This is a genomic window from Pseudomonas sp. Leaf59, assembly GCF_920984685.1.
Classification (GTDB): domain Bacteria; phylum Pseudomonadota; class Gammaproteobacteria; order Pseudomonadales; family Pseudomonadaceae; genus Aquipseudomonas.
Genome location: NZ_CAKLBR010000003.1, coordinates 1 through 108953 on the forward strand (window position 1 = coordinate 1; position 108953 = coordinate 108953).

The 108953-nt window shown below is 59.4% G+C and carries 125 protein-coding genes and 1 rRNA gene (1 of these 126 running past the window's edge); 74 read left to right on the forward strand and 52 right to left on the reverse strand.

Annotated elements, in window-relative coordinates; genetic code table 11:
• The 3 genes from rrf to LUB09_RS03490 all read left to right on the forward strand — a co-directional run.
• A 5S ribosomal RNA gene (gene rrf / locus LUB09_RS03480) occupies positions 1-111 on the forward strand; the annotation flags it as partial.
• Positions 112-345: 234 nt separating this feature from the next.
• A complete protein-coding gene (gene mrdA / locus LUB09_RS03485) occupies positions 346-2238 on the forward strand; it encodes a penicillin-binding protein 2 (RefSeq protein ID WP_209980828.1) in 1893 nt (630 codons plus the stop codon).
• 150 nt (positions 2239-2388) lie between these two features.
• Positions 2389-2856, forward strand: a complete 468-nt coding sequence (locus LUB09_RS03490; protein WP_209980830.1) for an SRPBCC family protein — start codon at positions 2389-2391, stop codon at positions 2854-2856.
• Between the two features lie 41 nt (positions 2857-2897).
• Here the strand turns inward: LUB09_RS03490 and LUB09_RS03495 are convergent, their stop codons facing one another.
• Entirely contained in the window at positions 2898-5123 is a 2226-nt protein-coding gene (locus LUB09_RS03495) for a TonB-dependent receptor (protein WP_231421636.1), read from the reverse strand.
• A gap of 217 nt (positions 5124-5340) precedes the next feature.
• Here LUB09_RS03495 and LUB09_RS03500 point away from each other — a divergent pair, with 217 nt between their 5' ends.
• The 3 genes from LUB09_RS03500 (at position 5341) to LUB09_RS03510 (ending at position 9078) form a co-directional block, all read left to right on the forward strand.
• Positions 5341-7698, forward strand: coding sequence for a DNA polymerase II (locus LUB09_RS03500; RefSeq protein WP_209980833.1), 2358 nt, complete (start codon positions 5341-5343; stop codon positions 7696-7698).
• Between the two features lie 13 nt (positions 7699-7711).
• Positions 7712-8344 (forward strand): glutathione S-transferase N-terminal domain-containing protein, encoded by a 633-nt coding sequence (locus LUB09_RS03505; protein WP_231421637.1) that lies wholly within the window; start codon positions 7712-7714, stop codon positions 8342-8344.
• Between the two features lie 164 nt (positions 8345-8508).
• On the forward strand, positions 8509-9078 hold the full coding sequence (locus tag LUB09_RS03510; RefSeq protein ID WP_209980837.1) for a DUF4174 domain-containing protein: 570 nt from the start codon (positions 8509-8511) through the stop codon (positions 9076-9078).
• Positions 9079-9123: 45 nt separating this feature from the next.
• On the opposite strand, the gene LUB09_RS03515 is transcribed toward LUB09_RS03510, so the two are convergent.
• The 13 genes from LUB09_RS03515 to inhA form a co-directional block, all read right to left on the reverse strand.
• Positions 9124-10161, reverse strand: coding sequence for an acyltransferase family protein (locus LUB09_RS03515; protein ID WP_209980839.1), 1038 nt, complete (start codon positions 10159-10161; stop codon positions 9124-9126).
• 22 nt (positions 10162-10183) lie between these two features.
• On the reverse strand, positions 10184-11593 hold the full coding sequence (locus LUB09_RS03520) for a lipid II flippase MurJ (protein ID WP_231421638.1): 1410 nt from the start codon (positions 11591-11593) through the stop codon (positions 10184-10186).
• Positions 11593-13029: an O-antigen ligase family protein gene (locus LUB09_RS03525; protein ID WP_231421639.1), complete on the reverse strand. Its 1437-nt coding sequence runs from the start codon at positions 13027-13029 to the stop codon at positions 11593-11595. Before LUB09_RS03525 ends, LUB09_RS03520 begins: the two co-directional genes overlap by 1 nt.
• A complete protein-coding gene (locus LUB09_RS03530) occupies positions 13026-14129 on the reverse strand; it encodes a glycosyltransferase family 4 protein (RefSeq protein WP_231421640.1) in 1104 nt (367 codons plus the stop codon). Before LUB09_RS03530 ends, LUB09_RS03525 begins: the two co-directional genes overlap by 4 nt.
• Positions 14120-15337, reverse strand: a complete 1218-nt coding sequence (locus LUB09_RS03535) for a glycosyltransferase family 4 protein (RefSeq protein ID WP_209980848.1) — start codon at positions 15335-15337, stop codon at positions 14120-14122. Before LUB09_RS03535 ends, LUB09_RS03530 begins: the two co-directional genes overlap by 10 nt.
• A gap of 8 nt (positions 15338-15345) precedes the next feature.
• Positions 15346-16674: a GH39 family glycosyl hydrolase gene (locus LUB09_RS03540; protein ID WP_231421641.1), complete on the reverse strand. Its 1329-nt coding sequence runs from the start codon at positions 16672-16674 to the stop codon at positions 15346-15348.
• Complete coding sequence (locus LUB09_RS03545) at positions 16664-17854, reverse strand: glycosyltransferase (protein ID WP_231421642.1); 1191 nt, start codon at positions 17852-17854, stop codon at positions 16664-16666. The genes LUB09_RS03540 and LUB09_RS03545 overlap by 11 nt, the downstream gene beginning before the upstream one ends.
• Positions 17854-19845, reverse strand: a complete 1992-nt coding sequence (locus LUB09_RS03550) for a GumC family protein (RefSeq protein ID WP_209980855.1) — start codon at positions 19843-19845, stop codon at positions 17854-17856. Before LUB09_RS03550 ends, LUB09_RS03545 begins: the two co-directional genes overlap by 1 nt.
• Before the next feature lie 14 nt (positions 19846-19859).
• Positions 19860-20636, reverse strand: a complete 777-nt coding sequence (locus LUB09_RS03555) for a polysaccharide biosynthesis/export family protein (RefSeq protein ID WP_057009108.1) — start codon at positions 20634-20636, stop codon at positions 19860-19862.
• A 29-nt stretch (positions 20637-20665) separates the two neighbouring features.
• Positions 20666-21577, reverse strand: a complete 912-nt coding sequence (locus LUB09_RS03560) for a glycosyltransferase family 2 protein (protein WP_209980856.1) — start codon at positions 21575-21577, stop codon at positions 20666-20668.
• Between the two features lies 1 nt (position 21578).
• A complete protein-coding gene (locus tag LUB09_RS03565) occupies positions 21579-23039 on the reverse strand; it encodes a mannose-1-phosphate guanylyltransferase/mannose-6-phosphate isomerase (RefSeq protein WP_209980858.1) in 1461 nt (486 codons plus the stop codon).
• Positions 23039-24478: an undecaprenyl-phosphate glucose phosphotransferase gene (locus LUB09_RS03570; protein WP_231421643.1), complete on the reverse strand. Its 1440-nt coding sequence runs from the start codon at positions 24476-24478 to the stop codon at positions 23039-23041. The genes LUB09_RS03565 and LUB09_RS03570 overlap by 1 nt, the downstream gene beginning before the upstream one ends.
• A 631-nt stretch (positions 24479-25109) precedes the next feature.
• The gene (gene inhA / locus LUB09_RS03575) at positions 25110-25790 is read right to left on the reverse strand and encodes an isonitrile hydratase (protein ID WP_209980861.1); all 681 of its coding nucleotides are present in this window, start codon (positions 25788-25790) and stop codon (positions 25110-25112) included.
• 92 nt (positions 25791-25882) lie between these two features.
• Between inhA and LUB09_RS03580 the strand changes: the two genes are divergently transcribed.
• A complete protein-coding gene (locus tag LUB09_RS03580; RefSeq protein WP_209980863.1) occupies positions 25883-26848 on the forward strand; it encodes a GlxA family transcriptional regulator in 966 nt (321 codons plus the stop codon).
• A 166-nt stretch (positions 26849-27014) separates the two neighbouring features.
• On the opposite strand, the gene LUB09_RS03585 is transcribed toward LUB09_RS03580, so the two are convergent.
• From LUB09_RS03585 to LUB09_RS03605, 5 genes are all read right to left on the reverse strand, one after another.
• Positions 27015-27917, reverse strand: coding sequence for an alpha/beta fold hydrolase (locus LUB09_RS03585; RefSeq protein WP_209980865.1), 903 nt, complete (start codon positions 27915-27917; stop codon positions 27015-27017).
• A 49-nt stretch (positions 27918-27966) separates the two neighbouring features.
• On the reverse strand, positions 27967-28599 hold the full coding sequence (locus tag LUB09_RS03590) for a BRCT domain-containing protein (RefSeq protein WP_231421644.1): 633 nt from the start codon (positions 28597-28599) through the stop codon (positions 27967-27969).
• 12 nt (positions 28600-28611) lie between these two features.
• On the reverse strand, positions 28612-29001 hold the full coding sequence (locus tag LUB09_RS03595) for a hypothetical protein (RefSeq protein ID WP_231421645.1): 390 nt from the start codon (positions 28999-29001) through the stop codon (positions 28612-28614).
• Positions 29002-29173: 172 nt separating this feature from the next.
• Positions 29174-31000 (reverse strand): glycoside hydrolase family 15 protein, encoded by a 1827-nt coding sequence (locus tag LUB09_RS03600; protein ID WP_209980867.1) that lies wholly within the window; start codon positions 30998-31000, stop codon positions 29174-29176.
• Positions 30993-31793, reverse strand: a complete 801-nt coding sequence (locus LUB09_RS03605) for a glucose 1-dehydrogenase (protein ID WP_209980869.1) — start codon at positions 31791-31793, stop codon at positions 30993-30995. The genes LUB09_RS03600 and LUB09_RS03605 overlap by 8 nt, the downstream gene beginning before the upstream one ends.
• Before the next feature lie 126 nt (positions 31794-31919).
• On the opposite strand from LUB09_RS03605, the gene LUB09_RS03610 reads away from it, so the two are divergent.
• Positions 31920-32858: a type III secretion effector protein gene (locus LUB09_RS03610; protein ID WP_231421646.1), complete on the forward strand. Its 939-nt coding sequence runs from the start codon at positions 31920-31922 to the stop codon at positions 32856-32858.
• Between the two features lie 231 nt (positions 32859-33089).
• Positions 33090-34007 (forward strand): type III secretion protein, encoded by a 918-nt coding sequence (locus LUB09_RS03615; RefSeq protein WP_231421647.1) that lies wholly within the window; start codon positions 33090-33092, stop codon positions 34005-34007.
• Between the two features lie 390 nt (positions 34008-34397).
• On the opposite strand, the gene LUB09_RS03620 is transcribed toward LUB09_RS03615, so the two are convergent.
• Positions 34398-35549: an MFS transporter gene (locus LUB09_RS03620; protein WP_209980874.1), complete on the reverse strand. Its 1152-nt coding sequence runs from the start codon at positions 35547-35549 to the stop codon at positions 34398-34400.
• Between the two features lie 574 nt (positions 35550-36123).
• Here LUB09_RS03620 and LUB09_RS03625 point away from each other — a divergent pair.
• The 4 genes from LUB09_RS03625 to LUB09_RS03640 are packed head-to-tail and all read left to right on the forward strand — an operon-like array spanning position 36124 to position 41915.
• A complete protein-coding gene (locus LUB09_RS03625; protein WP_209980876.1) occupies positions 36124-38142 on the forward strand; it encodes a type VI secretion system Vgr family protein in 2019 nt (672 codons plus the stop codon).
• Positions 38142-38978: a DUF4123 domain-containing protein gene (locus LUB09_RS03630; protein ID WP_231421848.1), complete on the forward strand. Its 837-nt coding sequence runs from the start codon at positions 38142-38144 to the stop codon at positions 38976-38978. Before LUB09_RS03625 ends, LUB09_RS03630 begins: the two co-directional genes overlap by 1 nt.
• Complete coding sequence (locus tag LUB09_RS03635; RefSeq protein WP_231421648.1) at positions 38971-39747, forward strand: hypothetical protein; 777 nt, start codon at positions 38971-38973, stop codon at positions 39745-39747. Before LUB09_RS03630 ends, LUB09_RS03635 begins: the two co-directional genes overlap by 8 nt.
• Before the next feature lie 11 nt (positions 39748-39758).
• Entirely contained in the window at positions 39759-41915 is a 2157-nt protein-coding gene (locus LUB09_RS03640) for a lipase family protein (protein WP_231421649.1), read from the forward strand.
• Here LUB09_RS03640 and codA read toward each other — a convergent pair.
• The 10 genes from codA to LUB09_RS03690 form a co-directional block, all read right to left on the reverse strand.
• Positions 41912-43159, reverse strand: coding sequence for a cytosine deaminase (gene codA, locus LUB09_RS03645; protein WP_231421650.1), 1248 nt, complete (start codon positions 43157-43159; stop codon positions 41912-41914). The genes LUB09_RS03640 and codA overlap by 4 nt on opposite strands.
• A 65-nt stretch (positions 43160-43224) precedes the next feature.
• The gene (gene codB / locus LUB09_RS03650) at positions 43225-44493 is read right to left on the reverse strand and encodes a cytosine permease (protein ID WP_231421651.1); all 1269 of its coding nucleotides are present in this window, start codon (positions 44491-44493) and stop codon (positions 43225-43227) included.
• Between the two features lie 162 nt (positions 44494-44655).
• A complete protein-coding gene (locus LUB09_RS03655) occupies positions 44656-45096 on the reverse strand; it encodes a GNAT family N-acetyltransferase (protein WP_231421652.1) in 441 nt (146 codons plus the stop codon).
• A gap of 84 nt (positions 45097-45180) precedes the next feature.
• Entirely contained in the window at positions 45181-45537 is a 357-nt protein-coding gene (gene queD / locus LUB09_RS03660) for a 6-carboxytetrahydropterin synthase QueD (RefSeq protein ID WP_003237990.1), read from the reverse strand.
• Between the two features lie 63 nt (positions 45538-45600).
• Positions 45601-45813 (reverse strand): helix-turn-helix transcriptional regulator, encoded by a 213-nt coding sequence (locus LUB09_RS03665; protein WP_044483140.1) that lies wholly within the window; start codon positions 45811-45813, stop codon positions 45601-45603.
• On the reverse strand, positions 45810-46037 hold the full coding sequence (locus LUB09_RS03670) for a hypothetical protein (protein ID WP_231421653.1): 228 nt from the start codon (positions 46035-46037) through the stop codon (positions 45810-45812). Before LUB09_RS03670 ends, LUB09_RS03665 begins: the two co-directional genes overlap by 4 nt.
• A 36-nt stretch (positions 46038-46073) precedes the next feature.
• Positions 46074-46544 (reverse strand): hypothetical protein, encoded by a 471-nt coding sequence (locus LUB09_RS03675; RefSeq protein WP_231421654.1) that lies wholly within the window; start codon positions 46542-46544, stop codon positions 46074-46076.
• Between the two features lie 73 nt (positions 46545-46617).
• Positions 46618-47703, reverse strand: a complete 1086-nt coding sequence (locus LUB09_RS03680) for a DNA-methyltransferase (protein WP_231421655.1) — start codon at positions 47701-47703, stop codon at positions 46618-46620.
• Between the two features lie 49 nt (positions 47704-47752).
• Positions 47753-48127, reverse strand: coding sequence for a hypothetical protein (locus tag LUB09_RS03685; protein ID WP_220381696.1), 375 nt, complete (start codon positions 48125-48127; stop codon positions 47753-47755).
• Positions 48127-48558: a hypothetical protein gene (locus LUB09_RS03690; protein WP_057008963.1), complete on the reverse strand. Its 432-nt coding sequence runs from the start codon at positions 48556-48558 to the stop codon at positions 48127-48129. Before LUB09_RS03690 ends, LUB09_RS03685 begins: the two co-directional genes overlap by 1 nt.
• A 99-nt stretch (positions 48559-48657) precedes the next feature.
• Between LUB09_RS03690 and LUB09_RS03695 the strand changes: the two genes are divergently transcribed.
• Positions 48658-49290 (forward strand): hypothetical protein, encoded by a 633-nt coding sequence (locus tag LUB09_RS03695; protein ID WP_231421656.1) that lies wholly within the window; start codon positions 48658-48660, stop codon positions 49288-49290.
• On the opposite strand, the gene LUB09_RS03700 is transcribed toward LUB09_RS03695, so the two are convergent.
• Together LUB09_RS03700 and LUB09_RS03705 are read right to left on the reverse strand one after the other, a co-directional pair.
• Positions 49287-49790, reverse strand: coding sequence for a DUF4406 domain-containing protein (locus LUB09_RS03700; RefSeq protein ID WP_231421657.1), 504 nt, complete (start codon positions 49788-49790; stop codon positions 49287-49289). The genes LUB09_RS03695 and LUB09_RS03700 overlap by 4 nt on opposite strands.
• Positions 49791-49835: 45 nt before the next feature.
• Positions 49836-50615 carry a DUF2786 domain-containing protein gene (locus tag LUB09_RS03705; RefSeq protein WP_231421658.1) on the reverse strand — a complete coding sequence of 260 codons (780 nt, stop codon included), beginning with the start codon at positions 50613-50615 and terminating at the stop codon, positions 49836-49838.
• 78 nt (positions 50616-50693) lie between these two features.
• On the opposite strand from LUB09_RS03705, the gene LUB09_RS03710 reads away from it, so the two are divergent.
• The 4 genes from LUB09_RS03710 to LUB09_RS03730 all read left to right on the forward strand — a co-directional run bounded on the left by LUB09_RS03710 (position 50694) and on the right by LUB09_RS03730 (position 52656).
• Positions 50694-50879 carry a hypothetical protein gene (locus tag LUB09_RS03710; protein ID WP_078825168.1) on the forward strand — a complete coding sequence of 62 codons (186 nt, stop codon included), beginning with the start codon at positions 50694-50696 and terminating at the stop codon, positions 50877-50879.
• A gap of 410 nt (positions 50880-51289) precedes the next feature.
• Entirely contained in the window at positions 51290-51643 is a 354-nt protein-coding gene (locus LUB09_RS03715) for a hypothetical protein (RefSeq protein WP_231421659.1), read from the forward strand.
• A gap of 311 nt (positions 51644-51954) precedes the next feature.
• Entirely contained in the window at positions 51955-52320 is a 366-nt protein-coding gene (locus LUB09_RS03725) for a response regulator (RefSeq protein ID WP_231421660.1), read from the forward strand.
• Between the two features lie 132 nt (positions 52321-52452).
• A complete protein-coding gene (locus LUB09_RS03730) occupies positions 52453-52656 on the forward strand; it encodes a hypothetical protein (RefSeq protein ID WP_231421661.1) in 204 nt (67 codons plus the stop codon).
• An 11-nt stretch (positions 52657-52667) separates the two neighbouring features.
• Here LUB09_RS03730 and LUB09_RS03735 read toward each other — a convergent pair whose 3' ends face one another.
• Positions 52668-53270 carry a hypothetical protein gene (locus LUB09_RS03735; RefSeq protein WP_231421662.1) on the reverse strand — a complete coding sequence of 201 codons (603 nt, stop codon included), beginning with the start codon at positions 53268-53270 and terminating at the stop codon, positions 52668-52670.
• A gap of 97 nt (positions 53271-53367) precedes the next feature.
• Here LUB09_RS03735 and LUB09_RS03740 point away from each other — a divergent pair, with 97 nt between their 5' ends.
• Complete coding sequence (locus LUB09_RS03740) at positions 53368-53739, forward strand: hypothetical protein (protein ID WP_231421663.1); 372 nt, start codon at positions 53368-53370, stop codon at positions 53737-53739.
• A gap of 130 nt (positions 53740-53869) precedes the next feature.
• Here the strand turns inward: LUB09_RS03740 and LUB09_RS03745 are convergent, their stop codons facing one another.
• The 14 genes from LUB09_RS03745 to LUB09_RS03810 all read right to left on the reverse strand — a co-directional run bounded on the left by LUB09_RS03745 (position 53870) and on the right by LUB09_RS03810 (position 64329).
• Complete coding sequence (locus tag LUB09_RS03745; RefSeq protein WP_231421664.1) at positions 53870-54355, reverse strand: hypothetical protein; 486 nt, start codon at positions 54353-54355, stop codon at positions 53870-53872.
• A 69-nt stretch (positions 54356-54424) separates the two neighbouring features.
• Entirely contained in the window at positions 54425-55021 is a 597-nt protein-coding gene (locus tag LUB09_RS03750) for a hypothetical protein (RefSeq protein ID WP_231421665.1), read from the reverse strand.
• Positions 55018-55635 (reverse strand): lambda exonuclease family protein, encoded by a 618-nt coding sequence (locus LUB09_RS03755; protein WP_231421666.1) that lies wholly within the window; start codon positions 55633-55635, stop codon positions 55018-55020. Before LUB09_RS03755 ends, LUB09_RS03750 begins: the two co-directional genes overlap by 4 nt.
• A gap of 3 nt (positions 55636-55638) precedes the next feature.
• Positions 55639-56382 (reverse strand): ERF family protein, encoded by a 744-nt coding sequence (locus tag LUB09_RS03760; protein WP_231421667.1) that lies wholly within the window; start codon positions 56380-56382, stop codon positions 55639-55641.
• Between the two features lie 10 nt (positions 56383-56392).
• Positions 56393-57556 (reverse strand): hypothetical protein, encoded by a 1164-nt coding sequence (locus tag LUB09_RS03765; protein ID WP_231421668.1) that lies wholly within the window; start codon positions 57554-57556, stop codon positions 56393-56395.
• A gap of 156 nt (positions 57557-57712) precedes the next feature.
• On the reverse strand, positions 57713-57883 hold the full coding sequence (locus LUB09_RS03770; RefSeq protein WP_231421669.1) for a hypothetical protein: 171 nt from the start codon (positions 57881-57883) through the stop codon (positions 57713-57715).
• Complete coding sequence (locus LUB09_RS03775; protein ID WP_231421670.1) at positions 57880-58095, reverse strand: hypothetical protein; 216 nt, start codon at positions 58093-58095, stop codon at positions 57880-57882. Before LUB09_RS03775 ends, LUB09_RS03770 begins: the two co-directional genes overlap by 4 nt.
• Positions 58092-58520 (reverse strand): hypothetical protein, encoded by a 429-nt coding sequence (locus LUB09_RS03780; RefSeq protein WP_231421671.1) that lies wholly within the window; start codon positions 58518-58520, stop codon positions 58092-58094. The genes LUB09_RS03775 and LUB09_RS03780 overlap by 4 nt, the downstream gene beginning before the upstream one ends.
• Positions 58521-58538: 18 nt before the next feature.
• Positions 58539-58826, reverse strand: coding sequence for a hypothetical protein (locus tag LUB09_RS03785; protein WP_231421672.1), 288 nt, complete (start codon positions 58824-58826; stop codon positions 58539-58541).
• A 21-nt stretch (positions 58827-58847) separates the two neighbouring features.
• A complete protein-coding gene (locus LUB09_RS03790) occupies positions 58848-59192 on the reverse strand; it encodes a hypothetical protein (RefSeq protein WP_231421673.1) in 345 nt (114 codons plus the stop codon).
• Between the two features lie 376 nt (positions 59193-59568).
• A complete protein-coding gene (locus LUB09_RS03795; protein ID WP_231421674.1) occupies positions 59569-59763 on the reverse strand; it encodes a hypothetical protein in 195 nt (64 codons plus the stop codon).
• Positions 59764-60178: 415 nt separating this feature from the next.
• Complete coding sequence (locus tag LUB09_RS03800; RefSeq protein WP_231421675.1) at positions 60179-60430, reverse strand: DUF1654 domain-containing protein; 252 nt, start codon at positions 60428-60430, stop codon at positions 60179-60181.
• A 422-nt stretch (positions 60431-60852) separates the two neighbouring features.
• Positions 60853-63507, reverse strand: coding sequence for a type I restriction endonuclease (locus LUB09_RS03805; RefSeq protein WP_231421676.1), 2655 nt, complete (start codon positions 63505-63507; stop codon positions 60853-60855).
• 156 nt (positions 63508-63663) lie between these two features.
• Positions 63664-64329: a LexA family protein gene (locus LUB09_RS03810; protein WP_231421677.1), complete on the reverse strand. Its 666-nt coding sequence runs from the start codon at positions 64327-64329 to the stop codon at positions 63664-63666.
• 87 nt (positions 64330-64416) lie between these two features.
• Here LUB09_RS03810 and LUB09_RS03815 point away from each other — a divergent pair, with 87 nt between their 5' ends.
• The 3 genes from LUB09_RS03815 (at position 64417) to LUB09_RS03825 (ending at position 65353) form a co-directional block, all read left to right on the forward strand.
• Positions 64417-64632 carry a YdaS family helix-turn-helix protein gene (locus tag LUB09_RS03815; protein WP_231421678.1) on the forward strand — a complete coding sequence of 72 codons (216 nt, stop codon included), beginning with the start codon at positions 64417-64419 and terminating at the stop codon, positions 64630-64632.
• Positions 64633-64716: 84 nt separating this feature from the next.
• Complete coding sequence (locus tag LUB09_RS03820) at positions 64717-65142, forward strand: phage regulatory CII family protein (protein WP_231421679.1); 426 nt, start codon at positions 64717-64719, stop codon at positions 65140-65142.
• Between the two features lie 22 nt (positions 65143-65164).
• Complete coding sequence (locus tag LUB09_RS03825; RefSeq protein ID WP_231421680.1) at positions 65165-65353, forward strand: hypothetical protein; 189 nt, start codon at positions 65165-65167, stop codon at positions 65351-65353.
• Here LUB09_RS03825 and LUB09_RS03830 read toward each other — a convergent pair.
• Positions 65328-65516, reverse strand: a complete 189-nt coding sequence (locus LUB09_RS03830; RefSeq protein ID WP_231421681.1) for a hypothetical protein — start codon at positions 65514-65516, stop codon at positions 65328-65330. The genes LUB09_RS03825 and LUB09_RS03830 overlap by 26 nt on opposite strands.
• A gap of 162 nt (positions 65517-65678) precedes the next feature.
• Between LUB09_RS03830 and LUB09_RS03835 the strand changes: the two genes are divergently transcribed.
• The 47 genes from LUB09_RS03835 to LUB09_RS04065 all read left to right on the forward strand — a co-directional run bounded on the left by LUB09_RS03835 (position 65679) and on the right by LUB09_RS04065 (position 99631).
• Complete coding sequence (locus tag LUB09_RS03835) at positions 65679-66527, forward strand: BRO-N domain-containing protein (RefSeq protein WP_442964090.1); 849 nt, start codon at positions 65679-65681, stop codon at positions 66525-66527.
• Positions 66527-67276 (forward strand): DnaT-like ssDNA-binding domain-containing protein, encoded by a 750-nt coding sequence (locus tag LUB09_RS03840; protein WP_231421683.1) that lies wholly within the window; start codon positions 66527-66529, stop codon positions 67274-67276. Before LUB09_RS03835 ends, LUB09_RS03840 begins: the two co-directional genes overlap by 1 nt.
• Entirely contained in the window at positions 67273-67986 is a 714-nt protein-coding gene (locus tag LUB09_RS03845) for a replication protein P (protein WP_231421684.1), read from the forward strand. Before LUB09_RS03840 ends, LUB09_RS03845 begins: the two co-directional genes overlap by 4 nt.
• The gene (locus LUB09_RS03850) at positions 67983-68171 is read left to right on the forward strand and encodes a DUF1382 family protein (RefSeq protein ID WP_231421685.1); all 189 of its coding nucleotides are present in this window, start codon (positions 67983-67985) and stop codon (positions 68169-68171) included. Before LUB09_RS03845 ends, LUB09_RS03850 begins: the two co-directional genes overlap by 4 nt.
• Positions 68168-68581: a hypothetical protein gene (locus LUB09_RS03855; RefSeq protein WP_231421686.1), complete on the forward strand. Its 414-nt coding sequence runs from the start codon at positions 68168-68170 to the stop codon at positions 68579-68581. The genes LUB09_RS03850 and LUB09_RS03855 overlap by 4 nt, the downstream gene beginning before the upstream one ends.
• Positions 68578-68907 (forward strand): hypothetical protein, encoded by a 330-nt coding sequence (locus tag LUB09_RS03860; protein ID WP_231421687.1) that lies wholly within the window; start codon positions 68578-68580, stop codon positions 68905-68907. The genes LUB09_RS03855 and LUB09_RS03860 overlap by 4 nt, the downstream gene beginning before the upstream one ends.
• Complete coding sequence (locus LUB09_RS03865) at positions 68904-69380, forward strand: hypothetical protein (RefSeq protein ID WP_231421688.1); 477 nt, start codon at positions 68904-68906, stop codon at positions 69378-69380. Before LUB09_RS03860 ends, LUB09_RS03865 begins: the two co-directional genes overlap by 4 nt.
• Entirely contained in the window at positions 69377-69793 is a 417-nt protein-coding gene (locus tag LUB09_RS03870; protein ID WP_231421689.1) for a recombination protein NinB, read from the forward strand. The genes LUB09_RS03865 and LUB09_RS03870 overlap by 4 nt, the downstream gene beginning before the upstream one ends.
• A gap of 151 nt (positions 69794-69944) precedes the next feature.
• Positions 69945-70529: a recombination protein NinG gene (locus tag LUB09_RS03875; protein ID WP_231421690.1), complete on the forward strand. Its 585-nt coding sequence runs from the start codon at positions 69945-69947 to the stop codon at positions 70527-70529.
• The gene (locus LUB09_RS03880) at positions 70526-71107 is read left to right on the forward strand and encodes a hypothetical protein (RefSeq protein ID WP_231421691.1); all 582 of its coding nucleotides are present in this window, start codon (positions 70526-70528) and stop codon (positions 71105-71107) included. The genes LUB09_RS03875 and LUB09_RS03880 overlap by 4 nt, the downstream gene beginning before the upstream one ends.
• 298 nt (positions 71108-71405) lie before the next feature.
• Positions 71406-71594 carry a Com family DNA-binding transcriptional regulator gene (locus LUB09_RS03885; protein WP_422394084.1) on the forward strand — a complete coding sequence of 63 codons (189 nt, stop codon included), beginning with the start codon at positions 71406-71408 and terminating at the stop codon, positions 71592-71594.
• A 5-nt stretch (positions 71595-71599) separates the two neighbouring features.
• Positions 71600-72103: a hypothetical protein gene (locus LUB09_RS03890; RefSeq protein ID WP_231421693.1), complete on the forward strand. Its 504-nt coding sequence runs from the start codon at positions 71600-71602 to the stop codon at positions 72101-72103.
• 172 nt (positions 72104-72275) lie between these two features.
• The gene (locus LUB09_RS03895) at positions 72276-72608 is read left to right on the forward strand and encodes an MFS transporter (RefSeq protein WP_231421694.1); all 333 of its coding nucleotides are present in this window, start codon (positions 72276-72278) and stop codon (positions 72606-72608) included.
• A gap of 2 nt (positions 72609-72610) precedes the next feature.
• Entirely contained in the window at positions 72611-72955 is a 345-nt protein-coding gene (locus tag LUB09_RS03900; RefSeq protein ID WP_231421695.1) for a hypothetical protein, read from the forward strand.
• A gap of 48 nt (positions 72956-73003) precedes the next feature.
• Complete coding sequence (locus LUB09_RS03905) at positions 73004-73213, forward strand: hypothetical protein (RefSeq protein ID WP_005785637.1); 210 nt, start codon at positions 73004-73006, stop codon at positions 73211-73213.
• Positions 73210-73476: a hypothetical protein gene (locus tag LUB09_RS03910; RefSeq protein ID WP_231421696.1), complete on the forward strand. Its 267-nt coding sequence runs from the start codon at positions 73210-73212 to the stop codon at positions 73474-73476. Before LUB09_RS03905 ends, LUB09_RS03910 begins: the two co-directional genes overlap by 4 nt.
• Positions 73473-73664, forward strand: coding sequence for a hypothetical protein (locus LUB09_RS03915; RefSeq protein WP_231421697.1), 192 nt, complete (start codon positions 73473-73475; stop codon positions 73662-73664). Before LUB09_RS03910 ends, LUB09_RS03915 begins: the two co-directional genes overlap by 4 nt.
• The gene (locus tag LUB09_RS03920; protein ID WP_231421698.1) at positions 73661-73909 is read left to right on the forward strand and encodes a hypothetical protein; all 249 of its coding nucleotides are present in this window, start codon (positions 73661-73663) and stop codon (positions 73907-73909) included. The genes LUB09_RS03915 and LUB09_RS03920 overlap by 4 nt, the downstream gene beginning before the upstream one ends.
• 66 nt (positions 73910-73975) lie before the next feature.
• Positions 73976-74182 carry a YodC family protein gene (locus tag LUB09_RS03925; protein WP_231421699.1) on the forward strand — a complete coding sequence of 69 codons (207 nt, stop codon included), beginning with the start codon at positions 73976-73978 and terminating at the stop codon, positions 74180-74182.
• Between the two features lie 52 nt (positions 74183-74234).
• Positions 74235-74759: a hypothetical protein gene (locus tag LUB09_RS03930; RefSeq protein ID WP_231421700.1), complete on the forward strand. Its 525-nt coding sequence runs from the start codon at positions 74235-74237 to the stop codon at positions 74757-74759.
• A 1-nt stretch (position 74760) separates the two neighbouring features.
• The gene (locus tag LUB09_RS03935; protein ID WP_231421701.1) at positions 74761-76251 is read left to right on the forward strand and encodes a terminase; all 1491 of its coding nucleotides are present in this window, start codon (positions 74761-74763) and stop codon (positions 76249-76251) included.
• Positions 76251-77711, forward strand: coding sequence for a DUF4055 domain-containing protein (locus tag LUB09_RS03940; RefSeq protein WP_231421702.1), 1461 nt, complete (start codon positions 76251-76253; stop codon positions 77709-77711). Before LUB09_RS03935 ends, LUB09_RS03940 begins: the two co-directional genes overlap by 1 nt.
• Positions 77629-78720, forward strand: a complete 1092-nt coding sequence (locus LUB09_RS03945; protein ID WP_231421703.1) for a minor capsid protein — start codon at positions 77629-77631, stop codon at positions 78718-78720. The genes LUB09_RS03940 and LUB09_RS03945 overlap by 83 nt, the downstream gene beginning before the upstream one ends.
• A 399-nt stretch (positions 78721-79119) precedes the next feature.
• Entirely contained in the window at positions 79120-79629 is a 510-nt protein-coding gene (locus LUB09_RS03950) for a DnaT-like ssDNA-binding protein (protein WP_231421704.1), read from the forward strand.
• Between the two features lie 53 nt (positions 79630-79682).
• The gene (locus tag LUB09_RS03955) at positions 79683-80264 is read left to right on the forward strand and encodes a hypothetical protein (RefSeq protein WP_231421705.1); all 582 of its coding nucleotides are present in this window, start codon (positions 79683-79685) and stop codon (positions 80262-80264) included.
• A gap of 87 nt (positions 80265-80351) precedes the next feature.
• The gene (locus LUB09_RS03960) at positions 80352-81092 is read left to right on the forward strand and encodes a hypothetical protein (RefSeq protein WP_231421849.1); all 741 of its coding nucleotides are present in this window, start codon (positions 80352-80354) and stop codon (positions 81090-81092) included.
• A 6-nt stretch (positions 81093-81098) separates the two neighbouring features.
• A complete protein-coding gene (locus LUB09_RS03965) occupies positions 81099-82139 on the forward strand; it encodes a hypothetical protein (RefSeq protein WP_057009009.1) in 1041 nt (346 codons plus the stop codon).
• Positions 82140-82183: 44 nt separating this feature from the next.
• Complete coding sequence (locus tag LUB09_RS03970) at positions 82184-82546, forward strand: HeH/LEM domain-containing protein (RefSeq protein ID WP_231421706.1); 363 nt, start codon at positions 82184-82186, stop codon at positions 82544-82546.
• A gap of 10 nt (positions 82547-82556) precedes the next feature.
• Positions 82557-82934, forward strand: a complete 378-nt coding sequence (locus LUB09_RS03975; protein WP_231421707.1) for a hypothetical protein — start codon at positions 82557-82559, stop codon at positions 82932-82934.
• 2 nt (positions 82935-82936) lie between these two features.
• The gene (locus tag LUB09_RS03980; RefSeq protein ID WP_231421708.1) at positions 82937-83329 is read left to right on the forward strand and encodes a hypothetical protein; all 393 of its coding nucleotides are present in this window, start codon (positions 82937-82939) and stop codon (positions 83327-83329) included.
• Between the two features lies 1 nt (position 83330).
• Positions 83331-83915 (forward strand): hypothetical protein, encoded by a 585-nt coding sequence (locus tag LUB09_RS03985; RefSeq protein ID WP_231421709.1) that lies wholly within the window; start codon positions 83331-83333, stop codon positions 83913-83915.
• On the forward strand, positions 83912-84331 hold the full coding sequence (locus LUB09_RS03990; RefSeq protein WP_231421710.1) for a phage tail terminator-like protein: 420 nt from the start codon (positions 83912-83914) through the stop codon (positions 84329-84331). The genes LUB09_RS03985 and LUB09_RS03990 overlap by 4 nt, the downstream gene beginning before the upstream one ends.
• A gap of 68 nt (positions 84332-84399) precedes the next feature.
• A complete protein-coding gene (locus LUB09_RS03995; RefSeq protein WP_231421711.1) occupies positions 84400-85071 on the forward strand; it encodes a phage tail protein in 672 nt (223 codons plus the stop codon).
• 2 nt (positions 85072-85073) lie between these two features.
• Complete coding sequence (locus LUB09_RS04000) at positions 85074-85454, forward strand: phage tail assembly chaperone (protein WP_231421712.1); 381 nt, start codon at positions 85074-85076, stop codon at positions 85452-85454.
• A gap of 47 nt (positions 85455-85501) precedes the next feature.
• Positions 85502-85774, forward strand: coding sequence for a DUF1799 domain-containing protein (locus LUB09_RS04005; protein WP_420876057.1), 273 nt, complete (start codon positions 85502-85504; stop codon positions 85772-85774).
• Positions 85775-85801: 27 nt separating this feature from the next.
• Entirely contained in the window at positions 85802-88855 is a 3054-nt protein-coding gene (locus LUB09_RS04010) for a phage tail tape measure protein (protein WP_231421713.1), read from the forward strand.
• Entirely contained in the window at positions 88855-89193 is a 339-nt protein-coding gene (locus LUB09_RS04015) for a phage tail protein (RefSeq protein ID WP_231421714.1), read from the forward strand. The genes LUB09_RS04010 and LUB09_RS04015 overlap by 1 nt, the downstream gene beginning before the upstream one ends.
• 11 nt (positions 89194-89204) lie before the next feature.
• The gene (locus LUB09_RS04020; protein WP_231421715.1) at positions 89205-89957 is read left to right on the forward strand and encodes a phage minor tail protein L; all 753 of its coding nucleotides are present in this window, start codon (positions 89205-89207) and stop codon (positions 89955-89957) included.
• A gap of 2 nt (positions 89958-89959) precedes the next feature.
• A complete protein-coding gene (locus tag LUB09_RS04025) occupies positions 89960-90715 on the forward strand; it encodes a C40 family peptidase (RefSeq protein WP_231421716.1) in 756 nt (251 codons plus the stop codon).
• Between the two features lie 92 nt (positions 90716-90807).
• Positions 90808-91614, forward strand: coding sequence for a DUF6694 family lipoprotein (locus tag LUB09_RS04030; protein WP_231421717.1), 807 nt, complete (start codon positions 90808-90810; stop codon positions 91612-91614).
• Between the two features lie 18 nt (positions 91615-91632).
• On the forward strand, positions 91633-92055 hold the full coding sequence (locus tag LUB09_RS04035) for a hypothetical protein (RefSeq protein WP_231421718.1): 423 nt from the start codon (positions 91633-91635) through the stop codon (positions 92053-92055).
• A 56-nt stretch (positions 92056-92111) separates the two neighbouring features.
• Positions 92112-92705, forward strand: coding sequence for a tail assembly protein (locus LUB09_RS04040; protein WP_231421719.1), 594 nt, complete (start codon positions 92112-92114; stop codon positions 92703-92705).
• Between the two features lie 60 nt (positions 92706-92765).
• Positions 92766-96491 carry a TipJ family phage tail tip protein gene (gene gpJ / locus LUB09_RS04045; RefSeq protein WP_231421720.1) on the forward strand — a complete coding sequence of 1242 codons (3726 nt, stop codon included), beginning with the start codon at positions 92766-92768 and terminating at the stop codon, positions 96489-96491.
• 331 nt (positions 96492-96822) lie between these two features.
• Complete coding sequence (locus LUB09_RS04050; protein ID WP_231421721.1) at positions 96823-97479, forward strand: hypothetical protein; 657 nt, start codon at positions 96823-96825, stop codon at positions 97477-97479.
• A 34-nt stretch (positions 97480-97513) separates the two neighbouring features.
• A complete protein-coding gene (locus tag LUB09_RS04055; protein WP_231421722.1) occupies positions 97514-98557 on the forward strand; it encodes a pyocin knob domain-containing protein in 1044 nt (347 codons plus the stop codon).
• A complete protein-coding gene (locus LUB09_RS04060) occupies positions 98544-99077 on the forward strand; it encodes a glycoside hydrolase family 19 protein (protein ID WP_231421723.1) in 534 nt (177 codons plus the stop codon). The genes LUB09_RS04055 and LUB09_RS04060 overlap by 14 nt, the downstream gene beginning before the upstream one ends.
• Complete coding sequence (locus LUB09_RS04065) at positions 99074-99631, forward strand: lysis system i-spanin subunit Rz (RefSeq protein WP_231421724.1); 558 nt, start codon at positions 99074-99076, stop codon at positions 99629-99631. The genes LUB09_RS04060 and LUB09_RS04065 overlap by 4 nt, the downstream gene beginning before the upstream one ends.
• Here the strand turns inward: LUB09_RS04065 and LUB09_RS04070 are convergent.
• The 3 genes from LUB09_RS04070 to LUB09_RS04080 all read right to left on the reverse strand — a co-directional run bounded on the left by LUB09_RS04070 (position 99573) and on the right by LUB09_RS04080 (position 102542).
• Positions 99573-99929, reverse strand: coding sequence for a hypothetical protein (locus LUB09_RS04070; RefSeq protein WP_231421725.1), 357 nt, complete (start codon positions 99927-99929; stop codon positions 99573-99575). The genes LUB09_RS04065 and LUB09_RS04070 overlap by 59 nt on opposite strands.
• Positions 99930-100006: 77 nt before the next feature.
• Entirely contained in the window at positions 100007-101191 is a 1185-nt protein-coding gene (locus LUB09_RS04075; protein WP_231421726.1) for a tyrosine-type recombinase/integrase, read from the reverse strand.
• A gap of 271 nt (positions 101192-101462) precedes the next feature.
• Positions 101463-102542, reverse strand: a complete 1080-nt coding sequence (locus LUB09_RS04080; RefSeq protein WP_209980891.1) for a patatin-like phospholipase family protein — start codon at positions 102540-102542, stop codon at positions 101463-101465.
• Between the two features lie 189 nt (positions 102543-102731).
• On the opposite strand from LUB09_RS04080, the gene LUB09_RS04085 reads away from it, so the two are divergent.
• From LUB09_RS04085 to LUB09_RS04100, 4 genes are read left to right on the forward strand one after another with little or no spacing between them, the layout of a single operon-like run.
• On the forward strand, positions 102732-103034 hold the full coding sequence (locus LUB09_RS04085) for a PepSY domain-containing protein (RefSeq protein ID WP_209980894.1): 303 nt from the start codon (positions 102732-102734) through the stop codon (positions 103032-103034).
• Complete coding sequence (locus LUB09_RS04090; protein WP_209980896.1) at positions 103034-103345, forward strand: PepSY domain-containing protein; 312 nt, start codon at positions 103034-103036, stop codon at positions 103343-103345. Before LUB09_RS04085 ends, LUB09_RS04090 begins: the two co-directional genes overlap by 1 nt.
• Complete coding sequence (locus tag LUB09_RS04095; protein WP_057009034.1) at positions 103345-104013, forward strand: response regulator transcription factor; 669 nt, start codon at positions 103345-103347, stop codon at positions 104011-104013. Before LUB09_RS04090 ends, LUB09_RS04095 begins: the two co-directional genes overlap by 1 nt.
• Positions 104010-105329, forward strand: a complete 1320-nt coding sequence (locus LUB09_RS04100) for a sensor histidine kinase (RefSeq protein ID WP_231421727.1) — start codon at positions 104010-104012, stop codon at positions 105327-105329. Before LUB09_RS04095 ends, LUB09_RS04100 begins: the two co-directional genes overlap by 4 nt.
• 313 nt (positions 105330-105642) lie before the next feature.
• Here LUB09_RS04100 and LUB09_RS04105 read toward each other — a convergent pair whose 3' ends face one another.
• Entirely contained in the window at positions 105643-107790 is a 2148-nt protein-coding gene (locus tag LUB09_RS04105; protein ID WP_231421728.1) for a methyl-accepting chemotaxis protein, read from the reverse strand.
• 241 nt (positions 107791-108031) lie between these two features.
• On the opposite strand from LUB09_RS04105, the gene LUB09_RS04110 reads away from it, so the two are divergent.
• A protein-coding gene (locus tag LUB09_RS04110) for a Na+/H+ antiporter family protein (protein ID WP_209990255.1) crosses the window boundary here: on the forward strand, positions 108032-108953 show its 5' portion. 398 nt of this gene lie beyond the right edge of the window; only the first 922 of its 1320 coding nucleotides appear in the window; the start codon lies at positions 108032-108034; its stop codon lies beyond the right edge, outside the window.

A 108953-nucleotide genomic window follows, 5' to 3' on the forward strand; every position in this document is an offset into this window, starting at 1 on the left:
CGACCATAGAGCATTGGAACCACCTGATCCCATCCCGAACTCAGTAGTGAAACGATGCATCGCCGATGGTAGTGTGGGGTTTCCCCATGTGAGAGTAGGTCATCGTCAAGATTAAATTCCGAAACCCCATTTGCGAAAGCAGATGGGGTTTTGTTTTGGGCGTTGGAAAAGTATTCACTAAACGTGCACCGTTTTGATCGACGTCCGACGTCATCACCGACCTGCCGTTCGGGAAATCGATGCAAAGTGTTTCTGCATTTTTGGTATGGTGCACCACCTTTTCACAAGGATTGATCTCTTTCCGCAGGATGCGGCGTCGACCTTCTTCAACGAGATGCTGTAGAAATGCCAGGACCCATACCGATCAAAGATCACGAAAAAGAAAATAGCTTGGTCAACAAGCGCCTGCTGGCCTGCGCCCTGCTGGTGATTGGCATCACCTGTGCCCTGGTGGGCCGCTTGTATTTCCTGCAGGTGGTGCAGTTCGATTACCACTCCACGATCTCTGAAAACAACCGCGTCCATGTTCTGCCCATCACCCCAACCCGCGGCCTTATTTATGACCGTAACGGCGTGGTGCTGGCTGACAACCGTCCCAGTTACAACCTCACCATCACCCGGGAGCGCGCCACTGATCTCAAGGGGGAGCTGGACGCCATCGTCAGCCTGCTGCACTTGCCTGCCGAAGACCGTGCGGTATTCGACAAGGCATTGAAGCAGGCACGTCATCCTTTCGTTCCTGTCACATTGTTTTACGAACTGACGGAAGAACAGATCGCTCTGTTTGCGGTTAACGAATTCCGTCTGCCCGGAGTGGATGTCGAACCTCAGTTCGTTCGGCATTACCCGCTCGGTGCGCATTTCGCACACTCCATCGGCTACGTTGGTCGTATCAACGAGAAAGAATCCAAGGCCCTGGATTCGGTGGAGTACCGTGGCACCCAGTCCATCGGTAAAACCGGTATTGAACGTTTCTACGAATCCGAGTTGCATGGTCATGTCGGCTATGAAGAAGTCGAGACCAATGCACAGGGCCGTGTATTACGAGTGCTGAAGCACACTGATCCGATCCCCGGTAAAAATATTGTCCTGAGCCTCGACGTTCACCTTCAGGAAGCCGCCGAAGAGGCCCTGGGCGACCGTCGTGGCTCGGTGGTCGCTCTCGATCCGCAAACCGGCGAAGTGCTGGCCATGGTCAGCAAACCCAGTTTCGATCCGAACCTGTTCGTCACCGGTATCAGTTTCAAGGAGTACGCCGCACTGCACGACTCCATTGACCGACCGCTGTTCAACCGCGTCCTCAGAGGCTTGTACGCCCCAGGCTCAACCATCAAACCGGAAGTGGCCATCGCGGGCCTGGACAGTGGCGTCGTCACCCCGCAAACCCGTGTGTTCGACCCGGGCTACTATCAACTGCCGGATTTCGATCACAAATACCGCAACTGGAACCACAGTGGCGACGGCTGGGTGGACATGGATGCGGCGATCATGCGCTCCAACGACACCTACTTCTACGACCTCGCCCACAAGCTGGGCATCGACCGCCTGCACGACTACCTGGCCGAATTCGGCCTCGGCCAGAAAGTCTCGCTGGACATGTTCGAAGAGTCCGCAGGCCTCATGCCATCTCAGGCCTGGAAGCGCGCGACCAGACGTCAACCCTGGTTCCCCGGCGAAACGGTGATCCTCGGTATCGGCCAGGGCTATATGCAGGTCACGCCGTTGCAGTTGGCCCAGGCCACGGCCTTGATCGCCAACAAGGGCGTGTGGAATCGGCCGCATCTGGCCAAGACCATCAACGGTGTGCCGCCGGTGGACGAAAACCCGATGCCCAATGTCGTTCTCAAGGATCCGCGTGACTGGGAGCAGGTCAATCACGGCATGCAACTGGTGATGCACGACCCGCGCGGCATCGCTCGGGCTGCGGCACAGGGTGCGCAATACCGCATCGCCGGCAAGAGTGGTACGGCGCAGGTGGTGGCGATCAAGCAGGGCGAGCGTTACAACCGCGACAAGACCCTGGAGCGCCATCGTGACAACGCCTTGTTCGTCGGCTTCGCGCCGGCCGAGCACCCTAAAATCGTGATCTCGGTGATGATTGAAAACGGCGAAGCCGGCGGACGCGTGGCCGGCCCTGTGGTCAGGCAGATCATGGACGCCTGGCTGCTCGACCAGGAAGGCCACCTGAAGCCGCAGTACGCGACGCCGAGCAAGGCGCCAGGTGACCCGCGCGTCTAGATCAAGCCGTTAGCGCGCAGATTACAAAAGCAACTTCCCTGCAACGGGTCAGTCATAACCATTGGCTTGGTCAAGGACGGGGGCATCATCGCGCGCAACCCGGGTTGCGCATCTGTCGATGTCACCTAAGGTCAATGGAGGAGGTGACTTATGCACGTATTGGATCGCATCGAGCGGAAAATTCTGCTCAACGCTTCACGTAAAAAGGTGTGGGAAGCACTCACCGATGCCGAGCAATTTGGCGCCTGGTTCGGCGTTGCCCTCAAGGGCAAGCGCTTTGTCGAAGGGGAGACCGTCGAAGCGCCGATCACTTATCCGGGCTACGAACACGTGGTCTGGAAAGCCAGAATCGAACGCATCCTGCCGCAAACCCTGTTCTCTTTCCATTGGCATCCCTTCGCGGTGCTGGAGGGCGTCGACTACGACAACGAAACCCCGACGCTGGTGGAATTTACCATCGAGGACCGTGCACCAGGCATCCTGCTGCGGGTGGTCGAATCCGGTTTCGACAAGGTGCCTGAAGCCCGTCGTCAGAAGGCGTTCAAGATGAACTCCCGTGGCTGGGACGATCAGATGGGCAATATCGAAAGCTACCTGGGCGCCGCTCGCCAGGCGTGACCCAAGCGGGCATCGATAGCGATGCCCGGTTTCGATGGCGATTAAAAATCAATCGTCGCCGACAACTTGGCAACACGCGGTTCACCCTGACTCAGGTAACCCCCCAACGCCGACTCCCAGTATTTCTCATTGGCGACATTCTCCACATTGGCGCCAAGCGTCACATCGCGCTGATCCACCTTGAAGGTATAACGCGCACCCAGGTCGAAGCGATTCCAGGCCGGCAGACTCAGGTTGTTGGCCGCATCGGCATACTGGCCGCCAGTGCGCAGCATGCGACCGCTGAGGGTTGCGCCCTGCAGGCCCGGCACATCCCAATCCACCCCCGCATTGAGCTGGAACGAAGGCACACCGATTGCGCGATTGCCGTCGTTGGCGCCATTGAGCGTGTCCTTGAGCTCGGTCTTCATTACCGTTACGCCACCGAGCAAACGCAAACCACTCACAGGCTCACCGAAGACATTCAGCTCCACCCCCTGGTTGATTTGCTGGCCTTCGCGCACATAGGCGGCGGTGGTCGCGCCAGTCTGGATCGAGTAACCATCACTCGGCTGCTCGATACGGTACACACCCAGCGTTGCGCCGTAGGTGCCCATGTCCAGTTTTACCCCCGCTTCAGTCTGTTTCGAGCGGGCGGGCGCGTAGGCTTGTGCACCATTGGTCACCGTCAGGCCACCGGATGACACGGGAGCCGTCGGCCCCTGGGTCAAGCCTTCGATATGGTTGGCATAAAACGACACATGCTCCCAGGGTTTGAACACGATCCCGTAAACCGGCGTGTTGATTGACGCCGTGTAGTTGGAGCTGCGCGGGCCGGAACCATACGCATAGTTCTGCATGACCATTTCCTGATGGCGCAGCCCTGCGGTGAACAGCAGACGGTCATCCAGGAAACCAAAAGTGTCAGAGATGGCCGCACTGCGCACGAACGTCTTGGCGGTGATGCCGGGGTCACCCAGGTCACCGCCGTTCACCGTGCCGCGCACCGGTTGTGCAATGTCGCTGGAAGGGTGGTAGAGGTTGCTGGCATTGGGCGTAAAGTCGAACTCGTAGGCATTGCGGGCCTGCGTCCAGGTGCCTGTCAGGCCGAGGTTCAGCTGATGGCTGACCGCACCGGTCTGGAACTTGCCATTGAGACCGGTCATCAGGCTGGTGTTGTCTTCCTGATGGGCGATGCGCGAACCGGTCACCTTGGCCGTGCCGAAGTTATCGGTCAGGGTCACCGACGAATAGCGCCCGCTTTCATTGGTATGTTTGGCGCCGGCGGCAAGGTAGGCGGTCCAGGTGTCGTTGAGGTCGTATTCGCCGCGCAGCATGCCCAGCGTGTCCTCGATGTTGGTCGCGTTCCAGCGTGGCGCGTAGTTGGTATCGGCCGAGGGTGCACTCGGGATGTGGGTGACGCCGGTGCCCAGGAACACCGAGTTACGGCCGCCGTTGACGCGCTGTTTCTGGTAAACGAAATCACCCGATAAACGCAGGGCATCGCCACGATAATCCAGGCCGACGGCGAACAGCTTGGCCCGCTGGTTCTCGTCATCAATGCCGGTATCCCCTTCGCGCTGGGAAATATTCACCCGCGCGCCAAACCGATTGCCCTCGCCAAACCGCTGGCCCACATCCAGATGCTCGCCCACCCGGCCATCACTGCTGATATCGGTGCTGAAGCGGCGCAGCGGCACATCATCGGCGCGTTTGGGTTGCAGGTTCACGCCGCCGCCAATGCCCGAGCCGCCCGGCGTGACGCCGTTGATAAAGGCATTGGGACCCTTGAACACTTCCACGCGCTCCAGCGCGTCGGTGGACATGATCTGACGTGGCAGAATGCCGTACAGGCCGTTGAAGGAAATGTCGTCACCATTAAGTGGCAGGCCGCGAATCACAAAGACCTGCGCCTGGTTCGCATACCCCGAGGCCTGACGCACGGACGAGTCGTTGAGCAGCACATCGGCCACCGTTTCGGCCTGCTGGTCGCGGATCAACTTCTCGGTATAGGCCGCCATGCTGAACGGCACATCCATGATGTCCTGATTGCCCAGCACACCCAATTGGCCACCGCGTGCCACCTGTCCGCCGCTGTACGCCGGTGGCAGCGCGTTCGGCGCGGGTGCGTCGGCGCTGATGTTGGTGGCGCCCAATTCCAGTGTGTTGCCGTCCTGGCGCGTAGTCGGATCGGCCGGGGTAGCAGCCTGTGCGGTAAGGCTCAGGGAGCAGCAAAGGGCGAGCAGGGTAGGGCGAAACGGCACGGCGAGTCGGTTACAGGTGGGCATGGTCGATCCTGACGGAGAACCGTCAATGTGAGGAAAAGGGCAACAGCGTTGCGCGTCCTCACTGCGCGGATACGACTCCGGCGCAAATGATAGTAATTGTTATTAGCGTTTTGCAACAAATTTGTCAGATTAGGCTCCGCGCGAGCGTTAACCTGCCGCGTCCGGCCGGATGCCGGGTAGAATCACGCCCTGAACGCAATGTTTGAGGTGCGGCACGGTGGATTTACAGCAGGGTTTCGTCCTGACCCGGCATTGGCGCGACACCCCGGAGGGCACGCAGGTCAGCTTCTGGCTGGCCACCGACCAGGGGCCCAGGTTTGTCCGCCTGCCCGTACAGACCTCGGTGATGTTCATCCCCGAAGCCCATCGCAAACCGCTCGACTGGCTGCTCAAGGACGAGCGCGACATCCAGCTGCGGCCGTTGCAGTTGTGCGATTTCCATCACCGCCCCGTCCTGGGCCTGTATACGCGCCAGCACCGCCAGGCAATGGACCTGGAAAAGCGCCTGCGCACCGCCGGCGTTGACGTCTACGAGGGCGACGTGCGCCCGCCCGAGCGCTACATGATGGAGCGCTTCATCACCGCCCCGGTGTGGTTCGGTGGCACCCCCGATGCCGACGGCACCTTGCTCGACGCGCAGATGAAACCCGCCCCCGACTACCGTCCGCCGCTCAAGCTGGTGTCCCTGGACATTGAAACCACCGCCCAGGGCGATCTCTATTGCATTGGCCTGCAAGGTTGCGGCGAGCGTCAGGTGTACATGCTCGGCCCGCCGAACAACGCCTGCGCGGTGGACTTCAAGCTCGACTACTGCGACACCCGTGCTCAACTGATCGAGGCCCTCAACCTCTGGCTCGCCACCCATGACCCCGATGCGATCATCGGCTGGAATGTGGTGCAGTTCGACCTGCGCGTGCTCCACGAACATGCCCAGCGCCTCAACGTGCCGCTGATGCTTGGCCGTGGCGACGAGCCGATGGCGTGGCGCGAACATGGCAGCCGCAATCATTACTTCGCCGCCGCCGCCGGGCGCCTGATCATCGACGGCATCGAAGCGCTGCGCTCGGCCACCTGGAGTTTCGAGTCCTTCAGCCTGGAAAACGTCGCGCAAACCCTGCTCGGCGAAGGCAAGGATATTTCCACGCCGTATCAGCGCATGGACGAAATCAACCGCATGTTCGCCGAGGACAAGCCCGCCCTGGCGCGCTACAACCTCAAGGACTGCGAGCTGGTCACGCGGATCTTCGCCAGGACCGAGCTGCTCAAGTTCCTGCTGGAGCGGGCCAGCGTCACCGGGTTGCCGGCCGACCGCAACGGTGGTTCCGTCGCCGCCTTTACCCACCTGTACCTGCCGCTGATGCACCGTCAGGGCTTCGTTGCGCCGAACCTGGGCGACAAACCACCCCAGGCCAGCCCCGGCGGCTTTGTCATGGACTCGCGTCCGGGCCTGTATGAATCGGTGCTGGTGCTGGACTACAAAAGCCTCTACCCGTCGATCATCCGCAGCTTCCTGATCGACCCGGTGGGCCTGATCGAAGGTCTTAAGCACCCCGACGACAGCGACTCGGTGGAAGGTTTTCGCGGCGCGCGTTTTTCCCGCACCCGGCACTGCCTGCCCGCTATCGTCGCGCGGGTTTCCGAAGGCCGCGAGGTGGCCAAGCGTGAGCGCAACGCGCCGCTGTCCCAGGCCCTGAAAATTATCATGAACGCCTTCTACGGCGTCCTCGGTTCCAGCGGTTGCCGGTTCTTCGACACACGCCTGGCCTCGTCGATCACCCTGCGTGGCCATGAAATCATGCGCCAGACCCGCAAGCTGGTTGAAGCCCAGGGCTATGAAGTGATCTACGGCGACACCGACTCTACCTTCGTCTGGCTCGGCAGCGCCCACGCTCAGGAGGACGCCAGCCGCATCGGCCAGGCGCTGGTCGCCCACGTCAACGAGTGGTGGCGCGCGCACCTGCAGACGGCGTTCGGCCTGCACAGTGCACTGGAGCTGCAGTTCGAGACCCACTTCACGCGCTTTCTGATGCCGACTATCCGTGGCGCGGAGGAGGGCAGCAAGAAACGCTACGCCGGGCTGGTGGTGCGCGCCGACGGCAGCGAAGAGATGGTCTACAAGGGCCTCGAAACCGTGCGCAGCGACTGGTCGCCCCTGGCCCGGCGGTTCCAGCAGGAGCTTTACCAGCGCATCTTCCACCGCCAGCCGCATCAGGATTACATTCGCGACTACGTGCGCCGCACCGTGAGCGGCGAGTTCGATGAACTGCTGATCTATCGCAAACGTCTGCGTCGGCGCCTGGACGACTACGAGCGCAACGTGCCGCCCCATGTACGCGCCGCGCGCCTGGCTGATGACTACAACGACCGCCTGGGCCGCCCGCGCCAGTACCAGCGTGGCGGCTGGATCAGCTACGTGATCAGCGTCAACGGCCCGGAGCCGCTGGAAGTGCGGCAGGCGCCGATCGACTACGATCACTACGTGACGCGACAATTGCAGCCGGTGGCGGAGGCGATCCTGCCGTTCGTGGATGACGATTTCAGCACCCTGGTCGGCGGACAGATGGGGCTGTTTTAAAGGAGGCAGCACCATGTACACGCTCTACGGCACCGACGAATCCGGCTCGTGCATGATCGAGATTGCCCTGCAACGTTGCGCCGTGCCGTGGCACCGCGTGGATGCCAGTTCCTGGCATGAGGGCGAGGGCAGTGAAGCGCTTGCGCGAATCAATCCGCTCAAACAGATCCCTACCCTGGTCACACCCGATGGGCAGGTCCTCACCGAAAGCGCGGCCATCCTGATCCACCTCGGCCTGGAGTTTCCCGACGCCGGCCTGCTGGCCGGCAATCGCGGGCAAATTCTGCGTGGCCTGCTGTACATCGCTGCCAATTGCTATTCGGCCATTGGCATCATCGACTACCCGCAACGCTGGCTGGGCGACGTCGATCAGGCGCTGCAGGCGCAACTGGTCACCGGCACACGACGCTACCTGCACCAGGCCTGGGTGGTGTTTGCCGATCAGTTTGCCGAACAGTTGTTCGCGCCCAACCATGCGCCGAACGCTTTGGGCATCATGGCGGCGGCGGTGTCGCGCTGGGACGGCGCGCGGGGAGCGTTGAGCGCATTGGCCCCGGGCTTTGCCCACACCCTGGCGCAGGTGGATGCCGACCCGATAGTGGCCCCGGTATTCGCCCGGCATTGGCCACACTGGAATGGCCTCTGAGGTTCGTGCAATCAGAAGAAACAATCACTGCCCAACCGGCCTGATCCCTTGCGCGGCGCGCGTCCTGACCTACGCTTTCAGAACCCGGCGTAGGAATCATCCTTGAAATTGACGGTCGCACACATGAAACTCAAGAACCTGCACGCAATTCAAAGGAGGTGCGCATGCTCATCCGGTCGCTGACCCTGGCTACCTTGATGGCTTTTACGGGGCCGCTGTTGGCCGCGGATGATATCAACCCGCTCAAGCAGGACATGGGCAAGGCCCGTCCGCTGGTGGTGGTGGAGCTCGATTCCGGTAACGCCACATTGTCCACGCTGCAGAAGCAGCTGGACGAGCCTGCCAACAAGCAGTCGTTCGAAGAGCGCAACATGGTGTTCTACACCGTCAAGTTCGGCAGTATCGGCGCCGAAGGGGAAAAGTTCGCCAAGGAGGCCAAGGACAACAAAAAGCTCACGCCGCCTGAAACCAATGCGCTGATCCGTGCCCTCAAGCTGGGCGCCGGTAGCGGCACCAAGGTGATCCTGATCGGCAAGGACGGCGAGAAGAAGCTCGAGAAGACCGTGCCTCCGGATACCCTCGACCTCAAGGAGTTCTTCAGCACCATCGACCAGATGCCCATGGCCGAGAAAGAGGCCGCCGCCGCCGCAGAAGCTGCGCCAGCCGAACCTGCCCCCGCCAAGGGCAAACCCGGCAAGCCCGGCGCCAAAGCCCCCCAACAACTCGACGACTAACCCACCACCCCCGTGGGAGCGGGCTTGCCCGCTGCCACAGCCGCCTCAGCGTTGCTTCGCCACCGGAAACGGGAAATAGAAAAACCGCAGAACCGCCACCCGCTTGATCACCTCCCCGATCAGCAATGGCCCCACCACCGCCACCACCAAACCCACACCCGCCGCCAGGAACGGATGCAGCCCCAGGCGTTGCATCAGGTCGAAGGTCTTGTGCTGAATCTCCCCGTGAAAAATCAGCAGGATCAGCGTTGACTGACCGATGTAGGTCATCGCCCGCGTCACCAGCGCCGAGACCGTCAACACCTTCGCCAACGCCCAGCACGCGTACATGCCAATCACCGCCAGCAGGCTGGTCCACAACCAGTGGTCATAACGCCGTTGCGCCAGGTCCATGGTGTCCCAGGTCAAGTCGAACAACACGGCGAACACCACCACCGCGATCAACAGCGTCAGCCAACTGCCAGGGTGCGTGCGCAGCCAGTCGCGCAGCAGGTAGCCGGCGATGAAGCAGGCGCTGCTGATCAGCGTGATATCCAGGCTGAACGGCAGCCCCGGCAGTACCCAGGTGTGCTCGCCAAGCGTCACCGGCCATTGCCAGAACAGCGGCAACATCCAGATCCCGAGCAGCAATTGCACGGCAAGCAGCAGGGCACTGGCCCACGGCGCAAGCTTCAGCCGCAGGATCAGGCGCAGCATCACCCAACTGAACAGGATCGCCACCCACATGTGCGGCAGAAACCACATGGCCTGCCACGGAATGGTGTCCACCGAGGCATAGAACACGCCGCCAATGTCCGGCAGCAAGGGTTGGTCGCGCAGCAGCGCACGCAGGCTGACATACAGCAGCAGGGTGAAAAAAAACGGCTTGAGCAGGCCATCGGCCTTGCGCACGGCCATCTCCACAAACGGCTGTTCCGGCTTGAAAAATACCCCGGATAAAAAGAAGAACAGCGGTATGACGAACGACGCCAGTATCGGGTACATCAGGTCCCGTGAGTTCGCCACGAACCAGCTGTGAGCGAACACGATCACCAGGATGCCGATGCCTTTGGCGATATCCATTTGAATCCAACGATGTTTCATGGGCGTCTTCCCGATCGATCATTCATGCCTTGCGCCACGGCTTGAGCCACAGCCCCATGCCCAGCAACACCACGGCCCCGGCCAGGGTGCTGAGCCCCAGTTGCAGCCACACGCCGTCAATTCGAAACAGCAGCAAAGCCGCCAGCAGCATCAGTGCTGCGCTCAGCAGCCAGTGTCTGGCCCAGGGCAGGGCGCCAAGCAGCGCCTGACGCTGCATCAACAACAACGCCGTGCAGATCACCCCGGCCAGCGCGGCCAAGGGAATACCGGCCAGGCCGAACATGAAGGGCAGGGCGCCCAGCAGCAGCACATTGACCAGGCTGCCGAGCAGTTCGCAGCGCAGGGGCTGGCGTGTGTCACCGGCCGCATAGGCATAACGCGCCAGCAGTGCGTTCCACGCGCCGAACACCAGTGGCACTGCGAACCATGCCAGCAGCAGCGGTAACGGCGAGTCCGCCGACTGCCTGGGCAACAGCAGCGCCACCAGGCTCGGTGCCGCCGCCACCAAGCCGACCCCGGCGGGCAGGGTCAGCATGCTCGCGGTGTCCAGACCGCGTTTGAGCAGGGCCAGGCGCGCATCGCCCTGGCGGCGGCTCATCATGCCCAGCAGCACCTGATTGAGGCTCATCAGCGCAATCAGCGGCAGGTTCATCAGCTTGCGCGCGAGGTTGACCCAGGTCACCGCGCCTTCGCCCAGCAGCGACGCCACCAGCCGTTCGATCAACGCCAGGCCCTGGCTCGCACCGTTGCTCAGCAACAAGGGGCCGATGCGTTGGCCCAGCTCCCGCAACGGCGCCGCCGACCACTGCCAGCGCCACGGTCGCCAACCCTGGCGCCAGATCGACGGCAACAGCGCCAGCGGCATCAGCAGGCTGCCGGCCAGGCACGCCAGGGCCAGCGTGTGCGGCGCGGTCGCGGTTCCGGCCAGGGCAAGGTAGGTCACCGGCGGCAGGTTGAACAGTAACGAGCCCAGCCCCGCCAACACAAACCGCTCACCGGCCTGCAACGGAATGCTGAACAGTGCGTGCAGCATCAGGCCCGGCACGCACCAGGCGACCACCTGCAGATTGCCGGCGGCGAGTGCCGTGGCGCTGTCCGCCAACCCCGGCCCCAGCAGTTGCACCAGCCACGGCGCCAACAGCGTCAGCAGCAGGCTGGTGACCAATGCAATCGCCATCAGGGCCGGGAACAGCACGGTCAGCCAGCCCAGTCGGTCGGCATCCTTGCGCTGCAGATACAGTGGCAATGCCGCGGCACTCAGCACACCGCCGGCCAACGACATGCGCAGCGCCTCGGGCAAAAACAGCGCGATCAGGAAGGCGTCACTGCGCTCGCCCGCGCCCCAGGCCGCCACCAGCAGCCATTCACGCGCAAACCCCAGGCACAGGCCCAACAGGGTCGCCAGTGTCAGCCAGGCGGCGGAGCCAAGCATCAGGGACGTGCGCCATCAGTTAGCGGTTTGCGATGGGCCACGCGCTTGACCTGCGGCACGCGCGCCGCAAACAGGCGGCGTGCTTCCAGCACATTGAGCCCCACCATCAGCCAGAACAGCGCCACCATCACCACCGCAAAACTGAAGTAGTGGTCGAACAACCCGCTCACCAACGCCGCGAGGATCCCGGCGGTGCTGCCGAGCCACAGCGCATTGTCCTTGGTCAGGCGAATCGGGCCGCGTTCCGGGCGCGCCTCGCGCCACCAGCGCACAGTCACGGCGACGAACAGCAGCATGCCGACAATGCCGGTCTTGTAGATGAAGTTCAGCCACAGGTTGGAGATCCCCAGAAACGGCGTGCCCGGTACCGGCGGGTCGACTTTGAAGCCGATGCCGAACGGATAGGCCGCCACCGCCTGGGGAAACATGCGGTACTCGTCGAAACGGATTTCGGTACTGGCGTTGTCCGACGAAAATATCGTCGCCAGCCGCTCCTGCAATGGTGGATACGCCAGCACCAGCGCCACGGTCAGCGCCGCGCCGATCATCAGCAGGCGCCCGGTGTACGGCACGCGGCGCGTGGCCATCCACAGCAGCACCAGCGCCAGGCTGACCATCGCACCACGGCTGCTGGCCAGCAGCAGCGCCGCCGCGCCGAGGCACGCCACGCCCAGACCCAGTGCGCGTTTCCAGCCGCGCTCGGTCATGCCGAAGCAGAACGCCAGGGGCAGCAGCAGCGCCATGATCCCGCCGATGGCGTTCGGGTGCATCCACGGCGAGCCCATGCGCGAAGACATCGCTTCCAGGCCGAATTTGAGCATGTCGAAGTTGCCGTAATTGAGCAGCGCCAGGATCGGCGCAATGCCCGCCCCGGAACGCGTGCGCACGAACACTGCAATCGACATCACCAGCATTGCCAGCGTGCCCAGCAGCAGGGCGACCACCAGCGACTCGCGCTGTTTGGGTTCCACCAGCAGTTTGGCGCACAGAAACACCGCCGACAGGCTCAGCAACCAGCGCAGCCAGTTGGCCACGCCGCTGGTTTCGACATTGACGACGATCACCTGGCCGACAATGAACGGGAACACGCTGAACAGCATCAGCCACAGCAGCATCTGGTCGGTGGGCCGGCGCCACAGGCTGGGCGCCGCCGGCAGGCGTGAGAGAAACGTCTGCCACAGCACCGCGCCCCAGGTCAGCGCGAGGATCGCCTCGCTGACCGTGCTGCGAATCCCCAGGTTGATGGTGGAATACGGCATAAACGTCGCGAGCATGGCGAACAGCAACAAGCCCCACAGCGGAAAGCGCAGGATAGTCACCGCCGCCGCCAGCCCAACCACGCCCAGCAACGCCTTGGCCGGTGACAGCGCCAGTGCCATTACGCCGAACAGCAGGCCGAAGAGGATCGCGACAGGGGCGCCCAGGGAGTCTCTCATTGCAGTTCCTCGATCAGTTGCGCCAGGCGCAGGCGATAGGCCTGATGGTTGAAGCGCTGCGCCCACTGCCGGCGTTGCTCGGGCGACTCTTCGTCAGGCTGCTCGCCCAGGTTCACCATCAGTTGCACCAGCGCCGGCCCGTCGGTGGGCGAAAAACGCGGCGCCGAGGGTGGGGTGATTTCATCCAGCGACGTACCGCTGGCCACGGCCACCGGCGTGCCGACGCTCAGCGCCTCGATCACCGGCAAACCGAAGCCTTCGGCATACGACGGCTGCCACAGGCGCGCGGCGCGGCGGTACAGCGCATGCAGCTCGGCATCCGACACGCCGCTCAAGGCGCGAATCCCCGCCACGCTACGCTGGGCTTGCGGCAGATGATCGAGGCTGCCCACCAGCACCAGTTCTGGCACGGCAGGGGACAGCCGACGGGCCTCCTGCCAGGCCTGCACCAGAAACGGCACGTTCTTTCGCAATTCGCGAGTGCCCACCAGCAGCCAGTAGCGCTCGGGCATTTGCCGCGCAGTGAGGTCCGCCGCCAGTTCGACAAAGCTGTCCACCTGGTTGGGCAGTACGCGAACCTTGCCCGCCGCTTTGGGAAACAGGCGCACGGTTTCATCGGCGCTGTACTGCGACGGCGTCCACACGCGGTCGGCGCTGTGCACCGCGTAGGCAATCGACAGGCGATCGCTGGTCTTGTAGATCAACGCCTTCAGGCGGTTGGCGTGGTAATTGTCCAGAGTGATCTGGAACAGGTCATGCAGCAGCACCACCGTGCGCAATCCCTTGGGTTTGGGTGGCAACGGCAGGCCCATGTTGAAGGTGCTGATGTACAAATCGATATGCTGCTCGCGCAACGCCCGTGGCAAAAAACCGGCTTCGAAGCGCAGGCGATTGTGCGGCTGGTGCATCGCGGTTTTCGCGCAGCCCCAGGCCGGGCAGTGCGCCTGCAGCCGCGTTTCGTCCCCCAGCGGCGCCACGGTAAAGCGCTCGAGCGCAACGCCCGGCAAGGTGTGCAAGGCGCTTTCCAGCGCATACACCTGGCGGCTGATGCCCGATTGCGGCGAGGTGCCGACGGTGCGGTAATCAAGGCCTACACGCATGCGGGTTCCTTTTCGGTGAGCGGCGAAAGGCTGGCGTACACGCGCTCCAGCTGGCTGGCGGCGACACTCCAGTCATGGGCGCGGCGCACGTAGGCGCGGCCGGCTTCGCCCATGGGCGTGGCGGCGTCGGGAAACTGCAGCAGGCGCACCACGGCGTCGGCCAGGCCGGTGGCGCTCTGGGCGCCGAGGTAGTCCAGGCCTTCCACCAGGTCCAGGCCGGACACGCCCTGTTCGGTGCTCGCCAGCGGCAGGCCGGCCGCCAGCGCTTCGAGCACCTTGAGCTTGGAGCCGCCCCCGTGGCGCAACGGCGCCAGAAACACCGAGCAGCTCGATTGCAGGCTCAGCAGATCGGGCACGAACCCCTGCCACTCGATACGCGGATCCGGCCAGCGCGTGCGCCAACTGTCGGGCATGCCGAAGCCGCACACACTCATGCGCGCCTGCGGGCAGCGCTCCCAGACCTTGGGCAGGATCTCATCCAGCGCCCACTCGATGGCGTCCACATTCGGCGCGTATTCGTAGTTGCCCAAAAACAGCACGCGGCGGCTGGTCGGGTCCGGGCGGGCGCCGGCGAAGTGGTCGCAGTCCACCCCGTTGACCACCACCGGCACCGGCTTGCCGGCGATCTTTGCCAACGTTTGCGCATCGCTGTCGGTGACCGCCACCACCTGCGTCGCCTGGCGCATCACCCGGTGTTCCCAGCGGCCGTAGCGCCACTGGTCGTAGCGAATAAACGGCAGCGCCCAGTTCGGCAGGCGATCGTAAGTGGCGGCGCCGAGGGCCGATTCGACGTTGTGTTCGGTCAGCACGAAAGGCTGGGCGGTGCGCGCCAGTGCGTCTTCGTAAGGTTGGAAGCTGTAGGTGTGCTCGATCTGCACCACGTCCCAGTGCTCGTTGAGCAGTTGGTTGAAGCGCGCCTGCAAGGGCGCGGACAGGCCATTCACGCTGGCCAGCAGCGGGTAGGGCGCAAACAGCCCGGCCACCAGGGTCTTCAGGCTGCGCAGGGGACGGCGCGGCAGCACGATCAGGTGGTCGAGAAAGGTCTCCAGCACCTGACGGTCGGCGAGCGACACCGGGTGCTTGTCATGCAGCAACAGGGTGATCCGGTGCCCGCGCGCCGCGAGGCTGCGCAGCAGGTGGAACTGGCGCGTCTTGCCGCCGCTGGTGGCCGGCCAGGGCGAGTAGGGCAGGATCCATAAAATGCGCATGGCTGGCTTCAATCCCATAGCAGAATTTGCAGGTTCGATTTGACCGGCACGGTCAAGCCGCCGGTGCCGCTGACCGGGGTTTGCGTGCCGCGCAGCGGGTCGTACAGCGTCGCGCTGGCAAGGCCCGGCAAATGCGCATTACCGCCTTGGGCCGCCCAGAAAAACCACAACTTGCGCCCATCGGCGCGGGTCCAGCCGATACTGAACAGGCCGTCGGGCAATTGGTCGGCGCTGGGTGGGTCGCCGGGGGTGAGGCTCGGCCCGCTTACGTCGAGAAAGTACTTCAAGGCGGTGTAGACAGGTTTGGGGTTGGCGTCGATATCAAGCAGGCCGTAGGACTGGTCGCGCACGCTGGCGCGCTGGTCGAGGTCGCTCAAGGTGAACAGGAACGTGCGGTCGTAATCCAGCGCGCTCATCAGCGCCAGGCGCCGCACCACGTAATCGGCCTGGCCTTGCAGCGAGATGATGTCCTGGGCGTCCTTGGGGCCGGTGTAGGTGGACCAGCCCCACTCGGTGGTCCACAGCGTTTGCACGCCGCCTGCGCGCAAGGCCTGGTTGAGCGCTGTGGTTTTGGCGATGAAATCCAGGTTGGCCGGGTCGTTGCCCTCCGGCAGTTGGGTGTAGGGGTGGTAGGCAATCACCGTGTTGAGGCTGGCGATACCCAACGCGCCCAGCGCGTCGAACATGGTCTGGCCGTTGGGCATCTCACTGAAGAACGCCATGCCGGCGGCCACCACCGGTTTGTCCGGGCGCATGGCGCGCAGCGCGGCGGCGGTGGTGGTCAGTAGCGTGGCGTAACCCGCCGGGTCGGCCACCGGGCGCCAGAAGCCGAGCAGGTTCGGCTCGTTCCACACCTGCCAGGCGTCCACGCTGGGGTAACGCTCGGCCAGCAGCGCCATGCGGTTGGCAAACACGTGCGGGTCTTTGGGCGGGTATTGGTCCTGATAAGGCGCGCCCACCGGCGCGGTGGTGGCGAAGGGCGCCGAACCGACCAGGTAGAACAACGACTTGAGCTGGTTGTCCTGCAGCTTCTTCACCAATTGGTCGAGGGTTGCGACCTGGTATTGGCCCTGCACCGGCTCCAGCTGATCCCAATGCAGATCCAGGCGCACCCACTCCAGGCCCAGCGCCTTGAGACGGTCGATCTGCTTCTGGTAGCGCTCGGGGCTGAACCACAGGAACTGCGCGTTAACGCCCAGAAAGTCCTTCCACACCAGCACCTTGCTGCCCTTGAGCACATGGCTCTCGGCGTCGGCCTGGCGCCCCCAGAGCACAGCGCCCAGGCCCAGCGCCGCGACCAGCACAAGCGTCAAAAAGTACGTGCCCTTACGCACCATGGGGACCTCCCACAATTGCCTGCTTGAAAAGTTGCCTGAACTGCTGCGCGGTCAACGGCCACAAACGTTCGCGCCCGATTTCCCCGGCGCGCTCGGCCCAGTCCCGAGCCAGCGTCGGTGTACGGGCCAGACGCAGCAGTTGCGCACTCAGGGCGGCCACATCGCCCTGAGGATAGATCGCGCCATTGCCGCTGGCGACTTCTTCGGCGAACGCCCGCGCATCCGAAGTGATCGCCCCACGCCCGCACGCCGCCGCCCATGACAACGCACCGCTGGTGCCACGCTGGCGCCCCAGCAGGCCGAGTTTTTTCGACTCGCGGTAGGGCAGCACCATCACATGATGGGCCTGGATCGTCGCGGCAATCTCATCCGCCGGCAGGTTCAGCCGCCAGTCGATGGCGTCGGCCAGGTCGAGGTCGGCGATCTGGCTGTGCAACTGGTCGAGGTAATTGCCCCCCGCGCCGAACGCCATTTCCGCAGCCGTGCCACCGGCCAATGTCAGCCGTACGCGGCCACGCAACTCGGGCGCTTGCCTGAACACGTCGGCCAGGGCCTGCAACAGGTCCTCGATGCCTTTGCCTCGGTAGATAAACCCGAAATACAGCAGGCGTAGCGTGTCCAGCGATGGCAACGGCGTCGGTGCGATCGCCAGGTTGGCGTGGTTGATCACCGCGACTTTGCCGGCCGCCAGGCGCATGCGCTGGCTCAGGCATTCGGCTCCCAGGCGCGTCAGGGTGATCAACCGGGTCAAACCGGCGGCGACCTCGCGCTCTTCGCGCAACGTCAGCGGGTCGGCCAACACCACCGCCGCCTGCGGCAACGGGCTGGGCAATCGCTCCATCAGTTGCAGGGGAAACGGCAGGCGTTCGCGGCGCCACACCATACGCTCCGGGTCGTGCACGGTGGCGGTCAGCGGCAGGGCAGGGTAGGCCTTGTGCAGCTCGCGCAGGGCCAGAAATTCCCCCAGTCGTCCGCCGCCCAGCTCGCCGTGGACCAGGTCCACGCTGTGCCAGTCGAACGTGCCGATTGCCCGCTTGATCGCCGCGCTCGATCCCTCGACGCCGCTCAACGGTGTCAGCACCGTCACACCCAACTGTTCCAGCGCCAGCTTGAAATGGTTCGCGTAATCGGCGATGCCGTTTTTCTCGGGTGGCAAGGGAGCCAGCAGGGCAATGCGCATCAGAACACCCCCCGGTACTTGGCAATGGTCTTGAGCACTTTGGCCGGTACCTCGAACCTTCGTCGGTTGATAATGATGCCGTCCACCTTGCCGAAGGCCGTATTGAGGATCGACAGCGCATGTTCCACCACCGGTACCGTGCTTTTCTGGGCCTCCACCACCAACGCAATCAGATCGGCCCGCCTGAGGCTGACAAAGGCGTCGCGGTTATCCAAAAGCGCTGAGGCATCGAGCAGCACCACTTCTCCCGGCGAGGCCGTCCGCGCACCTCCGACGCGGACCTTGATGCCATTTTCCTGAAGTAGTTGTCGTAGTTGCCCCACCACAAAACTTACCCCTTCGCCGTGGCGCGCCGAGGTCAGGCCGAGGGTCATGCCTTGTTCGGTTATTCGTTCAGGTTCGAGCAAACCGTAGAGTCGATAGATGCTGGCATTGAACGCGTTGGTGCTCTGCGCGGTGCTGGTGTCCAGCTCCGGCAGGGTGGTCCACAGTGGCAGGCCGAACTTGCGTTCCACCAGACCGCCGTCATGGATGCGCTGATCGAGCAGGTAGCACAGGTACACCACCAGCAGGCCGACGACGATGGCGAACGGGATCGCCAGCGTCAGCATCACCAGGGTTTTCGGAAAGATGCGCCCCGGGTTCAGGGTGGCTTCTTCGATCACCGCGATGTTGCTGATCTGGCTGTTGTCCAGTTCACGGTCGATGCGCGATTTTTCCAGGTTGTCCACATACAGCGCGTAGTTGCGCTCGGTGGCGCTCAGCTCGCGGGACAGGCGCGTCAACTCCGGTTCGATCTCCAGCGCCTGCTTGCGCTGGGCTTCCAGGTTGACCAGTTGTTTCTGCTGCTGAACCAGTTGGGTGCGCAGCGCCAGGTTGTTGCTGGACTCGTCCAGCAGCACCCGTTGCAGGTGGATTTCCAGGGTGTTCGGCGCGCGGTTTTCCGAGCTTTGCACGGTGTTGCTTTCAGCTGCCACCTGCACCTGCATGGCACGGATCGACGCATCCAGGGCTTTGACCGGCGGCGCGTTATCGGTGTAGGTGCGCATCATGTCGGCGCGTTCCAGCAGCTTCTGGTTGAGCAGGCGGCGCAGATCCTGTTGCTGCGGATTCAGCGCAATCTGGCGCACCGTGGTCACTTCCTTGGGCTGGCTCTTGAGCTGGGTGCGGGTGCTCTCGATGGCGCTGTCGGAGGACGCGATCAGGCGGGTGGTGTTGAAGGTTTCGCCGCGCAGCACGTTGATGCGCTCGGACAGATCTTCCAGGCGATCGGTGATGCTGGCCGCGCCGATTTCGTTCAGGTGCGTGAGGATCTGCTCCTTGTAGCTCTTGATCTCGGTGGCGCTGTTGGACACCTGGCCCTCATAGAACGCGTAGAGGCTTTTGCGCCCCAGCGCCTGGGTGCGCTCGTTGATGTAGATCTCGACCCAGCTTTTGACCACGGCCTGGGCGATCTGCGGGTCGCCCCACTTGAAGCTGATGTCCATCACCGTGGAGCCGGCGGCGTGGCTGACTTCGAAGCTTTGTTCCAGCCCTGCGGCCAGGCGTTCGACCGGGGTGGTTTTTTCAATGACACCCAGGGATTCCAGCACCACGCGCACGCCATCGGAGATCGCCCCGGTCGCATTTTTGACATGGTATTTGCCCAGCTTCCAGACGCCTTCCGGCGGCGGCTGGTTGGCCAGCACTTCCAGGTAACGCTCGGCAACCGCGCGCACAATCGGGCGTCCGGTCAGCAGGCGCTCTTCGTCGACAATCGGGTCGCGCTGGGTGCTGGGCATCACCAGCGCCTGACGGTTGCTGATCTCGATGGGCAGCGTCGAATCACGCCCCGGTTTCACCAGCAGGCGCGCGGTGGATTCGTACTTGGCCGGCAGCAGGAACGCCCCCAGCAGGATAATGACCAGCGCAGCGATGGCCGCCAGCTTGAACTCGTGGCGGAAGATGAAAAACAGGCGCAGAAGATCACGAAAAGAACGGATCTCGATCATGGGATGTCGCTCCTTTAGTTGGTGCCGCCGCTGGTTCGGGAATAGTTGTAGCCAACCCCGATGGACTTGGTGAACGGAATCAGCTGGTTCAAGTAGGTGTCCACTCCCTGGATACGCTCGCCTACGTTGGATTTGGGCACGAACACCACGTCGCCGCGTTGCAGTCGCACCGGTTTGCGGCCGACGGGGCCGGTCTTGAGGTATTGGCTGAAGTCCAGAAAGTAGGCGCGGTAGGTGCCCTCGGCATCTTCGCGCAGCAACGCAACCATGCTTGCGTTGCCCGCCGGGTTCACGCCGCCGGCGCCGACAATCGCCTGCTCCAGCGTGTTGGCGATACCGATCTGCACCGACGTCGGGTTATTCACCGCGCCGCCGACGATCACCGAGTTGCTCGGTGCCTGGTTGATATTCACCGTCACCCGCGGTTCGCGGTACACCGGTGCCAGTTTGTTGCTCAACTCGGCCGCCAGCTCCGAGGGCTGGCGCCCGGCGACCTGCAGTGGCCCCAGGAACGGGTAGTTGATCTTGCCGTCGGTTTGCACCGTGTACAGCGTCAGCTCGTAGATGGTGCTGACGTTGAACGCCGACAATGTCGGCATCTCCCCGGCATCGCGCACGATACGCAACTGGTCGCCGACGCGGATGCGTTCCACCGCCGGTGGCAATTGGGCCAACTGGTCGAGGGCGCGCTTGCCTTCCTCCACCGCCTGGTCATCCGGCGCGACAATGCGGGCCGGCGTGTTGCACCCGGCCAGGGCGAGCAACGCTACAACAAGCAAGATTCGTTTCATCATAGGTGACTTCCTGTAGTTCATGATGCTCACTTCCAATAGCCGGGGAACATGCTGATACGGCGCTTGAGCGCGACGGGGAGGCGGCGCTCCAGATGGCCCAGGCGATAGCCGAGCAACTTGAAGGCACTGCGCACCAGCACTTCGGGGACGCGGTGCAGTGCACCGGCCTTGCGCAGTGCCGCCAGCTCCGCCAGCACGTAGCGTTTACCTTCACCGCCGGCATCGCCAAAGGCCTGGCGGATCCACGGTTCGCGACCGTAAAACACGCCAATGTCGAAGTAGCGGTGAAATTCATCCATGACACGGTAATCGTGGGAGTGGTACACCCGCGCCGAGGCGGCGTAGCGCACCTTGTAGCCGTCGAGCAGCATCCGCGCGGCCACGTAGGCGTCTTCGCTGCCGATCACATCGGCGGGGAAGCCACCCACGGCTTGCAGTGCGCTGCGCCGGTACACCGAAAACGAATCGGAACTGAAGCAGGTCTTGATCCCCAGTTGCGGGGCGTCGGCCAGGCTTTTGCTGCGGCTCTGGGCCGGGTAGTTGAAATGCCGCGACTGCGCGCCGAGCACGCCGGCGTCCGGATGCGGCAATTGGCGCCCGTAGGCCACGCCGTTGAGCAGGTCCTGCTGCAGTTCATCGAGCAGGTTGGCGAACGTCTCGGGGTCGGCAGGAATCGCGTCCTGGGTCATCACGATCAGCGCATCGCCGCTCACCTGTTCGCTGGCCCAGCGCCGCGTGCCGCCGTGGTTGAAATCGCGGGCGTCGATCACCTCGACCTGGGCGCCGAACTCGCGAAAGCGGGCCACCGTGTCGTCGCTGGAGGCGCTGTCCACCACCAGCATCTCGTCCGGTTGCCTGGTTTGCATCTGCAGCGCAGGCAACAGCCGCGCCAGGTGGCCGGCGGCGTTGCGGGTCGGGATGATCAGCGAGGTGCGCATGTCACTTCTTCACGTCGGCAGGCGCGCGCCCGTAGATATCGTCAAAGCGCACGATATCGTCCTCGCCCAGGTACTCGCCGCTCTGCACCTCGATCATCACCAGGTCGATGATGCCGGGGTTGGTCAAGCGATGCTTGTGCCCGGCGGGAATATAGGTGGACTCATTGGCGTTGATCAGAAACTCGCGCTCGCCATTGGTGATCTGCGCAGCGCCGCTGACCACCACCCAGTGTTCACTGCGGTGATGGTGCATCTGCAACGACAACGACGCCTGCGGTTTGACGACGATGCGCTTGATCTTGAACCGGCTGCTTTCCTCCAGCACGGTGTAGGTGCCCCAGGGCCGGGTGACGGTGCGGTGCAGGCTGTACGCCGGATGGTTCTGGCGCTTGAGTTCGGCGACGATATAGCGCACATCCTGGCTGCGGTGGGCGTCGGCAATCAGCAGGGCATCGGGGGTGTCGACAATGATCAGATCGCGCACGCCCACGGCACCGAGCACGCGCTTGGGCGAGTCGATGTAGCAGTTGTGCACATCATGCAAAATCGCTTCGCCGTTGATCTGGTTGCCATGGGCATCGCTCGGCGTGAGCTGGCGCAGGGCTTCCCACGAGCCGATGTCGCTCCAGCCGATATCGCAGGGCACCACGGCCACTTGCGTGGATTTCTCCATCAGCGCCACGTCGATGGAAACGTCCGGCGCGCTGCCGAAGGCCTCTGCGTCCAGCTCACGCTGGCGCGAGGTTTTGTTCTGCAGGTGCTGGCTGTGCTCCAGAGCCGCGCGGGCCGCCTGCAATACCTCAGGCGCGTAAGTGGTCAGTTCGTCCACCAGGGTTTTGGCCTTGAAGCAGAACATCCCGGCGTTCCACAGGTGCTTGCCGCCGTCGAGGTAGGCTTGTGCGGTGGCCAGGTCCGGTTTCTCGACAAAGCGCTGCACGCGGTTGCCGGTACTCAGCGCCTCACCTTTCTCGATATAGCCAAAGCCGGTTTCGGGGTGGTCGGGCTGGATGCCGAAGGTCACCAGAAAGCCTGCCTCGGCCAGGTCACGGGCCTGGGTCACGGCGGCGGCGAACGCAGTCTCGTTGTGGATCAAATGGTCGGCGGGCATCACCAGCAGTTGTGCGTCATCGCCAAAATGTTCCTGCACATGCAGCGCCGCCACGGCGATGGCCGCAGCCGTGTTGCGCCCGAACGGCTCCAGCAGCAGGTCCAGGGGCAGGCGGGACGGGTTGACCAACCGGTAGTCATCGAGTGTACGAAACAGCATCTCGCGGTTGGTCACCGTCAGCACGCTCTCCACACCGGGCAGGCGTGCGGCGCGTTGGAAGGTCTTCTGCAACAGGCTCTGGCCATCGCGCATGCGCATGAACGGCTTGGGCATGTTCTGGCGTGACACCGGCCACAGCCGCGTGCCCGACCCACCGGAAATAATGCAGGGAATTAATCCGTTGAGGGTATTCATCAATAGACTTCCTTGGTGGATAGAACGGCGGGAACCGTCATGAAGACGATGTACAAGTCAAACCACACCGACCACTTGGAGATGTATTCCAGGTCGTACTCGACACGTTTCTGGATCTTGAACAGGGTGTCGGTTTCACCCCGGTAACCATTGATCTGCGCCCAGCCGGTGATGCCCGGTTTGACCCGGTGCCTGGAGCTGTACTCGCTCACCGCCACTTCGAAGGGCACGCCGGCGGCCTTGGTAGCAGTGGCGTGCGGGCGCGGGCCGACCATCGACATGTTGCCCAGCAGCACATTGAACAGCTGCGGCAGCTCGTCGATGCTGGTCTTGCGGATGATGCGCCCGACGCGGGTGATGCGCGGGTCGTGCCGGGTGGTTTGTTGTTGCGCGGTGAAATCGCTCTGGTCGGTGTACATAGAGCGAAACTTGAACACGCGTATTTCATTGTCGTTATAGCCAAAGCGGTTCTGGCGAAACAACACCGGGCCCCTGGAGTCGAGCTTGATCGCAATGGCCGTGATGATCATCACAGGCGACAGCGCCACCAGCGCCAGGCTCGCCAGCAAACAATCTTCAAGGCGCTTGATCACCGGCGACCAGCCACGCAATGGCAATTGCGAGGTGTTGAACATCAGGATGCCGCCCACGTCGGTGATCTTGCTATGGCCGTAGCGCAGCGCGGCCATGTCCGGCACCAGCATCACGTTCACCGACAACTGCCGTAGACGATTGACCAGCCCATGGATGCGCTGCTCCGCAGCCCAGGGCAGACAGATCATCACCTGGTTGACCTGCTCGGCGCGGATCAGCTTTTCCAGGTCGCGGGTGTTACCCAGCAATGGCAGATTGCTTAACTCCTTGGGAATGCGCTCGGTGCGATCATCGATAAAACCGATCAGACCGGAGCGGATATCGCCGTTGCGTTGCAGGTGGTCGGCAACGTGCACGGCGGTGTCGGTAAACCCAAGGATCACCGTGCGCTGCAGGTACTTACCCTTGCGCATCAAACTGCTGTAAAGGCGCAGCATCAACAAACGTTCGAGACAAAACAGCCCAAGGCTGGCGAAGTACCAGGTCAACAGGTTACGTGGCGTCAATTGTGGAAAAAACTGCAATATCTGATACATGAACAGCAGGATGCAGAAGGCGGCTGACCAGGCCTTGATCTTGGTTTTCAGGCGCAGACGGTTGCTGAACAATTCCTCCGAATAAATGCCCAACGCCTGGAACAAAATGATGGTCAGAAACGCAAAAAATACGAGCAGGCCGAGGAAGTGCGAACGCATCTCTGGGTTCATCGGATCGATGAAAAAAACCAGTACCAGCGGGGGTAATATCGCACTTAAACCATGAATAAATTTGACAAAAACAACAAAGAACTCAACAAAACCGGCACGCGTTAAAAACAAGCTATCGACTGATGACTTTTCTCGCATAAAACATCCCTCATTGCACTCCATGCGCTTTAACCGGTATGCGTTAGTAGTGCATTAAACTCGGCTACGCTGGTGAAATCGCAACTAATCAATCCAAATGCGACACATCCATTTGAAGGGATCTTGCGGAACAGTGGCTAAAGGAAGTGTTCCTCATGGTTGCTTAGTCAACGAATTGACGGTGGTGCGGATGCAACGTTTTAAAGATGTTAATCAGTGTGTTATGAGGCATTTTATTGACATTCCTTGTCCGTGCAGGTGGTAAGAGGGGTGTGTTTTTGAGTGTAGGAACAAATTTGAAAATTTTCCTGCTTAACAGCGAAGGTTTTTCAAAACGCGGTGGGAAAGGGGGACAGAGAGGAGAGGGAAGTTACGACTAAGTGCCGTGGCTGCGGGGTTTTAGTGGGATTTGAAGTTGTCTTTTTAACTTCAAAAATAAATGAAAAAAAGTTAATCGAAGGACCGATAGCGACCGTTTTTAATGGGAATGCCTGCTAACGAAAGGGGGACGTCATCACTTATTCAAAATGTGGGAGCGGGCTTGCTCGCGAAGGCGGTATGTCAGTGCCGGATTCAGCGAATGACACACCCCCTTCGCGAGCAAGCCCGCTCCCACAGCGATACTGCGTCGTCAGCCTAATCGCGCGGCCGCGCGTGCGGTAATTTCACCTCGCACCCTGCGCGACTCGGCGGTGCGCTTGTGGGCTTCGTCCAACACATGCTGTGGCGCAGTGTCCGGACGTCCGGCGTCGAACGGTGGCGCGGGGGCGTATTCGATCTGCAACTGCACCAACTGCGCCGCCGCTTCGCTGTACAACTCCGCCGCCAGCACCAGCGCAAAGTCGATCCCTGCCGTAATGCCGCCGCCGGTGAACAGGTTGCCGTCGCGCACCACGCGTTCCTGCACCGGGATTGCGCCGAGCGGGGCGAGCATGTCGTGGTAGGCCCAATGAGTGGTGGCCTTGCGACCGCGCAGCAAACCCGCCGCACCGAGTACCAGCGAGCCGGTGCACACCGAGGTCACGTAGCGTGCAGTGAGCGACTGGGCCTTGAGGAAATCGAGGGTGTCGGCATCTTCCATCAACGCACCGACGCCGGCACCGCCGGGTACGCAGAGCACATCCAGGTTGGGGCAGTCGGTATAGGTCATGGTCGGCGTGAACACCAGGCCGGTGCTGGAGGTGACCGGTGCGAGGTCCTTCCATACCAAATGTAATTTCACCTCCGGCAGCGAGCCCAGCACGTCGTAAGGGCCAGTGAGGTCCAGTTGCTGAATGCCGGGGAACAGCAGGAAGCCGATCTGCAAGGTCATGAATGAAACTCCGTTGAGAAGAAGTAGACGCTTGCACTGTAGAGGCCTAGGCTCTGGCGTATACGCCATTGAGCCCACAAATCGCGCCAATCATGCCCAGAATCATTCACGTACTCGCTTTTGATAACGCCCAGGTGCTCGATGTGACCGGGCCCTTGCAGGTGTTCGCATCGGCCAACGACCTGGCCCGTCAGCGTGGCCAGCCGTTGCCGTACCGCGTCTCGGTGATCGCGGCCCAGGCCGAACCGGTCATGACGTCTGCGGGCCTGGCGCTGCTGGCCGAGCCTTTGCCGGCAGTCGACACGCCGTGCGACACCCTGGTGATCGCTGGCGGCTGGGGCGTCTACGGTGCCGCCGAAGACCCGGCGCTGGTGCAATGGGTGCGCGCAAAAGCCCGGCACACCCGGCGCATGGCCTCGGTGTGCACCGGTGCTTTTCTGCTGGCAGCCAGTGGCCTGCTCGACGGTTGTCGCGTCGCCACCCACTGGACACGTTGCGAGGAACTGGCGCGCAAGTTTCCCGCCTTGACGGTGGAGCCCAACCCGATCTTCATCCAGCAGGGTGCGGTGTGGACGTCGGCCGGTGTCACCGCCGGTATCGACCTGTGCCTGGCGCTTGTCGAAGAAGATCTTGGCCGCGCCGTGGCCCTGGAAGTGGCGCGGCACCTGGTGGTGTTCCTCAAGCGCCCGGGCGGGCAGTCGCAATTCAGCGTCACGCTGTCGTTGCAGAACGGCGGCAGCCGCTTCGCCGAATTGCACGCCTGGATCGCGGAAAACCTGACGCTGGATCTGAGCATCGCCACCCTGGCTGCACAGGCCGGCATGAGCGAGCGCAGCTTCGTGCGCCACTACCGCGCCGAAACCGGCCAGACTCCCGCTCGCGCCGTCGACCTGATCCGCGTCGAAACCGCCCGCCGGCAACTGGCGGACAGCGCAGCGTCGATCAAGCGCATCGCCGTTCAGTGCGGGTTTGGTTGCGAAGAAACCCTGCGCCGCAGCTTCCTGCGCGCAGTGTCGGTGACACCTCAGGCATACCGGGAGCGTTTTTCACCGGCGTAGCCACGGTGCCAATGGAAACGGCCCTACCCAACAAGTAGCTCCTGTGGCGAGCGCCAACCCCTCTGGAAACTATCGAGCTTCAGCGAGGCTGCGATGCGATCGCTGCGGTGTGCCTGCCAGACCGCACTGCCTGCATCACAAGCCTTATCCGGCGGGGAGGGTGCTTTTATCGGTGCAGCAATTCCAGCAACGCCGCCAGGGTCGCTCGCGGTGCTTCCTGAGGAATATTGTGGCCCACGCCAGGCAATACCTGGCGTCGATAAAACCCGCTGAAATGCGCGAGGTCTTCATCTTCTTCCGGCGCAGGCCCGACGCCGTCGTCGGCCCCGCACAACGAAATACTCGGCACTGAAATCGGTGGCTGTTGCACCAGCGCCTGTTCAATGGATTCCAGCGCAGGATCACCCGGCGCGTACATGAATCGATGGCGATAGGAGTGAATCACCACCGCGACAAAATCGGGGTTATCGAATGAAGGCGCGGTCTGCGCATACTGGCTCGGTCCTTCTGCCCAGGACGGCGACCAAAGCGTCCACAGCAATTGGCAGAGCTCGCGGCGATTGGCCGTCAAGCCCGCCACGCCGCGTGGGGTATGAAAATAGTACTGGTACCACAAACGATGCTCCGTCGCAGGCGCCTGAGGCTCGTGCGAGTGGGCGATGTCCTGAATGTTATAGCCATCGCCGGTGACCAGCCCGCGCACCCGCTCCGGCCACAGCGCCGCGACAATACAGGCTGCGCGCCCGCCCCAGTCGTAACCGGCCAGCGTGGCTTGCGCAATCGACAGTGCATCCATGAAGTCCAGCAAGTCCCTGGCCAGCGCGGCTTGCTGCCCCGAGCGCATCACCTGTGTGTTGATGAACCGCGTCGGCCCGTAGCCGCGCAGGTAGGGCACCAGCACGCGATAGCCCTGCTCGCCCAGGGCCGGCGCAATCCCATCATAGCTGCGCGGGTCATAGGGGAAACCGTGCAACAGAATCACCGGTTCACCGTCGGCCGGACCATGGGCCTCATAGGCCATGTCCAGCATGGAGGTACGCACGTAAAGCAGCGGGGCAGGGCAGTTCATCGTGGGTGCCTGTAGATAGGGAAAAAATTGGGAATAGAATCGATAGGCCTCAGCCAAACAACACTTGTGTCCAGTGGTTTTCACTGATGATTGCAATGGGAACGCCGTTGTTTCGCAGCTCGACGGCTTTCTTGATTTTGGTGCCATAGGAACTATGCAGCCACTGCTCATTACCGATACTGCCTACCACCAGAAAATGCAGTTTTTTGTTTACCGAGTTACCGATCAGCCCGCCGCGCTCGAGCACAAGCGATTCACAGTCTTTACGGGGGCCGTAAGCCATGACACCGGTAAAAAGAAATACCCGGTCAGGCCAAGCAAGGTCAGGAACCGGATCATTCAGCGGAAGGCTACTAACGTTCGTAGTGCGCTGAGGCGCTCCTACGGAAAGGCCGGCGAACTGATGCAGTGTTTCCAGCAGTTCTATCGACTCATCCTCATCCAGCACACCATCGCTGAGCATGTCGTCGAGTCGTTGGTAAAGAATATTTACTACTGGATCCTCCAGGTGGATCAGATGAGTTTCTATCCAGCTTTTGAGGAACTCGGCTTCAAGTTGGTTAATTTTTCCGTCAGCCGTCAACCCTGCCGTGATACCCACCAACGCATCGGCAGAGCGCCGATCAATACGTGCTTTGTGAAAGAAGCGGCTTCGCTCGAATTCCTGATAAAGGTCAACCATGCGCGCTGCTCCTCACTCTTCCGTTTCTGCCGTTTGATTGATGTACTTCGCTTTTTCCGGCGTAAACGTCACGATCATGTGAGTGCGCGAACAGGTTTTAACGATATCTACAGTCGGATCAATATCCAGGTCCTCTCCGCGAATCCCCTGCCACTGGGCGAGATAGTTGAGCGAACCGAATTTTTCACGCTTTTTCAGGCTGCGGCTCACGCCGCCTTTCCAGCCAAGCGTGGGCAATTCGTTCGCCAGACAGGCTTCCACAAGGTCAGGATGCTTCGCTGCCAGCTCGCGGCCAACCTCCCAGCACTTTATTAGACCTTTGTCCTCGCCCTCCCAGGTCTCACTCCAGCTCAACGCTGGCCGAAGCTCCGTACGGATGGTTTGATGAATGCGTGCGGGCATATTCTCTCCTTGAATACTCATAAGGTCGCAGATCAGTGGTATCGATATACCAGCCTTCTCCACTGATTGCCAAACACCTTGGCATTACCCGCACTTGAGAGAGGAATGATATGGCCTGCCATAGCCTTGTTTCAAACATGGGCACTGTTAGTTACTTATCCCGATCCATCCTTCACGGCTGCCACACCGTCTTCTCCCCACTCAACTTCCTGTCCAGAAACGTCGCCGCGCTGATCAGCGCCAGATGGCTCAACGCCTGAGGCGTGTTGCCCAGGTGCCGTGCCTGGGTGTCGAATTCCTCGGCGTACAGGCCCAGCGGGTTGGCGTAGCGCAGCAGTTGCTCGAATTCCAGATGGGCCTTTTCCACCTGGCCGGCGCGGGCCAGGCATTCGACGTACCAGAACGAGCAGGCCGCGAAAGCGCCTTCGGTGCCCTGCAGGCCGTCGATCTGGCTGTCGTCGTTGCGGTAGCGGTAGACCATGCCGTCGCGTACCAGGCTTTTCTGGATCGCGGCCAGGGTCGATAGCCAGCGCGGGTCGGTGGCGGCGACGAAGCGTACCAGCGGCATCAGCAGCATTGAGCCGTCGAGGGCGGTGCTGCCGATGTGCTGCACGAAATGGCCGCGCTCCTCGTTCCAGAAGTTTTCCCAGATGTCGGCGTAGATCGCCTGGCGCGTCTGGTCCCAGCGGGCGAAGGGGGCCGGCAGCGAACGTTTGGAGGCCAGGCGGATTGCGCGGTCCAGGGCCACCCAGCACATTAGCCGCGAATGCAGGAAGTGATGCTGTTCGCCGCGCATCTCCCAGATGCCCACATCCTTGGTGTTCCAGATTTCGCAAACCTGGTTCGCCACGTCCACCGTGTGTTTCCAGCCCTCATGGGAGATGGCTTCACCGTATTTGTTCACCAGGTAAACCGCGTCCATCAGCTCGCCGTAGATATCCAGCTGAACCTGATCGAACGCTTCGTTGCCGATGCGCACCGGCGTAGCGCCGCCATGGCCGCTGAAGTGGTCGAGGGTGGCTTCCGGCAACTGCTGGCGACCGTCGATACCGTAGAGGATGTTGATCTTGATCGACTGGCCGCAGCAGTCGCTGACCCGGCCTTTGAGCCAGCGCATGTAGCTGTTGGCTTCTTCGATAAATCCCAGGCGCATGAACGCGTAGACAGTGAAAGAAGCGTCGCGGATCCAGGTGTAGCGATAATCCCAGTTGCGCTCGCCGCCGGCAGTTTCAGGCAGGCCGAAGGTGGCGGCGGCAATGATTGCGCCGTGTTTGCGCGAGGTCAGCAGTTTCAGTGCCAGGGCCGAGCGGTTGACCATTTCGCGCCAGCGCCCACGGTAATTGGATTGGCTGATCCAGCCGCGCCAGAACTTCAAGGTGCGTTCCAGATAGAGGTCGGTGCATGCGTTGGTGACGCGCGGATCATCCTCACCGCCGAGCACGAATTCGGCGCCTTCGCCCTGGGCCAGACTGAAGCTGGCGACGGCGGCATCGTCTTCGAGGGTCAGCGCATGGCTGCCGCTCAGGCGCAGGCCAGGCTGGTCGGCGGCGCTGAACACCACGCCTGCATTGGCCATCTCGGCGCGGGTGGTGGCCCGCGCATAGTCATGGCGCACGGCGCAGCGCAGGTGAATGGTCGCCTTGCCGCTGACCACGCGTACGCGACGAATCAACAGCGGCAGGTCATCGACATCCTCACTGACGGTGAGCAGATCGGTGATCTCCACCACGGCTTCGTCACTCAACCAACGGGTTTGCAGCACATTGGTGTCGGGCAGGTAGATCTGCTCGCGACGGGCGTCGGGCAGGTCGGGGGTGAGCTGGAAAGTGCCGGCGTCAGGGGTGTCGAGCAACGCGCAGAAGATCGACGGGCTGTCGAATTCCGGCCAGCAGAAAAAGTCGATGCTGCCCTTGTCGTTCACCAATGCTGCGCTGCGCATGTCGCCAATGATGCCGTGGGCATCGATCGCGCTCTGGGGTTCGTTCCTGAAATCAACCATTGCCACGAAACTCCGGATAAAGGCTCATGCCGCCGTCAATGAAAAGGGTGCTGCCGACCACATAATCAGATGCGTCACTGGCCAGCCATACCACCGCGTTGGCCACGTCTTCCACGTCGCCAACGCGGCCGTAGGGGATCAGCTTGAGCAGCTCTTTTTCTGCCGCGCCTTCGGTGGCTGCGCGGTTGATCGCCGTGCGAATCGCCCCCGGCGCGATGCCATTGATGCGAATGCGTTGCTCGCTGACCTCCTGGGCCAGGGTGCGCATCAACATCTCCACACCGCCTTTGGACGCTGCGTAATTCACATGGCCGGCCCAGGGAATCAGCTGGTGCACCGAACTCATGTGGATGATCTTGCCGGCCGCGCGGGAAACACCTTCGCGCACACCCTGGCGATTGAAAATGCGCACCGCTGCACGGGCGCAAAGGAACTGGCCGGTGAGGTTGACGCCGATCACGGTGTTCCAGTCGTCGAGGGTCATATCGACCAGCTTGGCGTCTTTTTGCAGGCCGGAGTTGGCGACCAGAATATCCAGGTGACCGAATGCGTCGAGGGTCTGGGCAAACAGACGCTCCACGTCAGCCTCTTTTGACACATCGCCGCCGATGGCAATGGCGCGTCCGCCGCCGGCATTGATCTGCGCGGCCAGGGCTTCGGCCGGTGCCGCCTGGGAATTGTAATTGAGCACTACGGCCGCGCCCGCTTCGGCCAGGGCCTTGGCGGCGCCTGCGCCGATGCCGGAGCTGGCACCGGTGACCAGCGCTACTTGTTGCTGCAATGTGATCTGCATCGGCCCACCCACTGATTGTTGAGAGTCCCTTGTGCTGACTGGCGGGCGGCGCTGGAAGTTCAGGGCCATGCATGATTGCCCGCCAGGAACCGATTCCGACCGATGCGCCACACAGGAGGTCAGTTGATGCGTTTCGACCGCAGGTCGGATCTCTCGGCTGCAGACCGCCCCCGTTCACTGGAGAAACCCATGTCGGTATCGACGACTGATCCATCCGTATCCACTTCATCCTTCCATAGCCACTCCCAGGCTAACGCCAGGCCTGAGGAAGCGGCCAAACGCTCTTCGCCTGCTGCGCCGTCCGTCAATGGGCAGAAAATGGCCAATGTGAGCTTTCACTTCCATCAAAACCAGGCCGGACCGGTTTTCGGTCAAGCGCAAACGACAGCGCACATTCAGCATCAGCCCGCCGAGCCTCAGCGCCCTGCGCCTTCGATGTGGGGTTTGCTGGCAATGGTCAGTAACTTGATGAGCCTGTTAGGGTTCGCCCGGCCACCCCTGCTTGCGGGCTTGTCGACGCAGAATAACGAACAGCTGGCGCAAATGCTGTTCAATAATTTCGACGCCTTCAGAGACCCGAAGAAGCCGAGTTATGTCAGCTTCGACAGTATTCGAACGATGGCGAAAAAAGCCTGGACCAGCGATCCGGTCATGAACCAGAACATCCTTCTGGCCAGAGAAATGCTCAAGCGCCCGGCGCTCATGAGAGGTCTCGATCAGGATAAATTCACGGGTGCGCAGGATGGCCTGATCAGGTTGCAAGACCTGGCCGCCGCCAGCCGGGGCGATACTTACTTCAAGTACAAAGGCGATAAAGAGCTGGTCGGATCGATATTCCAGCACTTCAACGAATTGAAATCGCCGGGTGCGCAGGACCTCCGTATCAGCGATCTGGCAAGGTGGGCTGCCGAACCTCTGATGGGTAAAGGTCATCAGGATGACCTGATTCAGATGGCCCGTGAAATCCTCAAGCGTTCTCAGTTGTTGGAAAACATCAATGCCTTTCAACTCGGGTCCGGCGGCGACACTCTCATGCTGTCAGCGCTCTACCACTTGTCTCGCTGACTGTTGCCCCGGCGCCACCCACCGTACGTGGCGCCTGGGTAACGGGTTGGCTGCCCGCCAGGGCGCAACGTTTTTTACATGCTGTCATTGGTGTTTTTCGAACGTTCGGAACTGTCCCTCTCATCCAGCCACATATCAGGTGTTTGCCTGACCTGAGTTTACTCGATGACCGGGCTCATCAAGTTGATGCTCACCAGGCAGGCCTATATTTGAAAAAGTTGGAGATAGCTAATGAGTATCGAGGGCGCATTACCTTACGCACGGCCTTCAGCGCTGGATACAACGGCTATGCGGTCAGCCGTGGCAACACCGGCATCGCCCCCCGAGGCCTGGGGTGAAAGCCGGACGCCTTTAACGGCCGAAACGCCTCGTCAGTCTTCACGGTTGCGCGGATCATTATCCGTGCTGCATCACCGAGGTTTGCAGAATCTCCCCAATGTGCGGGCGCGGACTTCTCCCATCGGCTGCGCAACGACGGACAGCCAGTTGGCCTCGGCACTGGAAAAAGACTATTACCTGTTGTGCCCCTTCCTGAAGGAGGGCCGCCTGACCCTGTCATCACTGCACCAGTTCGCGGCAGAGCCCCATGACGATTGCGACGAGCGCAGCCGCCTGAGCCCGACAGTGGGGGAAATCCTCAAGCGCCCGCGACTGACCGATGCGATCTTGACCCGCGATGGCGACATCACTCGCGACAGCCTCAAGATCGCCGCTTCGGCGATGCAGGGCAGCAGTTCACCGCAGGTATTCAGCCAGGATCCGTTTCATGGCAAGGGCAATCACGAGGTGGTGCTGGCTCTTAAGGAATTGTTCGAGCAATTGCGCGAGCCGGCGAAGGATCGAAAGTTTTTCTTTGGCGCTCGCCAGTATGTGGCAATCGCGGCGCTCAAGGAGGTGATGCTGGACCCTTACGAGGTCGATCGGCACGCAGTGCCTGTAGTCGATCCGTTCACAGGCATGCCCAGACCCAAATACAGCGAGCGCTGCGTGTACATGGCGAAGAATCTGTTCACTCGACCGGAATTGATGCCCTCTCTGGAGCGCACCAACGCCGCGCTGCTGTTTGGTCCGATGTGTCCGCAGGGCTATCTCAGCAATACGAGCCTTGATCATTGGCTTGAGCAGGACGCAGAGCGCAAGGCGCGTTGATGGCAGTTGGCGGAGCCCCTTTACAAACGTTTGGAGCGGTCAGGAGGGAACCATTTGCGGCGGTTTGCCACGAATAAGACACCCCATCGGTAGGAGTGTGCCGATGGGTGTCTTCAACTACTGGATCAGGTCTGGATCATGAACTCGACATCCGTTGAATCTCGTCACGCCCAGTACACCGTACCCCTGACTGCTGCATGTGAGGCCAAAAACCAGGACAAGTCTCTGACGCAGGGCCTCAACCTCACGTCCACGCCTAAATTCAGCTTCAAGGCGCCTACTACCGAGGACTTTCATAAAGGTTCGAGAGCGCTCACGGAGAAGTCTGAATCCGGTTTGTCGAGTTCACTGCTCGCCAGCTTACGGAACCTGTTTTCCCGTCGCACGTGATCATGCCCGCAGTATTTTCCCGCTGACCGCTACCCCTGCCAGCAGAATCCCGATCAGCATGAAGGCGGTGGCCAGACTGCTGCCGTGAGCAATGAACCCGATCACGGCAGGGCCCGCCAGAATCCCTGCATAGCCCAGCGTGGTGATGGCCGGCACGGCAATGTGTTCCGGCATTACGGTCTGCTTGCCGACTGCGGTATAGAGCACCGGGACGATGTTTGAACAGCCGGCGCCCACCAGCGCATAACCGAGCAATGCCATTTCCCAGGCAGGGGAGAGTGTCGCGAGGAATATGCCGGCCGCCGCCAGCGCGCCGCCGACCACGATCACACGCGTTGCGCCCAGACGACGCACGATCACATCACCGGTCAGGCGTCCGGCGGTCATGGTCAAGGCAAAGGCTGCGTAGCCCAGGCCCGCATAGGCTTCATCCAGGCCGCGTTCGGCACTGAGGAACACTGCGCTCCAATCCAGTACCGCGCCTTCGGCCAGGAACACGATAAAACACAGACAGCCGATAAACAGCACCACGCCATGGGGAATGGCAAACGCAGGTCCGGAGCTTTCACTGCCGTAAGGCAACAGATGCGGCCCGGCCTTGAGCAGCGCCAGGACCATGATCACGATCACCACCAGCGTCGCCTGCAATGGCGAGCAGCCGAGCCCCAGCAGGCCCGCGACACCCGCCGCGCCGACAATGCCTCCCAGGCTGAACAACCCATGGAAGCCTGACATCATGGTCTTGCCACTGGCGCGCTCGACGATCACCGCTTGCAGGTTGACCGTAGAGTCCACCGCGCCGAGGCCCGCGCCGAACAGGAATAACCCGGCAATCAGTAGCGGTATCGAACTGACCGTGGCCAGCATCGGCAAGGCCAGGCAGATCATGATCGTACCCGCCGTCAGTACGCGGCGGCAGCCATAGCGTGATGCGAGCACGCCCGCCATTGGCATGGCGAGGATCGACCCCACGCCCAGGCATAACAGCAGCAGGCCCAGCGTGCCTTCGTTGAGGTTCGCGCGCGCCTTGGCATAGGGCACCAGAGGGGCCCAGGCCGCGATGCCGAAGCCGGCGATAAAAAAGGCGATGCGTGTCGACATTTGTTCCAGCCGGCCGGGAACCACGGGCGCTGGGGTGGGGATGGCAGTCATGCAGAGTCCTTGGTTTGACGTTCAACTAACGATGTCCTGCGCGACATCCTTGCACATCAGGCCGTCCCGAGCGAGCGTGCTTGCGTCGCCATTCGAGGCTAAAAGCGCCGGTCGCGAATATTATTTTACAAATGCGGGAACGCTCAGCACGTTACTGACCACAGAAAGGCTATCGAGCCTATGGGAGGTGGTCTTGAAGGGGGGTAGTCCCCGGGGGAAAGGCTGAACCCCGGATTTCCCGCAGGGATTACTCTTATCAGTGCACCTCCCACAGGATCGGTTTTTTGTGATAAACCGACACTTGCTTGGCATGTGACTACAGCTTGTTAGTTATCTGCCTACGAACTAACGTACGAAATTTCTTGTTGATAGTAATCAGTCTGTTGGTCTTTTTTATTATCTTGTAAAAGACACTTCCATCCTCGTCGTACGAAACTTCTTTTTTATTTTTGAAAGGCCGAATTTCCTCTGGAATCGCTAAGCTTCAGGGCGTTCAGGCACTTTTTTTCGCCACCCAGCGGGGACTGACGAGGAAAAGCATTTCAATCAGGAAGTTGATTGGCGGTTACCCAAGATGGCTGATGCGTTTGTTTCTTCACGGTGTAAATTAATCTTTCCAGGGCTGGATACAGACTTTCAGGTATTGGCATTCAAGGGCACTGAGGCCATTGATCAGCCATACTTTATTCAGGTTCAGTTAGTCAGCGAAAACGCCTCTATTGACCTGGAGGCCTTGCTTCATCAACCAGTCTTCCTGTGCCTGGGCGAAGTCGATGAAGGCCTGCATGGGCAGGTCTACAGCGTCGGTCGCGATGACCCGGGTGCACGGCTCACGCGCTACCGCCTCACCCTGGCACCGCGGCTGGCGTGCCTGGCCCACCGCCGCGACCAGAGGATTTTCCAGCTGCGCAGTGTGCCGCAGATCATTGCGGCGGTGCTCGAACACCACGGCATCCTCGCCGACGCCTATGCCTTTGAGCTTGGCCCGGTGGTGTATCCGCCGCGCGAGTTCTGCGTGCAATACGCAGAAACCGACCTGCATTTCATCCAGCGGCTGTGCGAGGAGGAGGGCATCCATTTCCACTTTCGCCACACTGCGGACAATCATCTACTGGTATTCGGCGATGACCAGACGGTGTTTCAGCGCCTGCCCGCGCAGCGTTACAGCGCCTCAGCCGACCCGATGCATCAGGGCGCTCCGGTGGTCCAGCGTTTCGACCGGCGGCTGGCGACACGCAGCCAGCAAACCGTGCGCCGTGATCATGATTTCGAGCACCCTTCGCTGTCCCTGCAGGACACCGCCGGGGATACCGGCGCGCTACCCCATCAGGACTATCGGTACCCCGCAGGCTTTACCGGCCATGCACGGGGTGTGCAATTGGCGCGACGGGGCCTGGAGCGCCATCAAAGCGATCGGCATCGGGTGCTGGGCAGGAGTGATCAACCTGCGCTGCGCAGTGGTCACTTCCTGCCGTTGCAGGACCACCCGGACCCGGACTGCAATGACCTGTGGCTGCTCACGTCGGTGCGCCATGAAGGTTATCAACCGCAGGTGCTGGAGGAAGCAGTCGTCGAGGCTGGCAAGTTCCGTGGTTATCGCAACCGCTTCACCGCGACACCCTGGCGCGCCGTACACCGACCGCCCCTCAAACACCCCAGGCCAACCATCAACGGCAGCCAGACCGCGACAGTGACCGGGCCTGCCGGGGAGGATGTGCATTGCGATGCCTATGGCCGGGTGAAGGTCCGCTTTCATTGGGATCGCCTGGACAAGACCGACGACAAGAGCAGTTGCTGGGTGAGGGTGGCGTCGGGATGGGCAGGTGATGGCTTCGGCGCGATGATGATTCCACGGGTGGGGATGGAAGTGCTGGTGACGTTCCTGGAAGGCGATCCGGACCGGCCGCTTGTCAACGGCTGCCTGCCCAATGCATCACACCTGCCCAGCTACCCGTTGCCACAACACAAGACGCGCAGCGTGTTGCGCAGTTGCAGCTCACCCGGCGGCGATGGCGCCAACGAGTTGCACCTCGAAGACCGGCGCGGCGAGGAACTCATCTTCCTGCGCGCCCAGCGTGACCTGGAACAACAGGTCGGGCATGACAGTCGCCTTGAGGTGGCCGGCGAGCGGCGTGAAGTCATTCGCGGAGTGAATTCGGTGCGCCTGGAAAGCGAGGATCATTGCCATGTCGTGGGTGATCGCAAGGTGGTGCTCGAGGCGCACGATCACCTCGATGTACAGGGTGACAGCCTGACCCGTGTCGGCCAGACCCTGGTGATCGAGGCCGGGCAGCAACTGCACCTCAAGGCCGGTGCCAGCCTGGTGATTGATGCGGGGGCGCAACTGAGTCTGAAGGCCGGAGGCGAACACCTGGTGATCCAGGCCGGCGGTATCTTCAGCAGCCGGCCAATCATCCCGGGCGGTGCGCCGTCCCTCACGCGCTCGATCAGCGCCATGCCGGCGGCGGCTGCGAGTATCTCCACGGCACAGGGCGCCATCATGCGTTTGGCTCGAAAACTGGACGCGGATTTTTGCCCACTCTGTGAACGCTGCCGCGAAGGCCTGTGCGACAGGCTCGGGAGGGCTGCATGATGGAGAACCTGCCCAGCGAATGGATGGTCCGGCAACAACAGGCGGGACGGCGTCTGTGTCTGATACTCGAGGGAAGCAACCGTGCGCGTCAGCCACTGCTGGCCGTGCGTGAGCCGCCTTACTACCGCAGCCTGTACAGCGAGACCGTTGCAGCGCAGCTGGCAGACTCAGGTCCCGTGATGCTGCTGTTGGAGCATCTGAATGAACCCGCTCTGGTTGAGCTGCTGCAACATCCCGAGGGCCATTGGGGTTGGCTGGGGAGCCTGCCCGATGAAGACCTGACCAGCCTGGCGCGACACTGGCGCGAGCGGTTGATCATGGGGCCGGCTGGTAGTCAGGCGCTCTACCGTTTCCACGACAGTCGCACCTTCGCCCGTGCCCTGGCCCATTTACCGAAAGCACACTGGCCGACCTTTCTCGGCCCTATGATCAGCGTGTGCTACTGGCATGAAGGCGCCTGGCAACAAGCCGAGAACCCTGCCCCCGGAGACTACCCGGTGCCTGATCCGGCCCCATGGCTGACCGTCCCAAACCCACAGTCCGAAGCGATCCTGCACGGCAATATCCTGCGCTACCTGTTGGCCGAACACAGCGAAAACCTTGCTGCGCTGTTTGAATTTCAGGACCCCCGAATCTGGTTGACGCAAGTACTGGAACAGGCACGTGCCTGGCAATGGAGTGGGGTGGAGCAACTGGAATTCCTGGTGGTGCGCAGGCTGGAGGAAGCGACGCGAGGCAGCATTGTTCATTGGCCACCGAGAACCGGCGAGACGCCGGGAGAGCATTTTGAACGGGTCGCTGGGCAATGGCGCAGGGCGGGGTGCGAGGATGAATAGGTGGGTGGGAGCGACGTTATTTGTTTTTGTGATGGCGGGGCTTTATGGGTGTGCGGGGAGGACGGCGGAGCGCTTTACGTTGGAGTTGGATTTGCCGGCCGGATTTAAAATTAAAACGGCTGCCAATTATCGACCTGCAACGGGGGAGACCTGCACGCTGCCCCGACGTCGAGGCAAAAGACCTGAACGGAAGGTGTTTTCTTCTGAGTACGCATCGGTAGCGAGTCGAGTGAGTTATGAGCTTCCTCTGACCGAAACGACGGACGGATGTCCCCTGGTATTACGCGACCTGGAGTTTGATATTTATGCAAAGTGGGGAGCGCGGTACTCGGATGTTGCTGGAGAGATCACGAGCATCTTTATCGGTGATGGAGCAGCGGCGGTTGCCTCACCCGAAATGGGTTCGGGTGTTCAGGTGTTACGCCGGCAATGTCAGTGGTTGTTTCGAACCGCAGGGCCCCAGCACACAATCATCAAAGTTCTTAAATGCAATTCGGTAACCGATGAGGAAGACGAGCGCAAAAAATCTGTGGCGGTTGAACGGGACCAGCTTGCGAAGAAAACCCTCAGGGTTGTCATAGGCGTCATCAACGAAGAGCGACCTTACATGGGCGACAACTGGGTCCAGTTTCCACAGGGCTGGAAGCGTTGTCGGGGAAGCAGCCTGGAGGACCAAAACGCTTTTTGCGCCGCAAACACGGTGGACTTCAAGTCTTTCAAAATGCCCGATGGACGTAGATGCACTATTTATCCAACCTGCACTGAATAAGGATATCCAGCATGGCAATTGAGCAATGGAAGCAGCCTTTTTTTAACGAAAGAATGCCTGCTTGTGCATTACGTGGTGATTGGCTGAGCTTCCGTCTTGTGGAGGCATCAGGGGAAGGAAAAGCCTATGGCGGGCTTGCCTACGAGGTTATTGACAGTGCCGGACAGAGACACAAAGGGCAGCTGGACGGAAATGGTTTTGTGCGGCTGGAGGATCAATGCAAAGGTCCTGTCGTGCTGATTTTCAATGCACTCTATGAGGTGGGAGAGAGCGTGTATCAGCACTTGCAGAAGCGCAGTAGCTATCCATTACTTATTACCGACCTCCAGGTCAGAGCTGAAAAAACGCGATTTCTTGATCCTGTAGCTGAGCGTAATGAGAAGAACCCGGCCTGGCAGAAGGGAGATCATTACTATCAGGTTGAGGTGCGTGATCTGGTTCGACACGGGGCCCATTTACCAACGTTGACACCCGGCATTCATGGAACCCAACGACACGCGTTAAAGATGGTGGCCGAGCTGGGTTTTGGTCCTCCTGAACAGGCACTGTCAGGCGTCGTGTTGTTTCCCAACCGGCATACGGTTCTTGAGGTTCGGCCATTACGTGCGCTTCGGCCAATTCTTTCCAGTGATGATCAGTTCTGTGCCTTGAACCTTTACCAATTGGCGCTGATGTCTACTTTGAGTTACTGCGGTTTTGGTCAGGAACCTGCGGATAAACCAGTGGATGAGGTGCATTTCTCGCTGGAGCCCAGTGTGGGAAATGTCTTCGCACAAAAGCTTTCAGGGTATCAGCAGGCATGGAAATTTGACGGCGGGCAGGTGCAGCGCTTTTATCCCTTGTATGAAGATGTACCGTACTCCAAACGTTTTGAAATATTGCCCTTCGACCCTGAGTTGTATCCGCAAAACGCTCCAGACTTGGGGACGGCCCAGGAGCATCCCGCCAAATTGCATTTTTTTGACGATGAGGCGTTTGGCACTGATACCCAAGCCTTTATCTGCCATCACGATGAGATTGTCTTGATTGCTGTACGCGGTACCGCCAGTACATCTGATGGATTAAGGGACGCAAATGCTCACAAGGTGTCCTTTTCCGAGGGTGTCGGCAAAGTTCATCAGGGCTTTTACCAGGCATACGGTGCCATGCGCGATTTTGTGTTGCGATATCTCAGCCTGTTTCATAGGGGGCAACGCATCATCATTTGCGGTCACAGTCTTGGCGGCGCAATTGCCTTGCTATTGGCTGAAGGACTGCGTCGCGTCCCTGACCGAGATTACAACCCACTCCTCTACACTTACGGCGCCCCCCGCGCAGCCGACTCCGAGTTCGTCGCCGGCGCGTCCAGCTTGGTGCACCATCGCATCGTCAACCACAACGACCCCGTGCCCAGTGTCCCGGCCACATGGATGAACACCACTGCCAAGCTGTGGATTCCCGGTGCTGTCGCATTGTTCAGTGCCCCCGGACCCGGCGGCTTGTTGTTCGCCGCCGGGCTGGTGCGCGTGGGTGGCGACCCCTATCAGCATCATGGCGAACAGCAGCATTTCATGCCGATCAAGCTGCCGGATGGCACGCAGTCTTCGGTGTTGTGGAAACCCGGTTGTGAGTCCATCCAGGAAGCGGCCTGCAATCGCGCGCTGCAGCTGTACGGTGACATGCCCGCGCGTGACAACCTGCTGAAACAGCTATTTCAGGCCAGCCAGCATTTCATGACTGCCAGTTACATACCGGCCGCCTGGGCCACCTTGCGTCGTTGGCAGCAGACCCTGGAAAGCCAGGGTACGCTGGTCACGCCGAGGGAGTTCGAATGGATCGACCGAGCGCTTGAGCATATGGGCCAGCAACTGCGCAACAGGAACCGCGAACTTGATCGTCGTCGGCCGACTAACCAGCGCAGTCACGCGCACCCACTCAGCCAGGCCTTGAGTGCCGAAATCGACCGCTTGCGCACCAGCCGCGAGCGCCTGCAGAGCTTGCGCTGGCGCCGCCTTGATGCCCGCGACGTCTATGGCAGTCATGCCGACGCGCCGCACCTGCAACCCTGCCTTAAACGTTGGTTCAGCCATCGCGAGAACCGCGCATTGTCCCAGGTTGCCAGCATTCCTCCGCCCACCCTCGATGATCGAGGGAGGGTGCATACGCTGGATATCGACTCGATCGTCTAGCCCGCAGCGTGCAAAAATTCCACCTGCGCGGGCTGGCGTTTCATTAGCACCTTGCCATTGCGGATCGAGTACAGCGGCAGGCCCTGGCTGCGAATTACCTCATAGTCGCTGTCTGCCGAGAGAATCAGCAGGTTGGCCGCCCGCCCGGGCGCCAGGCCGTACCGGTCACCCAGGGCCATGGCCTTGGCGCTGTTGTCGGTGACCAGATCGAGGGCGCTTTGCAGGTTGCGGTAGCCGAGCATATGGCAGATGTGCAAGCCCGCTTCCAATACGCGCAGGATGTTGCCGTTGCCCAGCGGGTACCACGGATCGACGATGGAGTCCTGGCCGAAGCACACGTTCATGCCGGCCTCCAGCAGTTCGTTGACGCGCGTAACGCCACGGCGTTTCGGGAAACTGTCGAAGCGCCCTTGCAGGTGAATGCTTTCGGTGGGGCAGGACACGAAGCTGATGCCCGAATGCCCCAGCAGGCGGAACAGTTTGGCGCAGTAGGCATTGTCGTAGGAGCCCATGGCCGTGGTGTGGCTGGCGGTGACACGGGCACCCATGTCGCGGCTGCGCGCTTCTTCGGCAAGCACTTCGAGGAAGCGCGAGTGGGGGTCGTCGGTTTCGTCGCAATGCACGTCCACCAGGCAGCCGGTGCGCTCGGCCAGGTCCATCAGAAATTTCACCGAGCTTACGCCCTGGTCACGGGTGTACTCGAAGTGCGGAATGCCGCCGACCACATCGGCCCCCAGGCGAATGGCTTCTTCCATCAGCTCACGGCCGTTGCGGTAGGACTCGATGCCTTCCTGGGGAAAGGCGACGATTTGCAGGTCGATCAGGTGCGCGCTTTCCTCGCGCACCTGCAGCATGGCCTTGAGCGCGGTGAGGTCCGGGTCGGTGACATCGACGTGGGTGCGCACATGCTGGATACCGTGGGCGGCCAGGGCCTGAATGGTCTTGCGGGCACGGGTGCGGGTGTCTTCCTCAGTGATGGTGGCCTTGCGTTCGCCCCAGCACTCGATGCCTTCGAACAACGTACCGCTCATGTTCCAGCGTGGTTCGCCGGCCGTGAGGGTGGCATCGAGATGGATATGCGGTTCGACAAAGGGCGGTATCACCAGATTGCCGGCGGCGTCCAGGTCGTGGGCTGTTAACGCAGGCACAGCGGTCTGTGCCGTGATGCTGGCAATCCGGCCATTTTCCAGGTGCAGATCATGCAGGCCTTCACGGTTGCGCAGGCGGGCATTGATGATGTGCATGGGCAAGTTCCTCTTGGCTAAAAACAATCAGGCGGCCGACAGATTACCATCGGCAAGGGTAAGGCTCATGCCTGCGCGTCAGCCAGTGGTTCGCGTACGTGCAGTACGGCGGTGAGCAGCATGTAGGTCAGGGACGCGGCGACTATCCCCACCAGTGGCGCCACCCAGGGCGAGCTGAACGCCAGCACGGTGCCGACGGCATATGCCGCCAGTCCCGGCCAGTTGAAGGCGGGCAGGCGGGCGACGGCCAGGCGCGGGTAACGGCCACGATAGCGGTAGAAGAAGTCTGCCATGATCACTCCTCCTATCGGGGGGATCACGGTGCCCAGCAGAATCAGGTACGGGACCAGCATGTCATACATGCCCAGCAAGGCCAGCAAGGTGCCGATCACTGCGCCGGCCAGGGTCACGGTCTTGCGGCGGCGAGTGCGTAACAGGTTGCAACCGGCCACGGCGAAGTTGTAAATGGTGTTGTCCTGAGTGCTCCAGATGTTGAGCAGCAACATGGCCATCGCCGCCATGGCAAAGCCTTGCAGCAGCAACACTTCAACCACGTCAGGTTGCTGATAGACGATGGCGCCATAAGCGCCGATCAACACCATCAAGCCATTGCCGACAAAGAATCCGATCAGACTGGCCAGCACCGCGACTCTGGCCGAGCGGGAAAATCGCGTCCAGTTGGTGGCCTGGGTCGCCCCGCTGACAAAGGTACCAAACACCAGTGTGATCGCCGTGGACAGGTTCAACTCACCCGTCGGCACCACCGCCAGCAGGCCATCCAGCCCGCCGACCTGTACCGTTGCCACCCACATCGACAGGCACAGCAGAATGCCCATCGCCGGCACCGCGATATACGACAGGATCTCAAGGCCGCGATACCCCACGTATGCCGTCGCGCAGAACACCAGCCCAAACAGCACCATCAAACCCAGCACGCTGCCCTGGCTCAATGCGAAATATTTGCCCAGTACCACGGCTGCCGTGGCGGTACCCCAGGCATACCAGCCGATCTGGGTAAAACCGAGAATCAGGTCGCTGAGCTTGCTGCCCACCTCGCCGAAACAGAAGCGGCCCATCAGCACGGAGTTCAAGCCGCTTTTGAACGCGATGTATCCCAGTCCTGCAGCGTAGATGCCCAACAGCAGGTTACCCAACGCCACGACACCGAGCATATCGACGAAGCTGAACGCCACACCCAGCTTGCCGCCGGCAAACATGGTCGCGGTAAAAAAGGTGAACCCCAACAGCACCATCGCGGTGGACGCCAAGCCCTTGCGCGCATGCAGCGGGACCTCGCTGAGAGGGTAATCGTTGCCCGGTTCGTACTGCGTCATGTGCCTTGCTCCCTGATGGTTGACGCAGGTGTGTTGCACCGCGCGTGCCAAACCGGCAGGCGGTCAATAATCACTGCACCGTACTTTTAGCCATCTGAAAGACCGGTGCTCACCCAGCGCGAAAGCGGTGCAGCAGTGAGACACATTGGATCGTTAGCTGAGTCAGAGTTGTTTGCTCATATACACCCTGCGCAGGCCGTTCTCGACGCAATGATGGGTTTTTACATAGCCTCTGCGAGTGTAGAGCGCGATATTCTCGGTCATGGCTTCATTGGTGTAGAGGACGATGCTCGTAGCGCCCGACTGAACAGCCTGTTGCTCGGCAAAGTCCATCAACTGCCGCCCGAACCCGAGGCCCTGGGCATTCGGGTCAACGGCCAGGTTCTCCAGCAAGAGCGCATTACTGGCAACGGCCAGGATGATAAAACCCTGAACCCGCCCGCCATCGTCCAGCACATGCACCCCGCCGCAGGCAACCCGTTGGTGATAGTCCTCCAGCATCGGGCCGGGTTTACGACCGATGCGCTCTATGTACGGCGCGTAGGCGGCCTGGACAATGAATTCAATGGCAGTGACATCGTGGGCGGTAGCGGGGCGTATCATTGTTGCGGGCTCCGTCGAAAAATGACTGGTATGTGACCGTGCACAAAAAAGCCACCCGCAGGTGGCTTTCCATTCATCAACCGCTCACTCGCCGCGATAGATGCAACCGCTGGTGCAGGTCTCATGGATGCGGATCGCGCTGAGTTCCGGCAGCAGAGGTTTGAGTTCGGTCCAGATCCACTTGGCCAGCACTTCGCTGGTCGGGTTTTCCAGGCCGGGGATGTCGTTGAGGTAGTTGTGGTCGAGGCGTTCGTAGAGCGGCTTGAAAATTGCCTTGATCTCCGAAAAGTCGCGAATCCAGCCGGTATGGGGATCCAGGTCGCCGCTGAGATGGATCGCCACTTTAAACGAATGCCCATGCAGGCGCCCGCACTTGTGGCCTTCCGGTACATGGGGCAGGCGATGGGCGGATTCGAACGTAAACTCTTTGAAGATTTCCACGGTATAACCTGTAAGGCAGGGTTTTAAAGGGCTCTGTGCGATTGTCAGCTTTTGGTGTACTGATCAATGTACTGATTGGTCGTTGCTGGGCGTAATTGAGGTCATCCATTCGGCGATTGCCGACTGGCGCCAGGCGACTGAGTTTGGCCCTATTCTAACCTGTTTTGGGAAGGTGCCCTCTCTGATCCGACGATAAACGGTATTACGCCCCAGGCCGGTCGTGTGAAGCACCTCATCCAGGCGCAGGAAGCGATCAATATTTTCTGCTCTGTTCATGGCTCTCTCCTTGCGCCCGCCGTGGGCCGCGCTGTCTTGATGATGTGAACGACCAGGCCGAAGGTGATCAGCATCCAGGCGCAGGTGCCGGCGAAGGCGTAGATCACTGCTTCGGTGGTGCCGGCGGTCAGCAGGTCGGGCCCGACCCAGAAGAACCAGCAGAGTGTTCCGATCAGGTACAGCAAAGCGCCCAGTACAATCAGGGTGAGTTTCATAGCGAACATGGGGTGTCCTTGCCGCGCTGGGCGGCAGAAGGTGGGTTAGGATTTTGCCGCTTTGGCGTGGCCTACGCAGACTTTGGTGGGTTCTCCGTCGCCGTCCAGGTGCGCGTGGCACAGGAAACCTTTCGGGTCGTGCGCCATGAATTCTGCGTCGCAGGTGGTGATGGGCGACTGGTTTGCGATTGAACCGAGGCGATAGGCGCAGCCGTGGCAGGCGCCGGCGGGGTCGCATTTGTTTGCGATCATCACTCCCTGACACGCGCCGATGATGGTGGGTAGGTTTACCCCGGTAAATTTGTCGGGATGCACACCGCACTCGATGATCAGCACCTGATCGCTCATTTCGGCGCAGTTGCTGGCAACCGAGTTGGCCATCCCGATAAATTGAGCCATGAACTCAACCAGGCGCTGGGAGCCGTTCAACTGGAGATACTTCGTCAGCGCTTGGCGGCGCATTGGGAGATCGAGCTGGGCAATGCCCGCCAGGTCCTGGGCATCGCTCCGGTCCATGCTGTATTCACAATTTGCAGGCATAGAAATACCTCGCCCGCCGTTCAGCGGCAGGCATGTCGGGGGATTGGGGTTAGGCTGCTGGGTGTTGCACGGTGTCGCGAAAGACATCCATCTGCGCCGCGCCGTCGAGCCAGGCGGCCGCGATCCGGCGTTCAGCCATTGCGGCGTATTCGGGGTTCAACTCGCATAGGATCGATTTGCGACCTTCTTGCATGGCGACCACCGCCGTAGTGCCGGCACCGCCGAAAGGGTCAAGCACGACGCCGCCGAGTGGCGCGCCGGCCAGGATGCATGGTCTGATCAGGTCAGGAGGGAAGGTGGCGAAGTGGGCGCCCTTGAATCCTTGCGTTGGAACGTTCCACACACTGCGCTTGTTTCGAGTATCCAAAGGCCAGTCACTTTCCTCTCGGCCTGGTCGGTGCGTTCCCAGCGACTGCCCAGGGATGGGCTGCCCTCGCTTTGATTCATCGCGCTTGAAACTATCCCGCTTGCTGCGCACAGCTTTCATTGGGCCGTTTGACCTTCCTGGAACACGATCACTGCCGCATTGTTGATCGATATCCTGAGCCATTCGCGTGATTGAGCTGAGCGCTACAGGCTCCTTGATTGCATCCTGGTCATAGTAATAACGGGGTGACTTGCTGAGCAGGAATACGTATTCGTGTGACTTTGTGCACCGGTCCCTGGTGGATTCAGGCATGGGATTTGGCTTGCTCCAGATAATGTCCTGTCGCAGATACCAGCCATCGTCCTGCAGGGCAAAAGCCAGTCGCCAGGGGATGCCCATCAGGTCCTTGTGTTTCAGGCCGGCGGGAGCGGAGCGCCATCCAGTGGCTGAGCCCTTGCCGGCCCACGCTCCATCACCACGTTCCGCCATATACGACCCGCCGCCGCCCCGCCCTCCAGATGCGTAGGTGTCGCCCATGTTCACCCACATCGTCCCATCATTGCGCAGAACCCGCCGCACTTCGCGGAACACTTCTACCAGGCGCGCGATAAATTCAGGGGGCGTTTGCTCCAGGCCGATCTGCCCTGCCATACCGTAGTCCCGAAGCCCGTAGTAGGGCGGCGACGTGACACAGGTGCTCACTGATTGGTCTGGCAGCGTCCGCATCGACTCAATGCAGTCGCCGATCAAAACGCGATGCTGTTTCATGGCCTGGGCCCCTCGTTGTTGAAGATGTAGGCGAACCAGAGGGTGGCGATCATAGTAGGTGCGCTCCTGCTTCCAGTAGGCCGTCTCGGTCTAAGCGCAGGTTGTCGCGCTCATGCCTGAGTTCGTCGCGCTCCCTTAGCAAAGCCTTGATTGCCGTTGAGATGTTCCGGTGGCCGAGGGTGATGGTGATGGCCTGGGCCTCGTCGAAGAGCTTGACCTTCTGGTCTCGGTCGTCCGCTGCTCGCGCTGCCAGCTCTTTTTCGTGGATATTGAGGCAGCGCTTGCAGGTGACGTACCGCCAGTCATTGGTGAGCTGTTCGTCGGCCATGTCGCCGTCTGTGCCGCAATAGACGTGCTCCGGCGGATCCTGATCTGCCTCGGTGCCGCCATCCCACGGGTATAGGTGAACCGCACGCCCGCTCATCAGCACTCGCTCCAGTTCATGGCCTGGATGTATTCGCACGGGACCATCAGCCTGTCGGGCGGCACGGTGCTCGCGGTACGGGTATCGCCGAAATACGCAATCGCAGCCTGGGCGCGCTCGAGCGCCAACTGGGCATGGCGCATCTGCCAGGACTTGCGCTGCTTGTAAGAGCGCAGCGCCAAGGATTTATCGGTATACGCGAACCTTCGGCCGTGCTCGCCGCCATCCTTCAGCACGCGCTTGCGGTACTGCTTCAGCAGGGATTCACGCTGCGAGCCACCGAAGAGGTTGTCGTGGAATTCATCCACGATGTACCAGCACTGCTCGGTTTCGCCGATAACCACGAATTTTTTGCAGGTGACTTCCAGGCCTTTCGGGTCGAGCTCGTCGACGTAGCGATAATGGTCCGGGCCGAGTTTTATCTTTTCCATGGTCGAGCTCGTCCTTGCCGCTATAGCGGCTGACTTTGAAGGGGGAGGGGGATTTGAGCTATTGTTAAGCTACAATGAATGGCTACGGATGAGACCGTTATGGATAAGCACGTACTCGGAGTTTACTTAAGCGAACTAGAGTCACAATCGCTGATGGCCTTAAACGCTATTAATGTCCTTGATAAAGTTACCGCGATAGATCATGAACAAATGATTGATATGGGTTCTGAGCAGCGAATAGAAATTAACAAAGAATGCTTTCGTTCAGTTCACAGCTTCTTAACGCACCTTAGTAATATTTCACGATTAATTTGGCCTCCAGCACTATCCCCGAAGCAGAACTGCTTTTGTGATAAGCCCCGTGCTATGGGGCTTAAGTGTAATACCTGCGTAGCTCGGATGCGCTCTGCGGAGATCTTGTCCGCTCTAAATATTATAGATCCAGAGCATGTGCTAAAAAACCGAACCTTGAGGGATCATTTAGAACACTTCGACGAACGTATCGATCATTGGATGCAAACGAGTGAGCGAAGAAATTATGTTCAAGATTACATTGGTGCCAAGGGAGGAATTCAAGGGATGGAGGAAAGCGATATGATGAGGCAGTATGATCCGGACAATGGAAATTTCACATTTCGTGGGGAAACCCATAGTTTGGTTGATCTTTTTGCAGGGTTGCAAGATTTACTTGGTCGGACTAGGGATGCCATATCAAAGTCCCGAGCCTTTTAATTCTTTCTCGGCAATAACAGATCATGGGCATTCACAACCGTCATGCCGAGGCGTTCGGCGATCAGCACTTCCAGTCGGGCGCCTTGCGACTTCTCCCAGTCCGGCAGCAGGGCGATCATTCCGCACAGGCCTAGGCGAGTCAGGTCGTAGGCCATGTAGTCGGCCCACTGCGCACCCTCGACCACACCGTGATCTGCTGGGTTCTCGACTTCGTAGCCCAGGGCGCGCAGATGGTTGGCCACGGCATTGAAGGCTGGGTAGTTGAAGTCGGCGATACCCGTCATGGGGCCGGCCACGTAGACGCGGTTGGCGCGGGCGGCCTGAAGGGTTACGCCTGGCTTGCTGGCGAGCGTCTTGCCGCGCTCCAGGCCCATGGCGTAGGCCGCGTCCTGGAACACCATCAGGTCATCTGAGAATCGCTCTACCTTGCCCACGTACTGCTGGTGCAGGCGCTCGATGGCATCATGATCGGCGGGGTGGTTTCGGTTTTCTGTAGGCATGGTGAGTCCTTGCCGGGCCATGCCCGGGCGGTGGAGTGGGGAGAGTCAGGCGATTTGGGATAGCGCAAGGATGTCTTCGCCGCCGCGCGCGATGCCGGCGTGCAGTTCCACCTTGCTGCCAGCAAGCATCCCGGCGATCTGGGCGTTCAGATCCATCTCTAACGCCTTGCCTTTCCTGGGCTTCCCGATTTCCTGGGTGGCGAGATATTCGCTGATCAGCGCCTTGTCCTGCTCCTGAATCGCGACGAGGTCTTTGCCGGTGGCGCGGCTCCCGAGCGGATCATCTTCGCCTTGAGGCACAAGCGCTTTCAGCTTCGACTGAACCTCCCACACCCATGCCAGTGCAAAGTGATCGCCGGCAGTTTCTGCTGAATACTGACTGCGATGGACGCCAGATCTGACGCACGAGCAGTACTCCTTGCGCGCCTGAGTAAGCTTGGCGTGCAGTGCCTCATACGCGTACAGGGCTATGTTCTGTGCGGGAGAAACACCGACGAAAGTCGCGCGCTCAATGACTTGGCCTTTTGCGGAACACCACGTCCGGTGCCGCAGGGTCGTGCAGCTGAATGCTTCTGCTACAGCGATGCTCAGCTGCTGATCCCACGCTGGTCGACGCTTGGTGCGGAACAAGGCCGACTCAACCTCACCTACGTCGCTCAACTTCAAATCCATCTCGGTCAGCCGGTACTCGCGCATCAATGCCTGTGCCTGCCGGAGTGCGGTTGCGGCTTCGTTCTCGTTGGCGCTTTGGGCAAGTGCCAAGCAGTGCTTGATCTTGCGGATCGCGCGCTCGAGCTTCTTTTCTTCGATCTGTTGTGCGGACATAGGGGATCCTCGCCGGCTGGCGTGATTCGTAAATTGGGTTGATGATTTGCACTCAGCAAATACCTGACGGTGACTGCGATGAGCACGAAAACCGATGTGGAAGCGATACGCCTGATCGGCGCTGAGGTTGTCCGCCTGCTGAGCCTTCCTGATGAAGCGCTCGAAGCTGAGGTGCGCCCAGGCCTTAAGCTGATCGCTGACCTGGCGAAGTGGCGTGACCTCGCCGGCCTGCCTGCTACTGAGCCGGCTGGCGTGATTCGTTAATGAGTGGGCGCATATGATTTCCCGCAGAACCAAAATCAGAAAATGAAGTCTTCATATTGGTTTGCAGCCATTAATTAAAACGGACAAAAAATCATGAGCCTAATTGACTGCCCTGAATGCTCTGCAAAAATCTCTGATAAAGCCTACTCCTGCCCCCACTGCGGAAATCCTTTTCGCGAGCCGCCATCTGGCCGCTATTTCAGCGAAAAAAACATTGGGCAGATTGCCGGGGTTACCGGCGTCTGGCTAACAGCTCCTTGGCTCGCACGGATGGTGTTTGGAGTCGTCGCTGTGATTGCGATAGCGGCAGTTTTCATAGTTCGCTCAAGCTAGAATCTAAAAATATCTGCGTCCGAGATTGATATGGGGTACTACGGGTGACCGGCATGGAGCCGGATTAAGGAGATGCAATGAAACTCAATGACGAATTCGAGCCAAAATGCCCAGGCTGCAAGCCTGATGTATCGAATTTCGGTGCGACTCAGGTGATGGTCGATCGCGCAGATAAACCGGTCACTATTCTTTCCTGCGTGGATTGCGGTCACGTTGTCGGCGCGTTTCCCGGTAATGCATACCAGGAACCTGTCATAGAAACGAAGGCAGCGTCGGTCAAGTCATCTTGCTGCGGCTCTGAGAAGCTTGTCGCGTACCTCGATCGACACAGTTCCGGCTTAAAGGATCAGCCAGCACTGATTCTTTGTGGTGAGTGCGAAAATACAGTTATCGCGACTCTGCCGGCCGCTTACGTTTGGACTGATATTTAACTCAGTGCCGCCCTCCGTGACTGGACTCGGCGAGTAGGAAGGCCGGTCTCCCGGCCTTGGTGATACTTCGGATCAAACGCGCCCAGCGACAACACGGCAGCTTCGCCAATATTGCGTTGAAGTACTGCCTTGAACTCCTGGGCGATGTCTTGGCGCTGGACCTCTTCGCCGACCCAGCGCAGTTTCAGAACTGGCTGCGAGCTGCTGGTACTGACCGACAGGCGTAGCGTGATTACTTGGTGAAAATGAGGGAACCCGCTGCTCGCCGCCGTTTCATATGGGTATCCCATATAAAAAATCAGGAAGCGATCATGGAGAGAGTTGTTCTTGTTGTAGAGGATGAGCCCTTGCTTCTGGAGCTGGCCCAGGAGGTTCTGGATTTGGAGGGGCTTCAGACCATTGGTGCTCCAAACGCGGATAAGGCTCGGCTGATTTTGGAATCCACATCCAACGTTGGGCTAGTGATTACCGATATAAAAATGCCAGGGAAAATCAATGGATTTGAATTGGCTTGGCTGATTTCTGAGCAATGGCCAGAGATTCCTGTCCTCGTAACATCTGGCCATCAGCGTGTTCGGGCAGACGAGCTTCCGCCAAATGCAAGATTTCTCCCAAAGCCTTGGCTGCTTGGTGATTTCATCGACCAGTCGGTTGCAATGCTTGGCGTTCAACCCTGAGCACACCGTAGCGCCTCCAGGAACGCTTATCAAAAGTCAGCCGTGTGGTCGGATAGGCCTAGCCGGCTGGCGTGATTCGTTGATATGGAGTATTACGGATGACCGGTATGGAGCCGGATCAAGGAGCGTTTCGTGAGCGATAAGCCTTCAGACAGAGAAGTGGCGAAGCTGATCGGCATAACTGAGAACGAGGTTGGCACCTATCGTGTCAATTCCGATCTGAGATCCGACGGTAGATGGCTCATCTATTTCGGATACCAGATGCCTGAAGCTTTGCGCAAAGGGCTAACTGGGAGCTTCACTTTCTTAATGCCTGAGATGGATTTAGCGCAATAGGTGAGCACTGTTCAGGCTGTGATGCGATCGCCAATCACCGTGGTGGTGAACTGAACGGTGAACTCGGTGACCAGCTCAAATTCGCCGCCGCAGGTATCACAGGTCATGTTCTTGTCGCCGTAATCTTCCGACTCAATGTGGATCACTGTGGCGCAATGCGGGCATTTGCATTCGTCCTGGCTGCGGTAATCCCACTTGTCATAGTCGGTCTCGGCGACCTTGGCCAGCGCTTCAGCTTTCGCAACGGCGTCTTCTGCGTCCTGACAAGGTTTGCAGGTGAATCCGTCAGGATGGCCCCAAGGTGTTTCCGTAAGCTTCGAGCGGTGGGTGCTGCACAGTCGGCAAACGTTGTGCTTATCGCACACTGAGTAGCTGTACTTCTCACCGGTTCCGTTGCACTTCGCACAACCAGAAACCCAATACCAGGCGCCATCGATTCGCTCAGCGTACAGGCCGTTTTCCGGGGGCCGCAGGCTGACTTCAGGCAGGTCAGTAGTGGTACGGTGAAATCTGTGATGATCCGCCCCGTTCCACACGTTGAGGCTGCCGTTGCGTTGGCGCTGGGTCCACTCACCCGGAATCTCCGTGATCAGGATCTTCGTGTTCTTGTCCATGGATTATCTCCAGTCAGGCGCCGCACTCCGGTGACCGGTGGTGGCAATTTGGTTTGGGGTGGAGTATTAATGCCGAAATTTTTGAAGGATCAAAACTATGCGTATTTGGATTGGCTCACTGATGTTGCTCACCTCTGCTGTAGCGCTCGGTGATGAGGCACAGCTGAAGCAGTGGGAAAAGATGGATCGCTGCTCTAACGCAGCTTTTATCGTGGTAAATATCTTGGAAGAAAGCGCAGACACCTCCAAGCAGGCGATAGCTCTGCATGGTGCGGTAGAAGGACTCAAAACCAACACAAAATTGAAAGAAACGACGCCGACTGGAAACGAAGTCGTTGGTGCCTATAACTTTGCGCTTCGGATCTCTTATGAGATGCCTCGTCCCTTCGCAAAGCGTGAGCATGATTGGCTCATTGCTCAGGCCGCTACTGCATGCACTTTATGGGTTCCAAGTGTTAGCGCTCAGTAATTAAAGCTAGTGGATGGCCGGCGCTCATTTATCGATCGAGCCACTGACCTGATCATGCCGCTATATCAAATTTACGGCCTTTCCAGTCCCGGCGGCGCCCTCCGTTACCGGATGCAGCGAGTAGGGTGGGTTATTCGTCGCCGTCGTCTTCGGCGTTCATTTGGAGCGATTCGGCGAATCCTGCTTGCCGTAATTTGCGCGCCACGTTTTCAGATACGGTCATATCGTGGCGCGGAACTGAGAACAGGTAGGCGGACCTTTCAGCGCCCAGCGAATGGGCATGAGCGATCAAGCGCCAGATGGTGGTGCGGTTCTTTGTCTCACCCAGATCGGCGGTGAGCGCTGCCAGCCGGTCACGCATTCCCTGACGGAAGTAGTGGCGGATGATGCCGGACTGCCCTTTGACCGTAGGAGGCGCCGGCGGCAGATCCTCAGCCCGACCATTCAGCACCAGCAGCTGTACCGCCTCGCTGACTTCCTCGATCTCATGCCAGCGCATCAACTCGTCGAGCATCTGGCGAGTGCCGTAAGGGACCGTGTGCCGCAATTCCTGCTCGCCCAGCTCCTGCCGTTTCTCGGCAAGCCTGGCCGTTCGTTCTTCCTGGGTCACAGGCATGGCCTACCTCTTCTATTCCGCTGGCCGGCAGTGCGAGCCAGGTTTGACGTTTGCGTTGCTGGATGCGGGCTATGCGGCGCATCGTGTGCCGCCCGGCGTCGACAATGGGTAGTCAATCGAGTGATTCTTGAGGATGCGCGCGAACGTTTTGGCGCTGATACCAAGCTTTCCACAGACCTTGCGACGGCTGACCCCTAATTCCATGAACGCCTTGATGCGCTCGGCGAACCTAGCGTCTCGCTCCGCCATCGCCTTGATCCGTTCGGGATTGCCATGCCGCCCAGGCGGAACAGCCTTGAACCTGAAGTTGAATTCGCGAGACATATTCAGCAGCATGCGCCGGCTTATTCCGGTCATGTTGGCGACTTCGCTTTGGCTGTGGAGCGGCGCCAATTCCATGACCCTGACGGCTCGCTGGCGGCGCGCTTCGATCTGATCTTCACGCTTGGTCGGAGGCGTAGGTGGAAGAGGCTCGGCCCTTCGCCGAACAAACGGCTTCGGCGCCGGCGGCATCTGGTTGCTGTAGGTGATCGGCTTGGGTATGTAGCCGCAGGCCGGGCCTTCTTCGATCTGCCCGCCAGCCTCCAGGAACTGCTCGACCTGGGCAGCAAGCTCGTTCGATGCGCCTCGAAGGCGTTCTACTTCGTTCTGTAGGATGCTGATCATGCTGCGATCCCCAAGACCCGATTCATCCGGTCGTCCAAGATTTCGTAGAAGGTGCTGACCCGCTCCGACAGCTTGCGGATCATCGCCTCATCCCGGTACGCGCGCTTGATGAACAGCGGCATACCGGGCCAGTAGCAAACGAAGTCGATCCACTCGCGCTCCGAGACCCATAGGCCGCCCTGGCACTGGGCAACGTGTTCTTTTGGAATCTCGCCCGAAAGAATCACTTCGACCTGGAATTTCGGAAGTTTGGTTTTGATTTCCGTCAGGCCAGTAGGCCCAACCAGAGAGTCGGGCGAGTACCCGGCACCGTGATTGAGGATGATCGCCACCTGTTTGGTTTCGACTTCTTCGCGCTGCTCGTAGAGTTTGCGGGCGACACCTTCCAGTTCGTGGCCGCGCTCAGTGTGGCGGTTTCCCATAAATGGGTCCGCTGCTTCACCGGTGATGCGCTCCCCGATCAGCGTGTTCATGTAGGTGAAGGCGCCGGCGCCGAAACCTGACTCACCCTTGCCGTTGACCAGCAGGCATTCCAGTTCGGAGCAGGTGACGATACCCAGGCGCAGGGCCAGCCATTCCGGCGAGCCCTGCTCAACTTCAGTGATTATTTGCATGATCTACACCTGCTTATTGGTGTTTGCCGATTTGGTGAGAGCGGCAAGCACGGCGTCAAAATTTTCCTTCGTGATGCTTGCTGGCTTGCCATACAGCTCTGCGAACTTGCCTTTCGCCGTCTCGCTGCATTTTTCCAGAAGGGCCTGTAGTTGTTTTGCCTGTGCCTGGGTGACCAACTGATCAGATGGCTCGACATAGCCGTCATTGTCGTTGTCGTCGCCGCTGGTGATGTTGAGTAGGGCGCACATCACATACCGCTTCCCGTAGGTTGTGGTCGAGCCAACCGACTGCACGGCGCTGCGCCCGGCGCCGGTATCAAGCGGCAGGATCATGGTCGTTTCTTCGCGATGCCCGGCCTTGTGCATCAGAATGCCGGTGATGCTGACGCCTGCGGCCTGGTTGACGATCTTGAACGACACACCAAAGCCAAACTTGGCCATGACCGGTCGCACCGCGTAGTTGATGTCGTCCAGGTCGGCGTACATCTTCTTGGTGTGCGTGTTCTCGGTGCGCTTTTCCACGGAAGACATTTCGCACTGCATTTCGGCGAACGCAGCGTTGAATGCCTCCAGCGCGCTCTTCGCCTCCATCCGATCCTGGAGCTTGATCAGGCGCTCCAGCTTGTCCATGTCGCAGCGAGGATCAAGGGCAAGCCGGCTGATAGTCGACAACATGCTGATTTCTTGCGCTGGCTGGGCGGAAATTTGGCGATCGCGCTCCAGGGGCATGATGATTTCTTGGGACATTCTGGGTACCTCAGTATTGGATGGACATGGCAGGAATGAGTCCGCTTGCAACCAGCTTCACAGCCAGGCGGGCGCAGTCTTCGGTCATGCCATGCTCAATGAATGCTTCTTTGGCGGATTTGTAGATCTTGCCCTTGTGGGCCTTGTCGGCTGCGCGGAGCTTTTCCTGGCGCAGGATTTCGTCTGCGGCCGCATCCGCTCGGGCCTTCTCAGCCAATCGCGCCTGCTCTACAGCCTCTTCCTGGCGGCGGATGGCTGTGAGCCTGTCTTGCTCGGCGCGCTGCTCGGCGGCCAGCTTGTCGGCCTTGGCCTGAGCAGCCTGACGCTCTGCTTGTTCGGCCTGCAGCTGGAGTTGCAGGCGCTGGCGTTCAGCGGCGGCCTCGGCATCCAGCACCGCCTGTGCGGCGGCGCGCTGAGTGGCGGCGGCCTGATCAAGCAGTTCCTGCTCGCGCCGTGCAGCAGCGTCACGCTCGGCCCGGGCCTGCTGTTCGGCCTGGAGCCGGGCTTGTTCGACAGCAACACGGGCAATCTCTGCATCGCGGTCTCGCTGGGCCTGAGCTTCGGCTTCGGCACGCAACCGGACCAGTTCTGCCTGTTCGGTTTCATATTTCTGGCGGGCGGCGAGGGTGGCGCGCAGCTTGTCCAGAACCTGATCCTTGGTGCGGGCAGCATCAGCCTCGAACTCTTCCCAGTGCTCGCCCATCTTCACCGCCTCAACCGAGACGATAGACTCAAGCAGTACCGCGGCGGTGACGTCCGACAGATCCAAGGCAAAATCCGCAATTGCCTGTACGGCATCGACGTGCCGATCCTTGCGAGCCTGCTCGGCGGCTTCCCAGTCAGTCAGCGGCTTGCGAACTTCTTCTTGCCACGTGCTCAGCAGCTCACGAACGCGCTTGCGCTCGGCGTCGATCTTTTTCGGCACATCCTTCAGTTCTGCGACGAGCTCTTTGCCCAGGCTGTCGAGTTTCGTTTTTGATCCCGCCAGGCTGTAAGCAATCGAGCGATACGCGTCTTGGCCCTTTTTGGTTTTCACGTCAGGTGCCGAGGCGTTGAACTTGTCGATTTCTTCACGGACGCTCTGAAGGTACGGGTCCAGGCCGTTAGGGGCGCTGAATACTGCCAGGGCTACTTCTTTGGCTGGCAGGATCGCCAGTTGTTGTTCTGCGGACATGGGGATTCCTTGCCGCGATGTTCGCAGCGATTGAAGGTGTTGGTTATTGAGTGATTCGATCAGCGAGGGCGCCGAGCAACATCAGCAAGGTGAAGAGGGCAAGGACAGGGAAAGAGCCGCGCCAAATTAGTAGGCGCCGAGTGCGCTGGCGCGCGGTCACGGCCGAACCCTCACCGCAATGCGCCCGCCCTTGATAGCAGCTGCAAGCTTCGGCGGCAGCGCGGACACCGGAAGATCGCGCGGCAAGCCAGAGCCGAGAATGGTCAGGCTGCGCTCGATCTCTTCGAGCTGACTATCGATCAATGATTTAACCGGTGGCGTGGTCATGCTGCGACCCTCTTTAGCTGTTCGTTGCGCTCGACGAACTTTGCGTCCAGCGCATCGCGGTAGCGGTTGGCGGTAGGGGAGTCGACAAGATCGGCGAACTCGGCCATCTCGATCATGCCCATGACGAAGGTGCGGTCCGGTACCGGTGTGCAGGACTTCTTCATCTTGGCGATTTCCAGGCCCAGGCGGGCGAGGGCGGTAGGGGTGTTCATAGTTCGTCTTCCTCGGCCTGGGCGGCCAGTGCATCGTCAGCGAGGGGCCGAAGTAGGGCCTCTGCAATTTCGCCAAGCTTGCCGAAGGGGTGATCGCTTCGGCCAAGAAGCTCGGCGGCGGCGTCTTTGTCGGCCCGGCCACAGTTGTTGGCGACCAGAAGGCGACCAAGGGCTGGCGTGCCTACCTCAAAGTCTGCCTGCCGGGCGTTCGCCAGCTCATCCGCCGCCAGCTCCAGCTGGGCCACCGTGACGCACTGCGGCGATCTCATGCGCAGCTGAACCTTCACGTCTGCGCCAAACCGCACCAGCTGCTCGGTGGCGCTGTACAGCCACTCCCTGCGGGCAATCTCCACCACCGACTCGCTCACTGGAGGCGGCAACTGAGCGTCGTAACGCTCCTGGCATATCTTCAATGCTGCGTTCATGGTCGCCTCCAGGCTTGGTTATTCGGTTCCGGTCAGCCACTCAGGGCCTTGTGCCTGAGCCAGCCATTGCCGCAGCGTGCCGAGCAGTGCGCCGTCCTCGTCGGTCCATGGCTTATCAAGAAGTTCGTCGGTCACTTCTTCGCAGTCACTGGCGTCGACATCATCGATTTCGCGCTCACACGTATCGGCATGCAGGCGGATGGCCTCTTCAGCAGTGCTGGCGGCGTAGTAGTCGTGCTCTTCCACGATGAAAACGCGTAGTTGCTTGACGATCGGCTGACCGTCCAATGTCATTTGTTCGCTCATGGCGACCTCCAGTGTTTGGGGTTAGGCGGTGGCCTTGGAGATTGCGGCGCGGGCTGCGACCTTTTGCGGGCCTATGCCATCAACGCCCAATGACTCGCAGCGAGACACCAGGGCTTCCAAGGCTTCCAGCAGGTCCGGCGCTGCGGCGATCAGCTTGGCGTTGGCGTGCATTTCTGCATCGTGGAAGTCCATCGGCCGCTTTGTATCGTCATTTACAACCAGTGCCAGTGTTCGTCGCTGCTCAGTAGTGACTGGCAACCAGCTGGCGTTATTGCCGTCGTCATGGTCAATCGACCAGGGACACTCCATGCTGTACTTGCCATCCTTCTTGCCGAACCACGGGCCCGGCGTATGCTTCGTTTCCATGAATCTCTCCATTCGTTGGTTCGCATGTATTCGTCAACACTCATTCCTCCCGCTGTTTGCCGATGGGCGCGGGGAAGGAGTGCTGACTTAATAGAGGCGAGAAGGGTGTTTTCTGCATCGGGGTGTGAACTGCATGACGTTTGTCTGCCTTTGCTCTCGCGCAGGCCGGCGGTACTCAGTTCACACCCCGATGCGCTCTCATAGAGAGGATCGGGCAGTTAACGTCAGTGCTGACGTGGCGCTGGTTGACCACTTAAACGCTCTGCGAAATGCCCCAGCTGCAGGCCAGGAACACGGCTACAAGGCCGGTCACAAAGAGCCAGGCGGCCCAAGTAAGGTTTGGCAAGGCGGTGTTCCTTGAGGCTGAGGTGATTGCTTAGGCCAAATGGATGGCGAGCATTCCGCGATCCATGATCGCCAGCTCGTCTGTACTGTTCATGATGCGGCGCAGCTCTACCTCTCCACCGGCAATCCCGGTTACCGCAGCGACCACGCCAAGTCGGCCCTTTTTATCTGCGCTTCGCAGGGCCTGCCTGATTCGTTCGTCTTGCCTGCTATCTGTAAGGTTCATCGTTGTGACTCCCGTTTGATTTCCCGTCAGGCCCTCTTGCGAAGGCCTGCCAGTGAAATCTGCATACCGTGACCCGCTACTGGCGTCGGTCACCGGCTTGAATCAAATGTTTTTCCAGCCGCGGGCCTTTCGGCTTGTTCTCCCGCTGGATAACTGTTCTTGGCGATTTACGCTGCACGCCCGGGTCAGTTGCCAACCCTCTGAACCGTTTAGGCCGGTTCATCGCTGCCTTTGAATCTGGGCCGGTGGTGATCCGGCAAGGGGTTTCGCTAAAGAGCGGCGCAGGTTTAGCTGCTGGCGATTCGCTGTGGCGTCTCGATGGAAACAAATATAGGCAATCCCATATTTATCGTCAATGGGTATTCCCATATATTTGATGGGGGGCGATAAAAAGCCCGCGCACTGGCGGGCTCATTTAGGAATCGCAGTACTCGCACCAGCCGATCCGGACGGCTCCGTCTTCCAGGTGCTCGACCCTTATGCCGGCGGTGTCGCCGATATCCTGGATGACCTGGCGCCACGCTTCAGGGCTTTCGTCGTCGCGCCTGGATACCTCCACCAACTGAATCCTCTGGACCCGGGGAGAGGCGATCAAGCCTTGAAGGCGGCGGCCAACAAGCTCGTAGGAATTTCTCGGTTTTGGTGTGGAGTAGGGTGTCTGGATCATGCTTCGCTCCTTGCGAGTACTGTATGTGCGTACAGTATTTGTGCTATCTTAGATTGGCAAGGAGGAAGTGATGAGCTGGGCAGTTAGGACGCGATAGGGCTAGCGCTCGTAAGCTTCCATAGCTGAGCAGTTCGTATGCAGCTGATTCCTTGCGCGCTAAAAAGGGGAGAATTGTAAAATTGGCTTGACTATTTGTTTTTAGGGAGCTAATAATTTTTCCGCTGCATGAATGCGCCTTGGCGCCAAGGACTGGACCTAGAGACACGACAGGAGGTTCGAGAATTGGCATATATAATGGACTATAACGCGTAGAGGGCAGTGCATGGCCTATACAGAAATAGATGCATTTACCAAATGAAAAAGATTTGAGTCTATTATGACTTGAAAAAAAGCCACTTTTAGTGGCTTTTTTTTATGCTTTACTATGCTAGTGTTAAGCTGAATCCGCTATGTTGCGCGCTGTATTTCCCAACAACAACTTGGATCCACTCACCCGGTTCGAAAGTGTTAAAAAGCTGCGTATGTTGTTGTCGTTGGTTTGATTTTCTTACAAGCCCCCTGCCTTGAAGTCCAAACTCGACAAAAACACCATAGTTTTGAACAGATACAATCTGAGCTTCTACTTGCGTGCCCTCTGGATACTCGCTCTCAAACTTATGAAGCTTTTGGAAAGCCTCATCGTTTTCAGAGGTTTTGATTATATAGTCTTTGAGGCCTTTGATGTCGAGTATGTCTTGTTGAAACTCATCTGTAAGTAACTTTGCAGGGCCAACGAAAAACTTATCGTGGTAAGCTTCTAGGTAGTTTATAAGTGTGGAGCTATTGCTTAGGGCAGTCTGGCGACTATCTATCTTGAAGGGGCCTTTGCCAATTAAGTTGTCAGCAATTTTTCGTGCTGGTTGATTCTCCCTGAAGAATACATCTTCCGCAATCGTTGAAAGATAGTCAATATTGCGCATCAGGTCTAAATGTATTAAGCCGGCTGGGGAGATAGCTATTAAATCTTCGTCTGTTATCTCGTGCGATTGAGCTTCTGAAAGGATGCAGCCTGCACTGGTAAGCGTAGCTATCTCACTATAGGCCCTCTCGGTTGCATGGCCCGTTGATTGAAGGAAAGCAATTAGAGTTGAAAGCTTATGAAATCCTTTCGTTCGATTAGGTCCGTATTCCCTTGATGTACTTCTGAGCCAGCTGAGTATGGAAAGTCTTATAAACGGGTTGGGTAGTGAATCTTCTGGGTTGGAATTAAATAGGTTTTTAATGTGTGAGTCTGTATCGGAATAAAATTTCCGTTTGCTCTTCAATAAGATTCGAGCTATTAAATAGTTTGGAAGTCTATGCTCGCCTAACGACTGCCTTGCTTTCAAAAGTTCATCTTCTGCAATGTGTCCGCTCTTGCAGAAGTCTAACAATATCTCAAGTCCTTTTCGGATATTCCTTCCGGCTAAACCGGTAATTATGCGTTTGAAGAAGCTGTCTTGAAATAAAGACGAGATCATTGATTGGATGTATGTTGCCACTTCTGATCTGGCGCACTCAACCTTCATGTTGTTTGGTAAGAAGTAAGTAAACTTTGACTGCTCTCCTTGTATGACCCTTAGGGCGTAGCCGAGTCTTTTGTATATTACTCTTTCCAGAAGAGGGGGGTCGATTCGGAAGACAAGATCCTTAATCACTGTATCTAAAGGAGGTTCATCACGATACTGGTCGTAAGTCGTATCTCTAAGTGGCAGGAAGACCATGCATGGGAAGGTTTCCTTTAGCCACGACGCCACATCGAACATCAGTAGCTGGTCTTCTCTGTTCCTTTTGTCGCAGTTGTCTAACACTACAACAAGGAGTTTTTCTCCTCCCGTGCAGAGGAAATTTATTATTCCGTCAAGAGTCGCTTGTTTGTTAAGTTGAAGTCTTTCAATTTCTGCAAATATTGCATCAATATATTTTTCGGAGTTTTTTGGGTATAAGGCTGCGCGGCCTCTTTCCAGTCGCCCAATTTCTCTATAATAAATTTTCTTTAATATATCAATACTGTCGAAATCTATTTTTGGATTATTTTGTTTTAGTAGATCGATGCTCTGTTCTATGATCCAGTCGTATATACGCTCTCTGTAAAGTGGTGCTTTGTTAAGATTTATATTGATCCAGATCGTTGATTCTACTAATGGGCGAGGGAGAGCTTCAAGACGGATGTAATCCGTAAATGTCGATTTACCTGAACCTACTCCACCAATTAAAAGGCAAATTTCATTCTTTATTCTTCCAAAATCTGCAACCTGCTCAATAATTTCTCTCGCGGTACTAGTATCTTCTATTAGTCTAGCTTGACTAGAAATAGGCAGTGCAGCTCGTATTATTTTATCGATGGGAGCGATGTGTGATTGTTTTCGAATTGAGGTGACATAAGCGTTGTGCGCAATCGATGCTCTGTCCTCCAACGAATCCGGATTAAAAAGATATTTGTATTCTATAGAAACGTTTGCGCCAAAGGAGTTTTCCCCTACGGTCTCGTTTGCAACGACTTTCCCCCCAAGCATTTGGGTTGGCTTGAAGTAAAGGGCAGTGCTCTTTATTGAACTTAGAATTGCGTCTGCTTTTTTAAGTGAACTCTTCTTTGAGGCCAAATCTATAAGGTGGGAGAATTCAGCGCTTAAGGGGTCGAAATCATTAATCGTAATAGTTACTTCTGGTTCGTCTTTGTCCCAAAAGCTTAACGCAAGACTCACACCGTCAGTAGCTATTATTATTTCGCAAGGGTTCACATTTCTTGCGTAAGAGGCGTTTATTTCTGTGGCATAAAGTCTAGCTTCTCGCAAAGCCTCTTTGATATCTTCTCCAGGAGTTTTTGCTTCAATGATTATTAGCGGCAGGCCGTTGGTGATGATTGCGTAGTCGGGGTAATAAAGTTTCCCTTTTGCGCCTTTGTCAATTTTTAACTTTCTTATATCGCCTTTGGTTCTGATGTCCGATGCGGAGTAACCAAGGCCATTAGGAGTCTCGATAGTGAGTAGTTGGTATATTATTTTCTGTTCGACATCGCTTTCAGTTCTGATGTCAAGTCCTTGAAATATGTTCGCCATACTTAAATCCTTTTAATGTCGTGTTAGCGATTTTTAGCTACTCTTGAGGTGGCGAATGCTCTAAATCACTGTGCCTTTGGTTTTAAATTAACAAGCAGCGGGCCGGCTTTGTACGACTCACTACAAGACAGGTTTCTGTGAGCCTCGATTTATGTATCAAAATTTTTGGAGTGCTCGGACGACCACACCGACGATTCTGCAGTTCTCGTCGACTGCCTCGATGGGGTAGCTCGGATTCAGCGGTTTCAGGAACAATCGGCCGCCATCGCCGACCAGCTTCTTGAATGTAGCCTCATTGCTGTCCGGCAGCTTGGCCACGACTAGCTTACCTGGTGCAACTTCAGCCTCAGTGTCCACAAGGATCAGCGTGCCTTCGGTGATGCTTTGGCCGGCGGGCGCAGTCATCGAGTCGCCTTTGACTGTCAGCCAGAACGCGGGTCCTTTGGAGTCGTACTCCGAAAACTCATAGGTGTCCGAGATTCCAGCCGGGTAGGGCTCCACTGCTTCCGACCAGGCGCCGGCTGCAACCCAGCTCACTACCGGGTAGCGGAATGATTTGGTGGGCTGGGCGGCAGGGGAGACGTTCGATTCACCAGAGCCGGACGTTAACCCAGGAGCCAGCATTGGCCCGATCTCGTCTGAAAGCCATTTGGCGCTCACCCCACATGCGTCGGCGATCTTCACGACGTGTGCGGTGGCTTTCGATTTTCCACGCTCAAGGTCAGAAATCGACGTCTGCGTGATACCAGCTTTAGCGGCCAATTCGCCCTGGTTGAGCTTGGCGTGCCGGCGCGCTGCCTTTAAACGATCTTTGAATTCCATCCGGCGAGTATTACGGGTGCTCCCATATCCTTGCAAATCGGTATTCCCATAACCTACTATATGGGTATTCCCGTATGGAGGGGCAGCATGAACATTATTTATAAGGACCTCGTTGCCTTCTTCGGCACTCAGGAGGTCACGGCTGAAAAGCTCAAGGTTGATCAAAGCACCGTTTCCGGTTGGGTTCGCGAGAAGCACGGCATGTCTCCAGTGGTTGCCAAGCGAGCGGAGGCGTTGACCGGAGGTGCCTTCAAAAAAGAATCCCTTTGTCCGTCGTTTCCATGGGCCGAGATGGCCGCCTAAGCGACATCCCAGTCCGCCGTTCCATTAAGCAAATGATCGCCTCTGCACCTGCAGGGCGCCACGTAAAGAATTTCGAGGTGTTACATGCAGGAATTAATGAGGGCGATTCACGACGTCGTGGACGAGCACGGAGCAGGGCGGATTGCAGAGGGCGCCAGCTTCTCTTCGAAGACGCTTCTTTCCCAGAAAGCGAACCCGGACTACGACAGCCACAAGCTGAACGTCCAGGAGCTGCACCGGATTATGAAGTTCACCCAGGACTTCCGCCCGCTGAAGGCATGGGCCGAGGCGTTTGGTTTCGACCTGGTGCCAAAGGAAAAGCCCGAGGGCATCAACCTCAACACCGCGCTGCTGCGCCTGCACGCCGATCTAGCTGACGTGACCCGCCTTGCCTTCGACGCCCAAGCCGATGGCCGCGTTTGCACTCGCGAGAAATCCGAACTGCTCAAAGAGGCTGAGGAGGTGATCGTCAGCCTGGAAGTTTTCAGGCAGTCGGTTAAGGCCGCCTGAATTTCACAACCGGAGAAAGACCATGACCCAGGAAAACGAAGCTGTACTTGATGACCGCCAAATCCATATCGCAGCCCAAGCACTAGCTGATGCAGTTGTGGCACTGGCAGTTCGAGGGGAAGTGGAGGGCATCGAGGAAGCAGCGACCAGCATCTCTAAGGCGCTGGTCGCCGGACTAGGCGCCCTCAAAGCTCCTTGTAATACGCGGTGAGCGTTTTATGAAACGCAATCAGGAATTCGGCGGCTTTTTTCCCACCTTCTTCGCTTACGCCGCTATTTCGGAAAAGCTCCGGCCCACTGGCCTCGATCAGCGTGATCACGGCTTGTTGAGCCGCGTGAGAGGAGTTGTTTCTAGCTGCAACGATATCAGTCATGTCCGGCCTCCTAGGCCTTCTTGTGTGGAAGCAGAAAGCTACCACGGATGCGCCGGACACCCAATTCACCCGCAACACCAAATCGCAGGCACAAAAAAGCCAGGTTCACGGCCTGGCTCTTTGTGCAGCATTTACAACTAAGTTCCGGAGCGAATAATGCCCATGTCTACCCAAACTGTCAATTCGCCACCCTCTGCGCCACGTTTTTCGCAATCTGAAAACGTGGCGCGCAATTCCTCAGTGATTCCGTTCGACTTCGACGGCGCCGCAATTCGGGTCATAACCGACAAGCTCGGCGATCCGTGGTTTATCGCCCGTGATGTCGCCGACGCCCTCGGCTACTCCAAGCCGGAGAACGCCGTGGCCCGTCACTGCAAGGCTGCGACCACTACCCCGAAACAGGGTGGTGGTTTCATGACCATCATTCCTGAGCGGGACCTGTACCGGCTGGTGATGAAGTCCAAACTGCCGGCCGCCGAGAAGTTCGAAGATTGGGTAGTCGGGCAAGTGCTGCCGAGTATCCGCAAGACCGGCACCTTTTCTGCCCAGGGCCCGAACAACTCCAAGATCGTCGGCGAGCTTGCCATTTTGGAATGCTTCGACCGCCTGTTGAAGCCTGCCAACTCCAGCAAGATGCTGATGCTGGCCAAGATCGCCGCCAATAACGGCCTGGATGCCAAGTTCCTTCCAGGCTACGCCGTTGACGCCGCGCCAGATGCCGCTGGCGGCTCTTCGATGCCTACCAAGGCAATCACCGCCCTGATCAAAGATCACGCCATCGCCAGCACCGCTCGCGCCTTCAACCTTTCACTGGAGGCCCACGGCTTCCTCAAGGTCCTCCAGCGCAAAAACTCCAAGCAGGAAATGGTGGACTTCTGGTCTGTGACCGAGAAGGGCATGGCCTACGGCAAGAACCTCACCAGCCCTCAATGCCCCCGCGAGACGCAGCCTCACTGGTACGTGGATCGCTTCCTTGAATTGGCCGATCTTGTCGGCAAAGGAGCCAAGTAATGGCCGGTGACTGGATCAAATTTGAACTGTGCACCCTAGACAAGCCAGAGGTTTGCCAGATCGCAGAATGGGCCGGTATCGATCCTGATGCTGTCGTGGGCAAGCTTATGCGCGTTTGGGGCTGGTTCGATCAGCAGACAGAAAACGGTAACGCTCCGAGCGTTACTAAAAAGTTACTGGATCGTCTCGTTGGCGTTAACGACTTCTGCGACTTCATGAAACTGGTTGATTGGATGGTTGAGTGCGAGGGTGTTATCAGCCTCCCTCATTTCGACCGCCACAACGGGAAGACCGCTAAAAACAGGGCCTTGACGGCCCGAAGGGTTGCCGGACATAAGTCAGGTAACGCAAAAGGTAACGCTGCCAGCGTTAAAAGTGCGTTACCTAAAGAAGAGAAAGAGAAGAATAAAGAACCTCTCTCTGTGCGCGAGTCGGTTGACCCTCGCATGCCCAGCGAAATGACCCTCGACTGGAACCCTGATGAAAATCTTCTGAAAACCTACTCGGTTCACTCTGGCGTAGCGCTGGACCTGTTCACCGAAGAGGCGCGGCGCGCATTCACTGCTCACTACGAACCTCGCGGCCAGGTGAATACTCAGGCCGAGTGGGTGCAGATGCTGGTCAAGTGGGTGCTTAACGATCGCAATCGTGCAGCAGCGTCGAACATCAGGCAGTTCACGCCACGCCAGAGCAGTGAGCCTGACTTCGACAGCAATGCCTGGGCCGAAGGCCTTGTGGTGAGCCCATGAAGCCAGTCAACCAACTGATGGCGACCATGGGCAACCTACCTGCCGTGGAGCCTCGCCAGCCGCTCCAGGTGACGCCGCAGACGGCAGAAGTGGTGAACGACCTGTTCCGTCGCCTGCGCGGGATCTTCCCAGCGTGGCGCCAGGCGTGGCCATCCACCGAAGCGCTCGACGCCGCCAAGGCCGAGTGGATCAAGGAGTTCGCCGACGAGGGTATCCGCACCCTGGAGCAGATCGAGTTCGGCATCCAGAAGTGCCGCAAGCTCAAGAAGCCTTTCGCTCCGAGCGTTGGGGAGTTCATCGCTATGTGCGTGCCCGGCCCGGAAGACTTCGGCATGCCCTCGGCTGCCGGGGCGTGGATGGAGGCGCTGATGGAGACCTACAGCCACGACGGCGTGAAGTTCGCAGCCATCGCCACGGGCCTGTTTGACCTGCGTTCCGCCAAGCAGGAAGACAGGGGCCTTCGCCAGCGCTTCGAGCACAACTACGCCGTGGTGATCCGCCGCGCCCAGGAAGGCCAGCCGCTTGACGGGAAGATCCTCACTGGCATCGGCCACGACAGCCAGAAGACGGCCTTTGAGCTTGCCAACGAACTAGCCGACCAGCAGACCCAGGCGCGAATCCTCCAGCAAGGCATCCCGGCCGACGGCATGTCAGCCCGCGCCCAGCTGATGGCCAAGTTCGGCAAGAAGACAGCGGAGCAGCGGCCATGAAACGAGCAAACCCAGTACAGCTACGCCAATCCCTTGAGATGGCCAACACCATGGTCAAGCACGGAATCCGTTTCGTGTGCATGCCGGTGGTGGATGAGGCGGACTTAGCCAATCTCGCCAGCCAGGCCGCTGAGCGCTTTGAGCGCATGGCATTGATCGCAGAAGCAGCGGAGCAACGGACATGACCGACAAGATGCGTGAAGAATTCATTGAGGCGTTCGTGAAGCAGTTTGGTTTCGGTCGGATGGCCGCCTCCAGTAATCCAGACGCCGCCGGGATGCTTGCTTGCGCTGAATGGGCTTGGTTTGCGAGCCGGGAGACGCTGGCATCACATGGCTGGGAGAGCATGGAAACCTGTCCGCAGCATACCGAGGTCCTGTTCTATCGCAGTGACGCTGGGGTCTTCTCCGGGATGATCACCGATGCTGATCACTTCATGTCCGACAAGGAACGCGATGAATGGTCGGGCACGGAGCAAGAGATGTTCGATCTCGATGCCTTCGGCTTTGGCGATTGGGGCGTTTGCCGTTGTGACGGCAGCGAGAGGCCGACGCATTGGATGCATCTTCCCGTCGAGCCGGAGGTTAAGCCATGAATTTATCAGCAGAAAACATCGGGAAAATCCGCGAGCTGGTGCGCAGTGGCTATCCGCTCAAGGCGCGTGACGCCAAGGACTTGCTGGGGCACAACGATCACCTGGTCGAACTGCTGGAAGCTCGAGGCCGTTTGATGCTCGGCGTTGAGATCGAGCGCGACCAGCTCAACGCCGAGAACGAGGCACTGCGCAAGGATGCCGATCGTCTGCAGAGCGCTACAGCTTTCGTGCAGAAGCTTTGTGATTCCGCAGGCAAGCAGCCAAGTGTGGCGACCGGGTATCTACACGACATCCTCGCCGCTCTGGGTCAGGGAGAGCAATCATGAGCCCGATCATCACTCACCAAATGCAACCGTGCCCGTACAGCTGCGTATCGACCTGCCTGGCGATGATAGTTGGGCGCCCGGCACAGGAAGTCATCGAAGAGATGCACCAGCCCTATCGCGACGGGGATCTGACCTTGCGGCAGATGCTGGAGCGACTCGGCGTTGAATACACGGCTTTCTTCAGCCTGGACTGCCCGTCGCTGACCGATGAGGGCGCTTATCTGTGCACCTCACCTTCGCTCAACATCGAAGGCGGCAACCACCAGATCCTGATCGAGGTCACCGACGAGGGCTACTTCGTATTCGACCCTGTGCAGGGGCGCGACGACCGCAAATATTACGTGGCGCGCGGGCGCGGAGAGGGTATTCCGCTGGCGATCGACCTTGGCGGCTTCGTCGTCGACGCCTTTATCTCGCGCGACCATCTTTTGGCTCGGCGCAACATCGAGCCTTTGGCGGAGGTTGCAGCATGACCAGCCTCCAGATCCGCAACGAATCAGACCGTAGCAAAGCCATGGGCTACATCGCCGGACTTGACCTGGCCAGACCCAAGAAGCTGGCCATCACCGAAGTGGACCGCAGCGGGGAGCAGAACAAGGCCCTGCACGCGGCTCTGTCCGATATCGCAGCCCAGGTCGAACACGCTGGGAAGAAGTGGGATGTCCTGATCTGGAAGCGCCTGCTGACCGCCGCCTGGCTGCGTGAGTCTGGCGACCAGCCGCAAATGATCCCGGCCGTAGACGGCAACGGCTTCGACGTCATCTACGAACGCACAAGCAAGCTCACCGTGAAGCAGTGCGGCGAGTTGATCGAGTGGGTTCATTGCTTCGGCGCCGAGCACCAGGTGCGGTGGACGCAGAAGGACAACTGGGGAGGTAGGTACTGATGGATTGCGCAGACATTTACGGAGTCCTGATCGCCTTGGCCCTGGTCACTGGCGTTGTGATAGATCGCCGCCGCAAACGCGCAGTGGAAGAATTCGAGCGCAGGCGCCGCGACCGGAAAGCCGAGGTTGAACGTGCCGCGAGGAAGGCCCTATGAGTATTGAACGGAAGCAGCCTAAGCCGAAGAAATGCCGCGTTGCTACGTGCAGGGCCTCATTCGTCCCTTTGCGCATGGGTCAGGCGGTGTGCAGCCCGGCCTGCGCAATGGTCGACGCTCCACGGCATGAGCCGAAGGCGCGCAAGGCGCTGGCCGACATCGAACGCGCCGAAATTAAGGTGCGCAAGGAGAAGCTGAAGAGCAGGGCGGATCACATGAAGGATACCCAGAAGGCATTCAATACATGGGTGCGTGCGCGTGACGCCGAGCTGCCATGCGTGAGCTGTGGCCGCCACCACCAGGGCAAATATGACGCAGGGCACTACAGGACAGTCGGCGGCAATCCAGCGTTGCGCTTCGAGCCCCTGAATTGCCACCGCCAGTGCTCGCAGTGCAATACGCAGCTGTCAGGGAACATCGTCAATTACCGAATCGAGCTTGTGAAGCGCCTCGGCGCCGAGGCTGTCGAGTGGCTTGAAGGCCCTCATGAGGCCAAGAAGTACACCGTCGAAGAGCTGAAGGCGATGACCGCCGAATACCGGGCAAAGACCAAAGAACTGAAAAAGGGGCAGGCAGCATGAAAATCAACTCAGCGCGCCAAGCGTGGCATGACTGCAACTACAATCCGGCCCCGGGACAGACGTCTGACGCTGCTCTGCTCGGTGTGGTGGTGCAGAAGACGGAGCGCGGGCCTACCGCCGACCATGCCGTCCATGGTGCTATTGCCGGACAGATCCAATCGGCTATCGCAAGACTGCACTATCAGCTCCGCGCCTTCGGGAATGCGATGTATGCGGCTGAGCCTACTGATAACGATCGGGAAGAAGCGGAGGAAGCCGTGTTCAATTTGGCTTGCTCCTGCGTTGAGCGAATGACAGCCAGCAAGCGCTACCGCGCCATGTATGTGGCCAAGGGCGTATTTCGGCGCTACCGGTACATGCACCAGGGCGGGCAGTCCTCAAATCCAGATCCACTCATCAAGCCTGAAGTGTTTCGTGCATGGATGGTTGGAGAGTACGGCGTGAAGCTCCCGTCCGCTGCATGGGGCCGCGACTGGGAGCCTTTTGTGCAACTCTGCTTCGACGCTTGCTATGACATCGACGCAAAAGCGCTGAGCCCGATTGGCGGGGTGATTTACAAGATGCGTGAGGCTGCTTGACTTCCCGCACGGCTGAGGGCATTATTTCCCCATAGTTAGTATTTTGCCTTCGGCAACTAGCTTTTATGATTCACAAAACCCGGCCGTTGTGTCGGGTTTTTTGTGCCTGGAAGAAAGCAAAAAGCCCCGACAAGTTCGGGGCTTTTTGTTGAGATCGAAAAAAGAGAGGGCGACTCCAGAGGGTGCAGGAACACCCTAAGGAGACGCCAGATCGCAGATGCAGCCTGCAAGCCAGCCAAGGCCCTCACTGCTCGCGCGAGCGGGACGGAGCCTAGCAGATAAATAAACGGACTTGCAGATGTTGAAAGAATTCAGATGCGGTAACTGCAAAAGACTTCTCGCCCGTACGGGTGGGTTTACAGAGCTCCAGATCAAGTGTTCCCGGTGCGGGACGTTGAATCATGCGAAGGACAAGATCCTCGAGCAATCGCCTTTGAGCGACATGAACGCGGAGTTATCCGCAAAAAATGTTCAACTCAATAGGTAAATTACATGTCTAGTAGTGGTTTTCAAATCGTCGCTTTTACCCAAAATGGCAGCGCAGTGTTGCCCCCGCGCAACTTCATGCTCGTAGGGCAGTATCTGGAATCTCCGAGCAAGCAATACAAACTGATCCTGGAGGCCGATGGGAATCTGCGCCTCTACAATAACGGCGCTCCAATCTGGGTGACAGATAGCGCCGTGCCTTACACCCAAGTGGATAACCACGTTAACACTAACTTGGTTACTTGCTTCTACATGCAAGGCTCGGCATTTCTGGTTGACCGTGTTCACAGTCGAACCTGGGCAACCATGGGCGATTGGTATCCAGGCGCGGCAGATCGCGCTTACTTGCAATTGCAGGATGACGGCAACGTCGTTGTTGTAGATGACGTTCCTCGTTGGGCTCGATTTGGCTTCACTCCAGCAGCTCGTCCGAATCGTGGTGTGTTCTATCCAGATCACGGTACGGGCCCTCTTCCTAACTTTCCGGTATGGACCTGGACTTTCGGTTGACCTCGCAAGGCGAAGGCTGCACTAAAGTATAAGCGGCGATAACGCCGCCTACCGCTGCACGGCCCGCCAAGAGGCGGGCCACACTCTCTTCGGCCCCACCACACCCATTGCCCTAAGCTGGGAGTGCTGCTGGGGCTGACCTATTTCAAACATGCCCCACGGAGTCGAGCGCATGGAGTATCTACAGCGCCTGCTCGACAAGATCGACAGGTTCGAATTGTTGATTGCGGGCCTGATTGGGGCTGTTGTTGCGAGCTGGTGGCACAAGGACGACTTGTCCGACTGGCGTGCCTGGATGGTGTTCTTGGTTACCGGCGTTGCTTGCTCGCTGTATCTGACGAGCATGGTCAGCGCCTACCTCAATGTCACTGAGCCCAAGATCGTCGCCGGGATTGGTTTTCTCCTGGGCACGTTCGGCGGTTCGCTCCTGGCAGCAATCAACCGAGCCATCAAAGCCGCTGACCTCTGGGCGCTCATTCGCCAGCGGTTCGGGGGAGGCAATTAACCATGAATCTTGAACTGATCAACTCCATCGCCTGCGGCCTTATCGCGCTGTGGGCAGCCTGGTGCGTACTGAGCGGGAAGGTGAGGGACGGCATTCTCGGCAAGCTGATCTACTCGACGATCGCCATCAGCGGGTTCGTCGTGATGACCCGCAGCCAGAACATCTTCTTCGGGCCGACTACCGCCGGCCTGACACTGCACGTCGCCCTGGCCATGGCCGGTGTGCGGCACATCTTCATGGTCACGTACTGGAAGCTGGTAAAAGCCTGGCTTTGCCGGACGCTCAACTGCGAACACTGCATGAGCTGCCCGAAGGCACCTGAAGGTATCGAGCGTCGGAAGCAGTAATACGCGCCACGTTTTCGAATGCGCCAAATCGTGGCGCGAGACAGGCACATGAAAGTAATCGTCACCAAGCTACTGGGGTCGGCTGAAGTCGAGTTCCTGCGTAAGGGCGTGGTCGTTCACCGCGAGCGGTTCACCGGCAAGACCAACTCCCGGTATGAGCGCACCATTGCGACCCGGGAAGAATTCGACGCTCACCGGTGCCGGTTTGTGACGGCCATGCCTGCTGATCGGGCGTTCCAGTATGAGGTTGCGCCATGAGCGACCAGACAGGCGAACACGTCCACTACTGGGATGATGGCCGAGGTCGGCGTGAAGTGATCATCGACGGCCAGCGCGTTGACGGTGTGACCTACTGCGACACCAAGGCCGGTATAGCTGTTGTCCTGGATACCCCGCTCAAGTCCACGGATGGCGAGCATGTCGACTTCCACCCTGTATGGGGTGAGATCAGGGTTATCTATTGCGGCGGCTACATCGGCGCCAGCAAAACATTCCGCATGGGAGAGGGGCCGATACAATGAGCAACGTCACCCGCCTGCGCCACGCTCTGCCAATGAGCCCGGACATCAACGCTGCGGTAAGCGCTCTCGACAAGACCATTGCTGATGCCGTGGATGCCGCCAAGGAAGCCGGGCTGCCTCAGGGCCTGATCGTTGGCTTGCTCCATGGGCACGCCCAGGCACAGACACACCAAATGGTGACCGAATGACCGTCAAGGTTCTTGAGTTCAAGCGGGAAGACTGGCGCGACGCAGCCAAGACCCTGCGCAAGATCGCCGATGACCTCGAGGCTGGTGAGCATCCTGAGTGCACCGTAGGCGCCTTGACCCTGATCGGCGCCAAGGGAGAGGTCACTGTATTCGGCCTTGGCCCCAAGTGTGACGACCTGCAATGCCTTGGTGCGATGCGACTCGGTGAGCAGAAGCTGATTGATGTGCTGCTGGATACTGATTAGTAGTGTGCCATTGAATTAATATCACTCGGCCCCATGTAGGCTGTTCACCTACAAAGGAGTTGTGAAATGTCGGATTTCAAGAAAGGCGATGTGGTCCAGCTGAAAAGTGGCGGGCCTAAGATGACCATTCAGGATTTAGGGGACTATGGTCCGACCGGTCCTGAAGAAGGCGCCCATTGTGTTTGGTTTGAAAAGGAAAAGCGGCAGGAAAGCGTTTTCGATGTTGCTACTCTGAAGTTGCCAGCTGCGCCCGCCGGGCCTCTGGTCTTCTAACCCACCATGTTTCCTGACCCCGCGCTTGCGGGGTTTTTTATTTGGATTACTTATGACGACCAAGCAACCCGACTGGGAGGCAATCGAACGCGCCTACCGGGCTGGTTCGCTTTCCTTGCGTGGAATCGCTGACAAGTACGATACGAACGAAGGAACAATACGCAGCCGGGCGAAGAAGCATGGATGGCTGCGCGACCTTACTGATCAGGTTCGAGCGGCAACTAGCGGCAAGCTTTCACGCAAAGCTTCACGCACGGACATCACGCACCCGGACGTGCGTGAAGATGCCCAGATAGTCGAAGAAGCTTCCACTGAGGCGGCTTCGATCGTTATCGCTCACAGGGCAGATCTGTCTCAGTGGCGAGCCATTGCGAACAAGCTGCGCAATGCGCTGCAAGACATTGAAGTAAATGAGGACAACCTCGGCGACTTCTCGCGATCTCTGAATGCTGGTGTTGATGCTCAACTGAAAGTTATCAAGGGAGAGCGCCAGGCCTATAACCTGGATACGGAGGGTGGTCCGACTGATGCTGACGAGTTCACCAAGCTATTGGATGAGTTAGAAAAGGAAGGCTGAAATGAATCCCGAGCACTTAAAGCTGCTCCGGGACAAGCGCTGGCGGTTGAACAACCTCTACTTCATCACGGATAAGCAGGGTAAGAAGGTCCGCTTCCGGATGACGGACGAGCAGATCGAATACTTCGACGGGATGCACACCCGGAACATCATCCTGAAGGCCCGGCAGCTCGGATTCACCACTGAGTGCTGCATCATCCAGTTGGACGCAGCTCTGTTCGAGTCAGCCAAGTGTGCGTTGATCGCTCACACCCTGAACGACGCCAAGCGCCTGTTTCGGGAGAAGGTGAAGTATGCCTACGACAATCTGCCGGCGTTCATTCGCAGCAAGAACCCAGCAAAGAATGACGCGTCGGGCGAGCTCGTATTCAGTAGGGGCGGGTCGCTCTATGTGTCCACGTCCTTCCGGGGCGGCACGCTGCGTTACCTGCACGTATCCGAGTTCGGGAAGATCTGCGCCAAGTTCCCTCACAAGGCCAGGGAGATCGTCACCGGCGCCTTCGAGGCTGTCGCCACCGATTGTTTCGTCACGATTGAGTCGACGGCGGAGGGCCGGGCGGGCTACTTCTTCGATTACTCGCAGAGCGCTGAGCGCCAGCAACTGGCCGGTGTGCCCCTGGGCCTGCTGGACTGGAAGTTTTTCTTCTTCTCCTGGTGGAAGAACAAGGCCTACTGGCTTGACCCGACAGATGTGGTCATCCCGCAGCGTCTGACCGATTACTTCAGCGAGCTGTTCGCCAAGCACGGCATCGACACGAACCCAGGCCAGCGCGCCTGGTACGCCGCCAAAGAGAAGACGCTCGGCGACGACATGAAGCGGGAATACCCGTCTCTGCCGGCTGAGGCCTTCCAGCAGTCGATCGAGGGCGCGTACTACGCCAAACAGTTCACCAAGCTGTATGGCGCTCAGCGCATTGGCCCGCTGCCGGACAACAGCCATCTGCCGGTCCATACGATTTGGGATATCGGCGTCGGCGACTCTACGGCCATCTGGTTTGTCCGGATTGTCGGCGAGGAATATCACGTCATCGACTTCTACGAGAACAGCGGTGAAGGCCTGCGGCACTACATGACGGTGCTCAAGGATCGCAAGTACACGTACGGCGATCACTGGGGGCCCCACGACATCGATAACCGTGAATTTGGTAGCGACGGCAAGACCCGACGCGAAATCGCCCGAGAGGGTTACGAGATAGACGGGCACAAATACAGCATCAAGTTCAGCGTTGTCCCCAAGATCGGTATCGACGAAGGCATTGAACACGTTCGGGAAATACTCCCCAACTGCGCTTTCGATGAGTCCAAGTGCGAACTGGGCATTTCTTGTCTGGAGAACTACCGAAAGGAGTGGGACGACAAGCGGGGCTGCTGGAAAGACAAACCGCTTCACGACTGGTCATCGCACGGCGCGGACGCCTTCCGCTACTTCGCCGTCTCGATGGGCCGACGCAAACGCACAGGCGGAACACGCCGAATTGGAGGCTTGGCCTGATGCCAGTGCAATCGACAAACCCCGACTACGACGCGCACATCGCCGAGTGGGAGATGATGGACGACGCGCTCGAGGGTGAGTGCGCCGTGAAGCGCAACGAGCGCAACCTGCCCAAGCCTAGCGGTATGGTTGAGGCCGAGAAGCTTGATGGCGCCGGCAACAAATACCTCTACGAGAACTACACGAACCGGGCTCAGTACGAACACTGGGTGCGTGATTCGCTTCGGTCGATGATGGGGCTTGTCTCGCGGCTGATTCCGGAGATCGAGCTGCCTGCCGGACTGAAAGGGCTGGAGGACAACGCTACATCTGACGGCTTCGGGCTGAAGCAGTTGTTCTTCCGCATGGTGCGCCAGGCTATCTCGCACGGCCGGGTGCCGCTGGTGGTGAACATAGACGATAGCGGCGAGCCGTATTTCTCCACGTACGCCACCCGCAACGCGATCAACTGGGACACCGCCGATCAAGGTGGCCGGCAGGATCTTGTTCTTTCGGTGTTTCGTGAGTTCCGCAAGAAGGGCGGCGATCGATACAGCCATGACTGCGACGCGGTGTTCCGTGAGTTCTTCATGATGGGCGAGGTCTGCTACACCGCCGTGCGGAATGAAGGCGGCGAGCTGGTCGAGGACGAGAGACCGCTGGGCACCACCGGCACCGACAATCGCCTGGTCAAAGGCCTGTGGTACTTGCCGGTGATCTACTGCGGTTCGACCGACAACTCGCCAGAAGTGGACGAGGTGCCGCTGCTGACCATGGCGCGGGCCGCACTGAAGTCCTACCAGTTGAGCGCCGACTACTTCACGTCGCTGCATCAGACCAGCCACCCGCAGCCTTGGGTTTCTGGTCTGGATGAGGCTGTAGAGCTGAGCGTCACCGGCCCATCTGCGGCATGGGACCTGGGCCCAAACGGCGAATGCGGCTACTTGGAGTTCCAGGGCGCTGGTATCGAAGCCGTGCGCAAGGCGATGGATGACCAGAAGAACGCCGCGATCGAGGCCGGCGCCAAAGTCATGGACGTCGCCGGTACCGAGTCGGGCGAGGCGCGTAAAACACGCCAAAACGATCAGCACGCCACACTGCACAGTATCGTCATTACCGTGGCCGAGGCGGTGGAGCAGGGCTTGCGGTACGCCGCCGAGTGGAAGGGCTACGACCCCAAGCAGGTCAAGTTCAAGGTGAATCCTGAGTTCGTGACCCCGGTGGTCGACGCCCAGGTTCTCGCCGAGCTGCTCAAGGGCGTGATGGCTGGCACGATCAGCGCCGACACCTACTGGCAGTACCTCACCACCGGCAAGTTGCCGGAGCGCCCATACGAAGACGAAGCCGAACTGATCAGCGACGAGCGCGAGTCGGCCGGCATCAACTTGGACAAAGACGATGCCAACGACAAACCTGGCGCAGGCCGACAGCCAACTGCTGGAGCAGACGACCCGCCACTCGGTAATGCTGGAGCGACTTAAGGCCGGCGAGGTCAAGAAGTTCGAGAAGTACCTTCGCCAGATCGACAAGCTCGTGCGGGAGCAACTCACCCGCAAGGAGCTGACCACCTACAGCCGGGACCGGCTTGAGCAGTTCCTGGCCCGGGTGGACGGCAAGCTGTTGGAGATCTACAAGGCCTACGGCGACCTGGTGCAGGCCGATCTGGTCGACATCGCATTGTATGAGTCGAGCTTTGAGGCCAAAAGCCTGAGCAATGCACTCTCCATCGACGCGGTGGTGCCGACAAATACGGTGATCCGCGCGGCGGTTTTCTCCTATCCGCTGCAGGTGAAGGGCGTGGATGGCGGCAAGCTGCTCAAGAGCTTCGTCAGCGGCTGGACGCGGACCGAGACGATGCGCGTCACGAACACGATCCGGCTCGGCTTCAGCCAGGGTCAGACCAACGCCCAGATCATCCAGGCGATTCGCGGTACCGCGGCACAGAACTTCACGGACGGCGTCCTGTCGGTGAGCAACCGCAACGCGGCCGCCGTGGTGCAGACGGCAATCCAGCACGTAGCCACCACGGCACGAATGGAGACGCTGAAGGCCAATAGTGACGTGGTGCTGGGATATCGCTGGGTGTCGACGCTCGACCGCAAGACCTCGCAGCAGTGCAAGGGGCTGGATGGGATGCGATTCGACCTGGGCAAAGGTCCGCTTCCGCCGGCGCATATCAACTGCCGGTCAACCACGGTGCCGACCACCAGGCTCTCGGAAATGTTCGCCAAGGACGCCACGCGCGCCTCGGTTGGCGATAACGGCGGGGCCCAGGTCGATGCAGGCCTGAATTATTACGAGTGGCTGGCAACGCAACCGGCGAGCTTCCAGGATCATGCTCTCGGGCCGATCCGGGGCAAGTTGTTCCGCGATGGAGGGCTAACGCCGGAGAAATTCGCCAAGCTGCAACTTGATAAATCGTTCAAGCCGTTGACCCTGGCGCAACTGAGGGCGGCCGAGCCAGAAATGTTCATCCGCGCGAATCTATAGGCGTCAGCCTAAGATGCTACCTGGCCAATCACGCGATACGTTATTGAGCATGGGAGGTTCTTTTCCGATAAAAATTCGTAGGGATCCGACTTTGTAATCTCCGGGAATGTCAGAGCGCATCAGTACGTGCGGGTCTTCCCCTTCTTGGAACTCGTAAGTAGCAATTCCAACCTCGCACCGTGCCTCATTCAGAATGAGCGGCAAACACTCCTCAGTAAGCTGAACCACTACAGGGGCGCTTGACTGTGTCAAGACGCCTTGGAATCCAATGAGAGTTTTCAGGCCGGATTTGTGGCGTATGCAGAAAAGAAGTGCGCCATCTTCACAGCCTTTTGTGGGGTAAAGTTCGCTTAAGACAAAGCGGTACATTTTTCTTCCTTAATTGAGTATTTTGGCGAGATGCTTATATCTGAACGAATGCTGGTAGTCGAGCATGGTCAGGGGAGTAGGTTTTCTAATAGCTTCGTGCCGCTGGAGAAGCTGACCTTCTACCGCGACTACTATGGGTTCCGGATAGCTGAAGCAGAGACTGACCAGGTCGAACTGCTGTTGCGCGCTGCGGCCGACATCAATGGTCGCCAGTGGAAAGGGCGCAAGGCCAGTCTTGAACAGGCAATGGCCTGGCCCCGGCGGGACTGCAAGATCGAATACCAGACGCTGTCCGAGACATTCGTGCCCTTTGAGCTGGAGTGGGGCCAGGTGCGGTTGGCGGTTGAGCTATATGCCGCCGAGCAGGGCTTCCAGATCGAAGAGCCGACGCATTGCACTGAGCCCAATGGTCGGCGCACTCGCCTTAACCGCGATACGCCAGGCCTGCGTATGCGTCCGCCGCCATACGCGCCCAGCAGGACTCAGTTCGCCGATTACCTGATGATGCGCGGACTGTATGTGGTTGATTCGTCAGTGTGAAGTTGGAGGCAATCAACGCACCTGTTATAAAGCCGCCCCGAATAGGAGGCTTTATGAAGTGGATTCTGTGCTTTGTTGTTTTATTTTTGTGCGCGATCTCCGGGTTTCTTGGGCTAACCGCAGGCATTAACTTAAATCCCGAGTCGACAGTTAAATTCGTACCTTCATGGGGAAGTCTCGGAGACTGGGTTTCTGGGACGGGCGCGCTCTTGGCTGTGCTCGTCACACTCTGGCTTGCTGATAAGCAGCGTCGAGAGGATGTGGAAAGCCTGAAGGTGGGGTTGGTAATGGGAATGATGTCTCACGGGCCGGACGCGTTGTTTGCCAGCGTTAACGTTACTTCAGATGGGAAGCGACCAGTCCTCATCACTGGCGTTACCTTCATGTCACATCATGCGAAGCAGGCTATGCACGTCACAGGGTTCATGTCTTTTGGAAATTCTTTGCCTATTCGTCTGAATTATGGGGAGCAGGCCCAGTTTCCCTTGGAGTTTGGATTTGAGAACGCCCTCAACAATTTCGTGCGCGCTCACTGTAACGGTAGAGCTGACGGTCTAAGGGTTGTCGTATCAACCAGCCTTAATGAATTCTCAAAGCCAGTACCCGTCTCAATGCTGTCGATGAACAGAAATTGATAGCCCAGCAATCCAACACCAAGCCGCCCAATGGGCGGTTTTTTTATGCCTGCAAAGCGGGCCGACCAAACCCAAGGGGTGCACCAAGTGGCAGACGAAAACCAGATTGATCTTGAAGACCCGGCAGTTCAGACCGCCATTGCTGCAGCCGTTGAGGCTGCAACCCTGGGGCTCAAGAACAAAAACACCGAGCTACTTGGCTCGCTCAGGACCACCAAAACTGAATTGGATGGCTTCAAAACCCAGTTCGAAGGCCTGGACATCGCAGCCGTGAAGGGCCTGCTGACCAAGGTCGGCCAGGATGAAGAAACCAAGCTGATTGCCGAGGGCAAGCTGGACGAGGTCATCAGCCGCCGTACCGAGCGCCTGCGCACCGACTATGACACCAAGCTGGCCGCCGAGAAGGCTCGTGCCGACAAAGCCGAGCAATTCGCCGCCAAGTACAGCGACAAAGTGCTGGCTGACTCAATCCGCGCTGCTGCCATCAAGGCCGGCGCGCTCCCTGAGGCTGCGGAGGACATCATCCTGCGCGCCCGGGGCGCTTTCAAACTCAGTGAAGACGGCGAGGCAATCGCCACCGACCGTGACGGCGAGGTCGTTTACGGGAAGGACGGGAAAACCCCGCTGTCGCCGCTCGAATGGGCGGAGTCGCTGCGTGAAACAGCAACACACCTGTGGCCAAGGGCTCAGGGTGCCGGTCCGACCGGCGATCAAGGTGGCAAGGCCACGAAGAAGTTTTCCGACATGACCGAATCCGAGCGCACCGCACTTTACAACGCGGACCCGGCGAAATATCGCCAACTGCGCGACGCCACCACACAGGAGTAACACACTATGGCGACTACTCGCCTTTCCGACGCAGTCATCCCCGAGGTCTATGCCGATTACCAGGCAGAGAACACCCCGGAGAAAACCGCGTTTTTCGAATCCGGCGTTGTTGTACGCAACGAGATGCTGGACACCAAAGCCAAGACCGGCGGCCAAGAAATTCAGATTCCGTTCTGGCGCGACCTGGACGCATCGGTTGAGCCAAACGCATCGAACGATGATCCTGCGGACATGGCGTCGCCGAATAAGCTGGGCTCTGGCCTGCAAAAGGCTCGCATCAGCTACCTCAACCAAGGCTATTCGGCCTCGGACCTGGTAGTTGAACTGTCCGGCTCCGATCCGATGCAGCGTATTCGCAATCGATTCGGAACCTACTGGCAGCGCCAGTGGCAGCGCCGCGTGATTGCGTCCGCTGTGGGCGTTCTCGCCGACAACGTAGCCAACGACGGCGGCGACATGGTCTTCGACGGCAGCGCTGCGCTCTGGTCGCGCAAAGCCTTCACTTCTGCCGTGTTCACCCTGGGCGATGCCTTCGGCCAGCTTTCGGCAATCGCCGTTCATTCCCTCGCTTACAAGCAGATGGTCGACGCGGACGATATCGATTACATCAAGGACAGCCAGGGTAACCTGACCATCCCGACCTTCATGGGTCAGCGTGTAATTGTCGATGACTCCATGCCGGCCATCAGCGCAGGCGATCCGGCCACTATCACCACCACTGCGGTGCTGTTCGGTGCTGGTGCGTTCGGCTATGGCGAAGGCGACCCAGAAATGCCGGTCGAGATCGAGCGCCAGGCGCGGGCCGGCAATGGCGGCGGCGTTGAGACCTTGTGGGAGCGCAAGACCTGGATCCTGCACCCGTTCGGCTACCAGTTCACCGGCGACGACATCACCAATCGGGCGAACCTGCGCGGCCGCACCGGCGCGGACACGACCGTTGATGAGTTTTCCCCGCTGCTCGCCGACCTGCGCAAGGCCGCCAACTGGAACCGCGTCGTGGATCGTAAAAACGTCCCTATCGCATTCCTGAAAATCAAAGGCGCCTGACCGATAAGCGAGGGCTTCGGCCCTCGCGATGATGGGAGAACATCATGGTAAACGACGAAATCAAGCCAGGTGAGCAACTGACGCTTGCCCAGATCAACCGACTGGTCAAGCAGGCGCAGGAACAGCAATCTCCAAATCCAGGCTCTGGCCTGCGCGAAGACGGCCCAACTGTCGAAGAGTTCATCGCGTCCGGTTACACGGCGAGCAACTACCCACCAGCTGGGTATGCGTCTCGCAGCACCGCCGAGGAAATCGCGGCGGCTCTGGAGGCCGAGAAGGGAGCCCCTGAAACCGACCCTCTCAAAATGAAGGTCCCCGAGCTGAAAGAGTGGCTGACCGCGAAGGGCATTACCTTCGACGCGACCGCCAAGAAAGAAGACCTGCAGGCCTTGGTGCCAGCGGAATAAGGACAAGCACATGACCGACTTCATCACCGTTGCCGATGTTGACGCCCAGCTCGGTCCTGACTGGGCCGGTACCGGTGATCCGGTCCTTGCTGTGACCATGGCAAACGCCTGGCTCACGGCAAAGATTAAGCGGGCTGTTCCCGATCCGGTTCCGTCCGAGATCAAAACAGCCGGTGCCCAGGTCGCCAAAGAGGCGGTGGCGGGCAAGCTGTACACAGCAACGCAGAAGGAAGTGCAGAGCAAGACGGTCTCGGCTCAGCCCGGCACATCGGTGAGCAAAACCTACGTGGCAGGCTCTACCGATCAGTCGGCCGGCGTCAACTTCGCCCTGGCGCTGCTGGCCCCGTGGATCAAGCGCTCCGGCGTGATGATGCTGAAGAGGATCTGACCGTGGGCATGCGCGAAGAGATCCAGGCTGAATTAGCCGAGTCGTTCGACGACCCTGATGGGTTGGCCGACGCGGTTAAGCCCGTGACGGGCGTGCGCAAGATTGCGGGAGAATATGACCCCGACCTGGGTGGCGAAACGCTGGATACCACCGTCACTTACACGGGGCGCGGTGTTCTGGGCAGCTACCTGTCCAAGGAAATCGACGGCTCCCTCATCCAGACGACCGACAAGAAGCTGCTGGTGCTGCAAAACGAGCTTTTCGTGTCGGAGGCCGGCGTTCCGACGGCGGTACTGGCTGCCCCGGGCATTGGCGATATCGTCAACGGGCTGCGGGTGATGAACGTGTCTGCGGACCCTGCTGATGCGACGTGGACGGCGCAACTGAGGAAATGATATGGCGACCCAATCCGGCAGCTTCGCCCTGAGCCTGGTCCAGTTCGCCGCTCAGACGGGTGAAGCCATCGATGCCAGCGTGCGTGAAATCATCATCGAGGTCGGCAGCAGCCTGATCCGGATGTCCCCCGTGGGCAACCCAGAGATCTGGGCGCAGAACGCGGTGTCCACCCAGTACAACAAGGCCGTCGACGACCACAACAGCGCGCTGCGCAGCGATCCAGCCAACCTTACCAAGGGCGGCAGGCTCAAGAAGGGCCGCAAGCTCAACGACGGCATGGATATCGTCGCGCCGGAAGGCTACGTCGGGGGCCGGTTCCGTGCGAACTGGCACATCTCGCTCGGCGTGGTCGAGAACGTCACCTTTGACGAGGTAGACCCGAGCGGCGCCGAAACCACTGCCGCGCTGGTCGCAGCAATGAGCGACTTCACCGCCGGCCAGATGGCCTACATCATCAACAACTTGCCCTATGCCATCCCGCTGGAGTTCGGCCATTCCACCCAGGCTCCCGGCGGCATGGTCCGGGTAACCGTGGCTCGCTTCCAGCAGATCGTGCTGGAGGCAATCAGGAACAACCAGGTATGAGTCACGCAATCATCGCATCGATCTACGAGGCCAAGCTGATCGCCTGGAACGCTGCCAGGTCGGACAAGCTTAAGATCGTTTTCGAGAACACGGCCTACACGCCGGCGGAGGGCGAGACGTACCTCCGGGCTTTCACCATCCCAGGCGATACCGCAAGCAACACGCTTGGCGGCGATCACCGGCTATACACAGGCGTGTTCCAGGTCAGCATCATCGCGCCGGCGGGGACCGGCAAGACCAAGACCAACCCTATTGCTGCCGAAATCATCTCGCTATTCCCGCTGTACGTTCGCGATATCAAGAATGGCTTCGTTGTCACGCCGATGACTCCGGTGGATGTCGGCCCAGGCATTACTGGCGATTCAGCCTATACGGTACCTCTGTCGTTCTCCTACCGGTCCGACACCACGCCATAACCCGCCCGTTGGGCAAATCCTGAACCCGCCAAGTGCGGGTTTTGTCATTTCTGCAAAGAGGAAAACCCATGTCTGTTTATTTCCCCAACGGGGCAACACTTTCGATTTCCAGCGGATTCGCCGCCGCTAAGCTGATTTCTGCAATCAGCAACGCGAACCCCGGTGTCGCCACCAGCGCCGCAAACGGCTTTGCCAATGGCGATATTCTGCTCGTCACCTCGGGCTGGGAGGACATCAACGAGCGGGCCGTGCGTGTATCCAACGCTGCTGCCGGTGTATTTACCCTGGAAGGCATCGACACATCCAATGTTGCTTTCTTCCCGGACGGCATCAGCGGCGGCACTGCCAAGAAAGTTACCGGATGGGTAGCCGTCAACCAGGTGATCGGCAACTCCATGTCAGGCGGCGAGCAGCAGTATTGGACTTATGCGCCGCTCGAAGCGCGCCGCGACAAGCAGATCCCGACCACCAAGAACGCGCAGGCATTCGCCTTCCAGCTGGCCGATGATGACAGCCTGGCTTGGTACGAAGAGCTCGATAAGGCTGACCGTGAGAAGGAAGTACGCATCCTGCGCATGTCGCTGCCCAACGGCAAAACGATCTACTACGCCGGTTATGCTTCCTTCAACAAGACGCCGACGCTGGTGCGCAACGAAGGCGCGGCCGTCTCCTTCGGCTTCACCATCAACGCCGAGATCACCGCGTATCGCGCGCCTGTTGTCGCTGGCGGCGGGGCTTAATCATGGCGAAGTTCAAGATCGCCCAATCACCGACGTTTCTGGGGGCCGTGATGGTCCCGGTAGTCGGCCAGAATCCGGTGAAGGTGGGCTTCACCTTCAAATACCGAAACCGTATCGAGCTTGCAGCGTTGTTCGACGAGTGGAACCAGCGGCGCAAGGACGGCCTCGATGAGTTCGGCGAAAAGCCCTCCGTGTCCGAAATCGTTGCCGTTGACACCGAAAACCAGATTCAGCAAATCAAGGATTTGGTTGTGGCTTGGGAGTTCGACGATACGTTTGACGACGAGAGCATCAAGGCGCTGGTGACGTCTTGTCAGGGCACAACCGAGGCAGTCGTAGACGCCTATCAGGATGCTTATTCCAAGGCCCGCACGGGAAACTGATACGCGCCGCCCGCGCCCTGTATGAGTCCCCGCCGGATGCCGAGCAGATCGCTGCATTCGGCTGGGACGCAGAGGACATGGAAGAAGAGTTCGATGTTTGGCCTTGCCTTTGGCCAGCATTCCTGCTGTTCAACCGCATGTCGACCCAGTGGCGAGCAGGCGCCGGCGGCGCGATCGGTCTCGATTACAGCAGCATCCGCGACGTGGCCGGGTTCCTCGGCATCAAGAAAAAGAAACTCGCTGAAATCTTCCCTGACCTTCAGGTGCTGGAAGGCGAAGCCCTGCGCGTCATGGCGGAGGAAAGGGAAAACAGCCCGTAACCACGGGCACTTATTCAAGGTGAGTCGATGAACATTGCAGAGCTCGGCGTCAAGATCGACTCGGCCGATGCAATCCAGGCGAAAACGAGCCTGGATGAAATGGCGAAGGCCGGCGGCCGAGCCGAGCAGTCCGCCGTTTCGCTGATGAACGAAATGCAGGCGCTGGAAAAGTCGCTGTCCGCCAGCGCCAAAACCACCCAGGACCTGGCAAAGCAGCGTGACGCTCTCGCCAAGCTGACAAAGACCGGCGCCTATGGCGAGGCCGAGGCTGCGAAGATCTCGGCTCAGCTCGATAAGCAGCAGATCGCCCTGGCCAAGTCTGCGATGGACGAGCAGAAGGCGCTGAACAGTCTGCTGGGGGCGATTGACCCGGCCCGCGCGGCGCTGGCAAAACTGGACAATCAGGTCGAGCAGCTCGGAAAACACCTCGACGAGGGCCGGATCAGCCAGGACCAGTACAACAGTGCCCTGAGCAAGATCGACAAGGATTACGGAAAGCTCGAAAAGACCGCCACCGGTTTTGACAAGCTGCGCCTTGGCACCCGCCAAGCCCAGGAAAACGTCGTGCAGCTGGGTAACGCGCTGTCGTCGGGTGACTGGGGTAGCGGCGTTCGCGCCGTGGCTCAATTGGGAGCGGGTGCTGGTGCGGGTGCTGCCGGATTGCTGGCTATCCTGGCGCCGTTGGCACTGGCCACCGCCGCAGTTGGTGGCCTGGCCGTTGCTTACTACAAGGGCAGCGAAGAGCAGGACCGCTACAACAAATCCCTGATCCTAACTGGTAACTACGCCGGGGTCAGCGCCGGGCAGTTGGGTGACATGGCGCGGCAGGTTAGCGCAACCGTAGGCACCACTGGCCAGGCGGCCGCAGTGTTGGCGCTGCTGGCGGACAACGGAAAGATCGCCGGCGAGAGCTTTACCGGCATCACCCAGGCCGCAGTGTCGATGCAGGAAGCCACGGGCAAGGCCGTGAGCGAGACGGTCGCTGAGTTTTCCAAGCTGGCAGACGACCCTGTAAAGGCCTCTGCCGCATTGAACGATCAGTACCACTACCTGACAGCCTCTGTTTACTCGCAGATTGCCGCACTGGAGCAGCAGGGCGATCACGCTGGCGCGGTGAAGCTTGCGACCGACTCCTATGCCGATGCGATCAATGAGCGCACTCCGAAAATTCTGGAAAACCTGAGCTTCTGGGAGCGAGGCTACAACGCCGTTGCGCGTGCTGCTGACAATCTCAAAAACATCGGCCGACCTGACATTGGTGCAGACATTGAGCAGGCTCGCCGAGACTTGACCGATGCGCAGAAGGGCAATATCGGCCTGTTCCAAAACCAGAAGGAGATGATCGAGTTCCGGCAGAATCGCCTGAACATGCTTGAGGACGAAAAGGCGGCCCAGGCTGATATCGCCAAGTGGGAGGGCGAGCAGGCCAAGGCGCAAGGCGATGCTGTTTCGTCGATGGCCAAGATCGATCTGCTGACCAAATCGTCGTGGACGAACGAGCAGAAGCGCACCGAGGCAATCAAGGAATACAAGCGGCAACTCGATGATATTCGCAAAGTCGACCCGAAGGACTCGCGCTTGGCCCAGGCGGTGATCGATAAAAATATCTCCAACATCAACGACAAGTTCAAGGATCCAAAGGCCGCCGGTACACAGGTCGACCTGACCGCTTTTAACGACTCCAAGAACGAACTGGCAGCGATCACCGACACCTATAAAAACTACCAGAAGGAACTGGAAGCGGCTCAAAAGGCAGGCCTGCTGTCCGAGGAAGACTATCTGCTGCGGCGCCAGGCGCTGATTGGCAATCAGCTCGACCAGACGACGGCGGCCTATGAGGCTGAGATTGCGGCACTGGAGGCAGCGAAGGGCAAGAAGACTACGTCGGCCGCGCAAAGCATCCAGCTGGACCAGAAAATCGCCGATGCGCGCGCGGGCATGGTCAAGGCGCAGAAGGATGCCGACAGCCAGCTTGAGGTGTTGGCGACCAACGAGACCGGCCGCCTTGCCAAGCAGGAGCGTTCGATCAGCACTTACGTGCAGGCGCTGGGGCAGCAGCAGCGTGCGCTGGAGCTTGCTGGGCAGCGCGCAGTATTGGGCGTGGGCCGTGGCGACCGGCAAAACGCTCTCAGCGGCGAACTGAACAGCCAGCAAGATCGGTTTGTTCAGCAGACGCTGGATCTTGCCAACCAAAAGTCCGATCCGTCGCGCAACATGTCGGAGGAAGAGTTCAAGCGGAAGTCTCAGGCGCTCGCCGACGCGAACAAGGCCGCCACTGACCAGATCCGGCAGAACTACGTGGATGTGGAGAGTGCTCAGGGCGACTGGACGAAGGGCGCAACGGCAGCCTGGGAAAACTATCTGGACTCGGCAAAGGACATTGCCGGCCAGACCAAGAGCCTGTTCGGTAATGCCTTCAGCTCCATGGAGGATTCTATCGTTAACTTTGCCATGACCGGCAAGGCGTCGTTCTCGGACTTCGCCAAATCGATCCTGGCCGATATGGCGCGAATCGCCACTCGACAGGCAAGTTCTGCATTGCTGGGCAGCCTGGTGGGGGCAGCGGCAAGCTACTTCGGCGGCAGCGCTGCGGGCGGTGGGAACGGACTGGCTGCTGGATCTGCTGGGGCGACCTCGTCGAACCTCGGCGCATCGGCAGCAGGCTACTCCAGCACCTATTTTCCGCAAGCCCTGGGCGGCGCCTGGTCTGGTGGAGTGCAGATGTTCGCCGACGGCGGTGCATTCACCAACTCAATTGTTAGCAAACCCACTGCGTTCGGCATGGCCAATGGCAAGACGGGCGTCATGGGCGAGGCGGGGGAAGAGGCGATTATGCCGCTGACTCGCACGTCGAGCGGCAAGCTTGGCGTAATGGCAATGGGCGGCGGATCCGGTGGCACGCAGATCAACGTCGAGGTTCATATCGACGGTGACGGCAACGCTTCTTCCAACGCTGATGCTCCTGGTTACGACCTGTTCGGTAAAGAGCTGGCGACCTTCGTGGAGCAGAAGTATCAGGAGTTCCGTAGCAGGGACATGCGCCAAGGCGGCGTCATCAACAAAGCAATTAAGGGGCGCTGATGGCTATCGAACGATTCACCTGGGCGACGGAGAAGGGCGCGGAGGGAGATATTGCCCAGCGCGTCCGATCCAAGCAGTTCGGCGATGGCTACGAGCAGTCGGTCGAGGATGGCCTCAACAACCGGTCGCAATCCTGGCCGGTGACCTTCACGGGTTTGAAGGGGCGTATCAAAGACATTATGGCCTTCCTCGACCGGCACAAAGGGGCAAAGGGCTTCCTCTGGGAGCCGCCCCTGGGTGAGCTTGGCCTCTACAAGTGCAACGGCTACAAGCCAGTGCACCGGGGCGGCCAGGTCTACGCCATCACCGCTACTTTCCAGCAAACCTTTCATCCCTGAGATAACCGCCCATGGCACTGATCACGGACATCCAGAAACTGGAGCCCGGCGGCGAGATTCGCCTGTTCGAAATTGACGGGACGGAATACGGCGCCGATTACCTGCGCTTCCACGGTCACGCCATCCCGCACACGCCAGAGGAATTGCTTGCCTACGAAGGATCCGAAGAGGACCTGCCAGCCAAGTCGATTATCTGGCAGGGCCAGGAATACGCGGCCTGGCCGGTGCAGATTGAGGGTATTTCCTCGAGCAGCGATGGCACCGCTTCTCGGCCGACTTTCGCCGCAGGCAACGTCAACGGGCGCGTAACAGCGTTGTGTCTGGCCTTCGAGGACATGCTCAAGTTCAAGCTGACGGTCCGCGAGACGCTGGCCAAGTACCTGGACGCTGCCAACTTCCCCGAGGGCAACCCAACCGCCGACCCGACCCAGGAAGCGCTGGAGATCTGGTACATCGACCAGAAAACCAGCGAAGACGGCGAGGCGGTAGTTTGGGAGCTTTCGTCCCCGGGCGAGATCGACAACCACGGGCTGCCCGGCCGGCAGATGACGACCTTCTGCCACTGGGCGATGACGAACGGATATCGCGGGCCGGACTGCGGCTACACCGGCGCCGCCATGTTCGACGACGAGGACAACCCAACGGACGACCCAGCGCTGGACCAGTGCAAGGGTTGCCTGTCGTCCTGCAAGCTGCGCTTCGGCGAAAACAACGAACTGTCCTTCGGTGGATTCCCTGCCGTTTCCCTGATTGCCCGGAGCTGACCATGCGCAAGCACATCATCGCAGCTATCCAGGCGCACGCGGCGGCCCAGTATCCGAAAGAGTGTTGCGGCCTGCTGCTAGCCATCGGGCGCAAGCAAAAGTATTTCCCGTGCCGGAACATCGCCACCGAGCCGAGCGAGGAGTTCCGCCTCAATCCTGAGGATTACGCTGCAGCGGAAGACTTGGGCGAGGTTATCGGCATCGTTCACTCCCACCCGGACGCCACCAGCAGGCCGTCACCGCATGACCTGGCCATGTGCGAGGCCACCGCCTTGCCCTGGAACATTCTGAGCTGGCCTGAGGGCGATATGCGCACGATCACCCCAACGGGCTGCACGCCGCTGCTCAAGCGTCCGTTCGTGCACGGCGCATGGGATTGCTGGCAGGTCTGCGCTGACTGGTACCAGCGGGAATGGGGGATTGAATTTGAGGCCTTCCAGCGCACCGATGGCTGGTGGGAGAGTGCGGAGAACGCGAGCCTGTACGAGCAGCACTACGAGGCGGCGGGCTTTGTGCGCGTCGACCGGCCGCAACGCGGCGACATGATCGTTATGCAGGTCGGCCGGACAGCTCACCCGAATCACGCTGGCATATACCTTGGCACCGATCCGTCGCTGCCTGGTGAGGATTCAGGTGTGTTCGGCCCGGGCCCGTTCCTGCTGCACCATCTGTACGGCAGGCCGTCGGAGATTATCGTCTTTGGCGGCCCCTGGCATAACCGGATGCGCCTGATTCTTCGTAATGTAGGCGCTCGATAGCTCTCGCAACGGATTATTAGAGTGTTGGTCGCAGGAAGATTCTTGTGATGTGATTTTGCTATCCTACCGACTCAAACATAAAGGAAGCGTTTATGAAAAGGATAGTTTTGCTCGGAGCCATCGCTACTCTACTTGTAGGCTGCGGGGACAAGAAAATAGACGGAGCAACGGAAGACTCGTTTAAGAAGTCAATGAGTGCTGTTAGCGAGTCTCTTCCAGCGGATAAACGAGACCAGTTCAAGCAGGATGTGATCCTCCTATCAATGAAAGGCATTGATCTCGCGAGTGTTATGAGCGGGAAACAAACATCCCAAAGCGTTTTTGATACAGCGCGTCAAGATATGGATGGGAAAACCGCTGCTCAAATCATGGATCAGGCGTCGGCGGTTCGCCTTGAACGAGAGAGGCGTGAGAAGGATCAAGCACTTGCTGAAATTCAGGAGCTGATTTCCAAAAAGAACAAAGCGGAGAGCGCGAAGGCGCAGCTTCAAGCATTCACGGTTGGAAAATCCCGGTTTTACTTAGAGAGCCAAAAATATATTTCTCAGAAAAAACCGTTTATAGAGCTTTCTGTGAAAAACGGGACCGCCCAAGCCGTGTCAAGGGCCTATTTCAAAGGAACGATCGCCAGCCCGGGTCGCTCGATCCCATGGTTCTCCGATGTTTTTAACTACGAAATTCCCGGTGGGCTGGAGCCTGGAGAAACGGCTGACTGGGTATTGGGGCCGAATCCTTATAGTGATTGGGGCAAAGTTGATGCTCCTGCAGACGCGGTTTTCACGGTAGAGGTTTATCGCCTTGATGGGGCGAACAAAACGGCCTTATATAGCTCCGAGGGGCTTACAGAATCGAATCAGAAGCGCCTCGAAGCTTTGCAGAAGAAATATTCAGTGAACTGATTCAGGAGGGCGTTGAATATGCGGATTTTGATAGCGGCGGTAGCGGTGGCGATGCTGGCGGGGTGTGCTTCATCGGCGATCTCGGTGAGGGATGCGAAGCCGGTCCCTTCGGACGAGGTCTATGCCTTCCAGACTAAACCGGCTGGCGAGAGCGGAACAATCACCGTGGTGCGCGACTCCGGTGCGGTCGGTTCTGGCTGCGACATCGTTGTTTATGTCGACGGCCGCAGGGCTGCAAAAATCGGGACTGGTCAGCGGGCCACATTCTACCTTCCGCCAGGGTCGCCCAACCTCGGCGCAGGCCTGTCTGGCTCTGGCTTGTGCGCAGGCGCTGCAATTCGAACCATCGCAGCAACGGTGCAGCCAGGCAAGGAAAGCCTGTACCGTATCAGCGGCGACATGGCTGGGTTCTACATAGGGCCTTATGTCGATTACAACTGAATCAAGAAAACCTTGAAGCCGCCTCTGGGCGGTTTTTTATTGCCCCGGAGAAAGTGATGCAGGCATCAGCTATCAACTACCAACCCATGACGACGATTCGCCTGCATGGTCAACTCCGACAGTTCGGAAAGTCCTTCAGGCTCTCTGTGAAATCGCCGGCGGAGGCGATCAAAGCACTATGCGTGCAGATCGCTGGATTCGAGCGGTTTATTTCGAATGCTAAGTCGCGCGGCCTTGAGTTCGCGGTATTTCGCGATAAGCGCAATATTGGGGAAAAGGAACTTAGCTACAACGGCGCCGGAGACATCCGCATCGCGCCTGTGGTCGTAGGCAGCAAGCGCGGCGGTATTCTTCAGACCATCGTCGGTGCGATCTTGATTGTTGTGGGTGTTATTTTCTCTGCAACACCTTTCGGCACTCCGCTCATAGGCGCGGGCATCGGCCTTGTCGCCGGTGGCGTGATCCAGATGCTCAGCCCCCAGGCAGGCGGGCTAAAAACCAGCGCCGCGCCAGAGAACACCCCCGGCTATGCCTTCGGCAGCGCCAAGAACACAACGGCATCAGGTAACCCGGTCCCGCTCTGCATCGGCGAGCGGCGCTGGGGCGGAGCAATCATTAGTGCCGCCATCTACGCAGAAGACCAGATGTAGCCAATACCTGAAGCACCGCGGCCGCCCCATGAGGCGGCTTTTTATTACCTGGAGAAAAGCATGGGCGCAGCACGCAAGATTGACATCCACGGCGCCAAGGGCGGCGAAGAGAAACCAAAAACGCCAACGGAAGCCCCGGACAGTCTGCGCTCGGTCGCTATTGCCAAGATGCTCATCGCTATCGGTGAGGGTGAATTCGAAGGCACGCCGACCGCCCAGGACATTTATCTCGACAACACCCCACTGCAAGACCCTCAGGGCAACATGAACTTCCCGAACGTAAAGTGGGAGTGGCGCACCGGGGCGGTGGATCAGACCTATATCCAGGGCATTCCATCTGTCGAGAACGAGACCACGATTGGCACCGAGTTGCGCAGCGGCACGCCATGGGTCAAGTCCATCAGCAACACCCAGCTTTCCGCCGTTCGTGTTCGCTTTGCCTGGCCAGCGCTTCAGTCGGTAGACGCCGGCGGCAACATCAACGGGTACCGGATTGAGTACAAGGTTGAACTGGCAACTGACGGCGGCGCGTACCAGCAGGTGCTGAGCGAGGCTGTCGACGGCAAGACCACCAGCGTGTACGAGCGCACCCGCCGCATCGATTTGCCGAAGGCTACTTCTGGCTGGCTGATGCGCATCACGCGCCTGACGATCAACCAGAACAACAACAAAATCTCCGACACAATGCAGATCGCCGGCTTCACTGAGGTGATTGACGCGAAGATTCGCTACCCGAATACAGCGCTACTCTACATCGAATTCTCGGCTGAGCAGTTCCGTAGCATTCCGGCGGTAACTGTCGGCTGCAAGGCTCGCAAATGGCAGGTCCCAAGCAACTACGACCCCGTGTCGCGGACATACAGCGGGATCTGGGACGGAACGCTCAAAGAGGCCTACACCAACAACCCCGTATGGGCTACGTATGGGATTACCCTGAGCGACCGCTTCGGACTGGGCCGTCGCATCAAGCCGTGGATGGTGGACAAGTGGGAGCTGTACCGGATTTCCCAGTACTGCGATCAGTTGGTGCCGGACGGGAAGGGTGGCCAGGAGCCACGCTTCATCTGCAACCTGAACCTGCAGAGCAAGGCTGACGCCTGGTCGCTGCTTCAGGATATCTCGACCATCTACCGCGGCATGACCTACTGGGCCCAGGGCCAGGTATTCACGCTGGCGGATATGCCGCGCGCCACCGACTTCGACTTCGCCTACACCAGGGCGAACGTCATCGACGGCAAATTCACCTACTCCAGCGCGTCGGAGCGCACCAGGTACACCCGGGCGCTGATCAGCTACGACAATCCGCTGAACAACTACGACACTGACGTAACTGCGGTGACCGACCAGAAGCTGCAGCGCCGCTACGGTGACAACCCACTGGAGATCAGCGCAATCGGCTGCACCCGCGAATCCGAGGCCCAGCGCCGCGGCAAGTGGGCGCTGCTCACCAACTCGAAAGACCGTGCCGTCAACTTCAAGGTCGGCCTCGATGGGCGTATCCCACTGCCTGGATACGTGATCCCGATCGCCGACGAACTTCTCGCTGGCCGGCCTGTGGGCGGGCGCATCTCGGCGGTGAATGGCAAGGTCATCACCTTGGACCGAGACACCCAGGCCAAGCCCGGCGATCGGCTGATCCTCAACCTGCCCGACGGCAAGTGCGAGGGGCGCACCGTGCAGTTGGTCAGCGGCCGCCAGATCACCGTGACCGTGGCTTATTCCGTGGCGCCCGAACCTGAACTGGTCTGGGCGCTGGATGCCGATGACTTGGCGATCCCGCTTTACCGCGTCGTGAGCGTGGCCCGGCCAGAGCTTGGTGTGTTCGAGATATCGGCCGTTCAGTACGACCCGAGCAAGTTTGCGCACATCGACACCGGCGCGCGCCTTGAAGAACGGCCGATCAGCGTGATCCCGATCACTGTGGTTCCGGCACCTGCGAGCGTCACGATCACGTCGAACGTGTCGATCGATCAGGGTTTGGCCATCAGCACCATGAACATCTCATGGCCTGCCGTGAACGGCGCCGTCGCCTATGACGTGGAGTGGCGCAAGGACAGCGGCAACTGGATCAAAGTGCAGCGCACCGGTTCAGCAAGCGTCGACGTAACCGGCATCTACTCGGGCGCCTACCTGGCCCGGGTCCGTTCGGTGAGCGCCTTCGAGATTTCTTCTATCTGGAAAAGCTCGAACCTGACCAGCCTGGAAGGGAAGACCGGATCGCCGCCTGCGATTTTGTCGCTGACCACCATCAGCGAACTGTTCGGCATCAGAATCAAATGGTCATTCCCGCCTGGGGCCGACGACACCCAGCGCACCGAGTTGTGGTATGGCCCGACCAACAGTCTGCAAGCTGCTACCAGGCTGTCAGACGTGCCGTACCCTCAGGCCGACTACCGCATGCAGTCGCTGCTGGCTGGCACCACGCTGTTCTTCTGGGCGCGCCTGGTGGATCGCACCGGCAACGTTGGCCCGGTCTACCCGTCAGTCACCGGGGTTATGGGACAGTCCAGTTCGGATGCCGGACCCATCCTTGAACAGATCAAGGGGCAAATCGACGAGACGGTACTGGGCCAAAAGCTGAATGACCGCATTGACCTCATCGACGGCAATGGTCCTGGCTCGGTAAACGGACGCATCGCTGCAACCAAGCAGGAACTGGAAGTCCTCATAGACCAGATTGTCGACGCGCTGGAGTACGTGCCGGCCAAGGCCTATGTCCAGGGCGAGATAGTCCGGGTCGGGCAGCACCTGTACCAGGCCAACGGCTCGGTGCCGGCGAACAACCCGCCGCCGAACGCCACCTACTGGACCGATATCGGCACAGTAGTGCAGACGGTTAACGCGCTGGTGACTCAGGTTCAGCAGAACTCGGCCACCATCAACCAGCACGGCCAGGACATTACGGCCCAGGCACAGCAGTTGAGCGTAGTGAAAGCCACGGTGAACGACCCTGTCACCGGTGTCACCGCCACGGCGAGCGGGCTCAGCACGCTCAAAACATCGGTGACCACGCTCGACAGCAAGGTAACCACCACGGCGCAGCGTGTCGACGGCATATATTTGCAGGTCAATCCGCCACTTCAGGGTGATGAGACTGCGCTGATGGGGTCGGAGGCCAGCTACGTAGGTGTCTGGTCAACACAGTCAGCGCTGATCGAGGGCGATCTGGTGCAAGGCCAGCGCACCGAGCTTGTAGAGGTAAAGGTGGCCAACAACGCCGCCGCCGTCGTTGCCGAGCAGACGGCTCGAATCAACGCAGACGGTGCGCTGTCTTCAAGCATCGAAACGGTGAAGACGACGGTTGGCGGAAACTCGCTGGCCATTCAGACCAACAGCACCGCGATCCAGACCGTTAACGGCAAGATCACGGCGAATTGGTCGGTACGGATGCAGTACGAGTCCGCCACCGGCACCTACAAGTACGCAGGTATCGGGCTCGGGCTTGAAAACGGCCCAGGCGGACTGCAGTCGCAGTTCATCATCGATGCGGACAGGTTCGCTATAGGGCAGGCCGGCTCGGTTCCATTCGCGGTGACTGGCGGGCAAACATTCATCAAGGCCGCCTTCATTCAGGACGGAACTATCACCAACGCCAAGATCGGCAGCTTCATCAGCTCCACCAACTACGTAGCCGGCCAGACAGGTTGGATCCTCAACAAGGATGGAACCTTCGAGATAAATGGGGTGGTTCCCGGGCAAGGTCGGTCCGTGATGACAAATCGTTCATTGCGTTTCTGGGATGCGAATGGGGTTAAACGAGTTCAAATCGGAGATCTCACCGAATGACAGAGGGTATTCGACTGTGGGGGGCGGGTGGACTTCTTGAGCTTGACGAGAATTCGTTTACTGTAGGTGTTACTTATTCCGCAATAGTTTCAAAGTCTGGTTCTGCCGGAAGGACTCAGTTTATATCTATACCAGGTATAGACCCTTCTACGCACTCAGCTGTGTGCATTCCAATTGCGGCATATGACACCACAGCCCAGAACCCAAGCTCCATTCAATATACGCCGATAGTCTCATCGGGAGGTGTGACTATTTATTTCGGCAGTCCGGCTGCAAATACCGGCCCGCTGGGCACCAGCAATCAGAGACTTTTGGTTATGAGGTTTAGATAATGGATTATGGAGCCTCGTTCAAAAACAATAGCGATGTCGTAACTATTGATACGGAGTTTTCCCGACTTGTTGTGCTTGAGAAAGGAACTTGGAGCGGAACAGGGTCAGGTGTTTTTGTAGCGTTTGCAAAAACAGTCACCACTAGCGAGCCGCCACTGGTATTCGTAAGGCCCGGCCAGTCAAACACTCTATGCTTTTGCTTGATACAGGGAAGCGCCGGTGCTTGGACGGGATTCTCCTTCAGGGGTATTGTAGGTGTAGCAACTTCTGGATCATGGTTTTCTGCTGCATTTATGTCGTTTCCTACTGCAAACTATGGTTTGAGGTTATGGGGCGACTCTACAAAACTTCTTTTTGACAACGGAACACCCTGCGCACAATTTACCAGATCTATTACCTCGTGGACTTATCTTGGCGCAACGCAAACTAGCCAAGGCGTGTATCGATATAGCTGGACCGCGCCCTCAAGCCTATCTAGTGGCGATTACATGATGCTTAATAATGTCGCTATGGATATGGCTGGCGTCGTATCAAGGCAGGGCAATATGTACGCTGTGTGGGAATACCAAAACGATAGACTTGTAATGCAAGCCGTCGGCGTTGATTTGCCTGGAGCTTTTTACATGCCTGTTGTTTTTGCAAAGACTGTCACTTAGTTAGTATACGAATAATCTAAGGGGTTTTAATTTTATGGCAAGGCAAGATATAAACCTCGGCACCGCGCCTACTGGCGCTGGCGGGGATACCACCAGAAGCACTGGCGTAAAAATTAATCAAATGTCTTCGGAGCTTTATTCGGCGCTTGGTGCTGGAGGCAATGGGGTAATTCCGTCTGCAATTCCGGTAAATCGTGGCGGTACCGGCGGAACAACTCAAGCAGAAGCTCAGGCGGCCCTGGGCCTCGGAACTGCTGCTACGCGAAACGTAGGTACAGCCGTTGGCAATGTTCTTGGTTATGGATCATTTGGTATCGGCGGGCGCGCGCCAGACATCCCGGGCAACTCTTTCAACGCGATAGGCGATACGGGCATTTATCGCAGCACGGGTGGTACCGCAAACAGCCCTGCGAATTACGGCTACGGCACGCTATTCGTGGAGAACTATGACGCGGGTTTCACCGCGCAGCACGCCACGTCGTTTTCTGGCCGGCTGTTTTTCAGGATCAACAACAATTTCAGCTGGGGCAGCTGGGGTGAGATCTACACGACGATGAACACTACCCGCGGGAGTGGCGGTGCACTTTCGGCTGCGTCACCTATCGTGCGTATCGCCAACGTGGCAGCGAGCGAGAGGCGAGACCTCCTGGAGCAAACGTTCCAGAACGCCGGAGCATGGGGTGTTGCGAACGAAGACGCGCGCGGTGTGCTGGTGGAGCGCCTTTCGATTGGTGAATACCGAGTGACAGGCAGTCTCGGCCTGGCGCTTGAGGGTTGGCGGACGCACGACCCAAGCTCGCCGGATGGTGGCCGCATGCTGGGCATCACTGACAGCCAGCAGGACGACTCCGGCAATGTGATCATTCGTCTATTCAAGCAGCGTTGGACGCTCACGGACGATGGCGAGATGGTGCCCGGGCGTGGCGCTCCGATGGACGTGCCTCTCAATAGCTGGATTGACGTTCGACTGGAAATGCCCAAAACCGATATGCCGCCGCCGGCTACCAGCGCAGAAGAGAGCCAGGCAGGCGCCGATCAAGAAGCGTCCTCCACGGGAGAAGACAATGCCGATCAATGAGCAGCAGTTGCTGCAAATCCTCCCGAACGCCGGCCGCAATGCCGGCTTTTTTGTTCCTGCCCTGAACACGGCCATGAACCACTACGGCATCGTGGGCGCCGCGCGCGTTGCGGCGTTCATTGCTCAGATCGGCCATGAGTCTGGCCAGTTGCGCTGGGTGCGCGAGATCTGGGGGCCTACCGCGCAGCAACTCAAGTACGAAGGTCGTGCCGATCTGGGCAACACCGAGAAGGGTGACGGCTCCAAGTACCGTGGGCGCGGCTTGATTCAGGTAACCGGCCGGGTGAATTACAAGGCCTGCGGCGAGGCACTGGGACTGGACCTGATCAACACTCCGGAACTGCTGGAGTTGCCGCAGCACGCGGCCATGTCGGCTGCATGGTTCTGGTCGACGCGCGGGCTGAACACCCTGGCGGATCAAGGGGAGTTCGTGAAGATCACTCGGCGCATCAACGGGGGCGTGAACGGGTTCGCCGACCGCGAGGCGCTGTACGAAAAGGCGCTGAAGGTGCTGGCATGACGCCGGTGCAGAAGCTGGCCGGGCTGGCGGTGCTGATCCTGGTGCTGATGGCCACCGCCGCCGGCGTCACCTGGCAGGTTCAGGACTGGCGCATGGGCAAGAAGCTCTCCGAGCAGGCCGGCCTGCACCAGGGTGACCTGGCCGCGATCAGCAATGCCGCCGCTGTCCAGGTTCGAGCTGAGCAGGACAAGCGCCTGGCCATCGAGAAACAAATCGCCACCCAGGACCAACAACACATCAAGGAATTATCCGATGCCCAACGTAATCAGGCTGCTCTGCGCGATCGCCTTGCCACTGCTGATGTGCGCCTGTCAGTCCTTCTCGACGCAACGGATTCAGCCAGTGGCTGCGACGTGCCTGCCACCCCCGGCGCCGCCGGCGTGGTTCATGCAGCCCGTCGAGCCCAACTTGACCCAGCGCATGCTCAACGAATTATCGCCATCACCGACGACGGGGATAAAGCCGTGATCGCGCTGCGGGCCTGTCAGGCATACGTCAGGACGGTGGCCCCCGGTACACTTTCAGCTCCAGTAGAAGCCGCTGATTCTCCCTGAACAGGTGGTCTCGCTGCTCTGTTATCGTATCGATGGGGCGAAAGCTGTGATTGCCAGATGGGTCGTCGCCAATTTCTAGCAGGCGAGCCTGAGCCCGATTTAGCGATGCCTCGGCCTTGCTCTTGCCAGCCAGCAGCAGGTCATTCATCTGGACAAGCCCGGCAATGTTTGCCCTTGCCCTGGTCAGTAGCTGATAGGCGCTGTTCAGCTCATCCTCGAGCAGCGCGCATTGGTGCTGGTACATTTCCAGTGGCGTGGGGCATCCGAGCCAATCATCGGTATCTGCGTCAACGGTCATGGTGGAATCTCAAATACTGTATGTGCGTACAGTAATCGAGGTTTGATCGTGGCGCGATTTTAGGCGACGAGCTGTATCTATTCGCCAGATTGTCCAGCAGATACGAGGTCTGCCCACTCCTGCATCATTTCTCGACGCTGCTCAAGGTACGCGGCATGGTTGTACACGTCTCGGATAAAACTGCTGTCCGCGTGGGCGAGTTGCCTCTCGATCCAGTCACGGTTGTAACCGCGCCCGTTCATCTCAGTGGAGAATAGATGCCTGAAGCCGTGAGGCGACTGCTTGCCGGTGAGTCCGCAGATATCCATGACGTTGTTCGCGTAGTTCGTGCCGATAGGCATTGTCGGATCACTGCGGTTCGTGAACACATAGCGAAGGCCGCCAGTGATGGGTAGCATGCTTTTCAGCAGCTCAACGGCCTGGTCCGGCAGCGGCACGGCATGCTCACGTCGCGCCTTCATCTTTTGCGCCGGCGTTGTCCATGTGGCTGCGTCCAGATCGATTTCCGACCATTCTGCGTGCCTGACCTCACCCGGGCGTGATGCGGTGTAAATCATCAGCATGATTGCCGACCGCAACTGGTGGCCTGACACACACTGTTGAATGGTGGCGATGGTCTTGGGTAGTTCGCTGAACGGCAAGAATGGATGCGGCCGGTTCTGCGCGCCTTTCTCGGTGACGGCGTGCATCTCAGCTGTCGGGTTCGATTCAATCAGTCCGGTGGCGATGGCATAGCTGAACACCTGGCCCATCCTCTGCCTAACCTTCACCGCCGTGACTATAGAGCCGCGCTTTTCGATGCGCCGTATCAAGCCGATCACGTCAGCGCGCTTGATGGCGTCGATCTGCCGCCCGCCAAATGTTGGAAGCACATCCAGTTCCATCAAATTGCTGATGATCCGGTACGTTCCAGGCGATATGCTGGCCCTCCTGAATGCCAACCACTCATCGTACACGCGGCGGAATGTCCGGCCGCCAGCCTCAATCAGTCCTGCCTTCTTCTCCTTCCTCGATTCGCGCGGGTCTACGCCGCGCGCGATGTCTTCCCGCGCCTCATCTCTGCGAGAGCGCGCTTCCTTCAGGCCCGTTTCCGGGTATGTTCCAAAAGAAATCCTTGCCTGTTTTCCAAGCCATGTGAATCGAAAGTGCCAACTTTTGATTCCACTGTTCGCCACGTAAAGCGAAAGACCCAGGGAGTCGGAGAGGGTGTATGCCTTTTCCTTTGGCTTGGCCTGTCTGGCCGCCGTATCCGTGAGTGCCACTAGTACATCCTCTCAAAACCATTTCCAATGTACTGGATGATGTACTAACTAATTGCCATTGGGAAGGTATCGCGTGGTACGCGATGATACTCAAATGCTTTTGTTTGTTGGGTTGTACGGAGGGAATTGGGAAGGGGTGGTTTCAGGCGGGAGACCACCGTGGAATCTTTGAAGATTTCCACGGTATTTTCGGCTCGGTCAGGTATCTGGCAGGCGGCGAGTTTAACAGCTTGATCCCGCACTGCGCACACCGTCCCTCGCTCCTGCCGTTTTAGAGGGCCAGCAGCCGCTCGCCCAGCCTGCCGTTATCCGCCAATTGCAGAAACTCATCCCCCAGCCGCTGGCTCTCGCTCATCGCGGTTTGCCAGTATTTGTGGCGACTGGCGTCATCGCCCATGAAGCGCTTGAAATCGCTGCGGTCAGGCAGTTTGCCGTGGGGCAGACGAGCGAGGTAGTCCTTTGAGGGCGCCAGTAGCAACACATCCTGCAAACCCTGTTGACTGCTGCGGCGCCATGGCAGGCCCTTGTCGAACCAGCCTGGAATGACCCGGTCGGTAAAGTGCGGGTACAGCACGATGTCATCACCGCTGTAGGGCAGGTCGAGGTGGTAATCCAGCAGGCCGCCGTCGCGGTAGGTGCCTGCGCCTGCGCCGGGCAGGTCGCGCACGCCTTGCATCACCATGGGGATCGAGCCGGAGGCGAGCAGCGCCTGGCGCAGGTTGCCCACACCCAGCGCAATGAAGCGCGACGGGAAATCCTTCAAGGGGTGCACCGGCGGCGCCTGGCGCGGGTCGTGGATGATCAGCCGCTCGAAATGCCGCGACAGCCGTGCGCGAGCGCGCAGGTTGTCGGCAATCACCGACGACAGGCCCAGCCCCAGCCGTCCGCGGTGGTCATCGGCGAGCAGGCCGTGGCTTTTGACCACCATGATGTTCAGCCGATAGTCGGGATTGTCCAGCACCTGTGCATCGCGGCCGGCCAGTAGATCGTCGAGCATGCGCTGGCAACTGCGGGTGACCTCGGAAATGGTCACGCCTTTGGCAAACCGTTGTTCGTTATACAGCCGTCCGAGATCAAGCAGGCCTTGCACCGGGTCGGGCAGGCACGCGCTGGCAAACCGCCAGGAACCGATGGACGCGCCGATCAGTGCGCGCTCACGCGGTGTACGGCGCAGCCAGTCGCCAAACAGCGCCAGGTCCAGACCCTGGATTCCCAAAGCCTTGGGGCCGCCAGCTGCGCCCGGCAGGATGCCGACCTCGGCAGGCCCAAGGCCTTGCTCACGGATACGGGTGAATGCGCGTTTACCCGCCTTGAGGGTCAGGGCGGAAAACTTGACATGAATAGCGGCCATACACATCTCGAACTGAAGGAGCGAGTTCGCTCGCAAAAAACGCCAACCATAACGCGTGTATCCGGAATAAACAGAGTGACGTTGAGATTTTTCTTATGGAAAATTGCCATGGTGGCAATTCAGTTTGAGTTAAGTTGCAGCGCGTACCGTCGCAGATGTAGGAAATACATCCTGAAACGGAGACTCATCATGAAGCGCCCCACAGCGCTGGTCGCCGCCGGTATCATCGCTGCGTTTGCGGTGCAGGCGTGGGCAGTGAACCCCGACAAACCACCGAATGTGCCCGGCGCTGTTACCATTGTCGCCTTCGATCAGCTTGAAGCCACGGCGCTGGCTTTGCATCCGGGTTCGACCCTGTTGGACACCGACCTGGACGAGCACTATGGCCGGTACATCTATGAGGTCGAGATCGAGGATGCCCATGGCGTCGAATGGGACGTTGAACTGGACGCGCTCTCCGGGCACGTTCTCAAGAATCATCAGGATACGTAATGACGGTATATCGACGCGTCGCGAGTCTGGCAGTGCTGGTGCTCCTGGCCTTCTGCTCAAGCCTGGCCGCCCGCGACCTCAACCAGGACGAAGCGCTGGCGCTGCGCCAGCAGGGAGTGATCCTGCCGCTGGAGCAACTGCTGCAGCAGGCGATGGCGCGGCATCCCGGGTCCAGACTGCTGGAAGCGGAGCTTGAGAAAAAGCACGGCGAGTATGCTTATGAAGTCGAACTGGTGACGACTGACGGCGTGGTGCGCGAAATCAAACTCGACGCCACCACCGGTGTGCTGATCAAAGATAAGGAAGACTGATGCGCCTGCTACTGGTGGAAGACAACGTACCGCTGGCCGATGAACTGCTGGCTGGCCTGCAGCGTCAGGGTTACGCGGTCGACTGGCTGGCCGATGGGCGCGACGCCGTGTATCAGGGCCGCAGCGAACCCTATGACCTGATCATCCTCGACCTTGGCCTGCCGGGCCTGCCCGGGCTCGACGTACTGGCGCAGTGGCGCGCAGCGGCATTGGCCACGCCGGTGCTGATTCTGACCGCCCGCGACTCCTGGGCCGAACGCATCGAAGGGCTCAAGGCCGGCGCCGACGATTACCTGAGCAAGCCCTTTCACCCTGAAGAACTGCACCTGCGCATCCAGGCGCTGTTACGTCGCTCCCATGGGCACGCGAACCAGCCGACCTTGCAAGCGGCCGGTCTGCATCTGGATGAAGGCCGCCAGTGCGTGCTGCGCGACGGTGAGGAAATCCAGCTGACTGCCGCGGAATTTCGCCTGCTGCGCTATTTCATGCTGCACCCCGAACAGATCCTGTCGAAAAGCCATCTGGCCGAGCACCTGTATGACGGTGAGACGGAGCGCGACTCCAATGTGCTGGAAGTGCACGTCAATCACCTGCGTCGCAAGTTGGGTCGCAGTGTGATCGAAACCCGGCGCGGCCAGGGTTACCGGTTTGGCGCCAGCCCTGCATGAGGTCGATCCAGCGGCGCCTGAGCCTGGGGTTGATCAGCGTGATGGTGATCGTCGGCGTGGTGCTGGCGCAAACCAGCCTATGGTTGTTCGAGGCTGGATTGCAGCGCTACCTGGAAGCCGGTCTGCGTAACGACAGCGAGAACCTGCTGGTGGCGCTGGTGCGCGGGCCGGGCGGCGTGCAGCTGGATGAGCAACGCCTGTCGCCGGCCTATCAGCGGCCTTTTTCGGGGCATTATTTCCGTATCGATTTTGCCGACACCCACTGGCGTTCCCGTTCACTGTGGGACCAGGAACTGCCCAGGCTGCCCGAGACCGGTCTGAAGGGTAACCTGCAGTTGGGGCCGGAAGGCCAGCAACTGCTGGTATTGCGTTCGGATTACAAACGCTTTGGCCAGTCGATTTCCATCAGCGTGGCCCAGGACTACACGCCGGTGCGCGAAAGCTTTCGGCTGATGCGTCAGATCGGTCTGGTGATGGGGCTGGCGGCCTTGTTGTTGGTGCTGGTGCTGCAACGGGTCACTGTGCGCCGAGCCTTGCGCCCGCTGGAAACCGCGCGTAACCAGATCGCCCAACTGCAACAAGGCCAGCGCTCGCAACTGGACACCCAGGTGCCGCTGGAGCTGGAGCCGTTGGTGGCGCAGATCAACCACCTGCTGGCCCACACCGAAGACAGCCTCAAGCGTTCACGCAATGCTTTGGGCAACCTTGGCCACGCGCTGAAAACGCCGTTGGCCGTGATGCTGAGTGCGGCGTCGAGCGAGGCGCTCAGGGAGCACCCGCAGTTAAGCAAACTGCTGCGTGATCAGCTTGAGCAGGTGCAACAACGCCTTAACCGTGAGCTCAACCGCGCGCGCCTGGCCGGCGAAACCCTGCCGGGTGCATTGTTTGACTGTGAACAGGAGCTGCCGGGCCTGCTCGCCACCTTGAACATGATCCACGGCGAACACCTGGGCCTGAGCTACCAGGTTGCTCCCGGACTGCAACTGCCGTGGGACCGCGAAGATTTGCTGGAGCTGCTCGGCAACCTGCTGGACAACGCCTGCAAATGGGCGGATGCCGACGTACGGCTGACGATCAGCGAAACCGAAAAGAGTTACCTGCTGGCCGTGGAAGATGACGGCCCGGGTATTCCCGAGGCCCAGCGGCAGCAAGTGCTGAGCCGTGGTACCCGCCTGGACGAACAGATCGACGGCCACGGCCTGGGCCTGGGCATCGTGCGTGACATCGCCGAGGTGTGGGGAGGGGTGTTGCAGTTGCAGGAATCCGAATTGGGTGGCCTGAAGGTACTGATCGAACTGCCCAAACGCCATTCCTGAGTTGCCAAAAACCAAGGTGCGGGGGAAGCGCTCAAGCTGAAGTAATGACTGCGTACGTGCTATTTCAGGCAGCCACATCCCAGTGGTGAGCAGGCTTGTTGTGGCGAGCGGGCTTGCCCCGCGTTGGGGTGCGAAGCGCCCCCAATCACGGAAAACGCGGTGTACCTGACACTGCGCGGTGAATGGTTTTGGGGCTGCTGCGCAGCCCAACGCAGGACAAGCCTGCTCGCCACAGGGAATCTGCGCTTAACTGAACGGCATTAGGGCAAGCCCGCTCGCCACGGAGGCTGCTGGTGCCGTTGCCTCCTGAGGCTTACACCCTGAACTGATCCATCAACCCCTGTTGCTGATTGGCCAGGCTGTTCAATGCCTGGCTCACCCGCGCCGACTCATTGGCCTGCTCCGACAAGGATTCGGTGACATCCCGGATCGTCGCCACGTTGCTGTTGATCTCCTCGGCCACCGCGCTTTGTTCTTCTGCGGCGCTGGCGATCTGCAGGTTCATGTCGCTGATCACCGTGACCGCCTCGCCAATCTGACGCAGTGCGGTCACCGCCTGGCCGACCTGTTCGACGCTGCCCTGGGCCTGGCGATAGCTGTTGCCCATGGCGCCCACCACGGTTTCAGTCCCGCCTTGCAACTGCTCGATCACCCGCCGGGTTTCTTCCACCGACTCCTGAGTGCGTCGCGCCAGGTTGCGCACTTCGTCGGCCACCACCGCAAAGCCGCGACCGGCCTCACCGGCGCGGGCGGCCTCAATGGCAGCGTTCAGCGCCAGCAGGTTGGTCTGCTCGGCAATGGCGCAAATCACTTCCAGCACCGAGCCGATTTTCTCGCTGTTGACGGCCAGGCCTTCGACCTGAGCCATGGCGGTGCTCATATCAGCGGCAAGCTCACCGATATTACGCGTGGTGCGGTCGATCACCGTCAGGCCTTCGCGGGTCGCCTGGTCGGCATCGCGTGCGGCCTGGGCGGCCTGAGCGGCACTGCGGGCCACGTCCTGCGCGGTGGCGCTCATCTCATGGGAGGCGGTGGCCACCTGATCGACCTGGCGATACTGCTGTTCCATGCCGGCGCTGGTCTGAGTGGCAATCGCGGCGGATTGGTCAGCGGTGCCGCGGGCGTCCTGCACCGAGCGTTTGACCTCGGCAATAATCGGTTGCAGCTTGTCGAGGAAACGGTTGAACCAGCCGGCCAGTTGCCCCAGCTCATCCTGTTTGGCGTAGGCCAGGCGGCGGGTCAGGTCGCCTTCGCCGCTGGCGATATCTTCCAGCATGCGCGCCACACCGAGGATCGGCCGCGTCACGCTGCGGGCCATCAGCCACACCAGGATCAGGCCGAGCACGGCGGCCAGCAGGCCCAGGCTTAGCTCCAGCCAGGTGCCGCGGGCGTTGTCGGCATCCAGTTGCGCCTTCAGCGCTTCGGCCGGGCCCATCAGGACTTTTTCCGGCACATCCAGCAACACGCCCCAGGGTTTGCCGTCTGGAATGGGGGTGAACGGCGCAAGCACTTTCAATTGATGATCGGCGCGCAGGCTGCGTACCTGGGTGCTTCCGGCGAGTGCGCTGATCAGTTGCGCGCCGCTGGTGCGGTCGACCTGGTCCAGGCGTTGGCTGAGCTTGCTCGCATCCGGGCTGTAGCCGGCGAGCACACCGGTGGGGCTGAGGATACTGACCTGGGTCTGGCCGTCATACAGTTTCTGGCTGGCCTGCTGGCTCACTGCCTGCAGGCTGTTGAGGTTGATGTCCACCGACAGTGAAGCGACGACCTTGCCATCGACCATCAGCGGAAACACGATGCTGGTCATCAGCACGTTTTGCCCGTCGATCACATAAAAATACGGTTCGATCACGCAAGGTTTGAGGGTGGTGCGCGGGCACGTGAACCAGGCGTTGGCCTTCTCGCCACTGGGACCGACGGAAACATCCGCCATGTCGCTTTCCGGCAGCGCCATGGAGGTGATCTTGCCCGGTGTCGGTTGCGACCAGTACAGCGCGAAACGTCCCTTTTCATTGCTGCCCAGTTCGGCCTGATTGGCGAACAGCTCATCCTTGCCGTCCAGTGCATTGCTTTCGAACACCAGGGACAGGCCGAGCAGATCGGGGTTGGCCTGCAATGCGGCCTTGACCTGCCGGGTCAGGTCTTCGCGCGTGTCGAAGGCGTCGAGAAAACGTTTTTCGGCCTGTTCGCGCAGGAACAGTACCTGACGGGAAAAACCGTGGCCGTACTGGTAGGCGTCCATGAACTGCCGGCGAATGTTCAGTGCCTGTCCCTCACCCTGTGCCTCGATGCGAGCCTGCGCCGCCTCATCGAGCATTTGCATGCTGGCCGCCTTGACCTGTGCCGAACTGTGTTCCATGCGATACAGCGACAGGCCCACGAGCAGGGTGACGATGCCCAGCAGGCACAAACCGGCGAGCAGGGTGATTTTCCATTGAATGGACAGTTGTCTAAGGGACATCAAAAAGCATCCTTAACCTGAAGGCACAGAGAACTACTGTGTCGGCTGCGGCGAAGGATTCTTTATTCAACTGATCCATCGAACCTGAAAACGGCGCCGTTTTTTGACATGCGGCCCTGCCTGCTGCAAAGTGCGCGCCCTCTAACAAGACCTCCTTGACGCCTGTTCGCCGGTCGCCCTATTCATTGGCTGCGCGCGCGGGCATGCCTGTCTTTTTATGTTTCTGCTTGAGGTAACCATGATTAACGCAGTCATCGCCGCGGTCGGCACCATGCTGGTGCTCAGCCTGTCCCGCGTGCATGTGGTCATCGCCATCATTATTGGCGCGCTGGTGGGCGGCTTGACCGGTGGCCTGGGCATCGAGGCCACGCTTCAGGCGTTCAACGGCGGCTTGGGTGGCGGTGCGACCGTGGCCCTGTCCTACGCATTGCTCGGTGCTTTCGCGGTGGCGATTGCCAAATCGGGCTTGGCCCATGCGCTGGCGGACAAAGCGCTGATGCTGGTCGATCGCCAGGAAGCCACTGGTGGCAGCCACGTCAAATGGCTGTTGATCGGACTGCTGTGGGTGGTGGCGATTGCCTCGCAGAACATCCTGCCGATCCATATCGCGTTCATCCCGTTGCTGGTGCCTCCGTTGCTGTATGTGCTGACCAAGCTGCAACTGGACCGCCGCCTGATCGCCTGCGTGATGACTTTCGGCCTGATCACGCCGTACATGTTCTTGCCAGTGGGCTTCGGCAATATCTTTCTCAACCAGATCCTGCTGGCCAACGTGGCCAAGAGCGGGGTGGACGTAAGCCAGGTCAACGTCACCCACGCCATGGGCCTGCCGGCACTGGGCATGGTGGTCGGCCTGCTGGTGGCCGTGTTTGTCAGCTACCGCAAAAAGCGCGTGTATGACCTCGAGAAAATCGAGCGTGTCGAGCAGGTGGCCGTGCAATACAACCCGCTGACCCTGCTGGTGGCCGGCCTGGCGATTGCCTCGGCGTTCATCATTCAGTTATGGCTGGATTCGATGATCATCGGCGCTTTGGCCGGGTTCCTGATTTTCTCGGTATCGGGCATCGTGCGCTGGCGCGAAACCGATGATCTGTTCACCGAAGGCATGAAAATGATGGCGATGATCGGCTTCATCATGATCGCCTCGTCGGGCTTTGCCGAAG

Excerpts from the sequence above, each read along its gene's own strand:
- mrdA (WP_209980828.1), top strand. The coding sequence starts at position 346 with ATGCCAGGACCCATACCGATCAAAGATCACGAAAAAGAAAATAGCTTG.
- LUB09_RS03490 (WP_209980830.1), top strand. The coding sequence starts at position 2,389 with ATGCACGTATTGGATCGCATCGAGCGGAAAATTCTGCTCAACGCTTCA.
- LUB09_RS03495 (WP_231421636.1), bottom strand. The coding sequence starts at position 5,123 with ATGCCCACCTGTAACCGACTCGCCGTGCCGTTTCGCCCTACCCTGCTC.
- LUB09_RS03505 (WP_231421637.1), top strand. The coding sequence starts at position 7,712 with ATGTACACGCTCTACGGCACCGACGAATCCGGCTCGTGCATGATCGAG.
- LUB09_RS03510 (WP_209980837.1), top strand. The coding sequence starts at position 8,509 with ATGCTCATCCGGTCGCTGACCCTGGCTACCTTGATGGCTTTTACGGGG.
- LUB09_RS03515 (WP_209980839.1), bottom strand. The coding sequence starts at position 10,161 with ATGAAACATCGTTGGATTCAAATGGATATCGCCAAAGGCATCGGCATC.
- LUB09_RS03520 (WP_231421638.1), bottom strand. The coding sequence starts at position 11,593 with ATGCTTGGCTCCGCCGCCTGGCTGACACTGGCGACCCTGTTGGGCCTG.
- LUB09_RS03525 (WP_231421639.1), bottom strand. The coding sequence starts at position 13,029 with ATGAGAGACTCCCTGGGCGCCCCTGTCGCGATCCTCTTCGGCCTGCTG.
- LUB09_RS03530 (WP_231421640.1), bottom strand. The coding sequence starts at position 14,129 with ATGCGTGTAGGCCTTGATTACCGCACCGTCGGCACCTCGCCGCAATCG.
- LUB09_RS03535 (WP_209980848.1), bottom strand. The coding sequence starts at position 15,337 with ATGCGCATTTTATGGATCCTGCCCTACTCGCCCTGGCCGGCCACCAGC.
- LUB09_RS03540 (WP_231421641.1), bottom strand. The coding sequence starts at position 16,674 with ATGGTGCGTAAGGGCACGTACTTTTTGACGCTTGTGCTGGTCGCGGCG.
- LUB09_RS03545 (WP_231421642.1), bottom strand. The coding sequence starts at position 17,854 with ATGCGCATTGCCCTGCTGGCTCCCTTGCCACCCGAGAAAAACGGCATC.
- LUB09_RS03550 (WP_209980855.1), bottom strand. The coding sequence starts at position 19,845 with ATGATCGAGATCCGTTCTTTTCGTGATCTTCTGCGCCTGTTTTTCATC.
- LUB09_RS03555 (WP_057009108.1), bottom strand. The coding sequence starts at position 20,636 with ATGAAACGAATCTTGCTTGTTGTAGCGTTGCTCGCCCTGGCCGGGTGC.
- LUB09_RS03560 (WP_209980856.1), bottom strand. The coding sequence starts at position 21,577 with ATGCGCACCTCGCTGATCATCCCGACCCGCAACGCCGCCGGCCACCTG.
- LUB09_RS03565 (WP_209980858.1), bottom strand. The coding sequence starts at position 23,039 with ATGAATACCCTCAACGGATTAATTCCCTGCATTATTTCCGGTGGGTCG.
- LUB09_RS03570 (WP_231421643.1), bottom strand. The coding sequence starts at position 24,478 with ATGCGAGAAAAGTCATCAGTCGATAGCTTGTTTTTAACGCGTGCCGGT.
- inhA (WP_209980861.1), bottom strand. The coding sequence starts at position 25,790 with ATGACCTTGCAGATCGGCTTCCTGCTGTTCCCCGGCATTCAGCAACTG.
- LUB09_RS03580 (WP_209980863.1), top strand. The coding sequence starts at position 25,883 with ATGCCCAGAATCATTCACGTACTCGCTTTTGATAACGCCCAGGTGCTC.
- LUB09_RS03585 (WP_209980865.1), bottom strand. The coding sequence starts at position 27,917 with ATGAACTGCCCTGCCCCGCTGCTTTACGTGCGTACCTCCATGCTGGAC.
- LUB09_RS03590 (WP_231421644.1), bottom strand. The coding sequence starts at position 28,599 with ATGGTTGACCTTTATCAGGAATTCGAGCGAAGCCGCTTCTTTCACAAA.
- LUB09_RS03595 (WP_231421645.1), bottom strand. The coding sequence starts at position 29,001 with ATGCCCGCACGCATTCATCAAACCATCCGTACGGAGCTTCGGCCAGCG.
- LUB09_RS03600 (WP_209980867.1), bottom strand. The coding sequence starts at position 31,000 with ATGGTTGATTTCAGGAACGAACCCCAGAGCGCGATCGATGCCCACGGC.
- LUB09_RS03605 (WP_209980869.1), bottom strand. The coding sequence starts at position 31,793 with ATGCAGATCACATTGCAGCAACAAGTAGCGCTGGTCACCGGTGCCAGC.
- LUB09_RS03610 (WP_231421646.1), top strand. The coding sequence starts at position 31,920 with ATGCGTTTCGACCGCAGGTCGGATCTCTCGGCTGCAGACCGCCCCCGT.
- LUB09_RS03615 (WP_231421647.1), top strand. The coding sequence starts at position 33,090 with ATGAGTATCGAGGGCGCATTACCTTACGCACGGCCTTCAGCGCTGGAT.
- LUB09_RS03620 (WP_209980874.1), bottom strand. The coding sequence starts at position 35,549 with ATGACTGCCATCCCCACCCCAGCGCCCGTGGTTCCCGGCCGGCTGGAA.
- LUB09_RS03625 (WP_209980876.1), top strand. The coding sequence starts at position 36,124 with ATGGCTGATGCGTTTGTTTCTTCACGGTGTAAATTAATCTTTCCAGGG.
- LUB09_RS03630 (WP_231421848.1), top strand. The coding sequence starts at position 38,142 with ATGGAGAACCTGCCCAGCGAATGGATGGTCCGGCAACAACAGGCGGGA.
- LUB09_RS03635 (WP_231421648.1), top strand. The coding sequence starts at position 38,971 with ATGAATAGGTGGGTGGGAGCGACGTTATTTGTTTTTGTGATGGCGGGG.
- LUB09_RS03640 (WP_231421649.1), top strand. The coding sequence starts at position 39,759 with ATGGCAATTGAGCAATGGAAGCAGCCTTTTTTTAACGAAAGAATGCCT.
- codA (WP_231421650.1), bottom strand. The coding sequence starts at position 43,159 with ATGCACATCATCAATGCCCGCCTGCGCAACCGTGAAGGCCTGCATGAT.
- codB (WP_231421651.1), bottom strand. The coding sequence starts at position 44,493 with ATGACGCAGTACGAACCGGGCAACGATTACCCTCTCAGCGAGGTCCCG.
- LUB09_RS03655 (WP_231421652.1), bottom strand. The coding sequence starts at position 45,096 with ATGATACGCCCCGCTACCGCCCACGATGTCACTGCCATTGAATTCATT.
- LUB09_RS03665 (WP_044483140.1), bottom strand. The coding sequence starts at position 45,813 with ATGAACAGAGCAGAAAATATTGATCGCTTCCTGCGCCTGGATGAGGTG.
- LUB09_RS03670 (WP_231421653.1), bottom strand. The coding sequence starts at position 46,037 with ATGTTCGCTATGAAACTCACCCTGATTGTACTGGGCGCTTTGCTGTAC.
- LUB09_RS03675 (WP_231421654.1), bottom strand. The coding sequence starts at position 46,544 with ATGGACCGGAGCGATGCCCAGGACCTGGCGGGCATTGCCCAGCTCGAT.
- LUB09_RS03680 (WP_231421655.1), bottom strand. The coding sequence starts at position 47,703 with ATGAAACAGCATCGCGTTTTGATCGGCGACTGCATTGAGTCGATGCGG.
- LUB09_RS03685 (WP_220381696.1), bottom strand. The coding sequence starts at position 48,127 with ATGAGCGGGCGTGCGGTTCACCTATACCCGTGGGATGGCGGCACCGAG.
- LUB09_RS03690 (WP_057008963.1), bottom strand. The coding sequence starts at position 48,558 with ATGGAAAAGATAAAACTCGGCCCGGACCATTATCGCTACGTCGACGAG.
- LUB09_RS03695 (WP_231421656.1), top strand. The coding sequence starts at position 48,658 with ATGGATAAGCACGTACTCGGAGTTTACTTAAGCGAACTAGAGTCACAA.
- LUB09_RS03700 (WP_231421657.1), bottom strand. The coding sequence starts at position 49,790 with ATGCCTACAGAAAACCGAAACCACCCCGCCGATCATGATGCCATCGAG.
- LUB09_RS03705 (WP_231421658.1), bottom strand. The coding sequence starts at position 50,615 with ATGTCCGCACAACAGATCGAAGAAAAGAAGCTCGAGCGCGCGATCCGC.
- LUB09_RS03710 (WP_078825168.1), top strand. The coding sequence starts at position 50,694 with ATGAGCACGAAAACCGATGTGGAAGCGATACGCCTGATCGGCGCTGAG.
- LUB09_RS03715 (WP_231421659.1), top strand. The coding sequence starts at position 51,290 with ATGAAACTCAATGACGAATTCGAGCCAAAATGCCCAGGCTGCAAGCCT.
- LUB09_RS03725 (WP_231421660.1), top strand. The coding sequence starts at position 51,955 with ATGGAGAGAGTTGTTCTTGTTGTAGAGGATGAGCCCTTGCTTCTGGAG.
- LUB09_RS03735 (WP_231421662.1), bottom strand. The coding sequence starts at position 53,270 with ATGGACAAGAACACGAAGATCCTGATCACGGAGATTCCGGGTGAGTGG.
- LUB09_RS03740 (WP_231421663.1), top strand. The coding sequence starts at position 53,368 with ATGCGTATTTGGATTGGCTCACTGATGTTGCTCACCTCTGCTGTAGCG.
- LUB09_RS03745 (WP_231421664.1), bottom strand. The coding sequence starts at position 54,355 with ATGCCTGTGACCCAGGAAGAACGAACGGCCAGGCTTGCCGAGAAACGG.
- LUB09_RS03750 (WP_231421665.1), bottom strand. The coding sequence starts at position 55,021 with ATGATCAGCATCCTACAGAACGAAGTAGAACGCCTTCGAGGCGCATCG.
- LUB09_RS03755 (WP_231421666.1), bottom strand. The coding sequence starts at position 55,635 with ATGCAAATAATCACTGAAGTTGAGCAGGGCTCGCCGGAATGGCTGGCC.
- LUB09_RS03760 (WP_231421667.1), bottom strand. The coding sequence starts at position 56,382 with ATGTCCCAAGAAATCATCATGCCCCTGGAGCGCGATCGCCAAATTTCC.
- LUB09_RS03765 (WP_231421668.1), bottom strand. The coding sequence starts at position 57,556 with ATGTCCGCAGAACAACAACTGGCGATCCTGCCAGCCAAAGAAGTAGCC.
- LUB09_RS03770 (WP_231421669.1), bottom strand. The coding sequence starts at position 57,883 with ATGACCACGCCACCGGTTAAATCATTGATCGATAGTCAGCTCGAAGAG.
- LUB09_RS03775 (WP_231421670.1), bottom strand. The coding sequence starts at position 58,095 with ATGAACACCCCTACCGCCCTCGCCCGCCTGGGCCTGGAAATCGCCAAG.
- LUB09_RS03780 (WP_231421671.1), bottom strand. The coding sequence starts at position 58,520 with ATGAACGCAGCATTGAAGATATGCCAGGAGCGTTACGACGCTCAGTTG.
- LUB09_RS03785 (WP_231421672.1), bottom strand. The coding sequence starts at position 58,826 with ATGAGCGAACAAATGACATTGGACGGTCAGCCGATCGTCAAGCAACTA.
- LUB09_RS03790 (WP_231421673.1), bottom strand. The coding sequence starts at position 59,192 with ATGGAAACGAAGCATACGCCGGGCCCGTGGTTCGGCAAGAAGGATGGC.
- LUB09_RS03795 (WP_231421674.1), bottom strand. The coding sequence starts at position 59,763 with ATGAACCTTACAGATAGCAGGCAAGACGAACGAATCAGGCAGGCCCTG.
- LUB09_RS03800 (WP_231421675.1), bottom strand. The coding sequence starts at position 60,430 with ATGATCCAGACACCCTACTCCACACCAAAACCGAGAAATTCCTACGAG.
- LUB09_RS03805 (WP_231421676.1), bottom strand. The coding sequence starts at position 63,507 with ATGGCGAACATATTTCAAGGACTTGACATCAGAACTGAAAGCGATGTC.
- LUB09_RS03810 (WP_231421677.1), bottom strand. The coding sequence starts at position 64,329 with ATGGAATTCAAAGATCGTTTAAAGGCAGCGCGCCGGCACGCCAAGCTC.
- LUB09_RS03815 (WP_231421678.1), top strand. The coding sequence starts at position 64,417 with ATGAACATTATTTATAAGGACCTCGTTGCCTTCTTCGGCACTCAGGAG.
- LUB09_RS03820 (WP_231421679.1), top strand. The coding sequence starts at position 64,717 with ATGCAGGAATTAATGAGGGCGATTCACGACGTCGTGGACGAGCACGGA.
- LUB09_RS03825 (WP_231421680.1), top strand. The coding sequence starts at position 65,165 with ATGACCCAGGAAAACGAAGCTGTACTTGATGACCGCCAAATCCATATC.
- LUB09_RS03830 (WP_231421681.1), bottom strand. The coding sequence starts at position 65,516 with ATGACTGATATCGTTGCAGCTAGAAACAACTCCTCTCACGCGGCTCAA.
- LUB09_RS03835 (WP_442964090.1), top strand. The coding sequence starts at position 65,679 with ATGTCTACCCAAACTGTCAATTCGCCACCCTCTGCGCCACGTTTTTCG.
- LUB09_RS03840 (WP_231421683.1), top strand. The coding sequence starts at position 66,527 with ATGGCCGGTGACTGGATCAAATTTGAACTGTGCACCCTAGACAAGCCA.
- LUB09_RS03845 (WP_231421684.1), top strand. The coding sequence starts at position 67,273 with ATGAAGCCAGTCAACCAACTGATGGCGACCATGGGCAACCTACCTGCC.
- LUB09_RS03850 (WP_231421685.1), top strand. The coding sequence starts at position 67,983 with ATGAAACGAGCAAACCCAGTACAGCTACGCCAATCCCTTGAGATGGCC.
- LUB09_RS03855 (WP_231421686.1), top strand. The coding sequence starts at position 68,168 with ATGACCGACAAGATGCGTGAAGAATTCATTGAGGCGTTCGTGAAGCAG.
- LUB09_RS03860 (WP_231421687.1), top strand. The coding sequence starts at position 68,578 with ATGAATTTATCAGCAGAAAACATCGGGAAAATCCGCGAGCTGGTGCGC.
- LUB09_RS03865 (WP_231421688.1), top strand. The coding sequence starts at position 68,904 with ATGAGCCCGATCATCACTCACCAAATGCAACCGTGCCCGTACAGCTGC.
- LUB09_RS03870 (WP_231421689.1), top strand. The coding sequence starts at position 69,377 with ATGACCAGCCTCCAGATCCGCAACGAATCAGACCGTAGCAAAGCCATG.
- LUB09_RS03875 (WP_231421690.1), top strand. The coding sequence starts at position 69,945 with ATGAGTATTGAACGGAAGCAGCCTAAGCCGAAGAAATGCCGCGTTGCT.
- LUB09_RS03880 (WP_231421691.1), top strand. The coding sequence starts at position 70,526 with ATGAAAATCAACTCAGCGCGCCAAGCGTGGCATGACTGCAACTACAAT.
- LUB09_RS03885 (WP_422394084.1), top strand. The coding sequence starts at position 71,406 with ATGTTGAAAGAATTCAGATGCGGTAACTGCAAAAGACTTCTCGCCCGT.
- LUB09_RS03890 (WP_231421693.1), top strand. The coding sequence starts at position 71,600 with ATGTCTAGTAGTGGTTTTCAAATCGTCGCTTTTACCCAAAATGGCAGC.
- LUB09_RS03895 (WP_231421694.1), top strand. The coding sequence starts at position 72,276 with ATGGAGTATCTACAGCGCCTGCTCGACAAGATCGACAGGTTCGAATTG.
- LUB09_RS03900 (WP_231421695.1), top strand. The coding sequence starts at position 72,611 with ATGAATCTTGAACTGATCAACTCCATCGCCTGCGGCCTTATCGCGCTG.
- LUB09_RS03905 (WP_005785637.1), top strand. The coding sequence starts at position 73,004 with ATGAAAGTAATCGTCACCAAGCTACTGGGGTCGGCTGAAGTCGAGTTC.
- LUB09_RS03910 (WP_231421696.1), top strand. The coding sequence starts at position 73,210 with ATGAGCGACCAGACAGGCGAACACGTCCACTACTGGGATGATGGCCGA.
- LUB09_RS03915 (WP_231421697.1), top strand. The coding sequence starts at position 73,473 with ATGAGCAACGTCACCCGCCTGCGCCACGCTCTGCCAATGAGCCCGGAC.
- LUB09_RS03920 (WP_231421698.1), top strand. The coding sequence starts at position 73,661 with ATGACCGTCAAGGTTCTTGAGTTCAAGCGGGAAGACTGGCGCGACGCA.
- LUB09_RS03925 (WP_231421699.1), top strand. The coding sequence starts at position 73,976 with ATGTCGGATTTCAAGAAAGGCGATGTGGTCCAGCTGAAAAGTGGCGGG.
- LUB09_RS03930 (WP_231421700.1), top strand. The coding sequence starts at position 74,235 with ATGACGACCAAGCAACCCGACTGGGAGGCAATCGAACGCGCCTACCGG.
- LUB09_RS03935 (WP_231421701.1), top strand. The coding sequence starts at position 74,761 with ATGAATCCCGAGCACTTAAAGCTGCTCCGGGACAAGCGCTGGCGGTTG.
- LUB09_RS03940 (WP_231421702.1), top strand. The coding sequence starts at position 76,251 with ATGCCAGTGCAATCGACAAACCCCGACTACGACGCGCACATCGCCGAG.
- LUB09_RS03945 (WP_231421703.1), top strand. The coding sequence starts at position 77,629 with ATGCCAACGACAAACCTGGCGCAGGCCGACAGCCAACTGCTGGAGCAG.
- LUB09_RS03950 (WP_231421704.1), top strand. The coding sequence starts at position 79,120 with ATGCTTATATCTGAACGAATGCTGGTAGTCGAGCATGGTCAGGGGAGT.
- LUB09_RS03955 (WP_231421705.1), top strand. The coding sequence starts at position 79,683 with ATGAAGTGGATTCTGTGCTTTGTTGTTTTATTTTTGTGCGCGATCTCC.
- LUB09_RS03965 (WP_057009009.1), top strand. The coding sequence starts at position 81,099 with ATGGCGACTACTCGCCTTTCCGACGCAGTCATCCCCGAGGTCTATGCC.
- LUB09_RS03970 (WP_231421706.1), top strand. The coding sequence starts at position 82,184 with ATGGTAAACGACGAAATCAAGCCAGGTGAGCAACTGACGCTTGCCCAG.
- LUB09_RS03975 (WP_231421707.1), top strand. The coding sequence starts at position 82,557 with ATGACCGACTTCATCACCGTTGCCGATGTTGACGCCCAGCTCGGTCCT.
- LUB09_RS03985 (WP_231421709.1), top strand. The coding sequence starts at position 83,331 with ATGGCGACCCAATCCGGCAGCTTCGCCCTGAGCCTGGTCCAGTTCGCC.
- LUB09_RS03990 (WP_231421710.1), top strand. The coding sequence starts at position 83,912 with ATGAGTCACGCAATCATCGCATCGATCTACGAGGCCAAGCTGATCGCC.
- LUB09_RS03995 (WP_231421711.1), top strand. The coding sequence starts at position 84,400 with ATGTCTGTTTATTTCCCCAACGGGGCAACACTTTCGATTTCCAGCGGA.
- LUB09_RS04000 (WP_231421712.1), top strand. The coding sequence starts at position 85,074 with ATGGCGAAGTTCAAGATCGCCCAATCACCGACGTTTCTGGGGGCCGTG.
- LUB09_RS04010 (WP_231421713.1), top strand. The coding sequence starts at position 85,802 with ATGAACATTGCAGAGCTCGGCGTCAAGATCGACTCGGCCGATGCAATC.
- LUB09_RS04015 (WP_231421714.1), top strand. The coding sequence starts at position 88,855 with ATGGCTATCGAACGATTCACCTGGGCGACGGAGAAGGGCGCGGAGGGA.
- LUB09_RS04020 (WP_231421715.1), top strand. The coding sequence starts at position 89,205 with ATGGCACTGATCACGGACATCCAGAAACTGGAGCCCGGCGGCGAGATT.
- LUB09_RS04025 (WP_231421716.1), top strand. The coding sequence starts at position 89,960 with ATGCGCAAGCACATCATCGCAGCTATCCAGGCGCACGCGGCGGCCCAG.
- LUB09_RS04030 (WP_231421717.1), top strand. The coding sequence starts at position 90,808 with ATGAAAAGGATAGTTTTGCTCGGAGCCATCGCTACTCTACTTGTAGGC.
- LUB09_RS04035 (WP_231421718.1), top strand. The coding sequence starts at position 91,633 with ATGCGGATTTTGATAGCGGCGGTAGCGGTGGCGATGCTGGCGGGGTGT.
- LUB09_RS04040 (WP_231421719.1), top strand. The coding sequence starts at position 92,112 with ATGCAGGCATCAGCTATCAACTACCAACCCATGACGACGATTCGCCTG.
- gpJ (WP_231421720.1), top strand. The coding sequence starts at position 92,766 with ATGGGCGCAGCACGCAAGATTGACATCCACGGCGCCAAGGGCGGCGAA.
- LUB09_RS04050 (WP_231421721.1), top strand. The coding sequence starts at position 96,823 with ATGGATTATGGAGCCTCGTTCAAAAACAATAGCGATGTCGTAACTATT.
- LUB09_RS04055 (WP_231421722.1), top strand. The coding sequence starts at position 97,514 with ATGGCAAGGCAAGATATAAACCTCGGCACCGCGCCTACTGGCGCTGGC.
- LUB09_RS04060 (WP_231421723.1), top strand. The coding sequence starts at position 98,544 with ATGCCGATCAATGAGCAGCAGTTGCTGCAAATCCTCCCGAACGCCGGC.
- LUB09_RS04065 (WP_231421724.1), top strand. The coding sequence starts at position 99,074 with ATGACGCCGGTGCAGAAGCTGGCCGGGCTGGCGGTGCTGATCCTGGTG.
- LUB09_RS04070 (WP_231421725.1), bottom strand. The coding sequence starts at position 99,929 with ATGACCGTTGACGCAGATACCGATGATTGGCTCGGATGCCCCACGCCA.
- LUB09_RS04080 (WP_209980891.1), bottom strand. The coding sequence starts at position 102,542 with ATGGCCGCTATTCATGTCAAGTTTTCCGCCCTGACCCTCAAGGCGGGT.
- LUB09_RS04085 (WP_209980894.1), top strand. The coding sequence starts at position 102,732 with ATGAAGCGCCCCACAGCGCTGGTCGCCGCCGGTATCATCGCTGCGTTT.
- LUB09_RS04090 (WP_209980896.1), top strand. The coding sequence starts at position 103,034 with ATGACGGTATATCGACGCGTCGCGAGTCTGGCAGTGCTGGTGCTCCTG.
- LUB09_RS04095 (WP_057009034.1), top strand. The coding sequence starts at position 103,345 with ATGCGCCTGCTACTGGTGGAAGACAACGTACCGCTGGCCGATGAACTG.
- LUB09_RS04100 (WP_231421727.1), top strand. The coding sequence starts at position 104,010 with ATGAGGTCGATCCAGCGGCGCCTGAGCCTGGGGTTGATCAGCGTGATG.
- LUB09_RS04105 (WP_231421728.1), bottom strand. The coding sequence starts at position 107,790 with ATGTCCCTTAGACAACTGTCCATTCAATGGAAAATCACCCTGCTCGCC.